Origin of the sequence: Flavobacterium sp. XN-5, from assembly GCF_008033395.2 — a bacterium.
GTDB lineage: Bacteria > Bacteroidota > Bacteroidia > Flavobacteriales > Flavobacteriaceae > Flavobacterium > Flavobacterium hiemivividum.
Genome location: NZ_VOGZ02000003.1, coordinates 57,672 through 173,014, shown reverse-complemented (window position 1 = coordinate 173,014; position 115,343 = coordinate 57,672). Strand labels below are relative to the sequence as shown.

116 protein-coding genes and 1 pseudogene (2 of these 117 cut by a window edge) are annotated in these 115,343 nt (G+C 34.6%); 8 read left to right on the top strand and 109 right to left on the bottom strand.

Features of this window, described 5'->3' with window-relative positions; all coding sequences use genetic code 11:
- From FQU23_RS07980 to FQU23_RS07900, 17 genes are all read right to left on the bottom strand, one after another.
- Nucleotides 1-1,175, bottom strand: partial view of a hypothetical protein gene (locus tag FQU23_RS07980; protein WP_147673400.1) — the 5' portion only. It extends 304 nt beyond the left edge of the window; only the first 1,175 of its 1,479 coding nucleotides appear in the window; the start codon lies at nt 1,173-1,175; the stop codon falls past the left edge of the window.
- 114 nt (nt 1,176-1,289) lie between these two features.
- A complete protein-coding gene (locus FQU23_RS07975; protein ID WP_410503912.1) occupies nt 1,290-1,793 on the bottom strand; it encodes a class I SAM-dependent methyltransferase in 504 nt (167 codons plus the stop codon).
- A gap of 48 nt (nt 1,794-1,841) precedes the next feature.
- Nucleotides 1,842-2,048, bottom strand: a complete 207-nt coding sequence (locus FQU23_RS07970; protein WP_147673398.1) for a hypothetical protein — start codon at nt 2,046-2,048, stop codon at nt 1,842-1,844.
- 29 nt (nt 2,049-2,077) lie between these two features.
- Nucleotides 2,078-2,857 (bottom strand): glycosyltransferase family 2 protein, encoded by a 780-nt coding sequence (locus FQU23_RS07965; RefSeq protein WP_147673397.1) that lies wholly within the window; start codon nt 2,855-2,857, stop codon nt 2,078-2,080.
- Nucleotides 2,854-3,717, bottom strand: a complete 864-nt coding sequence (locus FQU23_RS07960) for a glycosyltransferase family 2 protein (protein WP_147673396.1) — start codon at nt 3,715-3,717, stop codon at nt 2,854-2,856. Before FQU23_RS07960 ends, FQU23_RS07965 begins: the two co-directional genes overlap by 4 nt.
- 6 nt (nt 3,718-3,723) lie before the next feature.
- A complete protein-coding gene (locus tag FQU23_RS07955; RefSeq protein ID WP_147673395.1) occupies nt 3,724-4,566 on the bottom strand; it encodes a glycosyltransferase family 2 protein in 843 nt (280 codons plus the stop codon).
- Nucleotides 4,567-4,644: 78 nt separating this feature from the next.
- On the bottom strand, nt 4,645-5,607 hold the full coding sequence (locus tag FQU23_RS07950; RefSeq protein WP_165425743.1) for a glycosyltransferase family 2 protein: 963 nt from the start codon (nt 5,605-5,607) through the stop codon (nt 4,645-4,647).
- Nucleotides 5,608-5,637: 30 nt separating this feature from the next.
- Nucleotides 5,638-6,483 (bottom strand): glycosyltransferase family 2 protein, encoded by an 846-nt coding sequence (locus FQU23_RS07945; RefSeq protein ID WP_147673393.1) that lies wholly within the window; start codon nt 6,481-6,483, stop codon nt 5,638-5,640.
- A 7-nt stretch (nt 6,484-6,490) separates the two neighbouring features.
- Nucleotides 6,491-7,780, bottom strand: coding sequence for a glycosyltransferase (locus FQU23_RS07940; RefSeq protein WP_147673392.1), 1,290 nt, complete (start codon nt 7,778-7,780; stop codon nt 6,491-6,493).
- A gap of 41 nt (nt 7,781-7,821) precedes the next feature.
- The gene (locus tag FQU23_RS07935) at nt 7,822-8,697 is read right to left on the bottom strand and encodes a glycosyltransferase family 2 protein (RefSeq protein ID WP_147673391.1); all 876 of its coding nucleotides are present in this window, start codon (nt 8,695-8,697) and stop codon (nt 7,822-7,824) included.
- 1 nt (nt 8,698) lies between these two features.
- Nucleotides 8,699-9,346, bottom strand: coding sequence for an acetyltransferase (locus tag FQU23_RS07930; RefSeq protein ID WP_147673390.1), 648 nt, complete (start codon nt 9,344-9,346; stop codon nt 8,699-8,701).
- On the bottom strand, nt 9,340-10,416 hold the full coding sequence (locus tag FQU23_RS07925) for a DegT/DnrJ/EryC1/StrS family aminotransferase (RefSeq protein ID WP_147673389.1): 1,077 nt from the start codon (nt 10,414-10,416) through the stop codon (nt 9,340-9,342). The genes FQU23_RS07930 and FQU23_RS07925 overlap by 7 nt, the downstream gene beginning before the upstream one ends.
- Nucleotides 10,413-11,636 (bottom strand): glycosyltransferase family 4 protein, encoded by a 1,224-nt coding sequence (locus tag FQU23_RS07920; RefSeq protein WP_147673388.1) that lies wholly within the window; start codon nt 11,634-11,636, stop codon nt 10,413-10,415. Before FQU23_RS07920 ends, FQU23_RS07925 begins: the two co-directional genes overlap by 4 nt.
- A gap of 82 nt (nt 11,637-11,718) precedes the next feature.
- A complete protein-coding gene (locus tag FQU23_RS07915; RefSeq protein ID WP_147673387.1) occupies nt 11,719-12,465 on the bottom strand; it encodes a class I SAM-dependent methyltransferase in 747 nt (248 codons plus the stop codon).
- Nucleotides 12,466-12,486: 21 nt separating this feature from the next.
- Nucleotides 12,487-13,761, bottom strand: coding sequence for a polysaccharide ABC transporter ATP-binding protein (locus FQU23_RS07910; protein ID WP_147673386.1), 1,275 nt, complete (start codon nt 13,759-13,761; stop codon nt 12,487-12,489).
- A gap of 398 nt (nt 13,762-14,159) precedes the next feature.
- The gene (locus tag FQU23_RS07905) at nt 14,160-14,507 is read right to left on the bottom strand and encodes a four helix bundle protein (protein WP_147673385.1); all 348 of its coding nucleotides are present in this window, start codon (nt 14,505-14,507) and stop codon (nt 14,160-14,162) included.
- Between the two features lie 128 nt (nt 14,508-14,635).
- Complete coding sequence (locus FQU23_RS07900; RefSeq protein WP_147673384.1) at nt 14,636-15,505, bottom strand: ABC transporter permease; 870 nt, start codon at nt 15,503-15,505, stop codon at nt 14,636-14,638.
- Between the two features lie 766 nt (nt 15,506-16,271).
- Here FQU23_RS07900 and FQU23_RS07895 point away from each other — a divergent pair.
- The gene (locus FQU23_RS07895; protein WP_147673383.1) at nt 16,272-17,021 is read left to right on the top strand and encodes a tyrosine-protein phosphatase; all 750 of its coding nucleotides are present in this window, start codon (nt 16,272-16,274) and stop codon (nt 17,019-17,021) included.
- A gap of 1,025 nt (nt 17,022-18,046) precedes the next feature.
- Here the strand turns inward: FQU23_RS07895 and istB are convergent.
- From istB to FQU23_RS07775, 24 genes are all read right to left on the bottom strand, one after another.
- Nucleotides 18,047-18,775: an IS21-like element helper ATPase IstB gene (gene istB / locus FQU23_RS07890; RefSeq protein ID WP_091093977.1), complete on the bottom strand. Its 729-nt coding sequence runs from the start codon at nt 18,773-18,775 to the stop codon at nt 18,047-18,049.
- Nucleotides 18,776-18,798: 23 nt separating this feature from the next.
- Entirely contained in the window at nt 18,799-20,475 is a 1,677-nt protein-coding gene (gene istA, locus FQU23_RS07885; protein WP_317165189.1) for an IS21 family transposase, read from the bottom strand.
- 479 nt (nt 20,476-20,954) lie between these two features.
- Entirely contained in the window at nt 20,955-22,880 is a 1,926-nt protein-coding gene (locus tag FQU23_RS07880) for a polysaccharide biosynthesis protein (RefSeq protein ID WP_410503911.1), read from the bottom strand.
- 445 nt (nt 22,881-23,325) lie between these two features.
- Complete coding sequence (gene rfbA, locus FQU23_RS07875) at nt 23,326-24,195, bottom strand: glucose-1-phosphate thymidylyltransferase RfbA (protein WP_147673381.1); 870 nt, start codon at nt 24,193-24,195, stop codon at nt 23,326-23,328.
- Between the two features lie 31 nt (nt 24,196-24,226).
- Nucleotides 24,227-24,397 (bottom strand): GxxExxY protein, encoded by a 171-nt coding sequence (locus FQU23_RS16385; protein ID WP_147673509.1) that lies wholly within the window; start codon nt 24,395-24,397, stop codon nt 24,227-24,229.
- A gap of 500 nt (nt 24,398-24,897) precedes the next feature.
- Entirely contained in the window at nt 24,898-25,944 is a 1,047-nt protein-coding gene (gene rfbB, locus FQU23_RS07865; protein WP_147673380.1) for a dTDP-glucose 4,6-dehydratase, read from the bottom strand.
- Between the two features lie 39 nt (nt 25,945-25,983).
- Nucleotides 25,984-26,382: a GxxExxY protein gene (locus FQU23_RS07860; RefSeq protein ID WP_147673379.1), complete on the bottom strand. Its 399-nt coding sequence runs from the start codon at nt 26,380-26,382 to the stop codon at nt 25,984-25,986.
- A gap of 98 nt (nt 26,383-26,480) precedes the next feature.
- A complete protein-coding gene (rfbD, locus tag FQU23_RS07855; protein ID WP_147673378.1) occupies nt 26,481-27,338 on the bottom strand; it encodes a dTDP-4-dehydrorhamnose reductase in 858 nt (285 codons plus the stop codon).
- A gap of 299 nt (nt 27,339-27,637) precedes the next feature.
- Nucleotides 27,638-28,186 carry a dTDP-4-dehydrorhamnose 3,5-epimerase gene (rfbC, locus tag FQU23_RS07850; protein WP_147673377.1) on the bottom strand — a complete coding sequence of 183 codons (549 nt, stop codon included), beginning with the start codon at nt 28,184-28,186 and terminating at the stop codon, nt 27,638-27,640.
- A 174-nt stretch (nt 28,187-28,360) separates the two neighbouring features.
- Complete coding sequence (locus FQU23_RS07845; RefSeq protein ID WP_147673376.1) at nt 28,361-29,503, bottom strand: DegT/DnrJ/EryC1/StrS family aminotransferase; 1,143 nt, start codon at nt 29,501-29,503, stop codon at nt 28,361-28,363.
- Nucleotides 29,496-30,119 carry an acetyltransferase gene (locus FQU23_RS07840; protein ID WP_209282331.1) on the bottom strand — a complete coding sequence of 208 codons (624 nt, stop codon included), beginning with the start codon at nt 30,117-30,119 and terminating at the stop codon, nt 29,496-29,498. The genes FQU23_RS07845 and FQU23_RS07840 overlap by 8 nt, the downstream gene beginning before the upstream one ends.
- Nucleotides 30,109-30,711 (bottom strand): sugar transferase, encoded by a 603-nt coding sequence (locus FQU23_RS07835; protein WP_147673375.1) that lies wholly within the window; start codon nt 30,709-30,711, stop codon nt 30,109-30,111. Before FQU23_RS07835 ends, FQU23_RS07840 begins: the two co-directional genes overlap by 11 nt.
- The gene (locus FQU23_RS07830) at nt 30,704-31,846 is read right to left on the bottom strand and encodes a glycosyltransferase family 4 protein (protein WP_147673374.1); all 1,143 of its coding nucleotides are present in this window, start codon (nt 31,844-31,846) and stop codon (nt 30,704-30,706) included. Before FQU23_RS07830 ends, FQU23_RS07835 begins: the two co-directional genes overlap by 8 nt.
- The gene (locus FQU23_RS07825) at nt 31,843-32,616 is read right to left on the bottom strand and encodes a glycosyltransferase family 2 protein (RefSeq protein ID WP_165425741.1); all 774 of its coding nucleotides are present in this window, start codon (nt 32,614-32,616) and stop codon (nt 31,843-31,845) included. The genes FQU23_RS07830 and FQU23_RS07825 overlap by 4 nt, the downstream gene beginning before the upstream one ends.
- Before the next feature lie 272 nt (nt 32,617-32,888).
- Complete coding sequence (locus tag FQU23_RS07820) at nt 32,889-33,947, bottom strand: EpsG family protein (protein ID WP_147673372.1); 1,059 nt, start codon at nt 33,945-33,947, stop codon at nt 32,889-32,891.
- A complete protein-coding gene (locus FQU23_RS07815) occupies nt 33,937-35,067 on the bottom strand; it encodes a glycosyltransferase family 4 protein (protein ID WP_147673371.1) in 1,131 nt (376 codons plus the stop codon). Before FQU23_RS07815 ends, FQU23_RS07820 begins: the two co-directional genes overlap by 11 nt.
- On the bottom strand, nt 35,060-36,025 hold the full coding sequence (locus FQU23_RS07810) for a glycosyltransferase family 2 protein (RefSeq protein ID WP_147673370.1): 966 nt from the start codon (nt 36,023-36,025) through the stop codon (nt 35,060-35,062). Before FQU23_RS07810 ends, FQU23_RS07815 begins: the two co-directional genes overlap by 8 nt.
- A gap of 76 nt (nt 36,026-36,101) precedes the next feature.
- Complete coding sequence (locus FQU23_RS07805) at nt 36,102-37,169, bottom strand: hypothetical protein (protein ID WP_147673369.1); 1,068 nt, start codon at nt 37,167-37,169, stop codon at nt 36,102-36,104.
- 3 nt (nt 37,170-37,172) lie between these two features.
- The gene (glf, locus tag FQU23_RS07800; RefSeq protein ID WP_147673368.1) at nt 37,173-38,273 is read right to left on the bottom strand and encodes a UDP-galactopyranose mutase; all 1,101 of its coding nucleotides are present in this window, start codon (nt 38,271-38,273) and stop codon (nt 37,173-37,175) included.
- Nucleotides 38,267-39,526 (bottom strand): flippase, encoded by a 1,260-nt coding sequence (locus FQU23_RS07795; protein ID WP_147673367.1) that lies wholly within the window; start codon nt 39,524-39,526, stop codon nt 38,267-38,269. The genes glf and FQU23_RS07795 overlap by 7 nt, the downstream gene beginning before the upstream one ends.
- 206 nt (nt 39,527-39,732) lie before the next feature.
- A complete protein-coding gene (locus tag FQU23_RS07790) occupies nt 39,733-40,740 on the bottom strand; it encodes a mannose-1-phosphate guanylyltransferase (protein WP_147673366.1) in 1,008 nt (335 codons plus the stop codon).
- Between the two features lie 18 nt (nt 40,741-40,758).
- Nucleotides 40,759-41,193 carry an adenylyltransferase/cytidyltransferase family protein gene (locus FQU23_RS07785; protein ID WP_147673365.1) on the bottom strand — a complete coding sequence of 145 codons (435 nt, stop codon included), beginning with the start codon at nt 41,191-41,193 and terminating at the stop codon, nt 40,759-40,761.
- Nucleotides 41,194-41,389: 196 nt separating this feature from the next.
- Nucleotides 41,390-42,445 (bottom strand): Wzz/FepE/Etk N-terminal domain-containing protein, encoded by a 1,056-nt coding sequence (locus tag FQU23_RS07780; protein WP_147673364.1) that lies wholly within the window; start codon nt 42,443-42,445, stop codon nt 41,390-41,392.
- Between the two features lie 754 nt (nt 42,446-43,199).
- Nucleotides 43,200-45,629 (bottom strand): SLBB domain-containing protein, encoded by a 2,430-nt coding sequence (locus tag FQU23_RS07775; protein WP_147673363.1) that lies wholly within the window; start codon nt 45,627-45,629, stop codon nt 43,200-43,202.
- 180 nt (nt 45,630-45,809) lie between these two features.
- On the opposite strand from FQU23_RS07775, the gene FQU23_RS07770 reads away from it, so the two are divergent.
- On the top strand, nt 45,810-46,016 hold the full coding sequence (locus FQU23_RS07770; RefSeq protein WP_147673362.1) for a hypothetical protein: 207 nt from the start codon (nt 45,810-45,812) through the stop codon (nt 46,014-46,016).
- A gap of 469 nt (nt 46,017-46,485) precedes the next feature.
- On the opposite strand, the gene FQU23_RS07765 is transcribed toward FQU23_RS07770, so the two are convergent.
- The 16 genes from FQU23_RS07765 to gmd form a co-directional block, all read right to left on the bottom strand.
- Nucleotides 46,486-46,875, bottom strand: a complete 390-nt coding sequence (locus FQU23_RS07765) for an endonuclease domain-containing protein (RefSeq protein WP_245181081.1) — start codon at nt 46,873-46,875, stop codon at nt 46,486-46,488.
- Nucleotides 46,876-47,532: 657 nt separating this feature from the next.
- Nucleotides 47,533-49,908, bottom strand: a complete 2,376-nt coding sequence (locus tag FQU23_RS07760) for a GumC family protein (RefSeq protein WP_147673361.1) — start codon at nt 49,906-49,908, stop codon at nt 47,533-47,535.
- 8 nt (nt 49,909-49,916) lie between these two features.
- A complete protein-coding gene (locus FQU23_RS07755; RefSeq protein WP_147673360.1) occupies nt 49,917-50,711 on the bottom strand; it encodes a polysaccharide biosynthesis/export family protein in 795 nt (264 codons plus the stop codon).
- A gap of 562 nt (nt 50,712-51,273) precedes the next feature.
- Nucleotides 51,274-52,692, bottom strand: coding sequence for an undecaprenyl-phosphate glucose phosphotransferase (locus tag FQU23_RS07750; RefSeq protein ID WP_147673359.1), 1,419 nt, complete (start codon nt 52,690-52,692; stop codon nt 51,274-51,276).
- 43 nt (nt 52,693-52,735) lie between these two features.
- Complete coding sequence (locus FQU23_RS07745) at nt 52,736-53,485, bottom strand: WecB/TagA/CpsF family glycosyltransferase (protein WP_147673358.1); 750 nt, start codon at nt 53,483-53,485, stop codon at nt 52,736-52,738.
- Between the two features lie 31 nt (nt 53,486-53,516).
- Entirely contained in the window at nt 53,517-54,677 is a 1,161-nt protein-coding gene (locus FQU23_RS07740; protein ID WP_147673357.1) for a glycosyltransferase, read from the bottom strand.
- Nucleotides 54,678-54,690: 13 nt separating this feature from the next.
- On the bottom strand, nt 54,691-55,839 hold the full coding sequence (locus tag FQU23_RS07735) for a glycosyltransferase family 4 protein (RefSeq protein ID WP_147673356.1): 1,149 nt from the start codon (nt 55,837-55,839) through the stop codon (nt 54,691-54,693).
- An 18-nt stretch (nt 55,840-55,857) separates the two neighbouring features.
- Entirely contained in the window at nt 55,858-56,955 is a 1,098-nt protein-coding gene (locus FQU23_RS07730) for a glycosyltransferase family 4 protein (RefSeq protein WP_147673355.1), read from the bottom strand.
- A 99-nt stretch (nt 56,956-57,054) separates the two neighbouring features.
- Nucleotides 57,055-57,897: a glycosyltransferase family 2 protein gene (locus FQU23_RS07725; RefSeq protein ID WP_209282330.1), complete on the bottom strand. Its 843-nt coding sequence runs from the start codon at nt 57,895-57,897 to the stop codon at nt 57,055-57,057.
- Nucleotides 57,898-57,946: 49 nt separating this feature from the next.
- On the bottom strand, nt 57,947-59,164 hold the full coding sequence (locus tag FQU23_RS07720) for a hypothetical protein (protein WP_147673354.1): 1,218 nt from the start codon (nt 59,162-59,164) through the stop codon (nt 57,947-57,949).
- Nucleotides 59,165-59,284: 120 nt separating this feature from the next.
- Nucleotides 59,285-60,391, bottom strand: a complete 1,107-nt coding sequence (locus tag FQU23_RS07715; protein WP_147673353.1) for a glycosyltransferase — start codon at nt 60,389-60,391, stop codon at nt 59,285-59,287.
- Nucleotides 60,392-60,403: 12 nt separating this feature from the next.
- Nucleotides 60,404-61,573, bottom strand: coding sequence for a glycosyltransferase family 4 protein (locus FQU23_RS07710; RefSeq protein WP_147673352.1), 1,170 nt, complete (start codon nt 61,571-61,573; stop codon nt 60,404-60,406).
- Nucleotides 61,574-61,611: 38 nt separating this feature from the next.
- A complete protein-coding gene (locus FQU23_RS07705) occupies nt 61,612-62,577 on the bottom strand; it encodes a hypothetical protein (RefSeq protein ID WP_147673351.1) in 966 nt (321 codons plus the stop codon).
- Nucleotides 62,574-63,587 (bottom strand): hypothetical protein, encoded by a 1,014-nt coding sequence (locus tag FQU23_RS07700; RefSeq protein ID WP_209282329.1) that lies wholly within the window; start codon nt 63,585-63,587, stop codon nt 62,574-62,576. Before FQU23_RS07700 ends, FQU23_RS07705 begins: the two co-directional genes overlap by 4 nt.
- The gene (locus FQU23_RS07695; RefSeq protein WP_147673350.1) at nt 63,588-65,120 is read right to left on the bottom strand and encodes a hypothetical protein; all 1,533 of its coding nucleotides are present in this window, start codon (nt 65,118-65,120) and stop codon (nt 63,588-63,590) included. It abuts the gene before it with no gap.
- Between the two features lie 239 nt (nt 65,121-65,359).
- Entirely contained in the window at nt 65,360-66,448 is a 1,089-nt protein-coding gene (gene gmd / locus FQU23_RS07690) for a GDP-mannose 4,6-dehydratase (protein ID WP_147673349.1), read from the bottom strand.
- Between the two features lie 1,673 nt (nt 66,449-68,121).
- Here gmd and FQU23_RS07685 point away from each other — a divergent pair.
- Nucleotides 68,122-68,436 (top strand): GIY-YIG nuclease family protein, encoded by a 315-nt coding sequence (locus FQU23_RS07685; protein ID WP_147673348.1) that lies wholly within the window; start codon nt 68,122-68,124, stop codon nt 68,434-68,436.
- Nucleotides 68,437-68,583: 147 nt separating this feature from the next.
- Here FQU23_RS07685 and FQU23_RS07680 read toward each other — a convergent pair whose 3' ends face one another.
- The 14 genes from FQU23_RS07680 to recR form a co-directional block, all read right to left on the bottom strand.
- On the bottom strand, nt 68,584-69,534 hold the full coding sequence (locus tag FQU23_RS07680; RefSeq protein ID WP_147673347.1) for a GDP-L-fucose synthase family protein: 951 nt from the start codon (nt 69,532-69,534) through the stop codon (nt 68,584-68,586).
- A 394-nt stretch (nt 69,535-69,928) separates the two neighbouring features.
- Entirely contained in the window at nt 69,929-70,318 is a 390-nt protein-coding gene (locus FQU23_RS07675; RefSeq protein WP_147673346.1) for an endonuclease domain-containing protein, read from the bottom strand.
- Nucleotides 70,319-70,941: 623 nt separating this feature from the next.
- The gene (locus FQU23_RS07670; protein ID WP_147673345.1) at nt 70,942-71,949 is read right to left on the bottom strand and encodes a mannose-1-phosphate guanylyltransferase; all 1,008 of its coding nucleotides are present in this window, start codon (nt 71,947-71,949) and stop codon (nt 70,942-70,944) included.
- Nucleotides 71,950-72,191: 242 nt separating this feature from the next.
- Entirely contained in the window at nt 72,192-72,329 is a 138-nt protein-coding gene (locus tag FQU23_RS16300) for a four helix bundle protein (RefSeq protein WP_262887278.1), read from the bottom strand.
- A complete protein-coding gene (locus tag FQU23_RS07665; protein WP_262887276.1) occupies nt 72,295-72,540 on the bottom strand; it encodes a four helix bundle protein in 246 nt (81 codons plus the stop codon). The genes FQU23_RS16300 and FQU23_RS07665 overlap by 35 nt, the downstream gene beginning before the upstream one ends.
- Nucleotides 72,541-72,764: 224 nt before the next feature.
- The gene (locus FQU23_RS07660; RefSeq protein WP_147673344.1) at nt 72,765-73,199 is read right to left on the bottom strand and encodes an adenylyltransferase/cytidyltransferase family protein; all 435 of its coding nucleotides are present in this window, start codon (nt 73,197-73,199) and stop codon (nt 72,765-72,767) included.
- 142 nt (nt 73,200-73,341) lie between these two features.
- The gene (locus tag FQU23_RS07655) at nt 73,342-74,625 is read right to left on the bottom strand and encodes a nucleotide sugar dehydrogenase (RefSeq protein ID WP_147673343.1); all 1,284 of its coding nucleotides are present in this window, start codon (nt 74,623-74,625) and stop codon (nt 73,342-73,344) included.
- Between the two features lie 1,349 nt (nt 74,626-75,974).
- Nucleotides 75,975-76,439 (bottom strand): UpxY family transcription antiterminator, encoded by a 465-nt coding sequence (locus tag FQU23_RS07650; RefSeq protein ID WP_147673504.1) that lies wholly within the window; start codon nt 76,437-76,439, stop codon nt 75,975-75,977.
- Between the two features lie 364 nt (nt 76,440-76,803).
- On the bottom strand, nt 76,804-78,195 hold the full coding sequence (locus FQU23_RS07645) for a UDP-glucose 6-dehydrogenase (protein WP_147673503.1): 1,392 nt from the start codon (nt 78,193-78,195) through the stop codon (nt 76,804-76,806).
- Nucleotides 78,196-78,380: 185 nt separating this feature from the next.
- Nucleotides 78,381-78,770, bottom strand: a complete 390-nt coding sequence (locus FQU23_RS07640; protein WP_245181080.1) for a four helix bundle protein — start codon at nt 78,768-78,770, stop codon at nt 78,381-78,383.
- A gap of 122 nt (nt 78,771-78,892) precedes the next feature.
- Nucleotides 78,893-79,876 carry an SDR family oxidoreductase gene (locus FQU23_RS07635; RefSeq protein WP_147673342.1) on the bottom strand — a complete coding sequence of 328 codons (984 nt, stop codon included), beginning with the start codon at nt 79,874-79,876 and terminating at the stop codon, nt 78,893-78,895.
- Between the two features lie 25 nt (nt 79,877-79,901).
- On the bottom strand, nt 79,902-82,376 hold the full coding sequence (locus tag FQU23_RS07630; protein WP_147673341.1) for a polysaccharide biosynthesis tyrosine autokinase: 2,475 nt from the start codon (nt 82,374-82,376) through the stop codon (nt 79,902-79,904).
- 15 nt (nt 82,377-82,391) lie between these two features.
- Nucleotides 82,392-83,183, bottom strand: a complete 792-nt coding sequence (locus tag FQU23_RS07625; RefSeq protein WP_147673340.1) for a polysaccharide biosynthesis/export family protein — start codon at nt 83,181-83,183, stop codon at nt 82,392-82,394.
- Nucleotides 83,184-83,253: 70 nt separating this feature from the next.
- Nucleotides 83,254-83,874, bottom strand: coding sequence for a recombination mediator RecR (gene recR / locus FQU23_RS07620; protein WP_147673339.1), 621 nt, complete (start codon nt 83,872-83,874; stop codon nt 83,254-83,256).
- Between the two features lie 142 nt (nt 83,875-84,016).
- On the opposite strand from recR, the pseudogene FQU23_RS07615 reads away from it, so the two are divergent.
- Nucleotides 84,017-84,882 (top strand): annotated as a pseudogene (locus FQU23_RS07615) (hypothetical protein).
- A gap of 98 nt (nt 84,883-84,980) precedes the next feature.
- Here FQU23_RS07615 and FQU23_RS07610 read toward each other — a convergent pair.
- A complete protein-coding gene (locus FQU23_RS07610; protein WP_147673338.1) occupies nt 84,981-85,346 on the bottom strand; it encodes a CoA-binding protein in 366 nt (121 codons plus the stop codon).
- A 175-nt stretch (nt 85,347-85,521) separates the two neighbouring features.
- Here FQU23_RS07610 and FQU23_RS07605 point away from each other — a divergent pair, with 175 nt between their 5' ends.
- Nucleotides 85,522-86,151, top strand: coding sequence for a MarC family NAAT transporter (locus tag FQU23_RS07605; RefSeq protein ID WP_132110149.1), 630 nt, complete (start codon nt 85,522-85,524; stop codon nt 86,149-86,151).
- Nucleotides 86,152-86,206: 55 nt separating this feature from the next.
- On the opposite strand, the gene ctlX is transcribed toward FQU23_RS07605, so the two are convergent.
- From ctlX to rpsL, 37 genes are all read right to left on the bottom strand, one after another.
- Nucleotides 86,207-87,142 (bottom strand): citrulline utilization hydrolase CtlX, encoded by a 936-nt coding sequence (gene ctlX / locus FQU23_RS07600; protein ID WP_147673337.1) that lies wholly within the window; start codon nt 87,140-87,142, stop codon nt 86,207-86,209.
- A 76-nt stretch (nt 87,143-87,218) separates the two neighbouring features.
- Entirely contained in the window at nt 87,219-88,133 is a 915-nt protein-coding gene (locus FQU23_RS07595; protein ID WP_147673336.1) for a dimethylarginine dimethylaminohydrolase family protein, read from the bottom strand.
- Nucleotides 88,134-88,202: 69 nt separating this feature from the next.
- Nucleotides 88,203-89,486: a citrate synthase gene (locus tag FQU23_RS07590; protein ID WP_147673335.1), complete on the bottom strand. Its 1,284-nt coding sequence runs from the start codon at nt 89,484-89,486 to the stop codon at nt 88,203-88,205.
- Between the two features lie 155 nt (nt 89,487-89,641).
- Nucleotides 89,642-90,934, bottom strand: a complete 1,293-nt coding sequence (gene eno, locus FQU23_RS07585) for a phosphopyruvate hydratase (RefSeq protein ID WP_132110141.1) — start codon at nt 90,932-90,934, stop codon at nt 89,642-89,644.
- 281 nt (nt 90,935-91,215) lie between these two features.
- Nucleotides 91,216-92,316, bottom strand: a complete 1,101-nt coding sequence (carA, locus tag FQU23_RS07580; RefSeq protein WP_147673334.1) for a glutamine-hydrolyzing carbamoyl-phosphate synthase small subunit — start codon at nt 92,314-92,316, stop codon at nt 91,216-91,218.
- A 242-nt stretch (nt 92,317-92,558) separates the two neighbouring features.
- Nucleotides 92,559-93,047, bottom strand: coding sequence for a 50S ribosomal protein L17 (gene rplQ / locus FQU23_RS07575; RefSeq protein ID WP_147673333.1), 489 nt, complete (start codon nt 93,045-93,047; stop codon nt 92,559-92,561).
- A 63-nt stretch (nt 93,048-93,110) separates the two neighbouring features.
- Complete coding sequence (locus FQU23_RS07570; RefSeq protein WP_132110135.1) at nt 93,111-94,103, bottom strand: DNA-directed RNA polymerase subunit alpha; 993 nt, start codon at nt 94,101-94,103, stop codon at nt 93,111-93,113.
- Nucleotides 94,104-94,124: 21 nt separating this feature from the next.
- Entirely contained in the window at nt 94,125-94,730 is a 606-nt protein-coding gene (gene rpsD / locus FQU23_RS07565) for a 30S ribosomal protein S4 (RefSeq protein ID WP_066334062.1), read from the bottom strand.
- A 119-nt stretch (nt 94,731-94,849) separates the two neighbouring features.
- Nucleotides 94,850-95,233, bottom strand: a complete 384-nt coding sequence (rpsK, locus tag FQU23_RS07560; protein ID WP_007136543.1) for a 30S ribosomal protein S11 — start codon at nt 95,231-95,233, stop codon at nt 94,850-94,852.
- An 8-nt stretch (nt 95,234-95,241) separates the two neighbouring features.
- Complete coding sequence (gene rpsM, locus FQU23_RS07555; protein WP_101137088.1) at nt 95,242-95,616, bottom strand: 30S ribosomal protein S13; 375 nt, start codon at nt 95,614-95,616, stop codon at nt 95,242-95,244.
- Nucleotides 95,617-95,618: 2 nt separating this feature from the next.
- A complete protein-coding gene (gene ykgO, locus FQU23_RS07550) occupies nt 95,619-95,735 on the bottom strand; it encodes a type B 50S ribosomal protein L36 (RefSeq protein ID WP_074724333.1) in 117 nt (38 codons plus the stop codon).
- A 12-nt stretch (nt 95,736-95,747) separates the two neighbouring features.
- A complete protein-coding gene (infA, locus tag FQU23_RS07545; protein WP_007136545.1) occupies nt 95,748-95,963 on the bottom strand; it encodes a translation initiation factor IF-1 in 216 nt (71 codons plus the stop codon).
- A gap of 4 nt (nt 95,964-95,967) precedes the next feature.
- Nucleotides 95,968-97,314, bottom strand: coding sequence for a preprotein translocase subunit SecY (gene secY / locus FQU23_RS07540; RefSeq protein ID WP_147673332.1), 1,347 nt, complete (start codon nt 97,312-97,314; stop codon nt 95,968-95,970).
- A 13-nt stretch (nt 97,315-97,327) separates the two neighbouring features.
- Nucleotides 97,328-97,780: a 50S ribosomal protein L15 gene (gene rplO, locus FQU23_RS07535; protein WP_147673331.1), complete on the bottom strand. Its 453-nt coding sequence runs from the start codon at nt 97,778-97,780 to the stop codon at nt 97,328-97,330.
- A gap of 11 nt (nt 97,781-97,791) precedes the next feature.
- Nucleotides 97,792-97,974, bottom strand: a complete 183-nt coding sequence (gene rpmD, locus FQU23_RS07530) for a 50S ribosomal protein L30 (protein ID WP_132110131.1) — start codon at nt 97,972-97,974, stop codon at nt 97,792-97,794.
- Between the two features lie 12 nt (nt 97,975-97,986).
- On the bottom strand, nt 97,987-98,511 hold the full coding sequence (rpsE, locus tag FQU23_RS07525; RefSeq protein WP_074724336.1) for a 30S ribosomal protein S5: 525 nt from the start codon (nt 98,509-98,511) through the stop codon (nt 97,987-97,989).
- Nucleotides 98,512-98,517: 6 nt separating this feature from the next.
- On the bottom strand, nt 98,518-98,868 hold the full coding sequence (gene rplR / locus FQU23_RS07520; RefSeq protein WP_147673330.1) for a 50S ribosomal protein L18: 351 nt from the start codon (nt 98,866-98,868) through the stop codon (nt 98,518-98,520).
- 11 nt (nt 98,869-98,879) lie between these two features.
- Nucleotides 98,880-99,422, bottom strand: a complete 543-nt coding sequence (rplF, locus tag FQU23_RS07515) for a 50S ribosomal protein L6 (RefSeq protein ID WP_147673329.1) — start codon at nt 99,420-99,422, stop codon at nt 98,880-98,882.
- A gap of 15 nt (nt 99,423-99,437) precedes the next feature.
- Nucleotides 99,438-99,836 carry a 30S ribosomal protein S8 gene (gene rpsH, locus FQU23_RS07510; protein ID WP_066081018.1) on the bottom strand — a complete coding sequence of 133 codons (399 nt, stop codon included), beginning with the start codon at nt 99,834-99,836 and terminating at the stop codon, nt 99,438-99,440.
- Nucleotides 99,837-99,906: 70 nt separating this feature from the next.
- Entirely contained in the window at nt 99,907-100,176 is a 270-nt protein-coding gene (rpsN, locus tag FQU23_RS07505; RefSeq protein WP_074724338.1) for a 30S ribosomal protein S14, read from the bottom strand.
- A gap of 3 nt (nt 100,177-100,179) precedes the next feature.
- Nucleotides 100,180-100,731 (bottom strand): 50S ribosomal protein L5, encoded by a 552-nt coding sequence (gene rplE, locus FQU23_RS07500; protein ID WP_132110125.1) that lies wholly within the window; start codon nt 100,729-100,731, stop codon nt 100,180-100,182.
- A gap of 2 nt (nt 100,732-100,733) precedes the next feature.
- Nucleotides 100,734-101,048, bottom strand: coding sequence for a 50S ribosomal protein L24 (gene rplX, locus FQU23_RS07495; RefSeq protein ID WP_132110123.1), 315 nt, complete (start codon nt 101,046-101,048; stop codon nt 100,734-100,736).
- An 11-nt stretch (nt 101,049-101,059) separates the two neighbouring features.
- Nucleotides 101,060-101,428 (bottom strand): 50S ribosomal protein L14, encoded by a 369-nt coding sequence (rplN, locus tag FQU23_RS07490; protein ID WP_132110121.1) that lies wholly within the window; start codon nt 101,426-101,428, stop codon nt 101,060-101,062.
- Between the two features lie 2 nt (nt 101,429-101,430).
- The gene (rpsQ, locus tag FQU23_RS07485; RefSeq protein ID WP_066081027.1) at nt 101,431-101,691 is read right to left on the bottom strand and encodes a 30S ribosomal protein S17; all 261 of its coding nucleotides are present in this window, start codon (nt 101,689-101,691) and stop codon (nt 101,431-101,433) included.
- An 11-nt stretch (nt 101,692-101,702) separates the two neighbouring features.
- A complete protein-coding gene (rpmC, locus tag FQU23_RS07480) occupies nt 101,703-101,900 on the bottom strand; it encodes a 50S ribosomal protein L29 (RefSeq protein ID WP_132110119.1) in 198 nt (65 codons plus the stop codon).
- Nucleotides 101,901-101,913: 13 nt separating this feature from the next.
- The gene (gene rplP / locus FQU23_RS07475) at nt 101,914-102,339 is read right to left on the bottom strand and encodes a 50S ribosomal protein L16 (RefSeq protein WP_016989325.1); all 426 of its coding nucleotides are present in this window, start codon (nt 102,337-102,339) and stop codon (nt 101,914-101,916) included.
- Nucleotides 102,340-102,357: 18 nt separating this feature from the next.
- Entirely contained in the window at nt 102,358-103,107 is a 750-nt protein-coding gene (rpsC, locus tag FQU23_RS07470; protein WP_132110117.1) for a 30S ribosomal protein S3, read from the bottom strand.
- A 6-nt stretch (nt 103,108-103,113) separates the two neighbouring features.
- Nucleotides 103,114-103,524: a 50S ribosomal protein L22 gene (gene rplV, locus FQU23_RS07465; RefSeq protein WP_007136561.1), complete on the bottom strand. Its 411-nt coding sequence runs from the start codon at nt 103,522-103,524 to the stop codon at nt 103,114-103,116.
- Nucleotides 103,525-103,530: 6 nt separating this feature from the next.
- Nucleotides 103,531-103,809 carry a 30S ribosomal protein S19 gene (gene rpsS, locus FQU23_RS07460; protein ID WP_007136562.1) on the bottom strand — a complete coding sequence of 93 codons (279 nt, stop codon included), beginning with the start codon at nt 103,807-103,809 and terminating at the stop codon, nt 103,531-103,533.
- Between the two features lie 7 nt (nt 103,810-103,816).
- A complete protein-coding gene (gene rplB / locus FQU23_RS07455) occupies nt 103,817-104,641 on the bottom strand; it encodes a 50S ribosomal protein L2 (protein ID WP_147673328.1) in 825 nt (274 codons plus the stop codon).
- A 9-nt stretch (nt 104,642-104,650) separates the two neighbouring features.
- The gene (gene rplW / locus FQU23_RS07450) at nt 104,651-104,941 is read right to left on the bottom strand and encodes a 50S ribosomal protein L23 (protein ID WP_147673327.1); all 291 of its coding nucleotides are present in this window, start codon (nt 104,939-104,941) and stop codon (nt 104,651-104,653) included.
- Between the two features lie 6 nt (nt 104,942-104,947).
- Nucleotides 104,948-105,577, bottom strand: a complete 630-nt coding sequence (gene rplD, locus FQU23_RS07445; RefSeq protein WP_132110113.1) for a 50S ribosomal protein L4 — start codon at nt 105,575-105,577, stop codon at nt 104,948-104,950.
- The gene (gene rplC / locus FQU23_RS07440; RefSeq protein WP_147673326.1) at nt 105,577-106,194 is read right to left on the bottom strand and encodes a 50S ribosomal protein L3; all 618 of its coding nucleotides are present in this window, start codon (nt 106,192-106,194) and stop codon (nt 105,577-105,579) included. Before rplC ends, rplD begins: the two co-directional genes overlap by 1 nt.
- Nucleotides 106,195-106,347: 153 nt before the next feature.
- Entirely contained in the window at nt 106,348-106,653 is a 306-nt protein-coding gene (rpsJ, locus tag FQU23_RS07435) for a 30S ribosomal protein S10 (protein ID WP_011963470.1), read from the bottom strand.
- An 11-nt stretch (nt 106,654-106,664) separates the two neighbouring features.
- A complete protein-coding gene (gene fusA, locus FQU23_RS07430; RefSeq protein WP_147673325.1) occupies nt 106,665-108,821 on the bottom strand; it encodes an elongation factor G in 2,157 nt (718 codons plus the stop codon).
- 11 nt (nt 108,822-108,832) lie between these two features.
- Nucleotides 108,833-109,309: a 30S ribosomal protein S7 gene (gene rpsG, locus FQU23_RS07425; RefSeq protein ID WP_035668130.1), complete on the bottom strand. Its 477-nt coding sequence runs from the start codon at nt 109,307-109,309 to the stop codon at nt 108,833-108,835.
- A 73-nt stretch (nt 109,310-109,382) separates the two neighbouring features.
- Entirely contained in the window at nt 109,383-109,766 is a 384-nt protein-coding gene (gene rpsL, locus FQU23_RS07420) for a 30S ribosomal protein S12 (protein ID WP_022828353.1), read from the bottom strand.
- Between the two features lie 272 nt (nt 109,767-110,038).
- Between rpsL and FQU23_RS07415 the strand changes: the two genes are divergently transcribed.
- From FQU23_RS07415 to FQU23_RS07405, 3 genes are all read left to right on the top strand, one after another.
- A complete protein-coding gene (locus FQU23_RS07415; RefSeq protein ID WP_147673324.1) occupies nt 110,039-111,739 on the top strand; it encodes a hypothetical protein in 1,701 nt (566 codons plus the stop codon).
- 85 nt (nt 111,740-111,824) lie between these two features.
- Entirely contained in the window at nt 111,825-115,085 is a 3,261-nt protein-coding gene (locus tag FQU23_RS07410) for a SusC/RagA family TonB-linked outer membrane protein (protein ID WP_147673323.1), read from the top strand.
- An 11-nt stretch (nt 115,086-115,096) separates the two neighbouring features.
- A protein-coding gene (locus FQU23_RS07405) for a SusD/RagB family nutrient-binding outer membrane lipoprotein (protein ID WP_147673322.1) crosses the window boundary here: on the top strand, nt 115,097-115,343 show its 5' end (the start). Its footprint extends 1,199 nt past the window's final position; 247 of the gene's 1,446 nt are visible here — the first part of the coding sequence; its start codon is at nt 115,097-115,099; the stop codon falls past the right edge of the window.

Genomic DNA, 115,343 nt, shown 5'->3' with positions numbered 1-115,343 from the left:
TTGTCAACTCCTAAATTATCCAAATGAAGTTGAATATCATCTATACTAAACTCATTTCTAGGGTGAAGTCTAATTGCCCACGAACACTCGGAATCATTTATAGATTCTCCTAGGTTTTTATTAAACATTTCCGATAATGGCATCAGATTCAAAGTATATAAGATTAGCTTATTTTTAGGCTTTAAATTACTGTTTTTTTGTTTCCAATACTGCAAATAAGGCTGCCCTACAACTTTTGCAATAATATTCGAAGTATTTTTGGCCCAATAATCTATGTATACTTTTGATTTTTCGTCCCAACTCCAATATTGTTTGGGCATAATATTGAAGCCCTCCAAAGGCATTTTTGTCCATGTTGAAAAAACCATATGTGTATTTGATTGTGTGCCGTGTTGAAAATCTATTGTATTTATTTCCAAATCATTAGCCGCCAAAACAGCAGCATATAAGTTATCCCAACCATAATATCCCGAAAAAACAACCTTATCAGGTTTTACTTTTAAATAAAATCTTTTATAAAAAATAACCAAATTTTGTATTTTAGTAGACCATTTTAGTAGATCATTTATCGTGATCTTTAACATTTTTGTATTTTCTATCTCATCCTCAACAACGCTTAGAAATTCTTGATAATCATTTAACGAATAATTATTTCTTTGGGACTGGAATTGAATCTTTAATTTCATAACTAATTTAAAATCCTCAAGTAACCGTTCCAACGGTATAATCGCTTTTTGATTATAATTATGTTGATATACTTTTTGATATTCCATCATATAGACTTTCTCTTCTAATTGATGATGAGAAACCATAGCGTCAAAAAATCTATTAAAATAAAATCGACCCTGTTTTACCCGATGAAAATGAGCTCCAAAAAAAACAATTTTCTTTTTCTTTAAAGAAAGAAAAAAAGATTCAACTCTAAAAAGACCTGTGACTAAGTTTAACGCTAATTTCAGGTTATCAATCCATTTTTTATCTATTTTATTTTTACGATTATCATTAGCACTATTGTCAGTATTTGGCTCTAAATTAGAATTCCTAAGTAATAAAAAGTATAATTTTATTCGAACATAAGGCCAAATATGAATCCCGTTTACAATCCATTGATCAACCTCAAAACTTGATTCTAATGCTAGAATTTTTTTCTTAATAAGCAATTGACTTTGGCTCATATTTATAAATCTTATTCTCTCTTAATTATTTAGCTTATAAATTAGCTTTAAATTTCAAGGTTACTCTATGTTTCAATTGATTTTATAATACTATCGTTCAGTTAGAAATCGTTATTATTTCCGTTTCATAAAATTCGATATTGGTTTCTTCAAACCACTTTTATCTAACACTTTTATCATGAATTTACGATAATTGAAATGCGAACGAGTCTTAATGCGCTTATTTTTAATCCTATTTTTTTCTTTAATTGCAATATCAATAAGTTCTATGTTTGGCTCAATAAAAACGTATTTTTCTTTTCTTAAATACCAAGTCGGAAACCAACAGTACGAATCATCTTCTTGTCCATCCGTCACTGAGAGTTTAGCTCCAAGCTTTAATACAAAATCATTAACAGCCCACTTAACTAATGGCCAGTCATCATGATAATCATCTCCTGCTAAAATACCTCCTACTTTTAATTTTTTGTACCAATCAATAATTGTTTTACCGCCTTCCTCTCCTTTATGGGCATATCCATCGATGTATATAAAATCAAAATAATTATCATCGAATATGTCATAAGCTTCCTCAAATGTCATTCTTAAAAGTCGATAGTTAACAACATCTAACCCTATATGTCTTAAGGCTCTCTTATACTCTTTGGTATTATGAATATCTCCATATTAGTCAACACCAAAAAAAAGTTTAAACTTACCGCTATCAACCATTCGTTTAGAATAAATTCCTGTCGCAACACCTAATTCAATGCCTACAATACCATTACCATCGAACTCGTTTGCAACTTCATGCCTTAACATCCTTTGCTTTATCTCGATTTCTATATTTGGCCTTTTCTCTTTTGCAATCTTAAAAATGTAGGGGCTATTCAAAAACATATTTTAAATTATAGTATTGTCTTTCAAAATTTATTCGGTTTATTAATAACAAATCGAATTAAAAAAAAGAATCTTTTAAATATATAGTATAAATCTGCAATTGCAGAAACAACTAATCTATATAATGATCCAAATAAACCATTGACAATGTTTCTGAAACGAATGCCTTTATGCCATAATTGATAATTCCCAATTACATCATTTTTGAATCTAAAATAATTTTGACTTCTTGTTCTTTTTATGTCATAATGAAATATCGATTCCACAAATTCAATGTCAAACCCATTTTCCAATACTCTTTTTGTCCATTCTTTATCTTCAAAGGTAGCTACATCTTCTCTAAAGGGATATTTTTCCCAAACCTTTTTACTAAAAGCGGAACCCGAAAAGATAAGTCCTCCTTTATTAGGATCACCCTTTGCTTGTATTTTATTGATGAAATTTCTATAATCATTAGAATTATGTAAACATCTTAATCCTGCTAAATTTGGTTTTTCCTCCATTTTTTGTCTTATTAGTTTAAAAAAATCATGACTTACTGGATAGGAATGTGCACTAAAAATAACAACTATAGGTTGAGAGGCTTCACTGGCAGCCGTATTAGCACTACCTCCATAACTAAATTCTTCGATAGTTACAAATTTAGCTCCATACTGTTGAGCTACTTTTTGACTATTATCCGTTGAAAGATTATCAATTACAATAATTTCAGATATATCATTACAATACCTTTCTGTTAGATTTTTTAACAAAAAAGACAAAGCCTCTTGTTGATTTTTATTTCGAATAACTACTGAGATCATTTGCTTGTATTAGCTTTAGAAAATAATTGACAGAGCATTTTAAAAGGCTTCATGATTAATTTACCAATTTTATATTCTAATGAATTTTTAATTTGTTTCTTGCCCAAACGATGAGTTTTGATGTGATAAAAAAGTACTTCAGCAGTATGATCAAAATGTTTAATATAAATATCTTGATGTTTCCTGAATATATATTCCATATTAGTCTCAACATGATGGGCAAGCGTATCTGTTAACATCGACTTTTTCGCCTTTCTATAATAGAATAAAAATTCTTCAACAAACTGAAACTCCCATCCTCTTTTGGTTATATTTAACCAAAACTCCCAGTCTTCAAAACCTTTATTCATACTTTCATCATAACCACCTACTTCTTCCCAACATTTTTTTCTATATAAGGAAGAAGGCATTAATCTATTTTCAAACATTAAATTTCGATAATTAGAACCCGAAGCCTTATATTCTTTAATAATGTTTGATTTGTTTTTTATAAAAAAATAACGATAACAGGATACTATTGCCAGACGATGATTAGCTACTAAAACTGGTAACATTTTTTTTATATAATCAGCATGTAAAATATCATCTGCATCTAAGGCTAAAATAAATTCCCCTTTAGCATTTTTAATACCTGCATTCCTAGCTGATGGCAAGCCACCATTATCTTTATAAATATATTTGAAACGACTGTCATTACCCAGCCATTGTTTGACTACCAATTCAGTATTATCTGGACTACCGTCATTGACAATAATACATTCCCAATAGGGATACGTTTGATCTAACACTGACTGTAAAGATTCACTTAAGAAGTGAGCTTGTTTAAAGCAGGGAACGATTATAGAAACTAGTGTTTTCATTACAACTTAAATGTTTTTTTTTTTTAAAAATCGTAAAGGAGCCAAAAGCAATTGACCAATAGTATAATCTGCAGAATTTTTAGCTTTTCTCACATTGTTTTTTAAAAGCGTATTTTGACGAAGTAATTCAATTGCATAAAACTCAAAATGGGCTTCATATAGTGCTTTATGTTTCAAAAATATATACTTTCTTAATTCAAAATCAAATTTAACTAGTGCTGTTTGGTCTCTTGATATTGCTTTTTGTCTATATATAAACAAGGGCTCCTGAATGATGTGCATCATCCAATTATGGCTTAAAATGGAAATCCAGAACTCCCAATCTTCATAACCATTGGCCATTTTTTCATCATAACCAGATACCTCTTCCCAACATTTTTTTCTAAACATTGATCCTGAAATACCGTTGTTTTTTACAAGAAAATTTCTTGCTCCACCTCCTAGTGGTTTTTTTATTTCTTTTTCAAAAATATTATTTTTCAAAATTTTGACTAAGCAACCAACCACCCCAACTCTTTCGTTTTCATTTAACACTTGAATCGCCTTTTCAATAAATACTGGATCAAAATAATCATCTGCGTCCAAGTTCAAAATATATTCCGTTTGAGCTATGGCTATAGCTGTATTCCTCGTATTACTTACGCCTATATTTTCCTGATGAATTATATGTACATTGGGATGATAAATAGTTTTTAAAACATTTTTAGTTTCTTGTCCTGACCCATCATCCACAATAATAATTTCATCTGCTTGGATGGTTTGATTAAGAATCGAATCAACTGCTTTAATAATGTATTGTCCATCATTATAACAAGGAATAATTACGGTAACATTGCTTTTTAATTTCATTTTTTCAACCTATTTGACTTTTTAATCTTATGACCTATTGTGAACATATAGCACTAGATTATTTACATAAGTATTAAATTATACTTTAAAGTATTCCTTGTATAAAAATGAAAATAATATTTTTCTACGCCTGATAACAGGAAAATATTTTACACTAAGATAAGTAAACAGAAGTTTTGGCTGTCTGACAGAGAGCGAAGCCCAATATAATGTATCATTTAATAAACTATTCTTTTCTCTGAATCTTATAACCCAAAGCCATTTTAATATAACATCTATTTTTTTAATTGAAATTTGATTCCCAAGGCTCCAAGCCAGTATTGATTCATACGCTTTACCTGTATATTTCTTATATAGATCATCTCTTGTAAAAACATTGTCCTCATGCACACCTCTTAAAGCCAATGGTTCATCTATCACCCCCGATTGCAAACAACACTTTAAAGCCATTTTAAAAATAATATCCGAATCTTCAGCGACTAACAGTGATTCGTTTAAAAAGCCTATTTTATCAAATACAGATTTCTTAACCGTTAATCCATTTAAATGTAAATAACCATATTTACTGCAAATTACTGCATCAAATAGTTCTTCTGGATTTAATCGTTCTGTAACTGAACAAATTTTTAATTTTACTTTTTCTAATTCAGTAACATCGCGATAAAAATGAAAACCAACTGCATTATATACTCCATCACAATTTTCTTTTCTCTCAAATAGTTTTACATCATTTTCAAATCTGTTTTTCAAATAGAAATCATCTGCATCCAAAAATGCAATATAATTCATAGTTGCTTTTTGTATTCCTAAATTTCTACTTGCTGAACGACCACGATTAGATTTATTAGGATGATAATATATTTTAAGAATAGGAATTTGCTCTTGAAATTTTTCTAAAAGTATTGCTGTTGCATCAGTACTACCGTCATTAATCACTATAATTTCAGTCACTTCAGATTGAAGTAGAACTGATTGTATAGCTTTTTCGACAAACTTTTCACAATTGAAAACCGGGATAATTACAGTAAGAGTAAAGTTCACAACTACTTTAATGTTTTTTTAAATTGAAATCTATTTAATAATTGTATTTAATTTATTTTTTAAAAATACAATAATATAACTTCTAAAAAATAATGACACTAATTTCCTCCCAAATATTGTTTTTTCGATTTCAATAAGCATCCTAAATCTATTAGAATTTAAAATATTTCTTTTTTTAATCAATTCTTCATAATCATAGACAAATGATTTGAAATTTGCATTCAGCACTTGATCTCTTTCAATTCGATTCTCAAATCCAGAACTAATTCCCCCTAAATAAAAACAAGATAATGTAGCGTTTATTTTTTTATAACTACAATTGTATTTAAATAATGCCAAAATAAAAAACTTCCAATCTGATACGATTTTATATTTTTCATCATATAAACCAACTTTATTAAATAATTCTTTTTTTATAAATGTTGCTGGATGGAGTACTGAACAAAAAGAGCCATCATACATATCCACAAACCTAATTTCTTCTGGGAAACGAAATATTTGAGACGTTTTATTATTCGCGATTTGTAAATCAAAACTCACTAAATCATATTCATTAATAAACTCAATATTTTTTTCTAAAACTTCTAAATCATACAAATGATCTCCACTATTTAAAAAAAGTAAATACTCCCCAGAAGCTTTAGCTATTCCTTTGTTCATAGCATTGTAAATTCCTTTGTCTGGTTCACTAACCCAATAATCTATCTGTTTACTTTTACTTTCGACATAAGCCACACTGCCATCTGTAGAACCTCCATCAATGATGATATACTCGAACTCTTGCCATGTTTGATTCACAACACTTGTCAGGGTTTTTTTCAAGCCTTCGAGGTTGTTGAAGTTGATGGTTATTATAGATAGTTTAGTATTATACATTTAAATTTTATTTCACATTCGTATTCAAAATAGTTTCAAACAAATCAATATATTTTTTTGATTGTACCGATTGATCATATTTTTTCATTGCGTTATTCCTTATTTCAACTTCATCAAAACAATTTGAATTATCTAAAAATTTATTAATTGTTGCAACAAGTGAATTAACACTTATTTCATCTGTCAAAAAACCATTTTCGCCATCTTGAATCATGTCAGAAATCCCCCCCACAGGAAAACCAATAACTGGCGTGCCACACATTAAGGATTCTAAAACAGTATTGGGCAAATTATCCATTAAAGAAGGTATAACAAATACATCGGCAGCTGAATAGGCAATACTCATCAATCTTTCGTCGTAAATAGGACCTAGCTCAATTATATTATTATTAGACTCATAATCACTATTTTTTTTTCCAATTGCGCATAAAACTAGATTTGTATCTGCAAATTGCTCAAATGCTTTTTTCAACAAAACAAATCCCTTTCTACTATTACTGATAGAATCAGCCACAAACAGCAATACTCTCTTTTCTTCAGGAATATTTAATAACTTTCTTGAATAATTTCTATCTCTTGGTGTAAATATTTCGGAATCTAAACCATAAGGTATACAAAGAACAGGCTTACCTTTAAACACTTCACTTTTCCTTGCTTCTTCTGACAGCCAGCCGGAAGGCGCGACAATAGTTAGATTAGTAACATTTAACAATGCTTGCTTTTTTATATCAATATTTTCTTTTACAACTCTTATTTCTTCTTCCGAAACTTTTCTAATAATTGGAAACCCAAATTCATCAATACCTAAATATGTTTCTTCGTAATGCTCTCCTCCAGTAAAAGGATTCATATCGTGTAATGTCCAAACTACTGGTTTTTTATTTGTTTCGAAAAAAGATTTGTAATCTACAAAATTAGCTACCCAATGTAAATTAATAATATCCGCTTCCGTATATATTTCTGATTGACTAATATCAAAATCCGAATTAGGAAAACTAAACATTTCTAACCCCTTGTTTCTCTGACTTAAAAACAATTGCTGCTCTTTTTTTGAAACGTCTATTGAATTATAAAGATTCAACTCTTTCAATATCCTTTTTACTTTATTCTCAACTTTTTTAAACCAAGTAACTGTTTTTTGTGGCTGCTTAAAAGAAAAAGAATTTGACCAATTGTTTTGCTTGAATCTAAGTAACACATTTGAAGATACTCCTTCAGAAATCAATCCATAGTGTAAGCGCTTACAGGAGCTGGCAGCTCCACCTTTGTCGTAGGTATTTACTATTAGGATTTTCATTTAAAAATTACTTTTAACTTCATTAACAAAAACTCTAATTATTATATTTTTTTCAAAACACTAATTATCTTATTAATCATTCTTTTTTTTAGACTTAAATATTCACTGTCTTTTCGAGGTAATAAGTTGTTTTCTAGATTTTTACATCCAATATTCAACAAATCTACTACTTCTTGTTTTAACCAACACGAATCAATAAGCATCTTATAGGCACAAATCATATGGGCTACATTTATTTTTTGCTCTCGCATTCCCCAAACGCTATTGGGATTAAGATTTCGAACACTCATTACTTGTGGTAAATAGAAGTAATTCCCTTTTCTTGTATTTAACAAATGTAATGGCCAATCTCCCATTGGTAAAGTAGCGAATTCTTTTGTAATCAATTCAGAAGGAAGAGGACTTTTAAAAACAATAGATGCTGTAGGAATCATATTGTATTGAGTGAGGTCTTTAATAGTAATCTCCCGAGCCGAAGGAAAAGAAACAAACAAACTAGATGCTTTTGAATAATCATTCCAATATCTTTCTTCTGAATTATGAAAACAACCTACTAAATTAGGATTTGCTTCTAAAATATCAACTTGTTTTTGCAATTTTAAGGGATCTGTCCAATAATCATCGCCTTCACATAGAGCAATATATTCACATTGGCATTGTTGTAATGCAAAAACAAAATTAGGCATCATGCCTATGTTTCTATCATGATTATAATATTTAATCCATGAAGCTTTCGGATGATTTGCTAAAATATCGTGAATGATATCATCTGTTTGATCTGGTGAACAATCGTTTGATAAAATAAGTTCTATCTCAAAATCACATTCTTGCATCAAAACTCCTTCAATAGCTTCACGAATGTATTTTTCATGACCATAGGTTATCATACAAACACTAACTAGCAAATTACTACTCATGCTAAAATTCTAATGAGGTTAATTCTTTTTTAATTATTGCTGGTATACCCACAACCAAACAATTATCTGAAACATCTTTTGTAACCACAGACCCTGCTCCAATAATAACATTCTTTCCAATTGTAACACCTGGTAATATAGTACTATTTGCCCCAATTTGTGAATAGGATCCAATTAAACATCTACCTAATATAGTTGCACTTGGAGAAATCTCTACAAAATCACCAATTTTGCAATCATGTGTAATTACCGAATTATAATAAATAATACAACCTTTTCCTAATTCGGTACTGTTTGAAAGGATAGCACCCGGAAGAATAGTATTTCCAAAACCAACATGAACCCCATAACTTCCTATAATTGCCAAAGGACTAATTGTTGATATAAATACTCCACCTAAAGCAGCAAACTTATCATACATTTTTTTTCTTAAAACTGGGTTTCCAATCCCTATAGTAAAACGATTATCTACTGTTTTAAAATAATCATCCACTTGTTCCAGACATCTAAGAACAGGGAATTTTTCAAATAATCTCTCTGGAACATCTTCACTTACATCATCATAAAAAACTAAATTTTCTAATTCGTTTAATTGATGTACGACTTCTAAAACTTCTTTTGCAAATCCTTTGGCTCCAACTATTAACATACATTTGCATTTATTATATTGATAATACGATTCAAATCTTCCTCTAAGATACCAACGTATAAAGGCAAACACAAAATTCTACTGGCAATACTTTCCGCAATGGGCATAAGTTGACCTTTGCTATATTCAATAGTGTTTAATGCAGGATAAAAATACCTTCTAGGTACAATTTCACTGGCTTTCAAACGCTCTTCCACTTTTAAAAGTTGGTCTTCGCTCTCAAAAATAAGGGGATAGTAACTATAATTCCAACTAGTATTTTCTCTTATTTTTAGGGTTTGAAGCCTCGACAAATCAAGATACTTATTATAATAATCGACTGCTTTTTTTCTTTCGCCCAAAATAAATTCCATATACGGCAACACTGCTAATCCCATAGCCGCTTGCAATTCAGACATTTTTCCGTTAATACCCAATCCGTGAAAAGCTAACGGACCGTTGTGTCCAAAATTATGACTGTAAAACATTTGATGTTGTAATTCATTATCATTGGCAAACATTGCGCCGCCTTCTCCTGTATGAAACAACTTGGTAGCGTGAAAACTGCAAGTACTTACATCTCCATATTCAAAAAGGGATTTGTCTTTGTATCTCACGCCAAAACAATGTGCTGCATCATAAATCACTTTTAGGTTGTGTTTTTTGGCAATCCCTTCAATCACTTCTGTATTACAGGGATTTCCAAAAACATGGGTAACTAAAATGGCTGTTGTTTTATTCGTTATTGCCGCTTCGATTTTGGTTTCATCTATGGTTAAATACTCTGGATGAATGTCCACAAAAATAGGCGTGCAATGTTCCCAAACTATGGCAGCCGTTGTGGCTACGTAAGAAAAGGGCGTGGTTATAATTTCACCTTGTCCTCCCAACAATTTCAAGGCAATTTGTAGCGGAATTGTCCCATTTGTAGTTACAACAATATTTGAAACAGATAAATGCTTTTTGAGTTTTCCTTCCAGTTCCACAACTAATTCACCTCTATTAGTAAGCCATTGATTGTCCCAAATGCGTTGCAGTTGACTATTGTATTCTTTTAAGGGTGGGAAAAAAGTTTTTGTTACAGTTATCATTTAGTATTAATTATTTTATCCAATAATTCAATTCTGGGTTTCATTTGAAAATCATTAGAATATATCTCTATAAATTTTTCTCTACCTTTTCTTGATAAGAAATATAGTTTTTCTGGGTTATCTATCAATTTTTCAATTTCTTTTACAATTGATTCTGCGGTACTTTCTATTATAACAATTTCTTCATTGTTAACAAAAAAAGAATTTTGATTGAGCTTGTCGGTAACTAATGCTACCGCGCCATTAAAAGCAGCTTCAATTACTGTCCCCAAAGGAAAACCATCAAAACCTTTTCCAAGACAGAAGGGTCTATTAGGAGAAACTATAATATCAGTGTTTTTAAATATAACTGCCAAATTTTGAAAATTCTGATATCCATAAAAAGTTATTTTATCTTTTAATACTGTAACATCTATTTCGGATTTATCAAATCCTCCTATTACATGAAATCTTACAAAATCATATTTATTAGCAATCGAAATTGCCGCTTCAATAAATAGATCGTAACCTTTATCTAATCCTTTATCCATATATTTAGCAGCACAAAAGCATATATCTAGTGTATCCTTCCCTTTTAAAAAAAGATTTTTTTCTTTATTACTATTCACTTTCGAATTTTGAGGAACTACACATCCAAAAACATATTCTATCTTATCATTCGGACAAAAATTATTATTTATCAAATACTCTTTGGTATAAAGTTGTGTTACAATAACTTTTCTAAATTGAGTAGAAGAAAACACTTCTTTTAATTTCATATCACTAGTTAAATCGTCTATCTGAAACCCCCCACCAGGATAAAGAGTAAAAGCAAAAGGAATTTTATATTTTTCTAACCACCATAAATTGGGAAAGATATTTTGTATAAATACACAATAAAACAGTTTAGCATTTATGTTTATGTAACTCTTTCTAAATTTCATTTTCTTTTTTAAAAAAGGAAACAAAACGATAAGTTCATTGATATGATTTTGATGTTCGGTTTTTGGAGTTTTTAGTGCGGGGTATGAATCGGGAGTCATTAATATTTTAGATTTCTTAAATCGTTTTAATAATACGCTAAACTCCTCTAATCTAAAACCAGAAATTGGATGAGGAAAAACATCATCATAAATTAATAAATCTACTTTACTGATTCCTTTATATGGATAAAATAATATATTCTTTTTCTCAAAAAAAAATTTCCATATTTTCCTTTTTATTTTATACAATACACCCATTCAATCTTCTTTATAAATATTTCAACATTTTTAAATGTACTTTTTTTTCAAAAAAACAATTTCATTACTAATCAAACATTTATTATACTTTTAAAGATTTTATTTTTTTAAAAAGCTTTTTAAGATTATTTACTTGAGTGACTGAAAATCCTTTTCCAAAAAGCGCAAAATCATTATTCTCATATATAAACTCATCAATTAATATCATTTCATTTTTCAATAAAGAATATGCAGGTTTAACAGAATTCCAAGAAACGTCATCTAAAACAATAAAAGACTTATCTTCTAATAAGGGTAAATAATTGTGTACGTCCTCCATTACAAACTTAGCATCATGATTTCCATCAATATGAATCAACCCAAACTTAATCTTTTTATTAATAAATTCTGAAACAGCGTCAGTTGATTTCTTTCTCACTATCATACAATGTTCTTGATATTTATTACTTTCGATTATCTCAGAAACTCGCTCATATAACTCATTGAAATCAGTATTTAATATAAATTCGTCAAGAATATGCTGTAATTCTGGTTTATCAAATTGAATAGCAGCATCCTTACTGTAAGGATCAATACCAAATGCAATGCCTTTAGAATACAGCTTATGTGCAATTACTTGTGGAAAAAGAGAACGGCCTCTATAAACACCTATATCAGCAGTTCTTTTTATTTTAAATTTAGCAATTAATACACTCATTAATAATGCTTTTTGATGACTACATCCTCCCCCATCATCAGTTGGAATTATAGAATGATTCTTTTTTATAGCATCACTTAGAACATTTTCAACAGACTTGTAATTGAAAAAATTAAAAATATTATTCATCATTTTTTATTAATTATATAAATATTAGTTGTTAAGTTTCCTATCAAAATCAAACTTTAAGTTGGGTCGAACATATCCAGCCCAAACACCATAGTAATTAATTCCATCCCTAAAATCAACCATTTCAAAATTAACCACATTATTAATAGTTAAGAGTGAAGTGTTATTACAAACAAAATGAAGATCAATCGTATACATTTTACTATTTAAAAAATTTTCAGGGATAACTAATTCTGAAACATATCCACCCTTTTCCGAAAACTTTACAGGAGTTATTTGACTAAAGATTATTACATCGTCTGTAAAAGACTTAAAATTAATAGCGAGATTAAAATTTTCAATATCTTTAAAAGTAGAAAAATCAATTCTAATGTTTAATTTTTCTTTTATTGTAAAAAAATTTTCCTTTAGTGTCGAGATTATGTCTACCGAATTTAATCTAACTATTGAATTACCAAAAACAGAAGAATCCTTATCAAAAGTCTTTGGATATGACTCATCCGTTTCATCCAACAACATATATCTATTAATTGCTTCTTCTATTACACCATCAAAAACTATCCTTCCATTTTCTAAAACAATTCCCCTCGTACACAAACTCTGTACCGCCGCCATATTATGACTCACAAACAACACCGTCCTGCCACCACTACGTGAAATATCTTGCATCTTCCCAATCGCTTTCTTTTGAAACTCTGCATCACCCACTGCCAACACCTCATCGATAATCAAAATTTCTGGCTCTAAAAAAGCGGCAACGGCAAAAGCCAAGCGCACCGTCATTCCAGAACTATACCGTTTTACGGGAGTGTCTATATAACGCTCACAGCCAGAAAAATCTATAATTTCGTCAATCTTCGAGGCAATTTCTTTTTTAGTCATTCCTAGGATGGCCCCATTCAAATATATGTTTTCTCTACCCGTCATTTCGCCATTAAAACCAGTACCTACTTCGAGTAACGAAGCCACACGACCTCCAAACTTAATGGTTCCGGTAGTGGGTGCCGTAACACGAGACAAAATTTTTAACAAAGTCGATTTTCCTGCGCCATTCTTCCCAATAATACCTAGAACCTCTCCCCGTTCCACTTCAAAGTTGATGTCCTGCAACGCCCAAACATAATCGCTTTCACCCTTGGTAGAACGGTCATTGGTATCGCCTATCTTTAAATAGGGATTTTCCTTGCCACGAACCTGATGCCACCAGCGATTCAGGTCATGACTTAGCGTCCCCGTCCCTACCTGCCCGAGGCGGTATTGTTTAGAAATATTTTCGGCTTTTAGTATGATGTCTTTCATTTAAGTGAATAGATTATAGTGAGTAGTGAATGGTTTTTAGTGAATAGTCTTTAGTGAATCGTGAATAGATTTTAGTGAGTAATGAGTGTTTTAAGTGAGCGAGGCGGTATTGCTTAGAGATGTTTTCGGCTTTTAGTATGATGTCTTTCATTTAAGTGAATAGATTTTAGTGAGCGGTTTTTATTTTAGTGAATGGTTTTTAGTGAATCGTCTTTAGTGAATCGTCTTTAGTGAATCGTGAATAGATTTTAGTGAGTAATGAGTGTTTTAAGTGAGCGTTTTTTCGACACTATTCACTTTTCACTTCTCACTTTTCACTTTTCACTATTCACTTTTCACTTTTCACTATTCACTATTCACTATTCACTATTCACTATTCACTTCTCACTCCTCACCACTCACTTTTTACTGATATAATTCTTAAATCCAATCAAAAGCTTTTTAACTTCGATCATTTGAAATTCAAGAAGATCATCTTTTGTAATAAATCCTAATCGCAACGCTATTAAATATTGCGTTTCTAGTTCTGAAAGAGAACCTATGGAAACATACAGAAATTGAAGCAATTCTTTATCTCCTTTACGTGCTGCTCCCTCAGCAATGTTAGACGGAATTGAAACCGCAGCTCTTCGCATTTGACTCGTTAAACCATACTTCTCGGTATCCGGAAATAGCTGTGTAATCTGATAGACTTTAACTACCAAATCCATACTCTTCTTCCAAACGTCTAAATCTTTATGATCCATATCTTTTTTTTTAGTGAATCGTTAGTGGTGAATAGAAACACACTTTCTACTTCTCACTCTTCACTTCTCACTCTTCTCACTTCTCACTCCTCACTTCTCACTTCTCACCCTTCACTATTCACTATTCACTAAACCGTATCTATAAAACTCTTCTCCGTCTTATTAAAAATCAAAACCCCCACCAAAAACACCATTACAGTTACCGCAAACGTATAACCTAATCCCCAAAAGGAAATATGCCCTACATTCAACAACATATAACGGGTAGTTTCGATAATATAAGCCAATGGATTGTATTGAACCAACCATACATATTCAGGCATTTTCTCCTTCACCAATGCCATTGGATACACTACCGCCGAAACATACATAAGCAATTGTACTCCAAAACCAATTAAGTAGCTAAAATCTCTGTATTTAGTGACCAAAGAAGATATAAACATTCCTAATCCCAAACCCAAAATTCCCATTACTACAATTAAGAACGGAAATAAAACAGCAAGTCCGTTTAAACTAATGGCAGCTCCTTGGAAATAATAGTATAAATAGAACGCAATGAAAATGCAAAATTGGATTCCAAATTTCAATAAGTTCGAAATTACAATGGACATAGGAACAATAATTCGTGGAAAATATACTTTCCCAAAAATCCCTGCATTGGCACCAAAAGTATTCGACGTTCCAGTAAGACAAGCCGTAAAGTAATTCCAAACCGTAATTCCTGCCAAATTGAACAAAAATGGAGGCACGGCGCCTGTACTAATTCCTGCTAAATTATTAAAAATGATTGTAAATGTAATCGAGGTAAAAAGAGGCTGAATCAAATACCAAAGTGGTCCTAAAACAGTTTGCTTATAAACCGTAACGACATCACGGCGAACAAAAAGCAGCAACAAATCGCGGTATTGCCAAACCTCCTTTAAGTTCAGACTAAAAAATTGATCTTTTGGTTTTATCTCAAACAGCCAATCTGTGGTATTATTTTCTTGCTGGTTCATGATTTGGTGCTAAATCGTAATTTTGGTTTTTTATCTAATTAAGCGCAATCGGGTCACAAAATAAATATAAATAATACGTACTCGATATTTCCTTCAAAGCAGCATTACATCCTATTTATTTCCAAATAGCATATGCTAATTAATCACTTTACCCTGGCAAAATCAATGTAATAAAGGAGACTTCTGGCATAGCTTCGCTACTCTAACTAACAGTAGGAAGTCAATATCCTTTTAGTAGTAAGAGTATTTTCTAGTACGAATATACTATTCCTTTATAAATAATCGCAATAATAAACAACTAAACGAAAACATTTTTCCAGCAGAAGATTATTTGTCTGTTTTCATCTTGATTCAGCAATCCTTTCCTGCGTTTCTATCAAAAAATCAACAACTGATAGTATAAAAAAGCTGAGTTTATTAAAATGTTATTCAAGTCAAAAGCTTCCAGTTTTCGACTCTCTTTAGGGCTGGGGTAAAACGAAAATCTTCCTACTATTTTCACTATTCTTAAACATCACAAAATAAAAATTCAGGAAGTTTCTTTTTTGTTTGCCCCTAACCCTAAAGGGAGCAAAAAGAAACATGAAATCCGATTTACAAACCAACAACTTTACTAAAAATAACGCTCTAAATTTTCGACTCCCTTTAGGGACGGGGTAAAACGAAAATTTCAGCACGCACCTCTCACTCCTCACCACTCACCATTCACCACTCACCATTCACAACCGATAACTGATTACTAAATACTTTTTTCTACATTTGCACTATGCTTACATTCTTCAAATCAAAACCTCTACTTAAAGATTTGATTCCAGACAATCATATCGATATCCACTCGCACCTTTTGCCGGGTATAGATGATGGTGCTCGAACAGTTCAAGACAGCCTCCGACTCACCCAAGCACTTCAGAGCTTTGGAGTGACTGAAATTATCACAACACCACATATCATCCAGCATGTTTGGGAGAATACCCATGAAGGAATTATTACCAATAAAAATGAAACCGTACTAGAACTTCACAAAAACAATATAAAACTTCCTTTTAAGGCCGCCGCCGAGTATTTGATGGACGATCAATTTGTGCGTCTTTTTCAATCCCACGATCTATTGACCTTGAAAGATAATTACGTTTTGGTCGAAATGTCATATATCAATGCGCCCATACAATTGTATTCCATTCTTTTTGACTTGCAAGTAGCAGGTTACATTCCGGTTTTGGCGCATCCGGAGCGTTATTTGTTTTATCACAACAACTTTAACGAGTATATAAAACTCAAAAAAGCAGGTTGTTTATTCCAACTTAATCTTCTTGCTGTAGTTGGATATTACGGACCAGAAATAACAAAAATAGCGGAACAGCTACTGCAAAAAGGACTGTACACTTATGTAGGCTCTGATGTGCATCATGACAAACATATCGCTGCCTTTGATCAAAAAGTAAAACTGAAAGATTTGACTGCTTTAAAAGAAGCGATAACGAATAATCAATTTTTTAAGGGAGAAGTTAAAGAGTAGAGCTTGGAAGTTGGAAGTAAGAGGATAGAGAATAGAAAATAGAGAATAGACCTTGTATATTATAGTTTAAAAGTTGGAGCAAACAGCCTAGAATACAGAATTCTGATAGCGGAAAACCGATAACTGATAACTGATAACTGATAACTGATGTTTATTAACAAAAAACTCTTCATCGCTAACAATTCGGATCCCGCCCTACTATTTTTACCTCTAAATCACGATAAGAATTTTAGCGTTGGCCGGCGGGAGTGACCCCCGAGTCGAGGAGGAACGACAAGCGGCTGGGGTCACGATAGGGAAAATTTGTTCGATGATTTTGAGACAAAAATCGTGAGGCAGTGATTTTTTTGTTACCGTCACACTGAGCGAAGACGAAGTGTTGATCAAGACAAATCGAAGATTCATCGAACACCGCTTAAAATAAAAGTTAAGTGAGATAAAAAAGTAAAAATTAGAATTAGAGACCATGAGAAATTGTACATAACAACTTCAAATCACCTGCAAAAGAAGATCCTAATATTAATGAGATTGCTTCGTCCCTCGCAATGACCCTGTACTCCTCCAACTATTTTATCTCCATAATCACGATAAGCATTTCAACATTGGCCAGCGGGATTACCCCCGAGACGAGAAGGAACAATAAATTGCTAAGGTCACGATACGACAAAAGCATAACCACCCATTATGCAGAGACAACTAATTATATAGCAAAACGTAATCCCGCCCTTAAATTAAAAACGTAGAAAAACATTTGAAATTAAAAGGAGGACTGCCAGTGGCAGTCAGGTAAATATCCAAAACAGTTTTAAATTTTCAGGCTTGATCTTTTTGTTACCGTCACCCTGAGCGAAGACGAAGTGTTGATCAAGACAAATCGAAGATTCAGACGCCCGAGCAAAGCGAACAGGCGAAGCAAACACCACTAACAATAAAAGGTGGGTATTTCGGTCGGACCGTGCCACCCATTTCGGTTGAAATGGTGCCACTTTGAAAGATATTACAATAATACAAAAAGTTTGTTCAGTTTAAAAATTTGCTTTTCTCATAGACTCACCTGTTAGTTCTATTCTATGAGAGGAATTTACAATCCTATCTAGCACTGCATCGGCAATAGTACAGTTCCCAATTATGTCATGGTATGCAGATACCGGTATTTGAGAAGATAGTATTATTGATCCTTGATTGTGTCTTTGATCAACAATATCTAATAAAGCTTCCCTAGACTGATTATCAAATGGTTGTAGACCAAAGTCATCTAAAATAAGTAGATCTGACTTTAGTATCTTTTTAATTTCTCTTAGGTAGGTCCCGTCTAATTTGCTTATTTTTAATAAATTAAAAAGATTAGCGGTGTTATAATACAAGACTTTATAATCCATTAAACATGCTTGATGTCCTAGAGCCTGAGCAAGATAACTCTTTCCAACTCCGCAAGATCCAGTTAAGATTACATTCTGTTTTTTGAGAATAAAATCCAATGTTCCTAGGCGAGTGAACATATTCTTATCAAGGTCTCTATTTTGAGTATAATTTATATCTGGCATGCTTGCACTTTGTCTAAACTGAGCCTGCTTAATTAGTCTTTCGATTTTGCGGTTTTGCCTATTCTCATACTCATGATCTGTTAGTAAACCAATGTACTCGTCAATGGTAAATGACATCATTGTATTGTTTTTAATGTGACTGTGATGAAGCTGTGCCATGTCGTTAAGCCTCATTGCTTTTAGCTTTTCGATAGTTTGATTATTATCCATATTATTATATTTAAGATTACTATTTATTGGTACGCAGAGGCTCCTCTGATGTTTTGATGTACTGGTATATGATTAGTATTAGCGTCCAGTTCTTGGAGCAGAGTTTCTTTGAGATCCATATTGTGACGCAGGATGTTTTTGATATGGGTATAGGCCGCAATATTAGCATTCAAGGCAATCTCACAAGCTTTATCAAGTCTTTGTGATCCATAACTCTTATGTAGTTGTATTAAGCCAATAACCCTTTTGTATCCAATCTCAGGATAATCTACATTACACAGAATCTTCTCTACGCATTTCACTAAATGAGCACCGTGTGGAGCTGCTTGATTTTTAAAATACTCAGGACTCCAACTGGTATAGCTTTGATGCGTACTAGATAGGTGCTCCTTAATTGTATTGTAATTCCCTTTTTTTGGATTTCGCTTATGTGTGGCAATACGTAAATGATTATAGTAAACTTCTACGGAAGTATTTGTGTAGTGAATCATTGTATGATGGCCTATATAGCGATAAGGAACACTATAATAGCTCTTATCAGGCGAAAAATATACATATCCTATTTTCTGTACCTTCGCTCTTTTATAATCTTTTATTTGATAAGTACTGCCGGGTAATGCTTTTAAGTATTGTCTTTCCACAGATTGAAAGAGCTCTACACGACTTGCTTCTTTACGCTGAAAAAGCAATTGGTTATAAGTGGTCAACATACGTCTTAGCTCTGCATTGAGTTCTTCCAAAGAAAAGAAAGTTATCTCTCTAATGGGATAGTAAATTCTTTGATAGACAAGGTGTACAGCGTTTTCCACTAAGGCTTTGTCTTGGGGAGCATAAGTACGAGTTGGATTAACTATGCAATTATAATGGCTAGCAAAGTCTTTAAAGCTTCTGTTTATTTGTGATTCATACTTACTTGCACGAGATACAGCTGATTTTAAGTTGTCTGAGACTATTGCCAAAGGAACACCTCCATAAAAGTTTAGTGCATTAACACAGCATATTATAAGATCTTCTTTCTTCTGACTCTGGCAGGCTTGCACATAGGTATATTGGCTATTGGGAAGTATAGCTACAAAGACTTCTACGGGTATAATTTCCCCTGTGTTTTGATTAACATAAGAGAGTTTTTTACCAGCAAAATCAATGTACATCTCTTTGCCTGGCTCATGCTCTAACTTCATAGAACCTTTTACCTCTTTATATTTTCGGTTATAATGCTCCATAAACTGTGTGTAGCTGTAAGGATTAGCCATAGTTTGAGCATATTGTGTATAATGATATAGAAAAGTAAATCCAGGATGGTTACGAGCTTTATTAACCGTCTCGAAATAAAGCATTAAATCGTTATGCCGCTGCGTGTCAACAGTTGTAAAACTAGAAAAGAGCTCTGATAGTTGTTCGACATCGAACGAGAGTAATTGTTGTAAAGAGTATTTACAGCCTTCAAATAGCTGCATATAGGTATTTACAGTATTGCGAGAAATACCTAATGTACTTCCTATTTTTCGATTGCTATAACCGTCCAAATGTAAAGTAATGATTTGTTTTAAGTCCATAGGATCAAGTTTATTAGCCATATCGTATTGTTTTAGATAACAACAAGATAGTAGCTGATTTTGATCTTTCAAAGTGGCACAAATCGAACCGGAATACCATGATTTATTAGTCAAGTGACACAAATTGAACCAAAATAGTGGCACAAATCGAACCGGAATACTGTGACTTTTTAGTCAAGTGGCACAAATCGAACCGAAATAGTGGCACAAATTGACCGAAATGGGTGGCATGGTCTAACCGAAATCAGTGGCACAAATCGAACCGAGATATCCAAAAGTATAGTGAGCTAAAAGAAAAGATTGTTCTTCAGAAATAATAATAATAATAATAATAACATAAACACTCTTCATACCACTCCTAACCCCGCTCTTAAAGAAAAAGCATCCGAAAACAACATTTGAAATTAAAAGGAGGACTGCCAGTGGCAGTCGGGTAGCAGCAGTCCGCGAGCTGATCAAGCAAAAATCCAAAATCATTATCATTTATTACACAATGCCTTGCACATCCAAACAACAGAAAACCGAAAACAGACAACTGATAATTGATAACACATAACCGAAAACAAAAAAGTCCACAGAGAAAGAATCCCTATGAACTTTTAATAAACTATTAATAAAAAAACTTACTTCACATCCAAAACTTCATAACTAGAATTCATACTTATAAACTCCGGAACAATTTCCTTCATTTTCATCACAATTTCATCGTTGCCCAAATAATGTGCTCCGTCGATTAACTCTTCAATGTTGGTATGCAAGCTCTCAAATTCGTCTTGAATTTCTTCGGCAATCATTATTTTTTCATGATAGGTAGCTATTGTCTTTGAAGTGTCATTAAGCAATTCCTCATACAACTTCTCACCAGGTCTCAATCCTACAATTTGTATTTTAATATCTTTCTCTGGTACAAATCCTGCCAACTTGATCATCTTTCTGGCCAAATCAATAATCTTAACCGGTTTTCCCATATCAAATATATAAATCTCCCCTCCTTTACCCATCGCTCCGGCCTCTAGAACCAACTGACAGGCTTCGGGAATGGTCATAAAATACCGAATAATATCGGGGTGCGTAATGGTGATTGGTCCACCTTCAGCAATTTGCTTGGTGAATAATGGCACCACCGACCCATTCGACCCTAAAACATTACCAAAACGGGTAGTAATAAATTTAGTTGTATTTTTCTCTCCTGTTTTCTGAATTTTTAATTGCAAGGACTGTACATATTTCTCCGAAATACGCTTACTAGCTCCCATAACATTACTAGGATTTACTGCCTTGTCCGTAGATACCATAACAAACTTCTTAACCTTGTACAAACAGGCCAGATCAGCAAGGTTCTTGGTTCCGCCAATATTAGTGAGAATAGCTTGAGAAGGATTTTTTTCCATTAATGGAACATGCTTGTATGCCGCCGCATGAAAAACGACCTGCGGTTTAAACAACTTAAAAACCTTATCCATAGCCTCTTTATTCCTAATATCTGCTACGACAATTCTGATTTTTGTATTCGTGGTCATCGCTTCAGTCTCTAAGTTCAAATGATGCAATGGAGTTTCAGCCTGATCCAGGATAATAATCTTTTTAGGATTAAAAAGTAATACCTGACGTACAATTTCGCTACCTATCGAACCTGCAGCACCTGTAATTAAAATAGTATTGTCTTTTATTTGTTTCGAAATGGACTTGTTATCCAAGACGATCGGTTTTCTTTCTAATAGCTCCTCAATTTGTATCGTTTTTACCTTTTGAGAAATCTCTTTTTGATTTTCCCAGTCTGTAATTAATGGCACGATATACACCTTATAATTATACTCTAAGCACTGATCAACAATGATTAAACGCTCTTCTTTTGATAGACTTTTATCAGCGATAATAACTCCCTCAGCACCTACAGAACGCATTAAAGTGGGTAATTTTTTCTTTAAAACTAGAATAGGTAAATCCAGCATGCGTTTAGATGAATTTTGGGCATTTCTGTCAACAAAAGCTACAATTTTAAAACGAGCAGGAGTTTCCATCTTTAAAGCATTAGCTACTGATATCGCATTAGCATCAGTACCATAAATAATTGTTCTGGGTAACGTTATATTGCTTTTTTCAGAAAAATAATATTCGAATGTTTGCTTTACAATTACCCGATATAAAAATAATCCACAAAAGGAAAACACCATATTAATAAAAAGTGCAGTATTTAAAAATACCTTAGAGCCATAGAAAACTTCGAAAATAAAATTAAACAGTAAAAACACAGTTAAGACTGACATTTGCGAAAATAGGAGCTTAACGGCGTCGATATAGGAAGAGTGTCTGATAATTCCAGAGTACGTTCGAAACAACCAAAAAAAGAATAGATTGACCACAAACAGCGAGCCAACAAACAATACGCTATGCGGTGTCAAGATATAGTGTACTCCTGTACCTCTAAACAATAGATAACTAAAGAAAAAGGAAAGTACTAAAACGGCACAGTCCATCATGACTATAATCCATCTCGGTAAATAACCTAGACTATGAATATTAAACCTAAGATTACTCCTAGAAAAAATTTCTCCGTCTACAGAGCTGCTGTCAGTTTCTCTATTATTTCTCAAACTATATGATATTTTATTATTATTTTTAAACAGATCAAAAATACTACTAATTATAATGAAATTATATTATTATAATTTATTTGTTGAATAAATCATTTATATTAATAACTATATCTTCTTTCACTAATTCATCTACATTGAGAGTAGATTCCTGAGAACTGATAACCGATCACTCATCACAGATAACCCATAACTGAAAACTGATTACTGATTGCACGTCCCTAATTACTGAACACCGATCACTCACCACCGATAACCCCATAACTGATCACTGAACACTGAATACTCACAACCGATAACCCATAACTGATAACTGACCACTCACCACCGATACCCCATACAGATCACTGAACACTGAATACTGCTCACTAACCACTGACCACTGATTACTTACAACACACTATAAAGCATGCTTCACCAATCCCAAAAGATATTCACCATATCCCGATTTCTTCAAAGGTTCAGCCAGATCTCTTAACTGTTGTTCTGTTATAAAACCTTGTCTCCAGGCAATCTCCTCGATACATCCCACCTTTAACCCTTGGCGTTCCTCGATAACCTGAACAAATTGTCCTGCTTGCATCAAACTATTAAAAGTTCCCGTATCTAACCAAGCAGTTCCCCTACTTAAAATACCAACTTTCAAAGCTCCTTTTTCTAAATATACTTTATTCACATCAGTGATTTCATATTCACCTCGAGCACTTGGCTTTATATTCTTTGCTATTTCCACCACAGAATTATCATAAAAATACAATCCAGGTACTGCATAATTTGATTTTGGCTGCAATGGCTTTTCTTCTATCGAAAGTGCTTTTAAATCTTTATCAAATTCAACCACACCATATCGTTCCGGGTCCGAAACATGATAGGCAAAAACAACTCCTCCCTCAGGATTCTTATTGGATTGCAATAATTCATCCATATTCGAACCAAAGAAAATATTATCTCCCAGCACCAAAGCCACACTATCATCCCCTATAAATTCTTCCCCAATAACAAAAGCCTGCGCTAATCCATTAGGAATCGCCTGCTCTGCATAACTAAATTGACAACCAATAGCCGAACCATCACCTAATAGTTTTTTGAAATTTGGCAAATCATGTGGTGTCGAAATAATTAAAATTTCATTTATTCCCGCCATCATCAATGTAGACAATGGATAATAAATCATCGGCTTATCATAAACCGGCATCATTTGTTTACTCATCGCTAATGTTAACGGATGTAAACGAGTCCCAGAACCTCCTGCTAATATAATTCCTTTCATAGTTTTCACGAATTATTCGAATTAAATCGAATTATTTCAAATTAATGATTCTTTTATAAATTAATGACGATGTACCAAAGTTAATTAGGATTCCTAATTCCATATTGGTACATCGTAGATAGTTTTGTAACTGCGCTTGAAACACAGTAGGTATTTGTGATACTGCTTTTATTTCCAAAATAATAGCATCATACCAGACAATACAAAATAAGCTTTTAGGCTCGTTTTAATCAATTGCTTTTTTATTTTTTCAAAGGATCACTTTACCTCATACTTCTCGATACAATTTTATAAAAACGCTCTCGCTATTTTATAAAATCACTCGAAGTGACGGAAACCGATAACGCAAATCTCAGCACTCCTAACCCCGCCCTTAAATTAAAAACGTAGAAAAACACCGAAAAAACGAAGTGGCAGCAGTCCGCGAGTTGAGCCTTTTGGCGAACGGCTCGGGGCGCGGAACGTCGTTTTGAGGTAGTTTTTAAATTTTTAATTTTCAGGCTTGATTTTTTTGTTACTTTTTTGATCAAGCAAAAAAGTAAAAATATGATTCGAAAAAACTACTCACCTAAGCAACCACAACCATTTTATTCCTTCAAAAATCACCATCTGCGACTGATCACTATCAAAACTGATCACTAATCCCGATAACTATCGGCACTCACAACTACTCAATCCCTGGACACTATTTCCTGAACACTATTAATTATATTGTTTCTTATAATAACTCGCATATTCCCCCGAAGTAATATGATCCAACCAACTCTGATTCTCCAAATACCAATTTACAGTTCTCTCCAAACCTTCCTCAAAAGTAACCGAAGGCTTCCAACCCAACTCCGTATTTATTTTATTAGCATCAATCGCATAGCGCAAATCATGACCTGGACGGTCTTTAACATACGAAATCAACTGCTCTGAAGTACCTGCTTCACGACCTAGCTTCTCATCCATGATTTTACAAAGCAATTTCACCAAATCAATATTCTGCCATTCATTAAACCCTCCAATATTATAAGTATCATGATTAACACCCTCATGAAAAACCAAATCAATCGCAACTGCATGATCTTCTACAAACAGCCAATCACGGGTATATTTCCCATCGCCATATACCGGTAAAGGTTTGTTTTGAATGATATTATTAATAAACAACGGAATCAATTTTTCAGGAAAATGATACGGCCCGTAGTTATTAGAGCAGTTCGTCAATACATACGGCAAACCATAAGTCTCACCGTAAGCACGTACAAAATGATCTGAACTCGCTTTGGAAGCTGAATAAGGTGAATTTGGATCGTAAGCCGTAGTCTCAGTAAACAAACCTTCAGCGCCTAAACTCCCATAAACCTCATCAGTACTAATATGATAGAAACGCTTTCCTTCCATATTATCTTTCCAAATCGTTTTTGCCGCATTCAACAAATTCATGGTTCCTATCACATTTGTTTTCACAAAAGATAACGGATCCGTTATCGAGCGATCTACATGTGACTCCGCAGCCAAATGCAAAACCCCCTCAAACTGATGTTCGGCAAACAAAGCGTCAATAAACGGAGCATCCACAATATCCCCTTTGATAAAAGTATAATTGGACTCCTTTTCGATATCGGCAATATTCTCTAGATTCCCCGCATAAGTCAGCGCATCCAAATTAAAAATCTGATACTGCGGATATTTTTTCACAAAAAGCCGCACCACATGCGACCCAATAAAACCGGCACCACCGGTAATTAATATTTTTTTCATTTATTTCTAATTTTACGAATTAATGCGAATTGACACGAATTAATCCGAATTTTTTAAATTAATTATTCTTTTATAAGTTAATGAAGTCATACCAAAATTAATTAACATACCTAACTCCATTTTCGTACATCGTAGATAATTTTTCAACTGTGCATAAAATGCTATGGGTATTTGCTGTACTGCTTTTATTTCCAAAATAATAGAATCATAACAAATAAAGTCGGCTCTATAGTGTTTATTTAATTTCTGATTATCATAATATAATTCCAACTTCACTTGCTTTTTAAAAGGGATTTCTTGAACTTGAAATTCTTTCTCCAACGCTTCCTCATAAACCGCTTCCAGAAATCCAGCTCCTAATGAACGATGCACTTTCATACATGCCCCAATAATTTTAAAGCTTTCTTCTTTGTAAAGTATTTTATCGGTAGCATCCATTCGCATAATTCGTTTTAATTCGTTTCAATTCGTTTCAATTCGTTTCAATTCGCTTCAATTCGCTTTAAAAATTCGTGTCAATTCGTTTCAATTCGTTTTTAAATTCGCAACACCCCCATACACTTCCTCAAACTCTCCTCATAACCCGGCACGACCACTCCAAAAGTAGTTTTAATCTTCGTTTTATCCAACAAAGAATACTGCGGACGCTTCGCCGGCGTAGGATAAGCCTCTGATGGAATCCCACTGATTTCACAATCAAAACCGCCAATTTCCTGTATCGCCAGGGCAAACTCATACCAACTGATCTCCCCTTCATTCGAAAAATGATACATCCCGGCCTGCCACTGCGCATGAGTCAGGATCGTTAGAATCGCCTGGGCCAAATCAGCAGCATAAGTCGGACTCCCGATCTGGTCGTTCACCACATTCAGACTCTCTCTTTCCTGCATCAGTCGCGACATCGTTTTGACAAAATTATTCCCAAAACGCGAATACACCCAGGAAGTTCGGATAATAACCGAATCCGGATTTTGCTCCATACAAGCCTTTTCGCCGGCCAGTTTAGTGACCCCATACACATTAATCGGCTTCGTCGGCGCCGCTTCCGTCAAAGGAGTCGAAGAACTGCCGTCAAAAACATAATCAGTCGAAACATGGATCAATTTAGCCCCATGAGCTGCACTCCATTTCGCCAATACCGCAACCGCCTGATGATTCAACACATCCGACAATTCCACCTCAGTCTCCGCCCGATCCACAGCCGTATGCGCCGCACAGTTGATGATGACTTGGGGATGAATAGCGTCCAATTGCGCCTCCAAACCAGCCAAATCACATAAATCCAGTTCTTCTCTATCAGTAAAAACCCATTCAAATTGCGGATAATTCACTGCCAAAACTTGCAACTCTGACCCCAACTGCCCTTTGGCACCTGTAACTACTATTTTTTTCATTTAATTTTTACTCTTTTCCATTTCCAACCCATAACACACAACGCACTATTTACAACTCCTCTCCTCGCCCTTAAATTAAAAACGTAGAAAAACAACGATAAAACGACGTGGCAGCAGTCCGCGAGATGAGCCTGAAAGGCGAACGGCTCGGGCTGCGGAACATAGTTTTGAGGTAGTTTTTAAGTTTTTAATTTTCAGGCTTGATCTTTTGTTTCTTTTGCATCAAGGCAAAAGAAAAAGAAAAAGAAAAAGAATTTCTCTCCATTCACCACTCACGACTCACAACTCATAACCTAAAACTAAAACCCACTATTACAATCCTCAATAAAAGGCAAAACCAAATCCTTCTCCGATACAATCGCATCCGCTACATCAATTCCCCAATCAATATTTAAGCTTGGATCGTCAAAACGAATCCCGCCCTCACTTTCTTTATGATAAAACTGATCACACTTATACAGCACCACAGCTGTCTCACTGATTACCGAAAATCCATGGGCAAAACCCTGGGGAACCAACAATTGTTTCTTATTCTCAGCAGATAATAAGATACTAAATGCCTTACCATAAGTTGGCGAATCTTTTCGCAAATCTACAGCAACATCAATTATCTCCCCTTCCAGTACACGAACCAACTTAGTTTGGGCATAAGGAGGATTTTGATAATGCAAGCCTCTCAAAGTACCTTTTTTAGAAAAAGACTGATTGTCCTGCACAAAATCAATAGCAATCCCTAAATCTTCAAACTTAGTCTTACTATAGGCTTCAAAAAAATACCCGCGCGAATCCTCAAATACGGCGGGTTGTATGATTACTAAATCTTTTATAAATGTTTTTTCAATCTTCATATTAAATACAAATTAACCCCTTGGATATAATTATTAAAAACCTCAATGCTAGTATTTTTTGTATAGTAAAAACGGAACAAAAAATCTATCTACCCGAGTCCCGATCTATAGGTACTGATAACTCATAACCGATAAATGAGAACAGACAACCCACAACCCACAACCGATAACTCACTACTCACCAAAAAAGCTCCTCACCACCTCCGCAATTCGTGCTCTTTCTTCATCAGTCAAATTAGACCCTGAAGGCAAACACAAACCGTTTTCAAACAGCGTTTCAGCCACTTTCGTTCCATAATAAGGATAACTCTCAAAAACAGGCTGCAAATGCATCGGTTTCCACAAAGGACGCGACTCAATGTTCGCCACTTCAAAAGCCTGTCGCAAAGCTTCTCTATCAATTCCTTTGTCTGAATCAGGGGCAACCAAAATCGCACTCAACCAATAATTAGCAAAATAATCATCGTTCGGAACGCTAAAAACAGTTACCGCATCAATATCTTGGAACAAATCCACATAAAAATCATGCATTTTTCGACGCAAAGCGACATGAGCATCAAGAACTTCCATTTGTCCGCGGCCTATTCCGGCACAGATATTACTCATTCTGTAATTATAGCCTATCTCCGAGTGTTGGTAATGCGGTGCATCATCTCTGGATTGGGTCGCATAAAATACCGCCCTATCTTTTATGTCTTTTGATTTCGTAACAATAGCCCCTCCTCCTGAAGTGGTAATGATTTTATTCCCATTAAAGGACAATACCCCAATATCTCCAAAAGTACCGCATTGTTGACCTTTATAAGAACTTCCTAAAGCTTCCGCACTATCTTCTAAAACTGGAATTTCATATTTATCCGAAATGACTTTAATGGCTTCTATTTGATAAGGCACTCCATACAAATGCACCGCTATAATCGCCTTGGGTTTGCGTCCTTTGGCAATGCGATCCACGATAGCTGCTTCTAAAGCAATCGGGCAAATATTCCAGGTTTCTTCTTCACTGTCAATAAATACAGGAGTCGCACCCAAATAAAGTATCGGATTAGCCGAAGCCGAAAAAGTCATACTCTGACAAATAACTTCGTCACCAGCCTGAACTCCCAATAAAATGAGTCCCAAATGAATCGCTGCTGTCCCGGAACTTAAAGCCCCAACATGAGCTCCATTCCCTAAATAATTTTCTAAATCTTTTTCTAAACCATTAACATTAGGTCCCAATGGTGCTACCCAGTTGGTATCAAAAGCCTCTTGTACGTAGTGGCGCTCATTGCCTCCCATATGTGGAGAGGAAAGCCATATTTTTGAGTTATTCATTTTCTATTGAATTATATTTTATTACTCTACCAGGATTTCCCACTACAACTGCATAATCAGGAACATCATCAATAATAACTGCCCCTGCACCAATCGTAGCCCATTTTCCTATTTTAATTTCTTGAATTACTGTACCACCTATCCCGATATGTGTTCCTTCTCCAACATACACCCCTCCTGCCAATGATACATTAGGTGAAATATGTACAAAATCTTCTATTGTACAATCATGGTCTACTGTTGCAGCTGTATTTAAAATACAATGCCTACCAATTGCTACATCTGGATTTATAACTACCCCTGCCATAACCACAGTACCCTCATCAATTTTCGCATAAGCGGACACTGTTGATCGTGGATGAATGGCTTTAGAAAAAGTGCCATTCAATCGGGAGACGATTATTTTTCGTATTCTATTATTCCCAATACTTACAATTACGTTTTTTAAGGTTCTATTATCAATTAGTTTCGATATTAAAACAGGAATCCCTAAAATCGTTTTGATATTAGGATTATCATCAACTATAACTTCTATTGGGACACCATTGTTTTGCAAAATATCAATTATAACTTTACAATGTCCACTCGCCCCATATAATGTGATTTTATTTTCCATTGAAAGGCTCCATTGTTGCCACATCTGCAGCGTTTATACCTTCAGTCTTAATTATTTTTTTTATAGTCAAAAAAAATATTTTCATGTCTAACGTAAAATTGAAATGATCCACATACCACACATCCAATTCAAATTTAGTATCCCAGGATATGGCATTTCTCCCATTGACCTGAGCCCAACCAGTAATACCCGGTTTGACTTCATGACGCCGATTTTGAAATTCATTATACAAATGAAGATACTGTGGTAACAAAGGTCTTGGACCTATTAAGCTCATATCTCCTTTAATTACATTCAATAATTGAGGGATCTCATCCAAAGAAGTTTTACGAACAAACGCTCCAATTTTTGTCAGTCGATCCCCATCTGACAATAGATTACCATTAACATCTTTTTTATCGTTCATGGTCTTGAACTTAATAATCTTGAAAATAGCACCATGTTTACCTGGACGTAGCTGAAAAAAAAACGGTTTTCCTTGATTGGCAAAATATAGACCAATAGTCACTATAAAGAAAATAGGACTTAATAAGATTAAACCTAATAAAGCTGCAGAAAAATCGAATACTCTTTTAAAAATAGTTTTATACATTTTTTTCTAAACTTTTATATTCTGCCAAAAGAGCCTCCCAAACCATTTTTTGTTCGTAACGAGAAGTAATCATCTTGCGCGCATTTCTTTTTAAAACTGAATAATAATCCTTGTCTGATGATACTTTTATCATTGCATTAGAAATAGCTACCTCGTCTTTTACAGGGATAATTATTCCGTTCTGACCTTCCAATATTATTTCATTACTACCGCTTATATCAGTCACAATACATGGCAATCCCATCGCTCCAGCTTGCAAAACAACATTTGGAAATCCTTCGCGGTAAGAAGGAAAGACTAAAGTATCGCTGATGGCAAAATAAGATCGAACATCTGATTGAAAACCGACGGTAATAATATTATTATTTATTGCAATTTCATTACATGTGTTTACTTGCAAAGGATCTAAGTCAATTTCTTCATTACCAACCAGCAGTAATTTAACATTATCCATTTCTAGTTGTCCAAATGCAGCAACCAACTCATTAATTCCCTTATCTCCAACCAAGCGTCCTACAAAAACAAAGTCAGAATCTTTAATTCCCAACTGTTTACGTAAGTTCTTTTTATCTGTTACAGCAACTTGTATAGGAGAAAAAAAAGTCGTGTCAATACCGTTTACATTTCCATTTGCCAGTACCATTAATGGCTTTGTTGTGATTTTATACTTGACCAAATCTTTCCTGACTCCATTACCTTCTGGATAAATATTTGTTGCAAAACAACATAATATCCTATCCATCAGTATTAATATTTTTTGAAGTATTCCTTTCTTAGTAGGAAAAATTAAACCCGTAAAAGTATGTATACGGATTGGAACATTAGCAAAATAGGCCGCACTCATACTCAACAAACCTGCTTTTGGTGTGATAGAATGAACTATTATAGGTTTTTCTTTTCTAAAGTAATTATAAAGTTTCCAAAGCGAAATAATATCTTTGATTGGAGAAATATTCCTTTGCATCTCAATAGGAAAAACATCAACTTTTTCTCTCTGTCTTACAATATCAAGATCAGTATTTGATCCAGAAACAGCTAATACCTTAAAATGTCCATTTAAAAAAGACAATTGACCTTTTAATAAAATATTTAATGAGACTGGTACAGTTGTAATTCTGATAATTTTATTTTTCATTTATTCAATACAACAATTAACCTTCTCCTAAGGTATTTAAAAAAACTAAACATTGTGGCATTAAAATATCTATAAAGTGAAATTTTATTCCTTTTGTAAAGAAAAGTATAATTACTCATTTCTCCTTTTTGCATAAGCCATAATCTTGAAGAAAGCCCTGAAACACCAAACGCCATTTTACCCGAAACTGGAAACGCAAGGGATTGATTCAAAACAGCAACTTTATATTTGTAAGCTATTTCAAGCCAAACTCTATAATCCTCTGAATATTTTTGCTTGGTATTAAAGAGGTTATTAAATATTACTTCTCTCTTGACAATTGAAGCAGAAGTTTGAAAATAATTCCTTTTAATCAAATCATCAAAAGATATATGTTTCAATCTCTTATTGCTAAAATTACCTCCTCCTAAAAGTACGATATCAAAATTATTTTTAAGTGCTGAAATTTGTATTTCTATTTTATTTGATACCCAATAATCATCACTATCTAAAAATGCGATCCAATTCCCACAGCTTTCCAAAACACCTTTGTTTCTTGCTACCGATGGGCCAGAATTAACCTGCTCAATGATAGTAATTTTCGTACTACAGTTCCTCATTAAAACTCTAACTCTTTGAACAGAATTATCAGATGAACCATCATCAACAAGAATAATTTCCTCAACCTTATGTGTTTGCTCCAAGACAGAACTAATACACTTTTCAATTGTTGTTTCAGCGTTATAACAGGGTATAATTACTGATATTTTATAATTTTCTGAATGATTCACCAGTATTTATTTTTTGAAAGATTGAGTTTAATTCTCAACTTGAAGTCTAATAAAACCTTTTGCTCTTTCCTTATTAAAAGTTCTAGATAATTTTTATGAAGAATAATTACCTTAACATAACCTTTGATGTACTACACATCATTTATCAGTTTTTCAAATGATCACTTAATAATCAGCTTAAAATTTTTGTCGTTATGAAAAGTAATAATTCAAAAATATTCATCCTAATAAACCATTATTGAATTTAAGTTTAAAAATAGTTAAAAATATAATTATTTAATAATATAAAAAACTACTGCAATAAAAAAGCAAAAAGACAAAATAGACGAAACAGTAATTAACCTATTAATTTTATCCCCGTTTAAAACAGGCAATATCAAAAGTGGAATGAAAATCCAAGACAAGAATCCATATCGATCACTAAAACCCGAATTAAACATAACAATAAAAATTCCGCTTAAAATCAAATATGAACTTAGATATTTTAAATATTTACGTTGATCTGCAACCTTTGTGTAAATAAAATATCCAATAAAAACAAATATGAGATTGAATACAAAAAAATCAGGACGAAATCCTATTTTATAATCACTAGTGTCTAAATTTGAATAAGAATCTATCTTATCAGCAATAGCAATTAATGGAATATTTTGTATTAATCCATAAATATTAAATTTAATAACAGAGAGCAAAGTACATATAAAAAAAATAAAGAAAGGAAATTTTAAATTTTTAATATAGTTTGAAGCGCCATAAACTAGTATCGGAAATATCATTGATAAATGCATAGACAATGCGAAAAAAATCAATACGTATTTTAGCCAGTTGTTTTTATTATAGCTTAAACTTAAAAAAAACAAAGAAAAAGCAACTCCTTGCCTCATTGTATTCATTCCCATAGATTTAAAAAAGAAAAAACTAATTACACAAAAAAATATAAATAATTTATTCTTAGAACTAAATCTCACTATAGCAAAATATAGTGGCATGATATACAAAAAAGCCATTAAAAAAATAAAAGTTCTCTCCGTTACTCTTCCATGTAAAAATTTATTAAAAAATCCAAATCCAAAATCCACAAAAAGAAAATCCTCGGCGTTACTAAACATACTTAAATATGTCATAGTATCAACTCCAACTTCAAAATTTCTAAATCCAAATAAAAATAAAAAACAAATTGAAAATAGCAACAAAAAAGAACCTTGTAATTTAGAAGTTTCCCTATTATTATAATATCCAACTTGAAGAAAAATAAAAACAATAAAGCAAACTGAGAAATAAAGTATTAAAAATAATCTGTTGAATAAAATATCATTAATATTATCTAACATCACGATCCTTACTAATTATTTCGTATAAATTATTGCAATATTGGTCGCGCGTACATTTCTGTACAACTCGATCTCTTGCTCGCAAGGCCATACTATCCAGTTGATCTCTATTTTCAATTAAATGAATAAATAAACTATTTAAAGCTTCTTCATCATCCTGCTCTATCAACCAGCCACCATTCTCATCTTCGATTGCGTCAGCAATCCCACCGGTTCTCGTTCCTATTGCGGGAATTCCGCATGATTGCGCTTCTAAAAAGACTAATCCAAATCCTTCTACACTTGTACTATTCTTTTCTTCGCGAGTACAAAGTACAAAAACATCATTACTATTGTAAAACGAGGGTAAATTTTCTTCTTTAATAAACCCCAAAAATGTCACATTTTGCTCAATTCCTAATTCTTTAACTAAACCCCTTAATTCTTTGAGATAAGGCCCAGTACCTCCAATATTCCATCTAACCCTTTCTTTATAAATCGATGGTAATTCAGCAATAGATCTAGCTATAAAATCATAACCTTTGAATTTAAGTATACGAGATAGTGAGCATAGTTGTAATATTGAATTATCCTTATTATTAAATAATGGCCTAAAAAAAGATTCATTTACCGCTAGTGGTAAAGCACTTACTGCTATACATTGATCTATTTCTGACACAATTCTTTTTGTATAAGAACTGTTAGCAATAACCATACGAGCTTTTCTTAATACCCACTTAGAATAAAAAGGTAACCAAAAATACTTTCTAAAACTGGATTGCCCCGCTAAGAATTCTGTTCCATGCCCAAGAATAAAAATATTCTTTATACCTGCTAACTGGCATATAGCTGCTTCAGGGTGCCACACTCCACATAAAACATCTACTGACTTTTTATTCTTTAATTTTATTAAATAATTATAAGCAGAAAATTCTAGGCTAATTCTTTTTCTAGGCAAACGTATTACTTCAATATTTTCACAATTATAGAAATCTGCAGGGCCTTCAGACTCTCTTGTAAGCACAGTAACACATTCATAATATTGCTTCATACCAACAGCAATTTCTTGACATAACCTAGCAATCCCACCATTTGAAGGTGGGAAATCATATGAAAATAAAACGAGTGATTTATTATTCATATTTTAATTTTTTTATCCGTACTTTAAGTATCTCAATAATAGATTCCAACATTATTCTAACCTTTACTTTAATATAATTTTGTTTAGAAAAATTTAATTTAATTCTATCATAAAAATCATTAAATTTAACATCATTACTGTTTTTTTTATACTTATCAACCTGATAAATTCCTGCATATAATATATCCTCATCAAGAATGTTTAATGAATGTTGGTTTTTAAACTCAATCAACCAAGTAATATATTGAGTGGTCGCTTCTATCTTTTTTAAATCGGTTTCATCATTATTTATCGAGGATATATTTTGACCTGAAAATCGCCAATAAATGTATTCCTTTATTACTACTATACCATTGTTTTCCACAGAAAAACGTAACCATGAAGCATCATCAGAAAACCAAGCAAGCGGAAATTCAACGAATTTAAACTTATCATAAAGTTCTCTACTCATAATGTACTCCACCGCATAACTCCTGAATCTTCTATTATTTATTCTATTATTTATAAAATGTTCAGGAGAAATCAAATCGTAATCTTTGTTTGTACGATCTCTAAAAAGATTAATTTCCTGACCAATACCGTCAATCATTTTTGTGTGAAATTTAAAAAGATGACTTAATGGATTTTGATTAACAGTCTCATAAAACAATTTTATCGCATTTGGAGAAGCTATATCATCATCAGAAAACAACCAAACCCACTTTTCGTTCGACAACTCTACACAACGTTCCCATTGCTTAGTCAATGAATTCCCCCCAAAGTTACAATCAAATTTTTTATAGCGAATATCTAGGACGTTTTCATATTCTTCGACAATAGATTTGATATCGTATGGACTGTCATCATCTCCAATATAAATAACAAAATCTTTGCACGTTTGGTTTTTGAACGATTCTAATGTTTTGCGAAGAAATTCACTCTTGTAAGCTGGGATTATAACTGCTAGATTATTTTTCATTTATAACTATTTGTAGTCTTAATAATATTTCATCTGTGTAATAGACTTTATACAAGTAAAACCAATCATCTTAGTACTATATTTGGCTATTATTTTTAAAACTATCATCTAATTTTAAAATTTTAATTAGATCATCAACTTGACTTTCAAACTTTAACCTAGAATTTTTTATTAATTGAAGATATTCCAGAAAATTAGAATATTCTTCTTCGTAAGAATCAAAAACATTCATGACTATTTTTTCGAACCTATCAAAATCAAAATTCAGTTCATCAAATTTATATTGAGAATCTATTGATACATCCTCAAAATAAAACGCAGACCCTTGCATACCGGTTATTATACACATTCCACTTAAAACAGCTTCTCTAGGTAATCTATCTTTTCCAGGATGATTCCCAAAATCAACATATAATTTACTATTTTGCATTAATAAACTCACCTCTATATATGTCATATTTTCGATAGGAACCCATCTAAAATTCTTGAATTTATTTATTAATATTTTAGTGAATTCTAAACCTTTTTTTGGATTATATAAAATTATATTTTCACGATTATTTGTCTTTTGATTAGAGAAATTGGTGTTTAAATAATCCGACAAAAAATATATATTTTTAAATTTATTTTTCTTTAAAAAATCATAAGCATACATTGATTGAACTAAATTTAAATCTTCATCTGAAAATAAATAATTATAGCTCAAATAACCAGTTCTAGCCGATTTTAAAATCTTAAAAAAATATTTAAATTTCACTCCCAAAACTTTAAAAAATAATTTTGGCCATAATTTAAGATATATAATTGGTGATAAATTTAATAGGGATAACTCGAAAAAATTATCAATACTTAACCACCAATTAATTTTTTTTATACTTTTAAAATTAATACCTAGATCTATTAATGCTTCTGGCATAATTAAAAAATTATTAGGAATATCATCAATTTCTTTCCTCAGTTGTAAATTGTAATTTTTATAGGAAACAGGAGTAGGTGAGTCTGCGTCTGGATAATAGACCATATACGCATCAAAACCTTTATTATTTAATACATCACAAAGTTGATGTAACAGCTCAGTTCCTCCTGTAACAACATTTGAGATACAATATATATATATTTTTCTTTCTTTATTTACACTAATCATCTATTATTTTTTAAAATATTTAAGTGCAGAAGCAATTACTTGATGCATGTCATAATATTTATATTCAGCGAGCCTTCCGCCAAAAATAACATTAGCTTCTTTTTGTGCTAGTTCGCTGTACTGTCTGTACTTAATAGAATTTATCACATCATTTACAGGATAATAGCTCTCCATTCCTGATTTCCATTCGGCAGGATACTCGTGTGTAATAACCGTTTTCTCTTGTTTACCATATTCAAAATGTTTATGTTCAATAATTCGAGTATAAGGAATATTTGCTTCTGTATAATTTACCACTGCATTTCCTTGATAATTTTCAATATCCAAAGTTTGATGTTCAAAATGTAAACTACGATACTCTAATTCCCCAAATCTATAGTCATAATACTCATCAATTTTACCAGTAAAAATGACTTTATCACATAACGATTCATATTTTTGCTTTGACGCAAAAAAGTCCACTCCTAGTTTTACTTCAATTCCTTCTAATAATGCTTCAGTCAACTTATTATATCCTCCTACAGGAATTCCTTGGTATTTATCATTAAAATAATTATTATCATAAGTAAAACGAACTGGTAATCGTTTAATTATAAAAGCAGGTAATTCAGTTGCTTTGCGTCCCCATTGTTTTTCAGTATATCCTTTTATCAACTTAAAATAGATATCCTTACCAACAAGTGAAATAGCTTGCTCTTCTAAATTTTGTGGATCGGTAATTCCTGATTCTTTTACTTGCTCATCAATGATATCCATAGCCTCCTGTGGCGTTTTTACACCCCACAACTGATAGAAGGTATTCATATTGAAAGGTAAATTAAATAATTTATCTTCATAAATAGCTACGGGTGAATTTGTATATCGATTGAATTCAACAAACTGATTTACATAATCCCAAAGTCCTTTGTCATTGGTATGAAAGATATGTGCACCATATTTATGTACATTAATACCTTCGACATTTTCACAACGAATATTTCCACCTGAATGGTCACGTTTATCAATAACCAAACATCTTTTTCCGTTTTTAGTAGCTTCATGTGCAAATACACAACCAAATAAACCCGCACCAACTATTAAATAATCGTACTTTTTATTTACCATAAATTATTTTTTTTAATATAATAATACATTTCTAACGATACAAATATCTCAGTTATCACAGTAATTAAACACAGTGAATAAATTGTGATTAAATTGCCCCCCCACAATACCAACAACTGAACCATAAAAACCAGACCTGAACTCATAATAATCTTGCTGAATAATTTATTGAAATCAAAAGGAATTAAGACAAGCATCCCAAAAATATTACTGACGGCAACTATTGGCAGTGTTAACCCTAGAATAATTACTACCCACTTGGCAGGTAACATTTGCTCTCCTCCTAAAATTCTTATAATAAATTCAGAAAAAACCGCTAAACCCGCAAACAATATTAAATTCAAAGCCATTGAGTATTTAAAAATATTCTTTACAAAAGAGATATTTTTATCAAACGAGATCTTAGGAAAAACTGCCTGACTGAGAATACCTTGGGGAATTCTTAAAATATTTAATACTTTTTCTCCTAGATCATAATAAGAAACTTCAGTCATTCCAAGAAACAAACCTATCAATACTTTATTGGTACTTACATAGATCTGAACAGAAATATTTGAAAGAAATACAGGTATTGATTCTTTAAAATAATACTTAAGAATTTCAAATTTAGGCACATAAAACCTAAGTTTATGAGAGAAAAAAATGATATGCATCGCCAAAATACCAGATAATAATGCACCACATAAATTTATAATAGGCACATATAAATATTGATCTTTTGAATTTATAAAAATAAAAATAGACGCTACACTTAAACTTCTAACAACTAATGATATCATCGATATATACTTCATCTTTTCAATTCCTTGAAAATAAAAAGCTGGAAAAAATATTTCATAAATACAAATCCAAAGTGTTAGAAAGTAGAGTTCCTTGTTTTGAGAAGCTTGATCAAAATAAAATAAAACTGGCACTAAAAGAATTAGTGAAATTATAAATAGCACCATTTTAATTATCAATACACTTGATACTATTTCACTTAATTTAGATTTATCCTCTCTATGTACACTAACGTCCTTGGTTGCTGATATATTAAAGCCAAAACCTATCAATATTACAAAATAACCCACAATTGCTTGTGCGAAGATTACTGTACCATAAACAGATACACCTAGCACCCTAATCAAATACGGATAAGATAAAAGGGGCAGAACTAAATTTAATACTTGCAGTAGTGATAGATAGGAAAAATTCTCAACTAGTGCTTTGTTTCCTTTTATTACATTTCTTACTTTAATAATTCTATCTTTCATTGGCTAAACTGGAAATAGTAGTTAATTATTAATCGTGATTTTATATAATCATCAACAAGAACACCCAATTAACTACTCAAAATAATTCAAAGTTACTGATTCATTGACTTTTAATTTCTAGTTTTTACTCGAGTAATATCAAATCACTTACTACTAATTCTCTATATATTTCTATGTACATTTCACTATTTTTATTCATGCTATTCTCAATAATTCAGTAAATCTGATTTTATACTTTCTAATGAACTATAAACATTCTTCACATCCTGAGAATTATTTTTTTGCAAAATTAAATTAGCATTATCCGTACAAACAAAAATTGTATCCTTCATACCTACAAAAGCAGTATAATTATCAGTCCCAATGACCATATTTCCGTTTTCATCGACTGGATAACCAATAGTAATCAAATAATCATATACCGATTCAAAAGATCCTAAATCAGACCAAGAAAATTTAGACGGCACGACTTTTATTTTTTTAGATCTTTCCATTACCGCATAATCAATACTAATGGATGGAATGTCTAGAGAGAGCTCTAAATCTAACACACCATTCGTATTTGTCTCCCAAGCTATTTTTGACTTTTTATAAACTTCTGGTGCAAGTATCTGTAATTCATCTAATAAAACACTGGCTTTAAAACAAAACATACCGCTGTTCCAAAGGAAATTACCTTTATCTATAAAATCTTTAGCTGAAGTCTCACTTGGTTTCTCTCTAAAAGAAATTACATCATCTCCATTGCTTTCAATGTAGCCGTATCCTGTTTCAGGTTTAGTGGGAATAATTCCAAAAGTGACTATATATCCTTTAGAGGCTTTTTCTATTGCTTCATCAATAGCGGCTTCATAATATTCCATTTTCCCAATAATATGATCCGACGGGGTGACCATTAATATATCATCAAGATCTGAAGCAAAAGCAGCAAAAGCAATAGCTGCAGCGGTGTTCCTTGGTGTAGATTCAATAATATCGATATAGGTCACATTCGATTTCTCTAATATAGTTTTACTTAAATGACAATTATCCATATTCCCAACTACTATAACTGTATCCGCTATATTACGATTACGATCAACGGTCATCTCAAATAATGACTTTCCATTAAAAATATCAAGATATTGCTTTGGCAGGCTTTTCCGTGATAACGGCCATAATCGACTACCAACACCGCCAGTAAGTATAACATGTTTAAGTGAATTCTTTTTCATATTCTTTCACTACAGTAATTAAACCTTTATATTGGTATTCTTTGCTTCTTTTTCAGCCACTTCTTTCCTCAAACCACTACTCGAAAACCGATGATCTCTGGTATTAAAGTACAACTCAATCCCTTTGGCTTCACAATACATGCGTCCAGTAAAATCTTGTTCACGATATTCATCGCCTACAATACGCACATCAATTTTGAAAGATCGTAAAATATCTTCTAAATCTTGTTCGCTTGCATAAGGAACAATCTCATCTACAAACTTACAGCCCTTCAATTGAATGTAGCGTTCAACCACCGTTTGCGCGGGCCTATTCTTCTCAGGACGATCGAGTGTAGGATCCGTTTGCAAACCAACAATCAAATAGTCACATTGTCTTTTGGCTTCTTCGAGCATCTTTATATGTCCTGCGTGCAATAAATCAAATGCACTAAAAGTGATACCTATTTTCATGTCATTGCGATGAAAGAAGCAATCTCTTACCTCTAATTTATTAATACTTACTGTCCCGCTTGCGGTTAAACAACTTGAAACCTGAAACAACTTTAAACTTCAAAAATAAAACCTACAACAGTCTTAGTGTCCCGATTGCTATCGGGATTGCGCCTCCTTTGCGTCCGTTGCGGTTAAACAACCTGAAACTTTAAACCTACAGCTCCTTCAACACCCTCCTGACAATCAATCCCAAGACCATAAAAAACCCGGCTAAAAAACCTCCCATTACAATCCCTTTCGCCTTACCAAATTTTTCCTTCTTCAAAGGCAAAATAGGGCTGTCTATCACCTGAATCAGTGGAGTCTCTTTACGTAGTGTTACTTTAGCCAATTCCGTTTGCTTGACCAACTCGGTCAATATCGCCGTATTTGCCTGCACATCGACCTGTCTTCTGGCCGAAGGCGCACGTCTTACGTTCATTGCAGGATTCAAACCAAAGGTGTTATCATTAGCAACTGCTACTCCGGTAATCGCTCCGTTCAATTCTCTTCTGATGCTATCGGTTTGCCTTTCGAGTATATCCATATTCATCCTCGCCTTCTTGCTCTTGGTGGTCACATAAAAATCAGACACCTCTTTAACCAGAGCTTCGGTAAAATACTTCGAGAACAACTCATTAGTCGAAGAAACATCAATAGACAAAATAGCTACTTTTTTATCTCTTTGTCCAACACTCAGTCCGCCTTTAGACAAATTAGCATACATCACCCCCATAATACTATCATGCACTCGGCTAAAATACTTTCTGTTAGTATTGGGCAAAAACTGAATACTTTTAAACTTAGGATTCGCATCCCAATTATCTCTCCATTTATTATGCTGGATATACATCTCCGCCAGTGAAATCGTCTTGCCGTCTACAACAACCGGACTCAACAAAGTTTGTTCCACCATAGCACGCGACTTAAACAATTCCGCCAGATTAGCTCCGGTAAAAATGCTACCGCCTCCGCCACCCAAATCAAAACCCAGTGAACTAGCTAAACCCAAAGCACCACCTAATCCGCCACCGCCTTTCTCATCTTCCAATGCAAAAGACAAAGTCGCAGTATATACCGGTTTCTTAATAAAGGAATACGTCAGCCCCAATCCGGCCCCTATAACTCCCGCCAACACAATAACCTTCCATTGCGACAGCAAGTAAGCATACCATTCCTTACCCTTCTCTATTAATTCCTTTAACGATATCTCGTCATTTTGTACTTCCATCAATACTATATTTTAATAACTTCCAGCTAATATTTTTTTCCGTTTCCCGTTCACCGTTCTTTTGAACATCGTATATCGAACATCCTTTTCCGTTCACCGTTCTTTCGATCATCGATCAACGAACATCGGATATAGACCACTCCTACCCCGCCCTTAAATTAAAAACGTCAAAAAACGACGATATAACGACGTGGCAGCAGTCCGCGAGTTGAGCCTGAAAGGCGAACGGCTCGGGCTGCGGAACACAGTTTTGAGGTAGTTTTTAAGTTTTGAATTTTGAGGCTTGATCTTTTTGTTACTTTTTCCATCAAGGGAAAAAGTAAAGACTCTCTTTATACCAGACTTCTCAAAACAATTTTAAAAAAAGACTATCGCTATTTTATAAATCCACTACTATTGACGCTTTTTACATTGAAGCCCCTCGACTCCGCTCGAGCTGACACTGTGGATGTCTTATCATATTCGAAGTGACGAAAACCGAGAACTCATAACCTACAACTCCTCTCCCCGCCCTTAAATAAAAAGTATAGAAAAACAACGAAAAAGTATAGTGGCAGCAGTCCGCGAGTTGAGGACGAAGGACGAACGGCTCGGGCTGCGGAACGGCACTTTGAGGTAGTTTTTAAGCTTTTTATTTTCAGGCTTGATCTTTTTGTTACTTTTTCCATCAAGGGAAAAAGTAAAGACTCCCTTCAAAAAACTACTCAGTATTGACTGCAATCCTAAACTTATAAAAGCTGACAACCACAACCTCCTACCTCAATATTGCAATAATAACTCCCGCTAAACTAGCCAAAACCCCCGCTATACTAACAAATTCCCCTGTACTCATCTTCTTCACTTCTGGTTTTTCCGGAACAATAATCTGCGAACCTGGCGTAACCTTTGGATAATTCCTGAAAAACAAAAACGAACTAGCCACATCTGCCTTTCCATTTGGATAAATGATATAAGCCTTTTTCTTCCATCCTTTAGCATCCACTCCACCCACTGCATCTAAATAATATCCAAATCCTTTACCCTTATCATACGGAATCTCCGAAGTCAATAAAACATTACCCGTCACTTTTACCCCTTCATTGAAAGTGGCTACTTCAATCTCATCACCAGGAAAAAGAGTTACATTAGTACTACTATTTTGGTTTTTAACAATTGATTCCCAATCCACCGGAATAACAGCAAATTTTAAATCTTCTTTTAGCTTTTTCTTCAATTTATTTTGAATGCTGTCATTGGTACCCAAATTCAGATCGATACTCTCGACTTCTGCAATTTGTTTTGCTTGAATAGGCCTTTTAATTTTAACACCATTAACATTTGCCAAGGAAGTCAAACCACCTGCTCTTTCTACAATATCATAAACTTTAGCTTTCTTATTGGCCAAAACATATTTTCCCGCATAATTAACGGCTCCACTAATAGTAACCATTTCCGGTTTTTCATACACCGCCATCTTACGGATATTGATGACATCAAATGGCAACAACGCAAAATTACTAGCCTGCTCATTATTATCTGGACTAATTACTATGTCAAATAACTCGGCCTTATTAGGATTAGCATCATCAATTTCTTCCGATAGTATCATTCTTGCTACTTCTACCCTTTTCGAAGCGGAACCCGTCAAACCACCTGATTGAACCAATAGATCATTCAAAGTTAAGCCCTCATAATAGTCATAAACCCCCGGATTTTTAATCTCCCCATCAATCGTGATTTTATATTCCTCTACAAAGTCCAAAATAGAATAAACAGTCACCACATCTTCTTTATACAATGGAATATCAGCTTCTATATCTCCCTCTAGTGCTTTCTCTAAATTGACGTTGACAATCTCCGTTGTCAAATCAGGTTGCAATCGAATGATTCTCGCTCTCTTACTATAGGCATCCTCTTTTAATCCATCTGCTTTTAGAACCAAATCAGAGATTCGCATGCCTTCATAAAAAGAATAGGTATCCGGTCTAAAAACCGCTCCTTCAATTTTGATTCGGTTTTCAAAACGATTTAAAATTTTAGTCACTCTAAACACATCCCCCGATAAAGGCGCATAGGTATTGAATTCAGAGGCCTTAATATCCCTCACTTTAAATTCCTTAGCCGTTTTCTGCAAAACATTTACTGATGCTGTATAGGCAAACTCATTAAATCCTGAAGCAAATGATAATAAATCAGAAAAAGTCTCTCCTGCCTTCATTTCAAAAATTCCAGGACGCTTCACCTGTCCTTCAAGGCTGACTCTTTGATTGTATGCCGGAATTCGAATAACGTCATTGTCTTTTAAACCTACATTCTCCGATTGATCCCCATTGACCAAAAATTTATAAATATCAACCTTGGTATATATTTTGTTATTTCGAATTAACTCAATGTTTCTATAACTTTCATTTTTCCCTGGTCCTCCTCCCAGAAACAAGGCGTTATACACCGTTGCCAAAGAAGAAATAGAATAATTCCCTGGTTGTTTACTTCCTATTAACGTAACACGAATTGTTCTAATGCGACTCAGACTCACCGCAACCTGAGATTGACCTGACCCAATAGTACTATATACTCTGGCCATAGCTCCCTTAATTTTTTGTGTCGCTGCCTCAATACTCATTCCTGAAACCGAAATTTCCCCTACATACTGAATCGTTACTTTACCCTCTACTGATACCGGAATACTGGCATTATATTCCTGAACTCCATAGACACTCACCTGCAGTTCATCACCAGGACCCAAAATATAATTCATTGGGGTAGCCAATTTCAAATTAGGCTCGAAATTCAAAGTAGGATTATCAAATAGTTGCGAACCAAAAACAAGTGAATTAACACTGTCCTTAATTTTTTTATTGACTATTTTTTCTTGCTTTCTTCCATACTCATCATTACTCTCTTTTTGCCCTTCTTTATCAGTCTTAACAGCCTCTTTATTTAAAATTGTTAATCCCTCAATTCGTTTTTTCAATTTAGCAAATTCAGATGCCGGCATGCCCTTCGATAAAGCCATTGGTTCAGCCTGATCAATAGTTAGATTATTGGATTGCAATTGAGTTTTAATCTTTACAATATCAGCATCCGACAAATAATCTACTTTTAACGTACTCAAATCGCTGCTTTTTAACAAGTCCTGAGCAAGCATAGTCGAGGACTGCAAGAGCGAAAATAATATAAATAGAAAGGCAACTGTTTTTCTCATATCGAAATTTTTTATATAAAAAGAGTACTAATTATTTTAAGTTAATGTGCTAATAACAAGCAGAATTATAGAATTTTAACAAACCACTTTGAACTTAAGGTCTTCAAGATTAATTCCTATTAATTTACCACAGACTAAAAAATAGTCTCAAAGGTTAATCAGTGAAAATTCATTTAAGCTGTGGCCAACCATTTTTTAGAAACTAATGCAAAATGCATTAAAGCACCTGCTTTCAACTATTTCTGTGATCAAAAAACACCTAAAAACAACAGAAACCAATATTCTATAAATGGCTTCGCCTTAGTGACTCCCATTATTGGCTCACTATTGTCATTTAAAGATAGTATTCTAAGCCTAATAGGTCCGTTAAAACCAACGCTGGATTAGAGTCGGCAAATATACTCTTTAAAAAAAACATATTCTATATTTTATTTTAACAATAAATCTACTTATCACAACCCGGACCAGTAAACATCGAACAAATATTTATAAACCAGCTAAATACAGCGCATTGCTCAGCAATTACCATAAATAAATATCACCTATTTTAGTGATGCCAACAAACCTATACCTTACGCTACTACGAGTACCTATTTTCAAGCCAAAACTCCTGCAACAACAAACACCTCAGGAATTCCAAGTTCTTTGGCTCCCTTTAGGGAAGGGGAAAAACAAAGAACAGCAAATTCTTCAGAAACGGAAGTTCTTTGGCTCCCTATAGGGCAGGAAAAAAAACAAAGAACACAACTCCTCTTTAGTCCCGACTCTTCGGGAGGTAAAAATCAAGAACAGTACTCCACATTTACTTCCCTAATTTAAAAAAGTAAAGAAATACCATTTTTAAAATACTCATAAATCACTCCTTACAACATTCTCCAATTTCCTCCAAAACAGAATCTATTTCAGTCAGTACTTTCTCATTAGAAAAACGAATAACATGCAACCCTTGGAAGTTTAAAAAATCCGTTCTTTCCGTATCCTTCTGCACCTGCTCCAAATCGCCATGATACTCTCCATCAACTTCAATAATAAGTTTTTTTTGATGACAATAAAAATCTACAATATAAATACCAATAGGATGTTGTCTTCTGAATTTTAATCCCTGAAATTGATTTAATTTCAATCTTTCCCATAAATAGACTTCCGCCGCTGTTGCCCTTTCCCTTAAATACTGGGCCATCAAAAAACCATTGCCAGGAGCACCTTTCCACATACTATCATCATGTTGTAAATCATCTTTTTTCATACTACAGTATTAAAAATTATACATTATCCACTACGCTATTTATTAATTATTACCATAACCCCTACAACAACAAATTCCTCAGGAATTCCCGTTCTTTGGCTCCCTTTAGGGCAGGAAAAAAACAAGAACAATTCCCGTCCATCTGGCCTCAAAATTCCAGAGGAAAAAACAATCAATATCGAACTTATTTTTCATTAGAACGAAATCTTCCTGTTCTAAAATAATTTGGCTCCCTTTAGGGCAAGGGGAAAAACAAATTATTTTGAACCCAGCAGCACCGTTTTCAAGAATGTCTTCGGTCCCTAACAACAACAAACACCTCAGGAATCCCAAGTTCTTGGGCTCCCTTTAGGGTAAGGGGAAAAACCAAGAACAGCAAATTCTTCAGGAATTCCAAGCGCTTTGGCTCCCTTTAGGGAAGGAAAAAAACAAGAACACGCCCAACACCTAGAACAGCAAATTCTTCTGGAACGCAAGTTCTTTGGCCCCCTTTAGGGCGGGGGAAAAACAAAGAACAACAAACACCTCAGGAATCCCAAGTTCTTTGGCTCCCTTTAGGGAAGGGGAAAAACAAAGAACTTGCGATTCCTAATCAAAAAAGTCCATGAAATAAAATTATCTCATGGACTTTCCAGGCATTGTAGTATCACTAAATAACTACGCCTTAAATATTTTTTTATACCAAGCTTCTTCTTTTACACTATGCCCATACCCATAACCATAGCCATAGCCTTTTGTAGAATCAGTATCGTTAAGTAACAAACACATATTGGGTAGCTTTCCTTCTTTATATAAGCCATTAGGAATGTTTAACATTCTTTTTTCTAGAAACCCAGCGCGCGCCACATAAATAAAACAATCAGCATGCTTAGCGATTAACAAGGTATCCGTCACTAAACTCACAGGTGCCGTATCCACGATGATATAATCATATTGTGCTTTCAAAATCTCAAAAACGTCATCCACTTTCTTGCTCATTAATAATTCCGCTGGATTTGGCGGAATCACCCCTGCTGGCAGTATATGAAAATCCTCGTACCCTTCATACTTAACGATTAAATCCTCTAATTTTAAATCCTTTGAGGATAAATAATTAGTAAATCCTCTTTCTGGGATATTTAAATATTCGTCAAGCCTTGGGTTTCTAATATCCATTCCTATCAACAATACTTTTTTAGCTGATAAAGCAAAAGTGGCAGCCAGATTTGCGGAAACAAAGGTTTTACCCTCCTTTGGAAAAGTAGAAGTCAGGAATATGGTTTTAGCAATACCTTCTGGCACCTTACTTAACATAAATTCCAGATTGGTTCTTATGATTCGTAATGCCTCAGCAGAACTAGTCCTACTTTCGGATTTCATAATTACTGAAGGTGTATCCGAGGTAGGCAAATCACCAATGAAAGGAATCAACGTTTTTCCGTCCAGATCCAAACGGCTTTTAATTTTAGTATCCAATAAATCATCCGTGTATATAATTCCAAACGGAACTAAAAGCCCAAGTAACAGTCCTGCTAAATAAATGATGTTTTTCTTTGGCGAAACGGGGATTTTATTCCCTTTGGCATCATCAATTACTCTGGCATTAGGTTCTGTCGCCGCCAATGATATTGCCGTTTCTTCTCTTTTTTGTAATAAATACAAATACAACTCTTCCTTTACCTTTTGTTGTCTTGCAATCACTCTAAACTGACGCTCTTGAGCAGGAATCTTCCCTATTTTAGTATTCAGTATGTTTTCCTCGCTACTCAAGTTTCTCTTCTGGATAGTCAAATTAGACTGCATTCGCTGTAAACTTCCTTGAACATTATTTTTCAACGAGCTAATTTCCTGATCCATTTTCACTACAGATGGATTGACCTCAGTAGCCGATTTCAAAATTCGGTTACGGTCCAAAACCAACTGGTTATACGAATTAATCATTCCCGCAGCAGTATTGTCGCCTGAAATTATATTGGTAGGCAAAAGATCCGCATTGGTACTTTTCTTTAAGAAACTCAACATGGAACTCACCATATTCAGTTGAATCTCCGTCTCCACACCTTTTTTGTCATATTCATTAGAACCTTCAATAAACAACTTGGCTTCCGACTCGATATCCGTCAATTGATTCGATTTCTTGAAGCTTTGTACGTCCTGCTCTACTCCATCTAATTCCTGAGTAATTAATTTTAATCTATTAGCAATAAAAATCGAGGTGTTTTCAGAAATGAAGTTTTTATCCGCCGCTGCGTCTTCATTATATATTTGAGTCAAATTATTCAAAAAATCTTCTGCTCTTTTTATTACTGGACCAGTTATAGAAAGCTGCACAACGCTACTAGTTTTGCTAACAGGCTCTACTTTGAGGCGTCCTTGAAAACTTGCCACAACGCTTTCTAAGGGACTAATAAGGATTCTTATCGCTTTACCCTCATGAACAATCTCACCAGCCTTAGATCCTAATTTACTAATAATCAAATTACCATATTTGGTCATTATAGGTTTCTCATATTGAAACACTTTTTTATTTCCTATTATTACTTTTGAGGAATCATTCTCAGCTTGACTAACTAACTCAAAGCTTGTAGGCGATAATTCGGTAAAATTTAAATCAATCGAACTTTGATAAAATCCATTCGATTTATCCATAAAATTAACCGAGATAGGTGTATCCCCATAAATTTCTCTATCCGATATTTTCCCAGTTATAATTAAGGTCGTATTTAAATTTAATTTTCTTACCGTGCTTTCCACCAAGGTGCGTGATTTCAGAATTTCAATCTCATTATCGAGATTACTTTTCATTCCTCCTCCCATTCCTAGGTCAGCAAAAGCAGACAATTCAGAAAGCATCCCTCCTTTTTTCTCGTCTTTTACCAATATTGTAGTACTAACATTATATTGGGGTATTGTATATCGTAAGTATAAAAAAGCGCCTAATAAACCGATGCAGCTTGCCAGCACAAACCACTGCCAGTGAATCAAATATTTATTAAGAAATCCCTTTAAATCAAAATCATTCTCGTATTCGTCGTCGAAATCGTGGTTATCCATGCAAAAAATTATTTTGTAGTAGTAATTATTAAGGTAATCAAGGTAATCAGTAACGAAGATATCGAAATAATCACTCCAGTATTAGAGCCAATCGCCGCCCCGTTTATTCTATTTTTATTAGGCTCCACATATACCACATCATTTTGTGCCAAATAATAGAACGGAGAATTCATAAAATCAGCATTGGTAATATCGACCCTATTATAAGATTTAACCCCATCGATTTCTCTAATGATCAAAATATTGTTCCTTTTGCCATAAATAGTCAAATCCTTCGCCATAGTCAACGCCTCAATCAGAGTAACTCTTTCAGAAGCCACATTATAGGTTCCTGGTAAATTAACCTCTCCTTGAACCGAAATTTTAAAATTCATGATTCGCAGGTTAATATTTGGACTCTTAATATAAACCCCTATTTTTTGCTGTAGCATTTGCAGCACCTCTGAACGGCTTAAACCACTCACCTTTAATTTCCCTAATACAGGAAACTCTATAAATCCTTGTGCATCTACCAGATACAATTGCATAGTTTGTTGCCCAGTTACGGCATCTAATTTCCCCGGGTTTTGTACAGAAACTGACTGTAAGTTAAAAGGCATCGCAATTTCAGGATCTTCGGCAGTAACGATAATCATCAATAAATCATCTGGTTGCAGTTTTATTTCATAGGAGTTGGACTTTCCTTGAGCAGTCATTCCATCAATTCCCTGATAATACACGACATCTTTTCTGGACGCACATGAAAACAATAATGCTATAAGTAGGAAAGGGGTTATTTTCTTTAAGAAAGAAATATATTTCATAGGTTGTTGTTTATTTTTTATTGGTCAAATCAAATTCGCATATCTTATCGCTGTAAGACTAGCGATTCTGTAATGCTCCTTTAATAGATTGTTGTTTATTTTTTATAATGTTATATATGTAATCTTTTGATTTTTTCAAAAAACGCATCATTATACTAATTTCAAAATTTTAAAAGCGGCAAATATAGGCATTATCTTTTAGATACGCTGTTTCAATAAATTTGGATTAGAAATCAACTTGAAACCCTTAGTATACTATCATAAAAGAGAAATTACTTTTAAATCACTCTATTGATCAATTTACCGTCGTTTACCTTAAAACAAATGCAACTTCCTTTTCACTAAATACTGAACACTAAAAAACTGAACACTGATTACTGACACTGAACACTGACCTCCTACTGATCACTGAACACTGACCACTGATCACTGAATACTGACCACTGACCACTGACTACTAAAAACTTATCACTTCCGATTACTCACTAAGTACTGATCACTGAATACTGATCACTGATTACTGAACACTGATCACTACTCACTACTCACTACTCACCACTCACTAATAAGCCTTTTCCTCGCCTTTAAACACATTAAACACCGTAAGGTAAATAATTTTTATATCTAGTAAAAGACTCCAATTTTCGATATACCAAATATCATGATCTACCCGGTCTTTCATTTCAGACACTTCTTTAGTTTCACCTCGAAAACCATTCACTTGCGCCCAACCCGAAATCCCTGGTTTGGCATAATGACGAACGAGATAGTTGTTGATTAATTCTGAATATTGTTCGGTATGCATCAACATATGCGGGCGTGGACCTATCACTGACATCGTCCCCCACAACACATTAAAAAACTGTGGCAGTTCATCAATATTAGTCCTGCGCATAAATGCCCCCATCTTGGTCACGCGGCTATCACCCAGAGTTGCCTGCACGCTGTCTGATAATTTATTGACCCGCATCGTTCTGAATTTAACACACCAAAAATCCTTATTGTCCCTTCCCGAGCGCCGTTGTCTAAAAAATACCGGCCCCGGAGAATCCATCTTGATCAACAATATGATGATAGGAAATAACCACGGGAAAATTAAAACGATAACAGCAAATGAAAAAACAAGATCAAATGCTTTTTTTAGAAGCAAATTAGGCAGGCCTTCCAAGGGTTCCTTACGCAACATTAATACTGGAGTATTTCCGTAAAATGTAATTTGCACTTTGCGCGATCTGGTATACTGCTGGAAATCCGGTATGAATTTGATACGCACCATATAACGCTCACAAAGGGCTGTCAATTCATGGATTATTTTTATATTATCGATATGGAGTGCAATGTACATTTCGTCAACATTACCATTAGCAACGTAATCCTTTACCGCGTCAAAACCGCCTAGTACAGGAGCTGAAATTGGCTCAAAAAGCTCCACTTTATCATCAAAAAAACCTAATATACGATAACCGTAGGTCAAATCTTTAGCAAGGAATTTCCTGATAATTTCCCCTTTATCATTTGCCCCTATTATAATAACATTTTTAAAATTATAGCCCTGCGCCCGTATATACTTCATCAATTTCATGAAAACCACCCGAGAAACGAAAAGCAATGCAAAAAAAAAGATGTAAAAATAGACCAAACGCAAACGCGAAACGGCTGAATATTTTAACAAGCCTACAAATACAGCTATTAATGCAGTATGAATCAGTATGTGTCGCATCATTCGAGTAAGTATCGTCTCAATTCTTTCTATACGGATTATCCTATAGGCATCTTTATAAAACAAGATAACAAACCAAAATAAATTAGACAATAAGGAAACTGTTTGCACTTCCTTTAAATCGACTCTATCTAGGTTTCCGTATCTCAATAAAAAAGAAAGCAGTATGGCACTATTAAGTAAAACTAAATCCCATAGTACAAACAGAAGTTTAAAATAACGGGAAAAACGGTAACCAGCGAGGTATTTTAATATCGGCATATTTAGGGGCGTGAGTATATAGAATATATATTTTAAGCTGTAGTTAATTTACACTTTTAATAATCTGAGTTATTTTAGCTTTTAATATTAGGGTAATAAAAACAGGACCATAATAAAGGTATCGTTTCCACATGCGCCTTGGTTCTTTGATCAAGCGGATAAACCATTCTAGTCGTAACTGTATCCAAAAAGGAGATGGTCGATCTACTGTTCCGGCATAAAAATCAAAGACGGCACCTACAGAACAAATAATTTTAGCGTCTAGTTGGTCTTTATGCTGATAACTCCATTTTTCCTGTTTGGGCGCGGTCATCCCAACAAACAACACATCGGGCTGAAACGCATTGACTGCCTCCAACATTTGCTGATTTTCAACTAAAGAGAATTCCGGCTTGTAAGCTGGTGAAAATGTTCCAACGCTAACATTAGGAAAATCTATAGAAAGGCGTGCCACAATTTTTTGAAGTGTGCTTTCGGAAGACCCTAAATAAAAACAACGGCCTCCCATTTTATTCAATTCCTCCAATAAATGCTGATGAATATCTGCTCCTGCAATCTTTGTGATTTTCTGGCCGCTCAACAATTTAACCGCAGCCACAATGGCCATGCCGTCAGGCAATAAAATGTCAGAACCCTGCAAGGCGGCTTTGAACTCCGAATCCTGTTCACCAATGCAAAAGGAATATTGATTAATCGTGTTGATTAGTGTTTTATCCACAACGGCTAATTCCGACAAATTGCCATTATAAACGGAATAGTGCTGTAAGAAAACGCTAGGTATTGAATTAGTCATTGTTTATTAAATAGATATTTTTTTAAAACTCTTATTCTCTTATTAAAACAGCACTATAAATAGCATCAAAATACTGCTGTTGTAACTCTGGTGAATATTTTTCTGTATAACTCTTAAAAGCATTAGATCCCATTTCCTCTTTTACTGAATCAGAAAGCATATTGAATTTAGTAATAGTTTGTTTTAAATCGTTCACGTTAGAAGATTCAAAATGAAAACCATTCTGTTCGTTAGAAATCATGGAGCTCATTGCCCCCAAATTAGAAGCGATTATAGGTGTACCCACTGAGAAAGCTTCTATTATCGTCATTGGCATTCCTTCATACCAAACAGATGGAAAAATCAAAGCCTGTGTTTTTTGCAATTCTGCTACAACTTTTTCAGAACTTAGATTACCTAAATAACTAATATTCGAAAATTGTTTAGATCCTTCTTCAACTAACTCTTTCAAAGGTCCTTCCCCAGCAATCTTAATCAAATACGGCAGTTCTTTAAACGCATCCAATAAAACATCGATTCCTTTTTCTTCAGATAATCGTCCGATAAAAAGAAAATGCGATTCTTTTTCAATCTTACTATCAACTACTGGAGCAATTCTAAAATTTGGCTTTACTGTAAAATGCTCTTTTGAAACCCTAAAATTAGATTGTTGGAATAGCTCAACAGCAAAAGGCGTTAAACACACATAGGCGTCTATTTTTTGCCAAGTCCCTATTTTTTTATGAAACCAGACAACAAAAGCAAGCCAGAAGGTTTGCGCTATTGAGGAACGATATACTTTATTAAGTATCGCTTTCCAAGGAAACGCTTGTTTCAAACTATCAGTAAACAACTGTCCTTTATATAATAGAATTGCTGAAGGACATAACAAACGGTAATTATGAACCGTATGAACAATTGGAATGCGTAATCGATATATTTCTCGAAAAACCAATGGGCCCATTGCAAAATGCCAATTGTGTACATGTACGATATCCGGTTTGAATTCTTGGATTTTTTTTCTGACTGCTGTAGCAGAACCAATATTCCAGATAGAACATAAAAATTGCAACGCACCTTTCAAGCCAGCCTGATTTTGAAAATACAAAACTTCCACGGTGTGGTCTTGCTTTAATAATTCCATCTCCTGTTCTACAACTGAATCTTCACCACCTTGAAGCTGATAATGAGAATGAATAAGAAGAATTTTCAATTTTACTGTATTATTATTTTTTTAAATCTAGCTTAAGACTTTTATTTTCAAAAGACAGATCATATAATCTTGAATAAGAATCAATCATTGTATTTAAAGAAAATTTTTTCGAAACATAACTATATGCTTCCTCTTTCAATTCTTCTAATTCAAATTCTTTATTGACTATTTTTTTCAATAGGATAAACAATTCTTCTTTATTTTCTAAATGAAATTGCAGCTGCCAATTTACTGGTAATGTTTCATCAAGTCCCGGAGCGAAAGCTGCAATTACGGGTACTCTTGCGAAAGAGGCCTCAATGGACATTAACACTAAACCTTCAAAACGAGAGGGCATAATAATGAAATCAAACACATATAATTTATCCGAAATATTAGAAACCGCATCATACAAAAAAACATTAGTGGTAGTCACTGTAAGTTTCTGCGCTTCCTCTCTATAAGTTCCGTTTCCTATAAGATGAAAAACAAATTGATCTTCAAATAAATTATTGATTTCTAGAATCCTTTCTAATAATATGTCTATCCCTTTTTGAGTTTCAAATCTTCCACAAAATGCTATGTTAATTTTCTGCTTGTTAATTAAGAAAGGCGTTTCCTTCTTTGAAGGACAGCTACATCCATTATAAATCACCGAAGTATATTCAGACACAGTAAGATTATTTTTTTTTCTTAGTTCTTGGTATGCAACCAAAGCAGCTTCAGAAACTCCAATAACCGTATCGTTTGTAAAAGAGGATTCAACAAACTTAGCTACTTTTGGATATTCTGTCCATAATTCTGTATTATGAATGGTTCTTATTATTTTGAGTTTAAAAAAAAAGTTCAGTTTTAAAAACATTGACAGTACAAAGTCTGGTAAATCAGTATGAGAATGTACAGCCTTAGGCTTTTCTTTAACTATATGATACCCCAATTTAAATGGAGCAAATAATAGACCTAATCTTTTTGGCCCCTTAAATAAAGTAATTACTCTAATTTTTTTTGAAAAAAGTTCCTGCTTTTTTTCAAAGGCATATTTACTTTTCGTGTGGTACAACTCAACAACAATAAATTCAAAATCATTTGGATTAGCTTTACTGCAATTTTCAGACAAACTAAAAGCAATATTCTCTGCTCCTCCGAGATTTACGGATGTAACTAATTGAAATATTTTTATCATAATTTAAATTTATACCTTTTATGAAAAAATACTCTTAAATATCTCATGAAATTCTTGAGCTCTATTTTCTAAAGTCATATCTTTGACACTCAAATAGCAATTTGAACTGATCATTTTATAGTTCTTGATTATGTCATTCGCTGCTTCACCAAAACCTTTTAATGGATCGATTAGGTAACCGTTATATCCATCTTCAATTAAACAAGAAGCACCTACATTTTTAGAGCATAAAACGGGAAGTCTACAAATTAATGCCTCGACAACAACAAATCCATATTGCTCATATAATGATGGTAAAATAAATACATCGGCAGCTTTGTAATATGCCTTTAACCCCAACCCTTCTTTTACTGGCACTAGAATTACTTTGTCACCTAAGTTATTCTCTTTTATATAAGCAATATATTTATCCTTCTCCGCGCCATCTCCTATTAACACAAGTATACTATCATTCCTTTTTTCCAGTAAAGAAATAGCAGACATCCAGTTTTTTTTATAACTGAAATTCCCCACTCCAAGAAAAACAATTTTATTTTCGGGTAGTTTTAACGTTTTTCTTAACTGTTTTTTGTCAGGAATACTATTAATATCTTTCGTCCATTGAAATACATCTATTGTTTGTTTTGACAAACGTATATTAAGATTTTTATTAATGGAATTTAAAAAATCCGTACTTAGTTGTGAGGCCGAAATAACGCAATCTGTTTTTTGTAATGTTATTTGCCTGAGTAATTTTCTTAAATAAGAGGTGTCCTTTTCTGTAGCTAAAATTGCATTTGTCAAAATGATGAATTTACATTTTAAGGTTCTTTTCAACAGTGCGATTAATATGGATGGAATCCAAAATGCGATACTGAGAACAATATCTGGTTTAAATTTTCTGATATGCGTTAGAAAGCTAAAATTCAATTGATTCCTAAATGAATCAGAACCATTCCCAATTACTACTAGTTCAAAAGATTTTCTTTTATAAGTAAGACTTTCTGCAGTCCAATCTACATGATCAGAAGGATATTCCCCAAACTGAAGTACAATTAAATCAACTAAACTCCCCAAATGATTATAAAAATCATAATTAACGGGGTATAATGGCGGATGTAAAACAACTACTTTCATTTAAATAATATATGCAAAAAAATTATCAATATTGAAAATTGAACATAATGACTATTTTTTTTATGTTACATTTACGATTTAAAATAAAAAAAATTCTTCTTATTTCGATTTAATTGTCCACAAAAAAGGCATTAATGCTCTTAAATTAATGGTTAAAAAATGAAAGCTAGCAACAAGCAATCCATTATGTCTTTTGTCAAAAACAAAAAAATGTGGCGGATAACAACCATTAGTTGCCGTATATAAACTCTTTATTCTTTTCAGTACATTCACCTCAGGTGATCTCCACTTTGGTAACTCTGTATGACTTTCACAGGCACCTATAAAATCAGGGCCAATGTAAAGAGTCACCCCAAGCTTTTTTGCTCGCAGACTATAATCAAAATCACCTAACGCATGATGAAAAACAGGATCTAAATTTCCTACAATATCATATGCTGCTTTGGATACTAAAACACAATTACCATTAAAATAATCACATTCTTGGAATTTTCCATTTGGGACAAGTAATCCTTTTTGACTATTACTATATCCCCCGTAGGTAACTCTAGAAGCAAAAGAAGATTTTGTTGTTCCACATACTATTGAATTTCTCTGTGTCTTCGATAATAGCACCTCAAGAGCATTCATCTCTAAAAAAGTATCATCATTCAACCATAAATAATAATCGAAATCATTAGTGGCTGCAGCAGTTTGCCACGCTAAATGCATTCCGCGGTTCCAATATAGATTACCATCACCAGCAATAATAGTCACTTTAGGGAATTGACTAGCAATAGCTTCCGCTGTACCATCAGTAGATCCATCGTCTACTAAGAAAACTTCGATATTGAAATCTGCATCGAGACCTTGCTGCGCATATAAGGCATCTAGGCATTGCAGGGTTTTTTCCTTGCGGTTGTGACAGGTGAGCAGAACGGCGATTTTGGGTATGGGGATCATTGTTAATTTAAAATGGATTTTATTAATTTTATTTGATTAAAGAGGATACTTACCTTGACATATAATTTTCCTTTTTAATAATTACTTTGTCAATAGTATTAAATTTGTTCCTTTTATTTCTTTTTTTCATTGATGGAAAAGTATAAAAACATAAAATTAGAAACCCCCATGGCATCGCACTCACTAATCCATTGTTTGTTGAGCCTACTAATAGGAAAGAACTCAAGATTATAAATTTAAAATATAAAGAGTAGTCTTTTAGAAAACGTTTGACTAAAGAGTAATAAAGCAAGGCTAATAATGTAAAGATAAAAATCCCATAATATATAATAAGAACAATATAAGAATTCTCAACACCACCGGCACCTAATTTATTCATAATAGGAATATAATTGAGAGAATTACCAAACAATAAATCAGAACTATTAATATAATTAAACGCATCAAAAACTTCTAACCTGGTGTTTGCACTTCCATCCATTATATTCCCTTCCGCAATTCGTCCGCCTAATCCATAATTGAACATAGCTGAATAAATAAAATAGGTCATCGTAACTAGAAAAATAACTAGTAACAATGAAACAGTCTTTTTTGTTTTTCTATCTTTAATAAGATTCAGTAGATAGATTGTCCCTAATAAAATCCATATTAATATTGCAGCCCTTGCATTAAAACACAGTAAGGAAACAAACCCAAGAATCAAATAGAATAACTTATAGAAGATACTCATTTGAGAAGTTAAAACAAATCCCATTATCGTTGAAATACACAAGGCATTTGCTAAAGGGTGCCCGAGAAATCCGCTACTTCTAAAACTCCAATCTACAATAGCGCTCTCGTCTATTTCATCAACAAATGGGAATAAATTTGTTAATGACCAGCGCTCATATATAGCCAAAAAACATTCTGCAATAAAAAAAAATAGAATTAGTTTTCTTATTACTCTCTTATTAGATATGTTTTGCACTCCCAATAAAATCGACAGACTCATTGGCACTATTAAAAAAAAAACAATATGATTAAATTGATCTGACTGCCCCAAAAATATTTTAATGAAAAGGAGAAAGAAACCAGCTAATATAATATGAAACTCTTCTTTGAATTTCGCAAACAATTTATGCTTACTGTCTCCTAAAAACTTTACTGCAAATAAAAAAACAATTATCAATGAGGAATAAGTACCTACTTCCTTTATACCAATTTTAGCAGCAACTGAAGTACTCAAAAACATATAAGTTAGTATTCCAATAAATAAAAGATATTTCATTTTTTTTTAGATATTACAAATCAACATTAAAGAAACAAGATGCAATTATATAATTACGAACTATAGTCTTCTTAGGATAGTCTCAGTTAATAGGTGAATTTATAACAATAATCAATCTTTTTATAAATACAATTCATAAATTTCCTCCGCATTATTTTGTATATTGAACAGTTGATTTACTAAATCCTGAGCACTTTTAGACATCTCAGTCATCTCTTTTTTATCGGCTATTAATTCTACAACCGTATCAGCTAACAACCGATAATCCTCTGCAATTAAAACACTGTTTTTTCCTGATTTATTGAAATCACGCAAACCGGGCACATCGTATAAAATCGCAGGTGTTTTACAAGCCATAGCTTCGATAGTTGTAATGGAAATCCCTTCAAAACAACTAGTCATTAGGTAAATATCTGATGCTATAAGGTACTTCCGTACTTCTTCTTGATTGCCACAAAATCGCACTTTATCATTCACACCTAAATCCTTTGCTAATTGAATTTCATCTGCTTCAGTGCAGCCCTTACCTAAATGTAAATACAGACAATCTGGTATTTTTTCTAAAATTAGAGATAAGGCTTTTATAATATCGGTATGGCGTTTGTTATCATTGCATCCGCCTACTGAAATTAAAACTAAAGTTTTTTCGCTGATTCCTAATTCCTTTCTTACAGCAAATTTCTCGCCTTCCGCTGCCGGAAAAAATCGGGTATGCCCATACCAATTATATACCTTGGTTGTTTTATTATGGTACAATTTTAATTCGTGATCATAAACTGAATCACTAATAGCTTGAAACCTACATTTAAAAATTATTTTTGCTGACCACCGAATTAAACAATGATATGGATAGGTTAGTACTCGAGTAGGAAATACTGCGTGAAAAGTATAAACCGATTTGATATTAGCCAGCCAAGCACAAAAAGCAAAACCCCATCTGGCCGCGGAACTATGTATGTGTACCACGTCAAATTGTTCTTTTTTTAAAAGTTTTATTATGACATTATAGTACCTGATCCGTTGTATGTACCTTTTTAAAGGAGGCATTGGATGGTGCATTACCTTATATCCTGCACGCTCAAAAAACGGTGCATACTGCCCTAATTCTGTTGCTGTTGCCATTACCGTCAATTCACAACCTTTTTCCTGAAAAAAAGGGGCGGCATCAACGTACATTATTTCAGCTCCGGAAAATTTTAAACTGTGAAGGATATGAATTATTTTCATAAAATATTTTTACTATTCTGATTTTAACAATAATTTATACGCCTCCAAATATTGATTTACCACGATTTTTTCGCTAAATCTATTTACAGCCACCATTCTTGCAACTTTCGAGCAATTGGAATAAACTTGAGGCGACATCAGTTTTACTAGAGCTTCCTTTACATCCTCTACTGAATTAATATCAACCAGTAAACCGCCTCCATCTTTTAGAATCCATTCAGGTCCTCCAGAATTCATTCCTGCTATGACTGGTATGCCCATTGCCATTGCTTCCACTAAAACCATCCCAAAAGACTCCTCTCTCGAAGTATGTAAAAACACATCCATTTCTGCAAGATCTTTCATCAATTGATTAAAAGGGATTGCACCATGAAATATGATGTTTTCCGTATTTAATCTACCTTTACACCATGTATCAGCTTCTTCTCCCTTTCCGAAAGATTGCCCATACAAATGCAACACTGCGTTGGGATAAAGTATTCGAAATTGCTCAAATGCTAAAATACCCACAGGCACATTTTTTCGATTCGTAAATCCATTGTTAATCATGGCGATTGAAATTTCACTTCCTATAAAGCGGGAAGGTTTGTGATAATTAAAAATTTCATCTGGCTCAAAATTTGGTATTACTGAAATTTTTTTTGAGATAATATAGCGTAGCCCTTTACTACAGTAATCCGAAACAGTAGTTAGATTATTGGCCTTCCTAATCACTAAAAAGGACATTATTAAACGATACAAACGATATAAATCAGGTTGTGCTTCTAAAACATGCACAGGTGAGTCATGACAAGTTACCAATGTACTTACTCCACTTTTTAAAGCACCCAATGCCCATTCATATTGCCAATGCGCATGTACGAGATCTGGCTTAGCTTTTAAAATTGCCTTTTTTATATAATTACTTTCAACGGCAAAAAAATCTTTGCAAACATACCTCGGCCTTGCTCTATGTGGCCCCATATAAATGGATAGATTTTCTTCATGCCACTCAAAAGAATCTCCTATGGCTATTTCCGGCGATGATGAAAAAACAGAAATCTGATGCCCAAGCTCTAACAATGCATTAATCAAATGATTAACAGGAACACCACCCATACCTATTGGCCAATTAGAGCGATCTCCATCATATTGTATTTTTAAGGACGGTATGTGAATAGGTCCAGCAATTCCTATATGCATAACTACGACTATATTAAATTTAATCCTATTTTAACACATTACCAATAACAAGCGCCTTCAACAGTAGCTGCGCCAGCTGGTTTATCTTCATCTCCAGGTTTTACCCAATGTTCATTCATTAACTTAGCATAGTTGTAGATTGGGTTGTAATTTGAATCTTCCCATCGTTTGCCTCTTATACCAAAAAGCAATTGCAGACTACCTCCCATTTGAATTGATTTTTTACCCATTCGTTTTGCATGTGCTGCCAATGGAAATCCATACGCACCGCAACCAATCAGACAAATATCATAATCATGATTGTCCATTTCAGTTTTCATATGATCCAATGCTTCAAACCAATCATTATATTCTGTTGTATTACCGGCAATACTCTGGACTGCCTTAATAGTCAATAACTCAAATTCAGGCAATAAGTTATCTTTAAATAATAATTCTCGTTTTTTATATTGCTGTTCTATAGTATTGCTAAATGGGTGCACCACCAATACTTTTTTACCTTCCAACGCTTTTGTCCATGGTATTTTGGAAAAATAAGGGTTCAATAGTTCAAATTCAATCTTAGAACTGTTTGATAATTCCTTACTAAATAGTTTTTCATTAGGTAACCAAGAAGCCAATACATCCACATGAGAAATATCTTGAATCATTAATTCGCAGAATTGCTCGATTTTATCTTCTCTTGCAGGAAAAAAACCAGACCATTGCTGCATTTGCTTAATTATATTTTGCTCCCACCACCAAGGATTACTTTTTCCTAAAATATAATTCACATACTGCTTTTTTTCTTTGTGTACTCCAATAGAGTTACTTAAACAAGTAAGTTCAGTACTACCAAAACGAGCAATCATGCAAGGCTCGTGAGACATTAAAGCATCATAAATAATTTTGGAGGCAACATCTGCATCTTGAATACATTTTGGTTTCGCTTCTTTTTCGCCATTAAATACGATTTGATAAACTCTACGTATACTTTTTAAAGCAAGAATTTGATATTTGTTCATTTTAATTCCCTTATAGTGTTGCTTTTTTTAAATACCCCGTCATTATTAACCATTACCCAATCATCCGCATCAGGATACCCGTGCCAAAAATCCTCGGGACATACTTTAACACCCCTATTTAAGAGTGATGGCTTATAGGAAAATGAACTTTTACTGCTAATTAATAAATCTGCAAAAACCATATGTAGAAAAGAATCTTGTGCATTCATATCTAAACAAAAGTGCAAGTTCTTAAATTGTGAGAACTCTATAAAATCGCTTTCTACTCCTTGTGAAAAAAGATAAATAGCTATGGGTTTATTTGTTTCAAGGCCATTAAGAACATTCTCCAATACTTTTACAAAATAATCGTTTGCTTGCCAACGCATCAGTAAGTTGGCATTTTGATTCTCTTGACCGATTACTATATCACCTCTACGAACGTGTATAGCTATATTTAAATTATTCGATTCGAAAATTACAGCGTCTTTTTTCCGTGCGGCAGCATTATGAAATTTCTCTTGAATGGATTCTATAACGCCATATTGATCTTTATACCCTTGATCTTGTTCGGCTACAAAAACTACTTTTTTGTTGCAATAGGATGCAATTATATCTTTTTGCAAAAGTACTTGTGCATTATTGAATTCATCAAATAAAGGAAGTCGCACTTTTTTATAACCATCACGTAATAAATTGGCTGTTTTTTTTTCCTCCTGTCCAAACCCTAAAAAAAAGTCCCATTTACTACTTAAAAAAGGAATATGCGCAAATTGTAATCCAAATTGTTGGGCAAACCAATATCCTGCAATCCAATTTGCCATTTGATGTCCTATTCCTGCACCTGGATTAGGGATGGCAGTGTAATAATTAAATGAACTTGACGAAATAACATTTTTGTTAAAACGATAATGCCAATAACTCTTATACAGTTTTGGGTAATAGGATTTACTTCTAAAATAAGATACTAATTTAGCTCTATAACTTCTTTTAAATTTACCTACTAAAATCATTATATTATATTTTGGCATCTATACGTTTCTAATTTTAGTGACAATTAAATCTTTTAAACTTATAACCATTTTTTGTTCATCTATTGACAATCCTACTTTCCAAATTAATATTAAATAGGCAAGCGTTCCTAAACTAATTACAATAAACAGCCTTATAATAGTATCTTCAAGAAACAGTAGTGGCATAGCTCCAATTAGTAACGACAGAATAAATGCGCTGCCACATTTTAATACGATTTGATTAAAAAATAGTGAATAAGACAAATTAAAATTTATTTTAGAATGGTGTAAAACATTTATGAATTGAACGAGAGAGAACGCTATAAATATGATATAAATACTGAAAGGAGGGAATTCTAAACTAAATAAAATATAAGCAACAACAATGGGAAGCAAATTTAAAAAAGCATTGTATTTTTGATAACTTTTAATATTACCTACTGCTGTAATTGCACTATTCAAAGGAATATAAAATTGTTCTATTAAATTCCTTACTAATAGCAACCTGCAAAATAGTATCGCAAATTCAGGTACATTTACTAGCCATAAATTTAATAATTTTGGCATTTCAATTAAAAAGGGTATATACAAGAAACTGAGCAAAAAAAACGATATTTTACTCCCTGTTAAAGTTGCCTTAATCATTTTATTTCTATCACCAGACCCCTCACTTTTATCTATTAACGGATTTAGCGCTTTGGATAGCGTTAAAGCAAATACGCCTAACTGTCCACTGATCTGCCCAGCAATTCCTTGAGCTGCATTAATTTTTGTGCCAAAAAAAATATTTAATACGATAGCTTGTCCATAACCCGCAATCATACTACTAGCAGCACCCAATAAGGACCAGCCTGCAAAATTCCTAATTTCTTTTAATAAAGGTTTGTCGTAATAACGGCGGAACTGCAAGACACATTCGGCATAATAGCGGTGGCAATAGATTCGGCGCAATACCAATAAAAAAATGGAGAGTGCGGCCATCAAAAAGCCATAAGCTACTAAATGGTCGTAAGCACTGTAAGTAATATATAAGGCAATACCTAATTTTAATATCGCCTCGACAATTCCCAAAATAGCATACAACAACATATTCTCGTGCGAGGTTATCACCGCTTCATAAGGAACAGATAAGACGGTAAAAAAAGTACTTGCCACCATAAAATGGAAGATAATTTTTGCAACCTCTACTCTTTCAGCAGCAATATTTAATATTCCATTTAAAAAAAAATAGCCCGCAATTTCTAAAACTAGAACCATCAGCAGCGCTATAACAGCGTGCAAAAGTGTACTCATGTTAAAAATTCGTTTTACCTTTTCTAGATCACCAGCGCCTTGTGCAAACGACATAAATCGTTGGGTAGCCGCCGCCATGGAACTGTTTAAAAACCCCAGCATGGCTATCACCCCGCCAACTACATTGAACAACCCAAAATCAGACACGCCAAGCGCAGCAAGAATTAGCCGTGTAGAATAAAGCGATATAAAAACTGTAATCGCCATGCGGACATATAATATTCCCGTATTCTTGGCTACTCGATGAGCTGCTTGCATAGAATTTTTTTGTTCTTTTTGCGGTTGATTGTTTGTTGCAAAGTTGATTCGCTGAACTGGTTAAGTGGTTAATTGTTTTTGTGTTGCTTAAACAATTAAACTTTTTCCACACCAGCTAATTCTTTTCTAAATTAGTAGCTTTTTTAAACCAGTTAATCTTTTTCTAACCAATTATTATCGTACTACTCAAAAACAATTAATAGCAGTATATCCGCTATTTATCAAAAACTGCTTTAAAACTAATACAATTTCAAATCACTCGCCACCATCTCCTTAACCATAGCCGCTAAGTCGTACTGCGGTTTCCATCCCAATTGTGTTTTTGACTTCGTAGGATCTCCAATCAACAAATCAACTTCAGTAGGACGGTAATATTCTGGATCAACTCTAAGTACAACTGTACCTATCGCTATCTGATATAAAGGATTAGCACAAGCAGCAACGGTAGCCGTTTCATTTTCTTGTTCGCCTTCAAAAGTTAATGTAATACCTACCTCAGCAAAAGCCATGATCACGAAATCTCTAATATAGGTAGTCACCCCTGTTGCAATTACATAATCTTCTGGCGCATCTTGTTGCAAGATTCTCCACATCGCCTCTACATAATCCTTAGCATGCCCCCAATCTCTTTGAGAATTCAAATTTCCTAAGTACAAACAATCTTGCTTTCCTTTAGCAATAGCAGCTACTGCCATCGTAATTTTACGCGTTACAAAAGTCTCACCACGTCTTGGAGATTCATGATTAAAAAGAATTCCATTACAAGCAAACATATTATAGGCCTCACGGTAGTTTTTAGTAATCCAAAAACCATAAATCTTAGCCGCTCCATAAGGAGAACGCGGGTAGAAAGGAGAGCTTTCGTCATAAAAACCTGCTGCATTTTTATTTTCTGCCAATCCTCCATACAATTCAGAAGTAGAAGCCTGATATACTCTCGTTTTATTTCCTAATCCTAATATTCTAACAGCCTCAAGAATCCTTAAGGTTCCTAGTCCATCTACATTAGCAACATATTCTGGAGAATCAAAAGACACTTTTACATGAGACATCGCACCTAAATTATAGATTTCATCAGGCTGAACTTCCTGAATAATTCGTATAATATTAGTAGAATCAGTCAAATCACCATAATGCAGTTTAAAATTAACATGCACTTCATGTTGATCTTGATAGATATGATCGATACGTTGCGTATTAAAAGAAGAAGCACGGCGTTTTACCCCATGTACCATATACCCTTTTTCTAATAATAATTCTGCTAAATACGATCCGTCTTGACCTGTAATTCCTGTTACTAATGCTACTTTTTGTGTATTGTTATCCATGATATTATTGCTTGTTATTCCTTTATTTTTTGTGGCACCCGTATTCGCCCTATTGTCATTCCCACACTCTTGTCATTCCCACACCCTTGTCATTCCGAGGAACGAGGAATCCCTGTCCCAATTGTCACGCCATCTTCACACCCTCTTATCACTCCCGCACTCTTGTCATTCCCGCACTCCTGTCATTCCGAGGAACGAGGAATCTCCATTCCAATTGTCACGCCATCTTCACACCCTCTTATCATTCCCACACTCTTATCATTCCTACACTATTGTCATTCCCACACTCTTGTCATTCCGAGGAACGAGGAATCTCCATTCCAATTGTCATGCCATCTTCACACCCTCTTATCATTCCCCACTCTTGTCATTCCCGCACTCTTGTCATTCACACCCTCTTGTCATTCCGAGGAACGAGGAATCTCCGTTCCAATTGTCACGCCATCTTCACACCCTCCTGTCATTCCCGCACTCTTGTCATTCCCACACTCTTGTCATTCCCACACTCTTGTCATTCCGAGGAACGAGGAATCTCCATTCCAATTGTCACGCCATCTTCACACCCCCTTATCATTCCCGCACTCTTGTCATTCCCACACTCTTATCATTCCCGCACTCTTGTCATTCCCACACTCTTGTCATTCCGAGGAACGAGGAATCTCCGTTCCAATTGTCACGCCATCTTCACACCCTATTATCATTCCCGCACTCCTGTCATTCCCACACTCTTGTCATTACGAGGAACGAGGAATCCCTGTTCCAATTGTCACGCCATCTTCACACCCTCTTATTATTCCCGCAATCTTGTCATTCCCACACTCTTGTCATTCCGACACTCTTATTATTCCCACACTCTTATCATTCCGAGGAACGAGGAATCTCCGTTCCAATTGTATCGCCATCTTCACACCCTCTTGTCATTCCCACCCTCTTATCATTCCCGCACTCTTGTCATTCCCCCAATCTTGTCATTCCGAGGAACGAGGAATCTCCGTTCCAATTGTCTCGCCATCTTCACACCCTCTTATCATTCCCGCACTCTTGTCATTCCCACACTTTTGTCATTCCCGCACTCTTGTCATTCCGAGAAACGAGGAATCTCCGTTCCAATTGTATCGCCATCTTCACACCCTCTTATCATTCCCCACTCTTGTCATTCCCGCATTCTTGTCATTCCCACACTCTTATCATTCCCTCACTCCTGTCATTCCGAGGAACGAGGAATCTCCGTTCCAATTGTCACGCCATCTTCACGCACTCTTGTCATTCCCACACTATTGTCATTCCCACACTCTTGTCATTCCCACACTCTTGTCATTCCCACACTCTTGTCATTCCGAGGAACGAGGAATCTCCATTCCAATTGTCACGCCATCTTCACACCCCCTTATCATTCCCACACTCTTATCATTCCCACACTCTTATCATTCCGAGGAACGAGGAATCCCTGTCCCAATTATTCTATTTCGTTTGTAAGTGTAAATTAAGCTTCACTTTACGGAGATCTACTTCGTCTGTTCGCTAACGCTCGAGTCTCCTCCGTCGAGATGACAAACAGAACGGAAAAACCTCTTGTCATTCCCACACTCTTGTCATTCCGAGGAACGAGGAATCCCTGTCCCAATTGTCAAGCTATTTTGTGTTTATTGCTGATAAAATCGTATTTTAGTCTTATGCAATTTCAAGAGGGATATCATACGTACTACATTTATATAATCACTAATAAAGCTAAAACGGTCTTATATATTGGTGTAACCAATCATTTGAAAATTCGTTTAAGTCAGCATAAGGACAATATCACCTTTGGAAATTCAACATTTGCTTCCAAATACAACGTACATTTTTTACTTTATTTCGAAAAATTCAATTGGATACAGGAAGCAATTGCTCGTGAAAAAGAAATAAAAGGATGGCGGCGAGAAAAAAAAATAAATCTCATCAAAACCATCAATCCCGATTTAAATTTTTTGAATAATTTATTTGAATAACAGCGTAGCGTTTTCAGTTTCCTATCATTGCTGGAGATCTACTTCGTCTGTTCGCTAACGCTCAAGTCTCCTTCGTCGAGATGACAAATAGAACGAGAAACTATCAACTGTACGCCATGACGGATAGAGCAGTCAGCGACAAACGACCTACATCTTCACTTGCTTAAACCGATCTATATTCTCTAAAAACCAATCGTATGTTTTTTGAATTCCTTCTTCTAATTGTACTTGATGCTTCCATCCCAAGGCATGCATTTTAGAAATATCCATTAATTTCCTTGGTGTCCCATCGGGTTTACTGCTATCCCAAATGATTTCACCTTGATGTCCAGTTATTTTCTGAATAGTTTCAGCCAACTGTTTGATGGTCAAATCTTCTCCGGTTCCTACATTGTATAAATAATCCGGCAGCGTGTTTTCTAATGCAAATACCACGGCTTGTGCCATATCATCTACAAACAAAAACTCCCTCATTGGTGTTCCGCTACCCCAAAGAGTAACTGGAGTATTTCCATTCTCCTTTGCCTCATGAAACTTTCGCATCATTGCTGGTAAAACATGAGAAGAAGTTAAATCAAAATTATCGTGAGTACCGTATAAGTTCGTCGGCATCAAGCTTACGTAATCCTTACTAAATTGATTCCTAATGGCTTGACAGGCTTTTACCCCTGTTATTTTTGCAATAGCATACCATTCATTCGTCGGTTCCAAACTATCCGTCAACAAATACTCTTCTTTTAACGGTTGTGGCGCCAGTTTAGGATAAATGCAAGAACTTCCCAGAAAAATAAACTTCTGCACACCGGATTGTAATGCGGTATCGATTAGATTATTTTGGATTTGCATATTTTCCATAATAAACTGGTACGGAAAATCATTGTTGGCCAAGATTCCTCCCACTTTTGCGGCAGCGTCAATAATCACTTCCGGTTTTTCGGCCGCCATAAAGTCCTTAACTGCCTGTTGGTTTCTCAGATCCAATTCCTTACTCGAAGCCCCAACCAAATTAGTATAGCCTTTAGCAGTCAGCGTACGCCAGATAGCGCTACCCACCATTCCGTTATGCCCTGCAACGTATATTTTAGCTTCTTTATTCATGCTGTATTTTTTTAACTACTCTTTTATTTTTACCGAGATGTCAATTTGAAACGTCATTTTTCATTTTTCCCACTCCCGAAGGCTTTCGGGACTGTAGGGTGAAATGAAAAACTTTGAAATCCACAAGACATTCTCGTTTACAAATAATTTGGCTCCCTTTAGGGTTGGGGAAAAACAAATTATTTCTTGAGATATTTTTCTATCATGCCGTTTTTCATTTTTTTCCCCTCCCTAAAGGGTGAAATGAAAAACTTTGAAATCCACAAGACATTCTCGTTTACAAATAATTTGGCTCCCTTTAGTCCCGACGATTCGGGAGGGGAAAACAAATTATTTTTAAAATATTCAACGTTATTTTCCTTTAACTTCGAATCTGCAAGAGGGGAAAAATAAATTATTTTTCACACCATTCTCCAATTTTTTCTAAAACATCACCTATTTCCCTTAGTACTTGCTCATTTGTAAAACGAACAACCTTTAATCCTTGAAAACTTAAAAAATTAGTTCGTTCTTGATCCTTTTCAATTTGTTCTAGACTGTTATGATAGCCTCCATCTATTTCTATTATTAATTGATGTTGGTGACAATAAAAATCTACAATATAAATACCAATAGGATGTTGCCTTCTGAATTTTAATCCTTGAAATTGATTTGATTTTAATCTTTCCCATAAATAAACTTCAGCATCTGTTGAATTTACTCTAAAGGATTGCGCTTTCAAGAATCCGCTAGCGGGAGCTCCCTTCCACATACTTTCATCATCTTGCGAATCCCTCTTTTTCATACTGCATGATTTATATCAACTAAGCTTTTTGTATTTCGTACAGTTTTTCAATTTTTCTCCTCCCAAGAATTCGGGGCTATAAAATTTTAGTTAGTCATACGTCATTTTTCATTTTTCCCACTCCCGAAGGCTTTAGGGACTGCAGGGTGAAATGAAAAACTTTGAAATCCACAAGACATTCTCGTTTACAAATAATTTGGCTCCCTTTGGGGTTGGGGAAAAACAAATTATTTCTTGAGATATTTTTCTATCATGCCGTTTTTCATTTTTTTCCCCTCCCTAAAGGGTGAAATGAAAAACTATGAAAACAAAGAAATATTCTCGCTTTACAAACAACTGCACTCCCTACAAAGTTCGAAAAACAGATGATTCTGGACATGAAGGTTCTTGGTCTCCCTTTAGGGCGGGGAAAAACCAAGAACCCAAATGTAATTTTCATTATCAACACCTTGTTTTACAAATAATTTGGCTCCCTTTAGGGCGGGGGAAAAACAAATTATTTTTAAAATATTAAATGTTGTCTTCGCTTTAGTCCCGAAGCTCTGGAAGAAGCAAACAAATGCTTCTGGATATGAAAGTTCTTGGGCTCCCTTTAGGGCAGGGGCAAAACCAAGAACCTACAATTAATTCAATAAATCAGAGTTATCTCTTTCAAGTGCATTATACACACTTTTAACATCCTGTGAAAATTCCTTTTTTAAAATCAAATTCGCAGTAGGCGTATAAACAAAAATCGTGTCTTTAACCCCTATAAAAGCCGTATAATTAGTAGTACCAATCACCATGTTCCCATTTTCATCCACCGTATGTCCAATAGTAACCAAATAGTCATATACAGATTCGAATGAACCCAAATCAGACCAGGAAAATTGGGAGGATACCACTTTTATTTTTTTGCTTCGTTCCATCACCGCATAATCAATACTGATCGAAGGAATGTCCAGCGATAGTGCCAAATCTAAATTTCCATTGATGTTACTTTCCCAAACCAGTTTTGATTTCTCATACACTTCAGGATGAAAGGCTTTCAACTCTTCCAACAAAACTCCCGCTTTAAAGCAAAACATTCCACTATTCCAAAGAAAATTCCCTTTGGCAATAAAATCTCTTGCTGAAACCTGGTTGGGCTTTTCTCTAAAAGAAATGACATCGTCCCCTTTGCGCTCTATGTACCCATATCCCGTCTCTGGTTTGGTTGGTACAATTCCAAAAGTGACAATATATCCCTGAGATGCTTTCTCCACCGCTTCTTGGATTGCCGTTTCATAAGCTTGCATATCATCAATAATATGATCAGACGGAGTGACAATCAAAATATCGTCTGGACCAGCAGCAAACGCAGCAAATGCAATGGCTGCAGCCGTATTCCTTGGAGTCGATTCAATGATATCGATATATTCCGTATTCGTTTTTTCTAATACCTTTCGGCTCAAATGACAATTGTCAATATTCCCAACCACCATCACCGTATCAGCTATATTGCGGTTGCGGTCCACGGTCATCTCAAATAATGATTTCCCGTCAAAAATGTCAAGGTATTGTTTGGGTTGACTTTTGCGTGACAACGGCCACAAACGGCTTCCTACCCCTCCTGTGAGGATTACATGTATAATGGAATGCTTATTTTTCATATTTTTATATTCGTTGTTCGATATTCGTTGTTCGTTGTTCGATATTCGTTGTTCGATGTTCGATGTTCGATGTTCGATGTTCGATGTTCAATGTTCGATGTTCGATGTTCGATGTTCGATGTTCGATGTTCGATGTTCGATGTTCGATCGAAAAACGTGAAACGTTTTTCGCCATTCGGTCAACGGTCAACGGTGGACGATTTTCGACAAACGGTCAACGGTGGACGGTCGACGATCAACGGCTATGCCGCCAACGATTTAATCAGTTTATACAACATCATTTTTATTCTTGTGCATAATTCAGACAACATCTTATAATCATCCTCTGCTATGTATCCCAGTTCCTTAGATAAAAATAAATGATAATTTGTTTCTTCCAAAGATCCTTTTGAAATATATAAGAACTGAATGAATTCTTTTTTTATATTGTCTGGCCTGGCCTTCAATAATATTAGTAGGTACACTAGCGACACTTCTTCTCACTTGACTTGTAAGACCAAATTGCTCTGACTTCGGAAAGTTCTGAGTAATTTTATATACGGCCAATGTCAATTTATGCGCTGTTTTCCATACCTCTAAATTGGATTCCATATGCTTTCGTTGTTCGTTTTTCGTTATTCGATGTCCGATGTCCGATGTTCGATGTTCGATGTTCGATGTTCGATGTTCGATGTTCGATGTTCGATGTTCGATGTTCGATGTTCGATGTTCGATGTTCGTTGGAAAAACGTGAAACGTTTTTCTCCTATCAATGGACGATCAACGGTTAACGGTTAACGTTAGACGATGGACGATCAACGATCAACGACAAAACTCTATACCTTAACTATATTCTTGTCATTTTCCTTCTCGGCAACTTCCTTACGAAGACCACTACTTGAAAAGCGATGATCACGGGTGTTGAAATGCAGTTCTATTCCTTTTTCTTCACAATAGCTGCGGCCGGTGAAATCTTTGTCCTTGTATTCATCTCCTATGATTCGTACATCAATTTTAAATGAACGCAAAATGTCCTCTAAATCCTGTTCCGTTGCATAAGGCACAATTTCATCAACGTGCACACAACCTTTAAGTTGGATATAACGCTCCACAACGGTTTGTGTAGGCCTGTTCTTTTCTGGGCGATCAAGTGTAGGATCTGTTTGCAAAGCGGCTATTAAATAGTCACATTGTCTTTTGGCATCTTCCAGCATTTTCACATGTCCCGCATGTAGCAGGTCGAATGCGCTAAAGGTTATTCCTATTTTCATAATTCATGTTTTTATAAAGACGTTGGTTCGATGTTCGATGTTCGATGTTCGATGTTCGATGTTCGATGTTCGATGTTCGATGGAAAAACGTGAACGTTTTTCTATTATCGATGGACGAAAAACGGTCAGCGACAAACGACTTCTACAGTCTACCGTCTACATTGCTTCCCAAAACGCCTTTCACATCATACAACACACTCGGTGTATTTTGTAATTGCGACAAGTCCAATTCTAGAAATTCGGCATGTGCTACTGCCAGAACTATTGCATCAAATTTTTCGTTTGGAACTGTAGTTGTAGTCACTAAGTTGTATTCTCTTTGAACCGCCTCTGGATTTGCTAATGGATCGTAGGTAGTTACGGTAATTCCATAATCAGTTAAGGCCGTAATAACATCCACAATCTTGGTGTTTCGTACATCAGGACAATTTTCCTTAAAAGTAATTCCAAGCATAAGCAGCGTTGCCCCACTAACTGAAATACCCTTTTTAATCATCAACTTCACAATTTGTGCAGCCACATATTCACCCATACTATCATTCAATCGCCTTCCCGCCAAAATAATTTCAGGATGGTATCCCATTTCTTGGGCTTTTTGAGCTAAATAGTAAGGGTCTACACCAATGCAATGACCTCCAACCAATCCTGGTTTAAAAGGAAGAAAATTCCATTTGGTGCCAGCAGCCTCCAAAACAGACTGGGTATCAATATCTAATAATTGAAATATTTTAGCCAACTCATTCACGAAGGCAATATTGATGTCCCGTTGGGAGTTTTCAATTACTTTGGCGGCTTCAGCTACCTTTATAGAAGGTGCCAAATGTGTACCCGCAGTAATTACTGATTGATACAATTTATCTACTTTTTGGCCAATTTCAGCTGTAGAGCCCGAAGTGACTTTTAATATCTTATCTATAGTATGTTCCTTGTCTCCGGGGTTGATTCTTTCTGGTGAATAGCCCACAAAAAAATCTACGTTAAACTTTAAACCTGAAACCGTTTCCAACACAGGAACACATTCTTCTTCAGTCACCCCCGGATAGACCGTTGATTCGTAAATCACAATATCACCTTTTTTCAATATTTTCCCTACCGTTTCAGATGCCTTATACAAAGGGATCAGATCCGGACGGTTATTTTTGTCGACTGGCGTTGGCACAGTAACCACATAATAATTACAATCAGTCACTTCTTCTAAAACTGTCGTGCAGTATAACCCAGCCGTGAAACTTGATTTATCGACCAATACTTTTGATAAGGTCACAGAATCAATTTCAAGTGTCGCATCATGCGCTGCTTTCAATTGGGCTACTCTAGATTCATTGATATCAAACCCAATTACGGCATGTTTTGTGGCAAACAATCGTGCCAATGGCAAACCAACGTAACCCAAACCTATAACCGCTATTTTTATGTTCGAAATCATTTATTTTAAAGTATTTACTTCTAATTTCACGAGGGATTTTTTTAAGTATATCGCACCGCTTCGCATTTCCAACCCACAAGAAAAGGGGAGAAAAGCTATTTAATTTAAGTTCGCAAATATAGGTACTTAAAATCGTTCTTTAAACTACAAATCGCTTTCTAAACGACTAAATAGTATCAAACGAAAAACATTAAGTATATAACGTACTGACTGTCAAATAACAACAAACTAATTATTCTGATAATTATATAAAAAAATCACCAATTTAGGTGATATGAAATTTTGAAATAAAAGTCTGTTTATTACGAAAATTATAGTTTTTTAACCTCTATGTTGATCGTTCGAAATACTATACCATTAAAACAATGTTGAATCCTCATTTCCATAAGTCGCCACCGAAGAAATCAGACAATGAAAGTAAAAGCGGGGACAAAACGAAAATTTCATAGTCACTCATAACTCATAATTGACAACCCAAAATTACTGACCACTGATCACCGCTCACTCCTAACTATTCACTATTCACTTCTCAAAATCACTGACCACTGATCACCGCTCACTCCTAACTATTCACTTCTCACAATTCACTTCTCACCACTCCTACCCCCGCCCTTAAATTAAAAACGTCAAAAAACAACGATAAAACGACGTGGCAGCAGTCCGCGAGTTGAGCCTGAAAGGCGAACGGCTCGGGCTGCGGAACAGAGTTTTGAGATAGTTTTTAAGTTTTGAATTTTCAGGCTTGATCTTTTGTTTCTTTTGCATCAAGGCAAAAGAAAAGATCCTTCATGAAAAAACAAAATAACCAACTCACGACCGATTGTGATAAACGAAGATTTCACATTCTCTCATAACTGAAAACTCCTACTCCCCATCGCCAACTTTAAACCTTAAACTTTTAAAATTTAAACTCTTTTCGATTTTAAACAGCTAAACTCTACTCACTGATCACTATTCACTCTTCACTTCTCACCACTCCTACCCCCGCCCTTAAATTAAAAACGTCAAAAACAACGAAAAAACGCCGTGGCAGCAGTCCGCGAGTTGAGCCTGAAAGGCGAACAGCTCGGGCTGCGGAACAGAGTTTTGAGGTAGTTTTTAAGTTTTGAATTTTCAAGCTTGATCTTTTTGTTACTTTTTCCATCAAGGGAAAAAGTAAAGACTCCCTTCAAATAAACTACTCACCCGATAACGCCAGTTTGCAAACCGTGCCCACAAAACACATCAATATAGCCAACTTCCCCAACTGCCGAGTGACAAAATATGAACACTTCACATCCACTCTACTCTACTCACTGATCACTATTCACTTCTCACTCTTCACTTCTCACTTCTCACCACTCCTCCCATCACTTAATCTTCATTTTCAAAACACAACCTAAAGACTCCAGCATCAATATATAATGCGTTTTATTCACTTCTTGAACAATAGCTTCTTGCTCCGCAAAAGGCCCCGACTCTACATTGATTCTATCTCCAACTTGTATTGTATCTATCGAAATATCATAAACATCAGGCTTGTCTAACCATTGTTTAATGGTTGCAATCTCTTCATCACGAACAATAGCAGCTTTCCCTAACCAAAATAAATACCGCACCGCCCCAGCCGACTGAAAAACCAAACTCCTCTCTGCTTCTGGCAACTGCACGAAGATATAGGAATTAAAAAGCGGCACGATTACCTTCTTCTTTCGGTCCGACCATTGCCGCACTTGTGTTACCATAGGGCAATAACATTCCACCCCAATTTTTGTCAGTTGCTCCGCTACTTTTTTCTCCCATTTCGGTTTTGTATAGACTACATACCAGTTCATCATCAATATTGTATTGTAATAAATTATTATTTCATTTCAGAAGTTAAAGCCGCTTCTCAAAGTAAAAACATGTTTGCTCCAATATACTCTGAAGCTTTGTAATTTTGTAACTCTGCAACTCTTAAACCTTTAAACCCTGAAACTCTTAAACCCTGAAACCTTTAAACTCTTTTTAATTGACCACTGATCACTGATCACTATTCAAAATTACTGACCACTGATTACTGATTACTGATCACCGTCTCATAACTCATAACCGACAACTCAAAATTACTGACCACTGATCACTTCTCACAATTCACTTCTCACTATTCACTTCTCACAATTCACTTCTCACCACTTCAGAGAGGGCTGGGGTGAGGACTTAAGACCCAATCGCTTGATACACAAACCCAATCGATTCCATCTCAGCACGATTTAATATATTTCTTCCGTCGAAGACAAAAGCAGGTTTTTGCATCGAATCATAAATACGCTGCCAGTCGTACTGCACAAACTCATCCCATTCCGTAAGTACCGCTATCGCATGCGCCCCTTTGCTCGCTTCATAAGGATCTTCAAATGATAGAATTGCATTTGCATTATCCTCTGCTTTTCTAGATTCTAAATAATCCAAATCAGCTAAGATTTTCTTTCTGGAAACTTTAGGATCGTATACCGCAATTTTCGCGTTTTCATTAATCAGATCGTCAGCTACATAAATAGCAGCAGACTCTCTAGTATCGTTTGTGTCTTTTTTGAAAGCCCAACCTAAGAACGTAATTTTTTTATCGGAAACGGTATTATAAAGCGTTTGAACGATATTACTCGAAAAGCGTCGTTTTTGATGATCATTCATGATAATCACCTGCTCCCAATAATCAGCTACTTCGTTCAATCCGTAGGATTTAGCAATGTAAACCAAATTCAAAATGTCTTTTTGGAAGCAAGAACCTCCAAAACCAACAGAGGCTTTAAGGAATTTTGGACCTATTCGACTATCCATTCCGATGGCTTTTGCTACTTCATTCACATCAGCACCTGTCTTCTCACAAAGTTCCGACATGGCGTTGATAGACGAAATCCTTTGTGCCAAAAATGCATTCGCAGTTAACTTCGACAATTCTGAAGACCATACGTTTGTAGTCAATATTTTATCTGTTGGCACCCAATTAGCATACACATCAACAAGAGTTTGTATCGCCTCTTGACCTTCCGCAGTAGTGTCTCCACCAATCAAAATTCGGTCCGGATTCAACAAATCTGAAACAGCTGTACCTTCAGCCAGAAACTCTGGATTAGATAAAATTTGAAATTGCACCCCATTACCAGTATTGTCCAGAATACTCTTAATCGCTTCAGCAGTTCGCACCGGCAATGTCGATTTCTCCACCACTATTTTATCATCCTTGGCTATTTTAGCAATTTGTCTGGCGCATAACTCGATGTATTTTAAATCGGCTGCCATCCCTTTTCCTTTACCATAGGTTTTGGTAGGCGTATTCACCGATATAAAAATGATCTGAGCCTCGTCAATCGCTTTTTCAACCTCAGTCGAAAAGAATAAATTTCTTCCTCTTGCTTCACCAACAATTGCATCTAGTCCCGGTTCGTAAATTGGGATATTATTTAAATCTTCATCATTCCAAGCCGCAATACGCTCTGCGTTCAAATCCACTACCTTAACTTGAATATGCGGACATTTTTGTGCTATAACTGCCATGGTTGGTCCACCAACATATCCAGCACCAATGCAACAAATTTTTGTAATTTTCATTTCTTCTATTTTCATTTCTTCTATTTTCTGTTTTCGGTTGCCTGTTTTCGGTTGTCTGATTTCAGTTGTCGCCACTTCGTGGATCTTTCTCTGTTGGAGTCAATTCTCAATCGGATAACTCAAATCTAATAACGGATAACGGAAAACCCATAACAGACAACACATAACCCCTAACAGACAACTCTTTATTCAAATTTATTCCAATTATTTTCAACATAACCTAAAAATGAAAATAATTTTGCCCCCAAGATATCATACTCTTTTTGAAGCAAAATCAGATCCACTGATAAGTATGGATAAAGTATTATTAATTTTTCCAGATGGCAAATTGTTTCTAAATTACTCGCGTGTGAATAGGTTAAAAACTTGATAAAATCCATCTTATATCGTTTTCTTCCATAACCTTCAACAATATTAGTTGCAACAGAATCAGAAGACCTCCTGATTTGGCTCCCTAGTTCGTATAATTCATATTTTGGCAAAGTTAAAGAAAGTCTATGTGCTCTGTAAAACAAAGACAACGCTAAATTGTAAACATCTAAATCTTTATAGCTTTTCATATTTTCGGTTTTCATTTTTTGTGCCTCATTCTCTCTTGCAATCAATTCTCAATCGGATAACTCAAATCTAATAACGGATACCCTATAACAGACAACACATAACCCATAACGGATAACAGATAACTCACAACAGAAAACTACCTCAAGTTCCCCCAATACCACTCCACCGCTTCTTTCAAACCTTCCTGCAAAGAATACCGCGGATTATAACCCAACAACTCTTTTGCTTTAGCGATACTAGCCAAAGAATGCGGAATATCTCCCGCTCTGTTAGGACCATGCGACACTTCCACATCTGCTATTTCAGGATCATATTCCGATAAATATTCTTTCAAATAATTCACCAAATCATTTAATGTATTTCTATCTCCATAGGCTGTATTATACACCGTATTCACAGCAACTGAATTTTCCGTGGTCATCGCCAATTCATTCATCTGAATGACATTCTCAATATAAGTAAAATCACGGGAATGATTTCCGTCTCCATTGATAGTAATCGTTTCATGATTCATTAATTGCATCACAAACTTGGGGATTACTGCGGCATACGCACCATTAGGATCCTGCTTCCGACCGAAAACATTAAAATAACGCAATCCTATTGTTTCCAAACCATATGTTTTACTAAAAATATCAGCATAGAGTTCGTTTACATATTTTGTTATTGCATAAGGAGAAAGCGGTTTTCCTATGACATCCTCGAATTTTGGCAATCCAACAGAGTCTCCATAAGTAGACGAGCTAGCTGCATAAATAAATCGTTTCACTTTAGCATCTGTAGCTGCTACCAGCATATTCAAAAAACCAGATACATTGACATCATTGGTAGTAACCGGATCATTAATAGATCGCGGCACAGAACCCAAAGCTGCCTGATGCATCACATAATCAATTCCTATTACTGCATGCTGGCAATCAACAGCATTCCGAATATCACCTTCAATCAACTGAAAATTTGGATTATCTATACAGTCTTTCAAATTATGTCTGTGTCCCGTAGCAAAATTATCTAAACAGACTACGCGATGCCCTTTCGATAAAAAATACTCGCAAAGATTAGAACCGATAAACCCAGCTCCACCGGTAATCAATATCCTACTTTTTATTCCCTCTTTCATTTATATTAATTTTAAAATCCTGCTTTTATTTTTTTCGTTTTACCCTCAATTTTCTTCGAATTACTTCAAATAAATTTCTTGGCTTATCTTCTTCGTTGTATCCATTGGAGTAAGCACCATAGCCATAGCCGTAACCGTAGCCATAACCGTAACCATAACCCGCACCATATTTAGCCTTGTTTTCAAAACCATTAAAAATAATACTGGCATTGTCTAATTCCCCACGCTTCACCCTATTGTTCAATAAAGTGATCATTTCTTTTTTAGAAAAATTTTGCCTTACAATATAGAGCGTAACATCCGAATATTGGGATAATTCTAAAGCGTCAGAAACCAATCCCACTGGCGGAGTATCTAAAATGATATAATCATAGGTTTTCTTTAATTCCTCAATCAACTCTCCGAAACTATCACTCATAATCAATTCTGAAGGATTAGGAGGAACAGGTCCTGAAAGAATCACATCAAGATAAGGAATCTGAGTGTGATTGATAATATCGTCTACAGTTTTTTGCTTGATTAAATAGTTTACGATTCCAACCTCATTAGACAAATTAAACTCCTCAAATAATTTCGGTTTTCTTAAATCACAACCTATAATAACAGTCTTTTTTTCGCTTAAAGCAAAAACAGTAGCGATATTTATAGAACAGAATGTCTTTCCTTCTCCACTGACTGATGATGTGATCATCAATGTCTTACCACCATCTACATTTTGTTTTTTATACAAATACTGAAGCGAAGAGCGAATCGCTCTAAAAGACTCAGACAATGCAGATTTAGGTCTATCATACACCGCCAAATCTGAAGTTTCTTTATTTAAACCCACCACTCCAATCAATGGAATACTTGTCAGTTTTCCTATATCGTCTGTATTTTGAATGGAATTGTTAATAAAGAAAATAAAAAACACAAACAACAAGGGGAACAGAATTCCAAGAAAAAGTGCTAAAACATAATTAGCGGAGGTGCGTGGACCAATTTGGCCGCCACCTACATCTTTTGCTGGATCAATAAAATGAATATCTGATAAATTTGCCGCTTTCACAATATCAGCCTCGCTTCTTTTTTGAAGAAAAGTATTGTAAATATTATCGCTTAAATCATACTTTCTTTTTATTTTTATCAATTCCTGTTGGTCATCTGGAAGTGTTCTAATGGTACTCTCGGTTTGACCAATTTTATTATTAATCAATGCCAGATCATATTGTAACGAAGCTTTAGCCGATGCAATATTTTCTAGCAATACGTTCTTAATCGCCGCCATCTGGTTGTCAAAATCTTTAAATATCTTATCACTTTTTACAGCATAAGCCATTTCGGATCGTTGGCCTGAAAGTGAAATCAATTTAGAAACATTCGTCACCACATTTGGATCGTCAATACCCGCGACTGAGGGAGCAGGAAGTTTTGAGTAATCAACGCTATTCTTTAGATACGACTTTAAGCTATTATAGTAGGATATTTTACGGGTTACTTCATCTCTTTTGACATCAAATTCGAGCATTTTATCAGAAAACTTCGCTCCGCCATCTTCAATATCGTAGATATTTTTGCCCTGTCTAAATGATTTTAGTTCATTTCCGGTTTCTTTCAACTGCGACTCCATCGCAATTAAGGTACTGTCAATAAAAGCGATTGTATTTGTAGCAAACTGGTTCTTACTGTCGAGTTGTCTTTTTATCAACATTTTTACGGTCGAATTCAGGTATTCTACCATTCGTGCCTTATTCCCGCCTTGCATCCCAAGTGTAATTATGGAACCGCCTTTATCATCTGAACGCACGTCTATTCCCTTATAAGCCGCAACCGTACTATCAAAATCACTAAAAGAAACGAAATACTCATTGCCTTTATAAAAGCCTGGGTTGTCATTTATTTGTAATTTCCAATTCAGAAACGGCAAAGACACGCGTTCTCCCACTTTATATCTCTTGACAAAATCCCCTGTAGCAACGGCGGTGTTGCTATATGAATTATCTGAATATCTAATTAATGAGGCATTTTGACTTTCAAATGGGATTCTAATTTCATACTCGCTTTCACTCAAAAAGGTAATCCCGATTAGACTTCCTGCCAGCTGCCCTTTTGTTTTATCGATTTCGACATAAAAAGGAACTGCGCCATAAGCGTCCTCGAGCGCATATTCTCCCTGAACTAAGTAATTGATATAATACTGTAGTTTATCAACCACTAATTCATTATGTGATCTGGACTTTATTTTGGTCGAAATGGTTTGAACCTGATCAGATGTACCGCCCCAGTTAAAAACAAGACTGGTATTAGAAGTAAACAAAGGATTACTTTCTTCTTTTACAGAAATAAGTGTCTCCATGCTATATTGTTTTCCTTTTCGAATATTCACCTGATAGGCAATAGTGAAAGTGACAATTAAGCTTACTAAAAACCATTTCCAGTAACTTCCGATTTTTATCAAAAACCCTTTAAAGTCAAAACTAAGCTCGTTTTCAAAAATCGAAAAATCTTTTATATCTAACATTTTTTGATTTCTGGTTTAGTTTTTAAATAACAAGAAAAAAGTCGTTGTTGCCAATGACAACACGGTAATAAAAGTACCCAATGATTCTATTCCAGTCTTTCCTGTTCCCCACGTTTTTTGCTTGAGTGGTTTGACATATATATAATCGTTAGGCTGTAAATAAAAATAAGGAGAATTCATGACATTAATATCTGTAAGATCGAGATCATGCATTTCAACTCCAGTTGGTGATTTTCTAATAATGGTAACGGCCTTTCTATTTCCTGTAATAGTGATATCTCCCGCGTTTGCAATCGCTTCCATAATAGTCACGTTTTCCTGAAACAAGGTTTTTGTTCCCGTACTCCCTATTTCTCCATTAATGGTATACTTGAAGCCCGCTAATTTTACAATAACAAAAATATTAGCTTCTTTTTTAAAATAGTCCTCTAATAATTGCTTTTCGATTTTAACTCTTACTTCATCCAAAGTATAACCAATAACATTCAATTCTCCTAAAACAGGCATTCTAATATTCCCGTGATCATCAACCGTAAAGCCATCAAAATACAATCCAGACTCTGATTTCCCAGCCTCTCCCTGATTTGTAGTACTAAAAATAGCAACTAATTTAGGATCAATCGCCTTGATACTAATACTTAGCACATCATTAGTTTGCAATCGATAGGGCTTAGCAACGACAGCCGAAATTCCAGTTTCTAAATCCGTAGTACTCTTTTTTTGTAAATAAATTAAATCCTGCGTAGGAATACAAGACGTAAACAACATACTAATAACTAGTAATAAATAGAATATATGTTTGCTCATATTTATATTTTATTTAACAAATATAGCTTTTCATTTACTATATCAAAAGTTTAGTTATTTATTACGCCAATTAATTGTTTTTAAAAGACTTTTCGAACGGAACGCGCTGCAGTATGCTTCTTCCTAAAGTTACTTCATCGGCATATTCTAACTCATCCCCAACTGCAATTCCGCGTGCAATTGTCGAAATTACAATATCTGCATCAGCGATCTGTTTATAAATATAAAAATTAGTAGTATCACCTTCCATAGTTGAGCTTAAAGCAAAAATAACTTCGTTTACACTTCCTGCTTTTACTTTTTCTACCAAGGTACTTATTCGCAACTGGCTTGGTCCCACTCCGTCAATAGGCGATATTTTACCCCCTAAAACATGATAAACTCCTCTAAATTGTCCTGTGTTTTCTATCGCCATGACATCACGTATGTCTTCTACGACACACACAATCTGATGATTCCGACTTTTATTAGCGCAAATTTCGCAAATCTCACTGTCCGAAATATTGTGACAATTTGTACAATACTTAATATCTTCACGCATATTTAGCAATGCCTGAGCTAGAAAACCAGTTTGTTCTTTGGGCTGTTTCAATAAATGAAGCACTAACCGCAAGGCAGTTCTCTTGCCGATTCCTGGCAATTGAGAAATTTCGTTAACTGCTTTTTCTATTAATTTTGATGAGAATTCCATAACTACAAATGTAGTAATTTGTTTATTTCTTTAAATGCTTATTTAAATAATCGCTGTTACAAATTCTTATGCTTTCAAATAAAATAACGGCCAAATAACGGATTAGCTAAAAAATTGTATTTTGCTTCTCAAAATTCAATAAATGACACCCTTCACCATTCTATCCCTTATTGTAATCTACTTCGGAATATTATTTGCTATTTCGCACTTCACCAGTAAAAAAGACAGTGGCAACGACGCTTTCTTTAAAGCAAATAAAAATGCTAAATAGTATTTAGTCGCTTTCGGAATGATTGGAACAGCGTTATCTGGAGTAACTTTTATCTCGGTTCCTGGAGAAGTGGGATCGCCAAATGGCGAGCAATTCAAATATTTTCAGTTTGTTCTGGGAAACGCTATAGGATTTATATTCATTGCCAAAGTACACCAACAGATTTGGTTACCGGAAAACCAAGAACCGACTTACTATTTCCTGAAATCGCTTTTCATCACTTGACATTAGTTCCGTCGGTGATATTCTTACAAGGATTAACGGCGGCGACTTTTGCAACAACAGACTCCGCTTTAACTGCGCTAACCACTTCGTTTTGTGTCGATTTTCTGGGTATGGACAAAACAGAAAACAGAAATAAGCCCACTGCAGTGCGAGCAAGACACTTTACACATCTTGGCTTTTGTTTTCTAATGTTCTTGGTTATTGTTTTTTTCAACTCTGTCAACGACAGCTCAGTGGTAGCAATAATTTTCAGAATTGCTTCTTATACCTATGGTCCATTACTAGGATTGTATGGATTCGGTTTATTTGTGAAAACAAAAACTGTGAAAGATCAATTTATACCGTTCATTTGCTTGCTTTCTCCAGCACTAACATTGCTGCTAAGTGAAAATTCAAAAGTATTATTTTTCGGATATGTATTCGATAATGAACTAATTATCATAAACGGACTAATAACCTTCATAGGACTACTACTGATTAGCAAACCCGCAGTAGAAGAAACTCGTTTTTAATTTTGATCTAAACCACGCAAAACAAATGGTTATAATTGCATTTCGTCTCGGTTTTAAAACGGAGACGAAATCAATATATTGTTAATTTATTCAGCTATTTAATACCTATTTGTAGTCAATAAAACCAATGTACAAGCCACTTCTGACTTAATGTTATTTAGCTCTAATAGTTGGTACAATTCTGGGTTCTCGGTTCCTGGATTAAAAAGCACCCGTTTTGGTTTCGTTTCAACTATGTAGTTGTAATAATCTTTTTGACGGGTCGGATTTAAATATAAAGTAATTGTGTCAATATTTTTTAAAGGAATCGCTTTAGTATTAATCTTGATACCGGCTACTTCTCCTGCATTTTGTCCAATGGCAAGAACTGAATGTCCTTTATCAACTAACATAGTAATCGCTTTGTATGCATATTTCTCTGGTTTTGCTGATGCTCCAAGAACTAAAGTTTTCTTATTTTTCATTATTTTATTATTTTTCTGTAAAAGTACTAAAATACTATAGTCCGTTTTAATATAAATTAATATCTTTCGTTTTCTTATGCTTTATAATTATGATGCGACTCTGTTTATTATAATCTTTTCTAAGTCTAAAAATTGCTTCGAAAGGCAAGAACCCTAACTAATTTCGAGAAAAACCATGGAACTTTTTATATATTTATTTGCTGCTCTTTTTTCGGTTTTAAATCCCATTGGAACTGTCCCTATATTTGTTGGGCTAACCCAAGATGACAGTAAAAAAGAACGTTCGCGCATATCTTTATGGACAGCTATTAATGTATTTATCATTCTTATCGTATCCTTTTTTATTGGACAATATGTTTTGGTTTTTTTCGGAATTAGTATCGATGCGCTTAGAATTGCCGGTGGAATAATTATTGTAAGTTCAGGATTCTCGTTGCTTTCCGGAGAATTTTCTAAGAAAAGAGGTATCACTAAACAAGCAGAATCTGATGCACAAGGCCGAAATGATATTGCTTTAACGCCGCTTGCTATCCCTATGCTTGCTGGTCCTGGATCGATTTCTCTATTAATTGCGTTTTACCAAGAACATCATTCTACAAGTGAAATAATTATTTCTTCGCTAGCCATTCTTGCCATTGCGATTGCCATTTTTATAATTTTAAAAAGTGCTCACTATTTAGCTAAAATACTAGGTGCATCAGGAATTGTTGCTATATCGAGAATCGTGGGATTTATTGTAATTGCGATTGGAATTCAATATATAGTAAGTGCGATCATCAATATTATCAAAACAAATCTTTTATAACTAAAAAAAATCTGACTTCGAATATTCTGAGTCAGATTTTTTTTTTTAGAATTAGTTAATTTTTAGGCAGAAATATTTCTGCCATCATGCATCTTGCGCTTCCACCGCCACAAGCTTCGATAGTATCTAAACTTGAGCTAAGAATCGTAGCATGTTTTTCTAACTGTTCTATTTGCTTTGGCGTTAGACTTTGATGCGCCGCCGAACTCATTACGATATATCTTTTATCATCGGCGCCACGTACTTCCAGCATATTTCCAGCAAAATTATTTACTTGTGCTTCTGTGATTGTGATTACTTCTTTATTGTCTTTTTTAAGGTTATCCAAAACCATTTTGCGTTCTTTTTTGTCATCGATACTGTCTGTGCAAATAACAGCAAATGTTTCTCCCAAACACATCATAACATTCGTATGGTAAATCAATTTACGCTCTCCATCTACAGTATGAAAAGCTTCGAAAACAACAGGGGCATAGTCAAAATCCTCACAGAACTCAATAAATAGTTCTTCATCAGCTCGAGAAGACAAGGCGCAATATGCTTTTTCATTCACTCTATCAAGAAGTAAACTTCCGGTTCCTTCTAAGAAAAAACCATCCTCTTCGGCAGAGGTATAATCTACAATATTTTCGATTTTAAAACCTTTTTCTTCTAAGGTGTCCAAAATTTCCTCACGGCGTTCCTCACGACGATTCACCGCAAACATTGGATACAGCGCCACATCTCCATTTTCATGAAAAGAAACCCAGTTGTTCGGGAAAATACTGTCTGGAGTATCTGGGTTTAAAGTATCATCGACCACGATTACGTCAACACCCACAGCACGCAGTTTTTCGACAAAAACATCAAATTCTTGTTGCGCTTTTGCATTTACTGTTGCTGGTAAAAGCCCGTCAATTACTTTTTGATAATAATTATTAACTGCCGTTTGTTCGTTCATTCTAAACGCCACCGGGCGAATCATCAATATTGAATTTGTAGTTTGTCTCATAATATTTTTTGTTTAAAAGTTTAAGATTTAAAGTTGCGAACTGCTATTTGAAACCTTAAACTTTGAATATTTTTTTTTAATCTCTAATTAAAGGTAATGTGGAACAGCGTAATAATCCTTCTTGCTTAGAAATCTCTGCATAAGGAATTTCCTCTACTGTAAATCCAGAAGATCGCAACCAGTTATTTAACCGAGTGAAGTTTTTTTCAGAAACCACCACATTCGCATCAATAGAAAACACATTTGAATTCATATTGTACATCTCTTCTCTTGTGACATGGAACAAGTTATCTTTACCAAAAAGCTTAACAAGATACATATAATCCGCTTCTTCACGGAATCCTCTTTTGTATATAATTCCTTTATTAGGACCTACCGGCTGAAAACAGCAATCAAGGTGCAACGCATTATCGCGTGCTTCAATTTTAGATTTAACTAAATCGAATTCCTTAACGATTTTATGAGGAAACAAGTCTTTTATAAACTGAACTCCTTCTTTATTTGTTCTTGCGGTAATGTACTCTTTATAATCACTTCCTTTATAAGTACCAATAAAAATATGATCATCCCAAAGCATCACATCTCCTCCTTCGATATGTACTTCTTCAGGAGGACGCACCACTTTTATGGGGTCTATCTGATCAATAATGTATTGAATCGCGTCTAATTCTCTTTCACGCTCAGGCAAAATATTCGACTTAATAAAAATGTCGTCAATTACAAAACCGATATCTCTTGTAAATATCTGGTTGTAATCAGTCATTAATTCGGGTCTATATATGGTGACATTGTATTTTTGAAGCACTTTATTAAAAACCTCCATTTCGTTTACCATATCACTTTCCAGCGGATAAGTTCCTGCCAATATATGCTCTAAAGATTTTGGGTCATAGGCTTCGGCTACTGTTGGTGTTGGTCCATTACTTACTGCAGTTCCTAGAACCACTGCTCGCAATCTTGAAGTCTCATTCTTAACATTTAATTTTAACATATAACCAATCAATTTGGACAAAGATAAAAAAAAAGCCTCACTAGTTAGTGAAGCTTTTTAAAATTGAATTTATCGTTTATCAACAGTCTTAAAATCTCTTAAAGGAGATCCTGTGTATATTTGTCTTGGCCTTCCAATAGGCTCTTTGTTCTCACGCATTTCTTTCCATTGTGCGATCCAACCCGGTAAACGTCCTATTGCGAACATTACTGTAAACATATCAGTAGGAATTCCTAATGCTCTGTAAATAATTCCAGAATAGAAATCTACATTTGGATATAAGCTTCTAGATTTGAAATAATCATCTTCCAGCGCTAATGCTTCCAATTTTTTTGCAATAGCAAGAATAGGATCGTCAACACCTAAAGTTTCTAAAACTTCATCTGCCGCTTTTTTAATGATTTTAGCACGTGGATCAAAGTTTTTATATACTCTGTGACCAAATCCCATTAATCTAAAAGGATCGTTTTTGTCTTTGGCCTTAGCCATATATTTATCTGTATCCCCACCATTTTTATGGATTTCTTCAAGCATTTCAAGCACTGCTTGATTTGCTCCACCGTGCAGTGGTCCCCAAAGTGCAGAAACACCTGCCGAAATAGATGCAAATAATCCCGCATGAGAGGAGCCCACCATTCTTACCGTAGAGGTAGAACAGTTTTGCTCGTGATCACCGTGAAGGATGAACAATTTATCTAATGCATCAATAACAATCGGGTTTGCTTTGTAAGGCTCCGTTGGTACTTCAAACATTAATCTCATGAAATTCTCAACATATCCTTTAGTATTATCGTAATAATTCAAAGGATAACCCATACTTTTTCTGTAGGTCCAAGTTGCTATAACTAGGAATTTACCCATAGTCTTACAAACGGCTTGATACATTTCTTTTTCATTTTCAACATTCACCGACTTAGGGTTAAATGCAGTTAATGCACTAGTTAATGCCGCCAATACACCCATTGGATGCGCTGTTCTTGGGAAACCATCAATGATGTTTTTCATCTCCTCATTAACTAAAGTATGCTTTCTAATATCATCTTCAAATTGTTTCAACTGCGCTGCAGTAGGTAACTCTCCAAAGATTAAAAGAAAGGAAACTTCTAGAAAATCAGCTTTGTCAGCCAAGTCTTCAATTGAATATCCTCTATAACGCAATATTCCTAGTTCTCCATCTAAGAAAGTAATTTTACTAGTACAAGAACCTGAATTTTTATACCCTGGATCAAGTGTAATTATCCCAGTTAAATCACGTAATTTGTTAATATCGATCGCTTGTTCGTTTTCAGTTCCCTCTACAACTGGAAGTTCAAACCTCTTGCCATCAATTTCTATTATAGCTGTTTTTGACATAATATTTTGAAAATAAAACTTTATATTTAATAATTTACCAAATCTAAGAATAATAACAGAAAATAAAAAGAGAAATTGACAATGATATTGTTAAAACCCACAAAAAAAGGCCATCCGAATAAATCGAATGGCCTTTGGAATTATAAAAATAAGTCTTATTTTATCTTGAATGCATTTTTACCAGGAAAATAAGCAGTATCTCCAAGTTCTTCCTCGATTCTTAATAGCTGATTGTATTTAGCCATACGATCAGAACGAGATGCAGAACCAGTCTTAATTTGACCGCAATTCAAGGCAACTGCTAAATCAGCAATTGTATTGTCTTCTGTTTCTCCAGAACGGTGTGACATTACAGAAGTATATCCTGCATTTTTAGCCATGTTTACCGCTGCAATTGTTTCAGTTAAAGTACCAATTTGGTTTACTTTAATAAGTATTGAGTTAGCGATTCCTCTTTCGATACCTGTAGACAAACGCTCTACGTTAGTAACGAACAAATCATCACCTACTAATTGTACTTTATCTCCAATTTTCTCTGTAAGCAATTTCCAACCATCCCAGTCATTTTCATCCATACCATCTTCGATAGAAATAATTGGATATTTAGCCACTAATTCAGCTAAATAATCAACTTGCTCCGCTGAAGATCTTACTTTTCCAGTTTCACCTTCAAATTTAGAGTAATCGTATTTTCCGTTTACATAAAATTCTGCAGCAGCACAGTCTAAAGCAACCATGATCTCATCACCAAAAGTATACCCAGCATTTTCAACTGCTTTTTTGATTGTATCTAAAGCATCTTCCGTTCCACCAGCTAATGTTGGAGCAAAACCACCTTCGTCACCTACAGCGGTAGAAAGACCTCTATCGTGTAACACTTTTTTAAGGCTATGGAAAATTTCAGTTCCCATTTGCATAGCATGTGTAAAAGATGTTGCTTTTACAGGGAAAATCATGAATTCTTGAAATGCGATAGGTGCATCAGAATGCGAACCTCCGTTGATGATATTCATCATAGGAACTGGTAAGGTATTAGCCGAAACTCCACCTACATATCTATATAATGGCAAACCTAGTTCGTTAGCAGCTGCTTTTGCAACAGCAAGCGAAACTCCCAATATAGCATTTGCACCTAATTTCGATTTATTTGGCGTACCATCTAAATCAATCATCATTTGATCAATTACATTTTGTTCAAAAACTGAAGTTCCTAAAAGCTCTTCTGCAATAAGTGTATTAACATTTTTCACTGCATTCAAAACTCCCTTTCCTAAATAAGCTTTCCCTCCGTCACGTAACTCAACTGCTTCGTGTTCTCCAGTTGAAGCTCCAGATGGAACTGCCGCTCTACCTAAAACACCATGTTCAGTAACTACATCTACTTCTATTGTTGGATTCCCTCTTGAATCGAAAATTTGTCTTGCGTGAATTTTGATAATAATACTCATATTACTTTATTTTAAATTATAAAATACAAATATATCCTATCTTTTGTAATGATAATATGAAAATATTTAATCTTATTAACGAAAACGTTATAATTATGCATAATTAAAAAACTTTTTCACATTTTTAGAAAAATCATCTTAATATTCACCGATTTACCTAAATCAGCTCTTCAATTTCTAGCGACATTACTATTTTCGAATAGTATAAATAAAAAAAAGATGCTGACTTTAATTAAAAAGAAAGCATCTGATTTGTGTTCTAAAAAATAAGAAATAGATTCCTATTTTTTAATATTTTCAATAAATTGATCGAATAAATAAGACGAATCGTGAGGTCCTGGACTTGCTTCTGGATGATATTGAACTGAAAAACAATTTTTATCCTTCATTCTCATTCCCGCAACAGTTCCATCATTTAAATGAACGTGCGTGATTTCTAAATCAGCATTTGCTTCTAACTCTTCTTTGTTAACTGCAAAACCGTGATTCTGCGAAGTAATCTCACCTTTACCGGAAATTAAATTCTTAACCGGGTGATTTATTCCTCGGTGACCGTTAAACATTTTATAAGTCGAAATTCCATTTGCTAACCCAATAACTTGATGTCCTAAACAGATTCCAAATAAAGGTTTATTGTTTTCAAGAATTTCTTTTGCTACTTGAATTGCTCCCGCAAGTGGCTCTGGATCTCCAGGTCCATTAGACAAGAAAAAGCCATCTGGATTAAAAGAAGCTAAATCATTGTAAGTTGAATCGAAAGGAAAAACTTTAATGTAACAATCTCTTTTAGCAAGGTTGCGAAGTATATTTGTTTTGATCCCTAAATCTAAGGCTGCTATTTTATACGTCGCATTTTCATCACCATAAAAATAAGGCTCTTTAGTAGATACCTTAGAAGCTAACTCAAGTCCTTTCATGTCAGGAACATTGGCTAAAGAAGCCTTTAATTCTTCAACAGAAGTTCCATCAGTACAAATAACCGCATTCATAGCGCCATGGTCTCTAATATAACTTACAAGTGCTCTAGTATCTACATCGGAAATACAAATCAAGTTTTGCTTAATGAAGTATTCTTCTAAGCTTTCCGAAGCATCAGCTCTTGAATAGTTAAAACTAAAATTTTTACATACCAAACCAGATATCTTAATCCCATCCGATTCTACTTCGTTTTCATTTACACCGTAATTCCCAATATGAGCATTAGTAGCGACCATTATTTGTCCAAAATAAGAAGGATCTGTAAAGATTTCTTGATAACCAGTCATTCCAGTGTTAAAGCACACTTCTCCAAAAGTAGTTCCGCTAATACCTATTGATTTTCCGTGAAAAATGGTGCCGTCACTTAGTAAAAGTATGGCGCTTTGTCGTGTTGTATATTTCATGTGTAGTTAAATATTGTGCAAATTTAATTTATTAATACAATGGATGCAAACTTTTAAAATTTATTATGAAACAAAATGTGGCGAGACTAACCCTTTTACTTCTAATAGAGTATGAATTATACCGTTTTGTAAAACCGAAACATAAGCGGCCAATCTCGCTAGTTTGCTCCTAAAAAAGCAAAAAAAAAGGATAAACTACTAATAGTTTATCCTTATTTTTTATTGAATGGTTATCTTCATAACTATTCAGCAGCTGTTGTAGTTGTGTCAGCATCAGCGGCTGGAACTTCAGTAGCTTCATCTGCTTTTTTAGCTTTTCCACCACGACGGCTTTTTGCTTTTTTAACTTCTTTCTTTCCGCCATTGTAAAGTTCGTTGAAATCTACAAGTTCGATCATTGCCATATCAGCATTATCTCCCAAACGATTTCCAACTTTAATGATACGAGTGTATCCACCTGGACGGTCTCCTACTTTAGCAGCTACGTCTCTGAACAAGTCAGTTACCGCATATTTACTACGTAAGTAAGCGAAACAAATACGACGGTTGTGAGTCGTATCCGTTTTTGATTTTGTTATTAAAGGCTCAACAAATTGTTTAAGCGCTTTCGCTTTAGCAACAGTAGTGTTAATACGTTTGTGCTCAATAAGAGAACAAGCCATATTAGCTAACATAGATTTTCTATGTGCTGTCTGTCTGCTTAAGTGGTTGAATTTTTTTCCGTGTCTCATGACGTGTTTTTTTATACTTTCATCTTGATACTATCCGTTTTGGAGATCAAAATATGAAGTAATTTATTCTTTATCTAGTTTGTATTTCGCTAAATCCATTCCGAAGTTCAAATTTTTAATAGCTACTAGTTCATCTAGTTCTGTTAAAGATTTTTTACCAAAATTACGGAATTTCATTAGGTCATTTTTATTGAACGATACTAAATCTCCAAGTGTATCAACTTCAGCCGCTTTCAAACAATTTAATGCTCTTACAGATAAGTCCATATCAACAAGCTTAGTTTTAAGCAATTGTCTCATATGTAATGATTCCTCATCATACGATTCTGTTTGTGCGATCTCATCAGCCTCGAGTGTAATTCTTTCGTCAGAAAACAACATGAAATGGTGAATTAAAACTTTGGCTGCTTCAGTAAGGGCATCTTTTGGATTTATAGAACCATCAGTTTTTATTTCGAAAACTAATTTTTCATAATCTGTTTTTTGCTCAACACGGAAGTTTTCAATTGAATACTTTACGTTTTTTACCGGAGTAAAAATAGAATCCGTAAAAATGGTTCCAATTGCTGCGTTCTGTTTTTTGTTCTCTTCTGCAGGAACATATCCTCTACCTTTTTCGATTGTTAAATCGAAGTTCAATTTGATTTTTGGATCTAAATTACAGATAACTAGTTCTGGATTCAAAACTTGGAAACCTGAAATAAATTTTTGAAAATCACCAGCTGTTAATTGATCTTTACCTGACACAGAAATAGTAACTGCTTCATTATCTACATCTTCAATTTGACGTTTAAAACGTACTTGTTTAAGATTAAGAATGATTTCGGTAACATCTTCAACAACTCCTGAGATAGTAGAAAACTCATGATCTACACCTTCTATACGAACGGATGTAATTGCATAACCTTCTAATGCTGAAAGCAAAACTCTTCTAAGTGCATTACCAACGGTCAATCCGTATCCTGGTTCTAAAGGTCTAAATTCAAACTTACCTTCAAAATCGGTTGAATCGATCATGATAACTTTATCGGGCTTCTGAAAATTAAATATTGCCATAAATTTCGACTAAGTCAATTATTATTTGTTGTACAACTCTACGATTAATTGTTCTTTAATGTTTTCTGGAATTTGAAGTCTAGCTGGTACAGAAACAAAAGTACCTTCTTTAACATCATTGTTCCAAGTAATCCACTCATAAACATGACTTGAATTAGATAAAGAACGTTCGATAGCCTCTAATGATTTAGATTTTTCACGAACAGCAACTTTGTCACCAGGTTTAAGGTGGTAAGAAGCAATATTTACTACATCACCGTTAACTGTGATGTGTCTGTGAGATACAAGTTGTCTAGCGCCTCTTCTAGAAGGAGCAATACCCATTCTAAATACAACGTTATCTAATCTTGCTTCACATAATTGTAAAAGAACTTCACCAGTAACACCTTTAGTAGCCGATGCTTTTTTGAATAAACCTCTGAATTGTTTTTCTAATATTCCGTAAGAATATTTAGCTTTTTGCTTCTCCATTAACTGGATTGCATACTCAGATTTTTTTCCTCTTTTTTTAGCCATCCCGTGTTGTCCAGGTGGGTAACTTCTTCTTTCGAATGCTTTGTCATCTCCGAATATTGCTTCGCCAAATTTACGAGCAATTCTAGTTTTTGGACCAGTATATCTTGCCATTTTAAATTGTTTAAGATTGAGATTATGAATTCAGGTCTTATCCTTCAATAATCGAAATTCAATCTAGGTTATACTATAATTTTGTTTTATAAAAGATACTGAAATAAATTCAGTATAAATTAAACTCTACGTCTCTTAGGAGGACGACATCCATTGTGAGGCATTGGGGTAACGTCGATAATCTCAGTCACTTCAATTCCACCGTTATGCAAAGAACGAATCGCAGACTCACGTCCGTTTCCTGGTCCTTTTACATACACTTTCACTTTTTTAAGTCCTGCTTCAATAGCTACTTTACTACAATCTTCTGCTGCCATTTGGGCTGCGTATGGAGTATTCTTTTTAGAACCTCTAAAACCCATTTTACCAGCTGAAGACCAAGAAATAACTTCACCTTTTTTGTTTGTCAAAGAAATGATGATGTTATTGAAGGTAGCAGAAATATGAGCTTCTCCCGTTGATTCAACGATAACTTTACGTTTTTTTGCAGTTGCTTTAGCCATATTACTTATTATTTAGTTGCTTTTTTCTTGTTGGCAACAGTTTTTCTTTTACCTTTTCTTGTTCTAGAGTTGTTTTTAGTTCTTTGCCCTCTTAAAGGAAGACCAGTTCTATGACGGATACCTCTATAACAACCAATATCCATTAAACGTTTGATGTTCAAAGAAACCTCAGAACGCAATTCTCCTTCAATTTTGAATTCTGATACTGCCTCACGAATTGCTCCGATCTCATCATCATTCCAGTCTTGAACTTTTTTATCTTGGCTAACTTGAGCTTTTTCTAAAATCTCAATAGCTCTACTGCTTCCTAATCCAAAGATATAGGTAAGTGCTATAACACCTCTCTTGTTTTTTGGGATATCTACCCCTGCTATTCTTGCCATAATTATCCTTGTCTTTGTTTAAATCTAGGATTCTTTTTGTTTATAACGTACAATATCCCTTTTCTACGCACAATCTTGCACTCGGGACTTCTCTTTTTTACTGATGCTCTAACTTTCATTGTGAATATCCTTTAATATCTATAAGTAATTCTTGCTTTTGACAAATCGTATGGGCTCATTTCTAGTTTCACTTTATCACCAGGTAATAATTTGATGTAATGCATACGCATTTTTCCAGATATATGAGCAATTACGATATGTCCATTTTCTAACTCTACACGGAACATAGCATTTGATAATGCTTCAATTATTGATCCGTCTTGTTCTATTGCTGATTGTTTTGCCATAAGATTAAGCTACTGCTTTTCTATTTTTTCCACTCTTCATTAAACCGTCATAATGCTTGTTTAACAAGTATGAATTAATTTGTTGAATTGTATCTATTGCAACACCAACCATAATTATTAATGAGGTACCTCCGAAAAACATTGCCCAAGATTGTTGAACATCCATAAGACTTACAATAATCGCTGGGAACACAGCTATTAGAGCTAGAAATAAAGATCCTGGGAAAGTTATCAATGACATCACTTTGTCAAGAAAATCAGAAGTTTCTACACCTGGTCTAATACCTGGAATAAATCCTCCACTTCTCTTCAAATCATCTGACATCTTATTAGTAGGAACTGTAATTGCTGTATAAAAGAATGTAAATACAATTATTAAAGTTGCAAATACAAGGTTATACCAAAAACCGAACATGTCACTAAAAGCACCAACAATGGATTGTGATGCATCTGACTTAGACAAACCAGCTAATGCAGCAGGAATGAACATGATCGCCTGAGCAAAGATAATAGGCATAACTCCAGAAGCATTAAGCTTCAAAGGAATCCATTGTCTATTACCACCCATCATATCTTGTTCAAAATCACCTGAAGTCGTACGACGAGCGTACTGAACTGGTATCTTTCTAATTGCCATAGTTAATAAAACACAGGCAACAATAACTAAAAGCCAAATAATAATTTCGATAACCAATACCATTGGTCCACCGTTGTTATTCGTAACTCTAGTAGTAAACTCCTGTATAAATGCTTGAGGAAATCTAGCAAGTATACCTACCATGATTAAAAGTGAAATACCATTCCCAATTCCTTTATCAGTTATCTTTTCACCTAACCACATGGCAAATATTGTACCTGTAACTAAGATAATCACTGAAGAAAACAAGAATTCAAAAGAATTAAACCCTAATAAAAATGCACTACTAGGTAAAGTTCTATATAGATTGTAGATGTAAGTTGGTCCTTGTACTAGTGTAATAACAATAGTTAACCAACGCGTTATCTGATTAATCTTTTTTCTACCACTTTCACCATCACTTTGAAGTTTCTGCAAATAAGGAATCGCAATTCCCATAAGCTGCACCACAATAGAAGCCGAAATGTAAGGCATAATTCCTAAAGCAAAAACTGACGCTTTAGAGAATGCACCACCAGTAAACATATCTAGTATAGATCCGATACCACTTTGGGTCTGACCTGCTAAACCATTCAATTGTGTTGCATCGATTCCAGGAAGCGTAACATGTGCTCCAAAACGATAAACTAAAAGCAGACCTAACGTAATTAGGATTCTGTTTCTTAGCTCCTCGATTTTCCAAACATTACTTAATGATTCTATAAATTTCTTCATATAATTTGAAAAATTACATTGTTACAGCTTCTCCACCAGCCGCTTCAATAGCAGCTTTTGCAGTAGCAGTAAATTTGTGAGCAGTTACTTTTAATTTCGCTTTCAATTCTCCTCTTCCTAAAATCTTAACGATTTCATTCTTAGTTGCCAAACGATTTGCTACATAAACAGTCATATCGACAGTATCTGTAATCACACCATTATCTACTAATAATTGAAGTGTATCAAGATTCACACCTTCGTATTCTTTACGATTGATGTTTGTAAAACCAAACTTAGGCACACGTCTTTGAAGTGGCATTTGCCCTCCTTCAAAACCAATCTTTTTAGAATATCCAGAACGAGATTTTTGTCCGTTGTGTCCTCTTGCCGAAGTACCACCTTTTCCAGAACCTTCTCCTCTACCTAATCTTTTATTTTGACTGTGTGTTGAACCCTCAGCTGGTTGTAAGTTACTTAAATTCATAACAGTATTTGTTATTTAGTTTCCTCTACAGAAACTAAGTGTTTAACTTTGTTTATCATCCCAAGGATTGTAGGGTTTGAATCATGCTCTACAATTTGTCCCATTTTACGCAGACCTAAAGCTTCCAATCCTCTTTTTTGATCAAGTGGACAGTTGATTTTACTTCTAACTTGTTTTACTAATAATTTAGCCATAATTTCCTTGAATTAACCTTTAAAAACTTTTTCTAAAGAAACTCCTCTTTGTTTTGCAACACTATAGGCGCTTCTCATTTGTAACAACGCGTCAAAAGTTGCTTTAACAACGTTGTGAGGATTTGATGATCCTTGAGATTTCGATAATACATCGTGAATCCCAACAGACTCAAGAACTGAACGAACAGCTCCACCTGCAATAACTCCTGTACCATGAGAGGCAGGAATTAAGAATACACGTGCTCCACCAAATTTTCCTTTTTGTTCGTGTGGCACTGATTTTCCATTCAAAGGAATCTTTACTAAATTTTTCTTAGCATCTTCTACTGCTTTCGCAATTGCTTCAGAAACATCTTTAGATTTCCCTAATCCATGACCTACAACACCATTCTCATCACCTACAACTACAATAGCAGAAAAACCAAAAGCTCTACCACCCTTTGTAACTTTAGTAACACGATTAACACTCACCAAACGATCTTTTAATTCAAGACCACTTGGTTTTACCAACTCTACATTCTTGTATTTATTAGACATAATATATTAGAATTTAAGTCCAGCAGCTCTCGCGCCTTCTGCTAATGATTTAATACGACCGTGATACAAGTAACCTCCTCTATCGAATGTTACTACTTCTATCCCAGCTTTTAACGCTTTCTCTGCTACAAGTTTTCCAACCGCAATAGCAACATCTACGTTAGTACCTTTTCCTATTTCTTTTTCTCTTGAAGAAGCAGCCAAAATAGTAACTCCGTTTACGTCATCAATAAGTTGAGCATAAATTTCTTTGTTACTTCTAAATACAGATAGTCTTGGATTTGTAGCAGTACCACTAATCGTCTTTCTAATTCTGAATCTAATTCTCTGTCTTCTTTCAGGTTTTGATAATGACATAATCTTATTTTTTAAGCTGATTTACCTGCTTTTCTTCTTAATACTTCACCCACAAATTTAACACCTTTTCCTTTGTACGGCTCAGGCTTACGGAAAGCTCTAATTTTTGCCGCAACTTGACCTAAAAGTTGTTTGTCAAACGATGTAAGTTTAACGATTGGGTTTTTACCTTTTTCAGATATAGTCTCTAAAGTTACTTCAGGAGCAACTTCCAAAACGATATTGTGAGAGTATCCAAGAGCTAAATCTAATTTTTGTCCTTGATTCGAAGCTCTGTAACCTACTCCTACCAATTCTAATGATTTTGTAAAACCTTCAGTTACACCGATAATCATATTATTGATTAAAGATCTGTATAAACCGTGTTTTGCTCTTTCGTCTTTGTGATCAGACGATCTGTCCACTTGAACTTGACCGTCTTCAACTGTTACAGTTACGTCCGAAAACTCCTGCGTAAGTTGACCATTTTTTCCCTTTACTGTAATAATACCGTCTTTAACTTCTACAGTTACACCAGCAGGGATTACAATTGGACTTTTACCTATTCTTGACATCTTATAGTCTATTTATTAGTATACGTAACAAATTACTTCACCACCAACATTTAATTGTTTCGCTTTCTTTCCAGTCATAAGACCTTTAGATGTAGAAACAATCGCAATACCTAATCCGTTAAGGATTCTTGGTATAGTAGAAGAACTTGAATATTTACGTAAACCTGGTTTACTAATTCTTTGGATATCTTTAATTACTGACTCTTTAGTATCTTTATCATACTTCAAAGCAATTTTGATTGAACCCTGAACAGCGTTGTCTTCAAATTTGTAACTTAAGATATAACCTTGATCAAATAAGATCTTAGTTATTTCTTTTTTTAGATTAGATGCAGGAATTTCGACAACCTTGTGGTTTGCAGCCACAGCGTTTCTAACTCTTGTTAAATAATCTGCAATAGGATCTGTATACATATGTATAAATTTGCGGTTATGGTTTTCGTCAGACCATCTGAAGAACCTTTAACCAATTAAAATTATTATTTTACCAACTGGCTTTTTTAACCCCTGGTATCAATCCGTTATTTGCCATTTCACGAAAAGTAACACGTGAAACACCAAATTGACGCATGTAACCTCTAGGTCTACCTGTTATTTTACATCTATTGTGCAAACGAACAGGTGAAGCGTTTTTAGGTAATTTTTGCAAACCTACGAAATCTCCAGCTTCTAACAAAGCTTTTCTTTTCTCAGCATACTTAGCTACCGTTTTTTCTCTCTTCACCTCACGGGCTTTCATTGATTCTTTAGCCATATCTTAATTCTTTTTAAAAGGTAATCCTAATTCAGTCAATAATGACTTTGCTTCCTTATCTGTTTTTGCAGTAGTTACAAAAGAGATATCCATACCTGATATTTTGTTTACTTTATCAATGTCAATTTCTGGGAAAATGATTTGCTCTAAAACCCCAAGGTTATAGTTTCCTCTTCCGTCAAAACCTGTAGCTTTAATACCACTGAAATCTCTAACACGTGGCAAAGAAGATGTGATAAGTCTATCTAAAAACTCATACATTCTTTCTCCACGTAAAGTAACTTTAGCACCAATCGGCATTCCTTTTCTCAATTTGAAAGATGCAACATCTTTCTTTGAAATTGTAGATATTGCTTTTTGTCCAGTTATCTTTGTCAATTCATCAACTGCATAGTCAATTAATTTTTTATCAGATACTGCTGCTCCAACTCCACGGCTCAAAACGATTTTTTCCAATTTTGGAACTTGCATTACGTTTGTGTATCCGTACTCCTCTTTAAGAGCAGATATTACTCTGTTCTTGTATTCCTCTTTTAGTCTAGGTATATACGCCATTACTATAGTACTTGATTAGATTTTTTTGAAAATCTTACTTTCTTATCTCCTTCAACTCTAACTCCAGTTCTAGTTGCTTCCTTTGTTTTAGGATCAATTAGAGAGATGTTAGAAATTTGAATAGAAGCTTCTTTTTTTACAATACCACCTTGAGGGCTTTTTGCACTTGGTTTCGTGTGTTTAGAAACCATGTTTACACCTTCAACGATCGCTTTGTTTTTCTCACGGTCAACTCGCAATACTTTACCTTCAGCACCTTTATGGTCTCCAGTAATTACTCTTACAATGTCGCCTGTTTTTATTTTTAGCTTTATCATCTTATAACGAATTAAAGCACTTCTGGTGCTAATGATACAATTTTCATGAATTGTTTTTCACGAAGTTCTCTTGCTACCGGTCCAAAAACACGAGTTCCTCTCATTTCCCCTGCAGCGTTCAAAAGAACACATGCATTGTCATCGAAACGGATATAAGAACCATCAGCTCTTCTCACTTCTTTTCTGGTACGTATAACAACTGCAGTTGAAACAGCTCCCTTTTTAACGCTTCCGTTAGGAGTTGTATCTTTGATAGAAACTACAATCTTGTCACCAACTGAAGCATACCTTCTTTTGGTACCTCCTAAAACACGGATAGTTAAAACTTCTTTAGCTCCAGTGTTATCTGCTACTTTTAATCTTGATTCTTGTTGTACCATAATTATTTAGCTCTTTCTAAGATTTCAACTAACCTCCAACATTTTGTTTTACTTAAAGGACGTGTTTCGCTAATCCTTACCGTATCTCCAATGTTACAGTCGTTCATTTCGTCGTGTGCATGATACTTTTTAGTTTTCAACACGAACTTACCGTATAATGGGTGTTTTACTTTACGCACTTCCGCAACAACAATAGACTTGTCCATTTTGTCCGAAGTTACAACACCAACTCTCTCTTTTCTTAAATTTCTTTTTTCTTCCATCTTTCGGCAGATTACAATGATTGCAACTCTCTTTTTGTAAGCTCTGTAGCTATTCTCGCAATTACTCTTCTTACACTTCTAATTTGAAGTGGATTCTCAATTGGCGATATAGCATGAGCCATTTTTAGGTCAGCATATGTTTTCTTAGTCAAACTAAGCTTCTCTTGCAACTCCGCTGCAGAAAGATCTTTTATTTCTGATTGTTTCATAATATAATATAGATTATGCTTCGAAATCTCTAGCAACAACGAATTTAGTTTTTACTGGAAGCTTTTGAGCTGCAAGACGTAACGCCTCTTTTGCAACTGACAAAGGAACTCCTCCAACTTCAAACATAATTCTTCCGGGTTTAACAACGGCAGCCCAATACTCAACTGCACCTTTACCTTTACCCATACGTACCTCAAGAGGCTTCTTAGTAATTGGTTTGTCTGGAAATATTTTGATCCATAATTGTCCCTCTCTTTTCATGAAACGAGTTGCAGCGATACGCGCAGCTTCAATTTGACGAGAAGTTAGAAACATTCCATCTTCATGTACAGATTTAATACCAAACATTCCATTAGAAAGTTCATGTCCTCTTCCAGAGTTCCCTTTCATTTTACCTTTTTGTACCTTACGGTATTTTGTTCTTTTAGGCTGTAACATTTTTCTTTAATTTAAAAATTACTTTCTTTTACGAGCGTCTGGTTTTCCACCTTTATTAAAGTTAGATTTACCACGAGGAGCATCTCCACCTTTTCCGCCAGATTGTTTCTTGTCCATTCCAGCAAGCGGAGAAAGATCTCTCTTTCCGTAAACTTCACCTTTCATGATCCACACTTTGATACCCATTCTACCATAAGTAGTATGCGCTTCAGCTAATGCATAATCAATATCGGCTCTGAAAGTTGATAAAGGAACTCTTCCTTCTTTGAAACCTTCCGAACGCGCCATCTCAGCACCATTCAAACGACCAGAAATCAAAACTTTGATACCTTCAGCGTTCATACGCATAGAAGCAGCAATAGCCATTTTGATTGCACGTCTGTAAGAAATACGGCTTTCGATTTGACGACAGATGCTTGTAGCAACTAGATACGCGTCAAGCTCTGGTCTTTTGATTTCAAAGATGTTGATTTGAACCTCTTTGTCAGTAATTTTCTTAAGTTCCTCTTTTAACTTGTCTACCTCTTGTCCACCTTTTCCGATAATGATACCAGGTCTAGCAGTAGTGATAGTAACGGTTACAAGTTTCAAAGTTCTCTCGATGATTACTTTTGATACACTAGCTTTTGATAAACGAGCATGGATATACTTTCTGATTTTGTGATCTTCGGCAAGTTTATCACCATAATCATTTCCACCATACCAGTTTGAGTCCCATCCTCTGATGATACCAAGTCTATTTCCAATTGGATTTGTCTTTTGTCCCATCTTGTATTAAATTGCTTGTGTGTTATTAATAGATCCTAATACGATTGTAACGTGATTAGAACGTTTTCTTATTCTGTGTGCACGACCTTGTGGTGCTGGACGAAGTCTTTTCAACATCATTCCACCATCAACTGTAATCGTTTTAACAAATAAACCTGCTTCTTCCATATTAGCGTCAGGGTTTTTTGCTTGCCAGTTAGCAATAACAGATAAAACCAATTTCTCTAATTTTCTTGAAGCTTCTTTAGAACTAAATCTAAGGATGTTTAATGCTCTCTCTACCTTCTGACCTCTTACCAAGTCCGCTACTAAGCGCATTTTTCTAGGTGAAGTAGGGCAGTTATTCAATTTTGCGAAAGCAATAGACTTATTAGCCTCTTTTCTCGCATCTGCTGTTTCTCTTTTACGAACTCCCATTGCTTCTTATTTTTTACCTTTATTTTTTGCTCCAGCATGACCTCTAAAAGATCTAGTTGGTGAAAATTCTCCTAATTTGTGACCTACCATGTTTTCAGTTACGTAAACTGGTACAAATTGACGACCGTTATGAACTGCGATAGTTTGCCCAACAAAGTCCGGAGTAATCATAGAAGCCCTAGACCATGTCTTTACAACTCCTTTGTTTCCACCTGCTATGTTTTCCTGAACTTTCTTGTCTAACTTATAATGAACGAAAGGTCCTTTTTTTAATGAACGTGCCATATCTTAATTATTTCTTTCTACGTTCTACGATATACTTGTTACTCGGGTTTTTCTTAGAACGAGTTCTATAACCTTTTGCTGGTATTCCATTTCTTGAACGTGGATGTCCACCAGAAGAACGTCCTTCACCACCACCCATTGGGTGATCGACAGGGTTCATTGCAACAGGTCTTGTTCTAGGTCTTCTACCTAACCATCTCGTTCTACCTGCTTTACCAGATACAACTAATTGGTGGTCTGAATTAGAAACAGCTCCAATAGTAGCAGCACAAGTTAACAAGATTAATCTTGTTTCACCTGAAGGCATTTTGATTGTTGCATATTTCCCATCTCTTGCCATTAATTGAGCAAAAGTCCCAGCAGAACGAGCAATTACTGCTCCTTGACCTGGTCTTAACTCAATACAAGAAATAACAGTTCCTAATGGAATTCTGCTTAACGGCATTGCATTACCTATTTCCGGTTGAGATTCTGGACCAGAAACTAATTTCTGACCTACTTTCAATCCGTTTTGAGCAATAACATACGTTTTCTCACCATCAGCATAAGCTAACAATGCGATAAATGCAGTACGATTTGGATCATATTCAATTGATTTCACAGTCGCTGGAATTCCTTCCTTTGTTCTTTTGAAATCAATGATACGATATCTCTGCTTGTGACCACCACCCGTATAACGCATGGTCATCTTTCCTTGACTATTTCTACCTCCAGAGTTTTTTATCGGCGCTATCAAAGAGCGTTCCGGCTTATCAGTTGTAATGGCGTCATAACCATTCACAACTCTAAATCGCTGACCTGGGGTAATAGGTTTTAATTTTCTTACTGACATTTTTCTATCTTAGATATTGTTGTAAAAATCAATTGTTTCTCCTTCTTGTACTTGAACAATTGCTTTTTTAATTGCATTAGTCTTTCCACTGATCAAACCACTTTTAGTGTATTTTGTAGTTCTATCCGGCCTTACATTCATCGTGTTAACACTCAAAATAGTCACACCATAAGTAGCTTCAATAGCTTTCTTAATCTCAACTTTATTTGCTTTTTTGTTAACAACGAATCCGAAGCGGTTTAAAACTTCACTTTCTTTGGTTACTTTTTCCGTTACTATAGGTTTAATTATGATGCTCATATCCTATTATTTACTTAAGTTTTCTTCAATTATCTCCAAAGAGCTTTCTAAAAGAACTAGGTTATTAGCATTTAGTATAGCGTAAGTGCTTAATTCTAAGCTACTTACAACGCTAGATGCTTTTAAATTGCGTGAGGACAAATATACATTTTTATTCGTATCGCCCAACACAAATAGAGATTTTTTATTTTCTAACTCTAAAGCTTTCAAAACATTAATGAAATTTTTAGTGTTTGGAGTTTCAAAATTAAAGTCTTCAAGAACGATAATGTTTGACTCTTTTGCTTTCATTGAGAATGCAGATTTTCTTGCCAAACGCTTCAAGCTTTTATTCAATTTAAATGAATAACTTCTTGGTCTTGGTCCGAAAACTGTTCCTCCACCTTTAAACAATGGATTCTTTGCACTACCCGCACGAGCAGTACCAGTTCCTTTTTGTTTTTTAATCTTACGTGTACTTCCCGCTACTTCAGCTCTTTCTTTCGCTTTGTGCGTTCCTTGTCTTTGATTAGCTAAATATTGCTTAACATCAAGATATACTGCGTGATTATTTGGTTCAATTGCGAATACTGAATCAGAAAGTTCAACCTTTCTTCCAGTATCTTTTCCGTTGAAATCTAATACTTTTACTTCCATTACTTGTGAATGATTACATAAGAGTTGTTATGACCAGGAACACATCCTTTTATAACAAGTAGGTTCTTTTCAGTAACTACTTTTAATACTCTAAGGTTTTGAACGTTTACATTTTCTCCTCCCATTCTTCCAGCCATACGCATTCCTTTGAATACTCTAGATGGATAAGAAGAAGCTCCTACAGAACCTGGCGCTCTTAAACGGTTATGTTGACCATGAGTTGCTTGACCAACACCACCAAAACCGTGACGTTTTACAACCCCTTGAAAACCTTTACCTTTAGATACACCTTGTACATCTACAAATTCTCCTTCTACAAACATAGAAACATCTATAAGATCTCCTAGTTTTTGTTCTGTTGCAAAATTCTGAAATTCAACGACTTTTTTCTTAGCTACAGTTCCCGCTTTCTTAAAGTGACCTACAGCCGCTTTTGTGGAATGTTTCTCGTTTTTGTCATCGAAACCCAGTTGCAACGCTTCGTACCCGTCAACACCAATGGTTCTGACTTGGGTAACAACACATGGACCAGCTTCAATTACTGTACAAGGAATGTTCTTCCCGTTTTCATCGAAAATACTAGTCATGCCGATTTTTCTACCAATTAACCCAGACATAAATATTAATTATTAATTATTAAATATAAAAATAGAACACATCATTTAAGTGGAGCTTATTTTTAAAGTGGTGCAAAAGTATAACTTATTTACACACAATCCAAAAAAAACTTCCACTTAAACAAAGTGCCCTTTTTACTCTTAAGTAAATCCTTAAACTTTGATCTCTACTTCAACTCCACTAGGCAATTCTAATTTCATTAAAGCATCAATAGTTTTAGATGAAGATGAATAAATATCAATCAATCTCTTGTATGACATTACTTCAAATTGCTCTCTCGCTTTTTTGTTAACGTGCGGAGAACGTAGTACTGTAAAAAGTTTTTTGTGAGTAGGCAATGGAATTGGCCCTGTTACTACTGCACCGGTACTCTTAACCGTTTTTACAATCTTTTCAGCAGACTTATCTACTAGCATGTGATCGTAAGATTTTAGTTTTATTCTGATTTTTTGACTCATTTTCTTTAAGATTAAGCGTTTCCTTTTGCTTTTTTGATTACTGCTTCCGAAATATTAGAAGGAGTTTCCGCGTAATGTGAAAATTCCATAGTAGATGTTGCTCTACCAGATGACAATGTTCTTAATGTTGTTACATAACCAAACATTTCTGATAATGGCACATCTGCCTTAATAGTCTTCGCGCCATTTCTATCTCCCATGTCATTAACCTGACCTCTACGACGGTTGATATCACCTACAATATCCCCCATGTTTTCTTCTGGTGTAATAACTTCCATTTTCATGATAGGCTCAAGAATTACAGCTCCAGCAGCCTTAGCTACTTCTCTATAACCCATTCTAGCTGCAAGTTCAAAAGAAAGTGCATCAGAATCCACCGGGTGAAAAGATCCATCTAAAAGAGTTACTTTCAAACTATCAACTTGATATCCTGCTAATGGACCAGTTTTCATAGCTTCTCTAAATCCTTTCTCAACAGAAGGTATGTATTCTTTAGGAACGTTACCACCTTTTACAGCATTAATAAACTGCAAACCAACTGGAGCTTTACCGTCAACTTCATCAGCTGGCTCTAATTTAAATACGATATCACCGAATTTACCACGACCTCCAGATTGTTTCTTGTATGTTTCTCTATGTTGAGCTTCTCTTGTAAAAGCTTCTTTGTATTCAACTTGAGGCTCACCTTGGTTCACTTCAACTTTAAATTCACGTTTCATTCTATCAACCAAGATATCTAAGTGAAGCTCACCCATACCAGAGATAATAGTTTGCCCCGAAGCCTCATCAGTTCTAACAGTAAACGTAGGATCTTCTTCAGCTAATTTAGCCAAAGCCATACCCATTTTATCTACGTCAGCTTTAGTTTTAGGCTCAATTGCAATACCAATTACCGGTGCAGGGAATTTCATTGACTCAAGAATAATTGGGTGTTTTTCATCACACAATGTATCTCCAGTTTTGATATCTTTAAATCCTACTGCTGCTCCAATATCACCTGCTTCGATAAAATCGATTGGGTTTTGCTTGTTAGCATGCATTTGGTATATACGAGAGATTCTTTCTTTGTTTCCTGAACGAGTGTTCAAAACATAAGAACCTGCATCTAAACGTCCTGAATACGCACGGAAGAAAGCTAAACGACCTACGAATGGGTCAGTAGCAATCTTAAACGCTAAAGCAGCAAAAGGCTCTTTAACATCTGGCTTACGCAAAATTTTAGTTTGATCTTCTTCTAACAATTCAACATCATCAGGGTGAATTCCTTCGATACCTTCTTTATCCATTGGAGACGGCAAGTACTTACATACTGCATCTAACATGAATTGCACTCCTTTGTTTTTGAAAGAAGAACCAGCAACCATAGGAATGATAGCCATATCCATAGTAGCAGCTCTTAAAGCTATGTTGATTTCTTCCTCAGTAATTGAGTCTTCATCTTCCATAAACTTCTCTAATAAATTCTCATCGTAGTCAGCAACTGCTTCAATAAGAATAGATCTATACTCTTTAACGTCAGCAATCATATCCTCAGGAATAGGCACAATCTCGTAAGTTGCCCCCATACCTGCGTCATCCCAAACAATAGCTTGGTTTCTCACTAAATCCACAACACCTTTGAAATCATTTTCCTCACCAATTGGTAAAGTGATCGCAACAGCATTCGATTTTAGCATATCTCTAACTTGCTGACACACGTTCAAAAAGTTAGCACCTTGTCTGTCCATTTTATTAACAAACCCAATACGTGGTACCCTATATTGATCTGCAAGTCTCCAGTTAGTTTCTGATTGAGGCTCAACACCATCAACAGCACTAAACAAGAAAACCAACCCATCAAGTACACGTAAAGAACGATTTACTTCAACAGTAAAATCAACGTGTCCTGGAGTATCAATAATATTAAAGTGGTAAGGTAATGTTTCCGGCAAAATCTTCCCCTGTGTAGTTGGAAAATTCCACTCACAAGTAGTAGCTGCAGAAGTAATTGTAATACCTCTTTCCGCTTCTTGTTCCATCCAGTCCATTGTTGAAGCACCATTGTGCACCTCACCAATTTTGTGTGTTTTACCCGTGTAAAAAAGGATACGCTCTGTTGTTGTTGTTTTACCAGCATCAATATGAGCAGCAATTCCTATATTTCTTGTATATCTTAAATCTCTAGCCATTTTTCTATGAATTAAAATCTAAAGTGAGAGAAAGCTTTGTTAGCTTCTGCCATTTTGTGAGTATCCATTCTTTTCTTAACAGCCGCTCCTTCTTCTTTAGCCGCAGCTAAACATTCTGAAGCTAACCTTTGAGCCATAGATTTTTCATTTCTTCTTCTTGAATAAAGTATTAACCACTTCATTGCCATAGAAATTTTTCTATCTGGTCTAATTTGCATCGGAATTTGGAATGTAGCCCCACCAACTCTACGACTACGCACTTCTACGTGAGGCATAACGTTAGTTAAAGCATCCTTCCAAATTTCTAATGAAGGTTTTTCCGCATCTTGTTTTTTAGACTCAATGATGTCAATTGCATCATAAAATACTTTAAACGCTGTCGATTTTTTTCCATCCCACATTAAGTTGTTCACAAAACGTGTTACCAGTTGGTCATTAAACCTTGGATCTGGTAAAAGTGGTCTTTTCTTTGCCGCTCTTTTTCTCATGTCTTTTTTTTAATAAAATTTCACACCCATATAGTCACGACATATCGCGACCTTACAAGAATTACGTTTTAAATTACTTTTTTGCTTCTTTTGGGCGTTTTGCTCCGTACTTAGATCTTCTTTGCGTTCTTCCTGCTACTCCTGACGTATCAAGTGCACCACGAACGATGTGATATCTAACTCCTGGTAAATCTTTTACCCTTCCACCCCTAACTAATACTATCGAGTGCTCTTGTAGATTGTGTCCTTCACCAGGGATGTAGGCATTTACTTCATTACCATTTGTCAAACGTACACGCGCTACTTTACGCATTGCAGAGTTTGGTTTTTTTGGTGTTGTAGTGTAAACACGCGTACAAACCCCTCTTCTTTGAGGACAAGAATCTAAAGCAACCGATTTACTCTTCTTAGTCATCTGAGTTCTTCCTGTTCTTACTAATTGTTGAATTGTTGGCATAATTAATACTAAAAATTTATTATGTATATTTAATTCCCGCTTTTTACGGGGTTGCAAATGTATAACTTTTTTTTTTCTCTACAAACGTTAATTCATTAATTTTTATTTGAAGTAAACAATTGTTATTTAATGGTATATAGAATCCACCAATCTATTAACTAACAAGAACAATTTCTCAATTCCACAACGATTTTCTGACAATCAGAAAGCAACTTGACTTTTACTACAAACTTTCGATATTTGCATTACTTTTATAAAAACTTATACTCAACTTGAAATACCTCCTACTTTATATTTCTCTACTCGCATACACAGCAACTTGCTTTGCGCAAAATTTCGAACTGCAACTAACAGGCAATTCCAAACAGGAAACCCAAATAATAGACTCTCTAAACTACATTTCGAAACACAAAGATGCACTCTCAATAAAATCTGAGATTGAATCCACCTCTCAAAAACTATCAAAATTGGGATATATCGAAAATAAAGTCATCAAACAGCTTAAAAAAAATGATTCTACCTGTACAGCACAAATTAGCTTAGGTATGAAAATAAAATACATTCACATATATATAGGTAAAAATAAAGCGATTACTAAAACACTATTTAACAACACGACACAGGACAGCATTTTTATACCATACATCGAAATAGAAAAATTCCTAAACCAAAGTACCGTTGCTCTAGAAAGAAAAGGATTTCCTCTAGCAAAAATGAAGCTAACAAATATCCAACGTAAAGAAAACATACTGTTTGCCAATCTACAATTAGAAACAGAAAACCACAGACAACTAAACACCATTGTAATAAAGCAAACAGACAACTCGAAGAACAACAGTTTCCCCAGTAATTATTTAACCCAAATAAACAGAAAATACAAAAACAAAACATTCAACCAAGAACTCCTAACAAAGATTCATGACGAATTTCGAAAAATTAGTTTCGTAAGCCAACCCAAACATCCCGAAATATTATTTACAAAAGACAGTACCAAAGTGTACGTTTATCTCGAAAAAAGAAAATCAAACGCTTTTGACGGCTTCGTTGGATTCAGCAATAATGAAAATAAAAAAATCGTCCTCAACGGATACCTTGATCTTACTCTAGAAAATACCTTACAAGTAGGAGAGCAATTTTCACTTTATTGGAAAAGCGACGGCAACCAACAGAAAACATTCAACACTTCCTTAGAACTTCCCTATTTATTCAAAACTCCGATTGGACTCAAAGCACAGTTAAACATTTTCAAGCAAGACAGCACATATCAAAACACAAAAACTCAGATCGACCTGAGTTATTTCATCAATTACAACACCCGTTTCTATTTGGGATATCAATCAACAGCATCGAGCGACATTCAAAACACAAACAGCACTTCACTAACCGATTACAATAACACCTTTATAACTTCAAAACTACATTTTTCACAATTTGATTATTCCAAGACGCTTTTTCTAAAAAAATCCTCCCTTGATATAACTGCTGGATCCGGAAAAAGAGAAACAAACAATCAATCAGAAAAAAATACAAAATACAAGCAGTTTTTTATTGAACTGCAGGCAACGCACACCTTTTATTTAAACACAAAGAACAATATTAACATAAAAAGTCATAATTATTTCCTTTACAGTTCTAACTATCTTGACAACGAATTATACCGTTTTGGAGGCATTAACTCTATCAGAGGGTTTACCGAAAATAGTTTGCAAGCAAATCTCATGACTACTATCATTACTGAATACCGCTACATCATCTCACCGAGCGCATACTTCAATACAATCCTTGATTACTGCAGCTTCCGAAGCCCTAGCTCAATCAAAAACAAAACAGATCTACTAGCTTTCGGACTTGGATTTGGAATCCAAACTACAAACGGTTTACTCAAAATATCCCTCGCTAATGGTAGCGAAAAAAGCACAAAAATTGATTTTTATAACACAATTATCCATATTAGTTATAATGTTAAATTTTAGATGCGTGCATAAAAAAGCCTTATTTTAATTAGGAATCTTAACAAATTATTAAGAATTTTGTGAGACTAATTCAAAATAATTAAAAATGAAACTAAAGTTCAATGGAATCTTAGTACTACTTGTAGTACTGATGGCGCAACTAACTTTTGCGCAAGAGAGAGTTGTGACGGGGGTTGTTTCTGACGATGCAGGCATGCCAATACCAGGCGTGAATGTATTGGTTAAAGGAACCAATTCTGGCACACAAACTGATTTTGACGGGAAATATGCTATTAAAGCTACCCCAACTCAAATTCTAGTTTTTAACTACATTGGGATGAAAACCCAATCTGTAGTCGCTTCTAAATCTAACGTAAACATCTCAATGATGTCATCTACCGTAGAACTAGAAGGGGTAGTAGTAACTGCCTTAGGTATTAAAAGAGAGAAAAAAGCACTTGGATACGCAACGCAACAAGTAGGTGGTGAAGAAGTTTCAAATGTGAAAAGCTCGAATTTTGTAAACTCACTTTCAGGTAAGGTTGCAGGTTTAGAGATTAAAACTTCTGGAAATTTTGGTGGATCTACTAACGTTGTTATTAGAGGAAATAGCTCTATCGCTGGTAATAACCAAGCTTTATTTGTTGTTGATGGTGTGCCAATTGATAATGGAAACTCAAACACAGGAACGCAAAAAGCCGGTGGAGGTGGTTACGATTACGGTAATGCTGCATCTGACATTAATCCTGATGACATCGAATCTATCAATGTTCTAAAAGGAGCAGCTGCAACAGCACTTTACGGATCACGTGCATCTAACGGTGTTGTAATGATTGTAACTAAAAAAGGAAAAAGTCGAAAAGGACTTGGAGTTACAATAAATTCTAGTATAACTGTAGGGAATGCTGACAGCACAACTTTACCAAGATACCAGAACAAATATGGAGCTGGTTACGGTCCTTATTATGGTCCGAATGAAGATCAGTACTTCAACGAAGCTGATATCAACGGAGATGGAATTGACGATTTAACAACTCCATTTACAGAAGATGCTTCTTATGGTGCAGCATTTGATCCAAATTTAATGATTTACCAATGGAATTCACTTTACCCACAATTGACTGCAACTTACCAAAAAGCAACTCCATGGGTAGCAGGTAAGAACAATCCAAATTCAGTTTGGGGAACAAGTAGTACTGCAGTAAACTCTGTATCCTTAGATGGAGGTACTGAAACTAGTGCATTTAGATTAGGCTTTACTAATTTATTAGCTGAGGGTAACTTACCTAACAGTAACATTAGAAGAAATACAATAGCTTTTTCAGGATCTCAAGATCTTACTGATAAATTAACCGCTTCTGCTAACTTCAATTATGTAAAAACAGACGGTAAAGGTAGAAATGGAACAGGATATTCTTCTGGAAATGTAATGCAACAATTTAGACAATGGAATCAAATGAACGTTGACTACGGTGCACAAAAAGACGCATACTTTCTTACTGGTGATAATATCACTTGGAATCCTAATGGTCCAGACAATACAAAACCTATCTATTCTGACAATCCATATTGGACATTTTACGAAAATTATCAAACCGATACAAGGTCAAGATATTTTGGTAATGTTGCTTTAGACAACAAAATTAATGATTGGCTTAGTGTAATGGCAAGGTTCTCATTTGACACTTACGCTGCATTACAAGAAGAAAGAATTAACGTCGGTAGTGCTGATGTATCTAGCTATTCAAGATTTAACAACAACGTTTCTGAGTACAACTATGATTTGATGTTAAACTTCAACAAAGATATAACTGAAAAATTAAACTTAGAAGGAAACGTTGGTTTCAACTTAAGAAACAACGTAGCTAACAGCATCTTTGCAGCGACAAATGGAGGATTAAATTTAAGAGGCTTATACGCATTATCTAACAGTGTAAACCCTATTAACGCTCCTACAGAGTACGACGCAAGTAGCATGGTTGACGGTGAATATGTTAGAGCAAGTTTAGGATATGATGACTTCGCTTACTTAGAAGGATCATTTAGAACTGACCGTTCTTCTACATTACCAAAAGACAACAATAGATTTGATTATTTTTCAGTTTCTGGAAGTTTAATCTTCTCTCAATTTATTAACGCCCCTTGGTTGTCATTTGGTAAAGCAAGAGCGAATTACGCTGAAGTAGGTAGTGCAACTGATCCATACAGAGTTTTCAATACATTTGCTATTGGAACTCCATTTAATGGGAATGGTATTGCATCAAACCCAGGAACACAAGCAAACAGAGAGCTTCTACCTGAGAGACAAAATAGTTATGAATTTGGAGTAGAAATGTCGTTTCTAAACAGACGCGTTGGTTTTGATGTGTCGTACTATAACAATCAAAACATAAACCAAATTACAGCTATTCCATTATCTACATCTACTGGATATAGTTCAGCTATTCTAAACGCTGGAACAATTGAAAACAAAGGTGTGGAGGTACAATTTAATGCTACTCCATTTAAAACAACTGATTTCAGATGGGATTTAAACTTAAACTGGTCACAAAACAAAAGTTTAGTAGTTGAATTGTTAAACGGAATTGAAAACTTACAATTAGCAAGTTTACAAGGTGGTATCTCAATAAACGCAACTCCAGGACAACCTTACGGAACGATTAGAGGTAGTGATTTTATTTACGCTGCAAACGGACAACCTATTGTAAACCAAACAGGAAGTGCTAGTAGAATTGGTACATATCAAAGAACTGCTGCAAGTAACGAAGTAATTGGAGACATTAATGCAGACTGGAAAGCAGGTCTAAACAATAGTTTCACTTATAAAAACTTAAATTTAAGTTTCTTAATTGACATGCAAAAAGGTGGAGATGTATTCTCTCTAGATACTTGGTACGGTTACGCTACTGGTATGTATGATTTCTCTGCAGCAAACAATGAATTAGGAAACCCTGTTAGAGATGCAGTTGTAGGAACTCCTGGTAACTATGGCGCTAACTCTGGTGGTGTAATAGTAGATGGTGTTGCTCCTGATGGATCAAAAAATACAGTTAGAGCCAATGCTAATGTTTACACAACTCCTTGGGGTTACGCACGAGCTCCTAACAAACTACATGTTTATGACGCTGGTTATATTAAGTTACGTGAAGCAAGTTTAACATACAATTTTGGTGAAAAAACATTAGCTCAATTGCCTTTCACTAGTGCTTCTTTTTCAATCATTGGAAGAAACTTATGGATTATTGACAAAAACACTCCATATGCAGATCCTGAAGCTGGTTTAAGTTCTGGAAATGTTCAAGGTTACCAATCTGGTGCTTACCCTTCTATTAGAGAAATTGGAGCGAGTCTTAAATTACAGTTTTAAAAAATAAAATTATGAAAAAAATCATATTAACAGCGCTATCTATTTTCACTCTAGTATCGTGTCAAACTAATGACGCATACGAAGATTTAAATAGAGACCCAAAGAATCCAACTCAAGTTGATGCATCTTTTTTATTTACAAGTGCAACGAAAAGCTTAGTTGATCAAATGACAAGCACCAATGTAAATACTAATATTTTTAGAATGTTAGGACAACACTGGACTGAGACTACATATGTTGACGAAGCCAATTACGACT

Excerpts from the sequence above, each read along its gene's own strand:
- FQU23_RS07965 (WP_147673397.1), bottom strand. The coding sequence starts at position 2,857 with ATGATCTCAGTAGTTATTCGAAATAAAAATCAACAAGAGGCTTTGTCT.
- FQU23_RS07960 (WP_147673396.1), bottom strand. The coding sequence starts at position 3,717 with ATGAAAACACTAGTTTCTATAATCGTTCCCTGCTTTAAACAAGCTCAC.
- FQU23_RS07955 (WP_147673395.1), bottom strand. The coding sequence starts at position 4,566 with ATGAAATTAAAAAGCAATGTTACCGTAATTATTCCTTGTTATAATGAT.
- FQU23_RS07945 (WP_147673393.1), bottom strand. The coding sequence starts at position 6,483 with ATGTATAATACTAAACTATCTATAATAACCATCAACTTCAACAACCTC.
- FQU23_RS07940 (WP_147673392.1), bottom strand. The coding sequence starts at position 7,780 with ATGAAAATCCTAATAGTAAATACCTACGACAAAGGTGGAGCTGCCAGC.
- FQU23_RS07935 (WP_147673391.1), bottom strand. The coding sequence starts at position 8,697 with ATGAGTAGTAATTTGCTAGTTAGTGTTTGTATGATAACCTATGGTCAT.
- FQU23_RS07930 (WP_147673390.1), bottom strand. The coding sequence starts at position 9,346 with ATGTTAATAGTTGGAGCCAAAGGATTTGCAAAAGAAGTTTTAGAAGTC.
- FQU23_RS07925 (WP_147673389.1), bottom strand. The coding sequence starts at position 10,416 with ATGATAACTGTAACAAAAACTTTTTTCCCACCCTTAAAAGAATACAAT.
- FQU23_RS07920 (WP_147673388.1), bottom strand. The coding sequence starts at position 11,636 with ATGGGTGTATTGTATAAAATAAAAAGGAAAATATGGAAATTTTTTTTT.
- FQU23_RS07915 (WP_147673387.1), bottom strand. The coding sequence starts at position 12,465 with ATGATGAATAATATTTTTAATTTTTTCAATTACAAGTCTGTTGAAAAT.
- FQU23_RS07910 (WP_147673386.1), bottom strand. The coding sequence starts at position 13,761 with ATGAAAGACATCATACTAAAAGCCGAAAATATTTCTAAACAATACCGC.
- FQU23_RS07905 (WP_147673385.1), bottom strand. The coding sequence starts at position 14,507 with ATGGATCATAAAGATTTAGACGTTTGGAAGAAGAGTATGGATTTGGTA.
- FQU23_RS07900 (WP_147673384.1), bottom strand. The coding sequence starts at position 15,505 with ATGAACCAGCAAGAAAATAATACCACAGATTGGCTGTTTGAGATAAAA.
- FQU23_RS07895 (WP_147673383.1), top strand. The coding sequence starts at position 16,272 with ATGCTTACATTCTTCAAATCAAAACCTCTACTTAAAGATTTGATTCCA.
- istB (WP_091093977.1), bottom strand. The coding sequence starts at position 18,775 with ATGGATAATAATCAAACTATCGAAAAGCTAAAAGCAATGAGGCTTAAC.
- rfbA (WP_147673381.1), bottom strand. The coding sequence starts at position 24,195 with ATGAAAGGAATTATATTAGCAGGAGGTTCTGGGACTCGTTTACATCCG.
- rfbB (WP_147673380.1), bottom strand. The coding sequence starts at position 25,944 with ATGAAAAAAATATTAATTACCGGTGGTGCCGGTTTTATTGGGTCGCAT.
- FQU23_RS07860 (WP_147673379.1), bottom strand. The coding sequence starts at position 26,382 with ATGGATGCTACCGATAAAATACTTTACAAAGAAGAAAGCTTTAAAATT.
- rfbD (WP_147673378.1), bottom strand. The coding sequence starts at position 27,338 with ATGAAAAAAATAGTAGTTACAGGTGCCAAAGGGCAGTTGGGGTCAGAG.
- rfbC (WP_147673377.1), bottom strand. The coding sequence starts at position 28,186 with ATGAAGATTGAAAAAACATTTATAAAAGATTTAGTAATCATACAACCC.
- FQU23_RS07845 (WP_147673376.1), bottom strand. The coding sequence starts at position 29,503 with ATGAATAACTCAAAAATATGGCTTTCCTCTCCACATATGGGAGGCAAT.
- FQU23_RS07840 (WP_209282331.1), bottom strand. The coding sequence starts at position 30,119 with ATGGAAAATAAAATCACATTATATGGGGCGAGTGGACATTGTAAAGTT.
- FQU23_RS07835 (WP_147673375.1), bottom strand. The coding sequence starts at position 30,711 with ATGTATAAAACTATTTTTAAAAGAGTATTCGATTTTTCTGCAGCTTTA.
- FQU23_RS07830 (WP_147673374.1), bottom strand. The coding sequence starts at position 31,846 with ATGAAAAATAAAATTATCAGAATTACAACTGTACCAGTCTCATTAAAT.
- FQU23_RS07820 (WP_147673372.1), bottom strand. The coding sequence starts at position 33,947 with ATGTTAGATAATATTAATGATATTTTATTCAACAGATTATTTTTAATA.
- FQU23_RS07815 (WP_147673371.1), bottom strand. The coding sequence starts at position 35,067 with ATGAATAATAAATCACTCGTTTTATTTTCATATGATTTCCCACCTTCA.
- FQU23_RS07810 (WP_147673370.1), bottom strand. The coding sequence starts at position 36,025 with ATGAAAAATAATCTAGCAGTTATAATCCCAGCTTACAAGAGTGAATTT.
- FQU23_RS07805 (WP_147673369.1), bottom strand. The coding sequence starts at position 37,169 with ATGATTAGTGTAAATAAAGAAAGAAAAATATATATATATTGTATCTCA.
- glf (WP_147673368.1), bottom strand. The coding sequence starts at position 38,273 with ATGGTAAATAAAAAGTACGATTATTTAATAGTTGGTGCGGGTTTATTT.
- FQU23_RS07795 (WP_147673367.1), bottom strand. The coding sequence starts at position 39,526 with ATGAAAGATAGAATTATTAAAGTAAGAAATGTAATAAAAGGAAACAAA.
- FQU23_RS07790 (WP_147673366.1), bottom strand. The coding sequence starts at position 40,740 with ATGAAAAAGAATTCACTTAAACATGTTATACTTACTGGCGGTGTTGGT.
- FQU23_RS07785 (WP_147673365.1), bottom strand. The coding sequence starts at position 41,193 with ATGAAAATAGGTATCACTTTTAGTGCATTTGATTTATTGCACGCAGGA.
- FQU23_RS07780 (WP_147673364.1), bottom strand. The coding sequence starts at position 42,445 with ATGGAAGTACAAAATGACGAGATATCGTTAAAGGAATTAATAGAGAAG.
- FQU23_RS07775 (WP_147673363.1), bottom strand. The coding sequence starts at position 45,629 with ATGAGAAAAACAGTTGCCTTTCTATTTATATTATTTTCGCTCTTGCAG.
- FQU23_RS07765 (WP_245181081.1), bottom strand. The coding sequence starts at position 46,875 with ATGAAAAAAGATGATTTACAACATGATGATAGTATGTGGAAAGGTGCT.
- FQU23_RS07760 (WP_147673361.1), bottom strand. The coding sequence starts at position 49,908 with ATGGATAACCACGATTTCGACGACGAATACGAGAATGATTTTGATTTA.
- FQU23_RS07755 (WP_147673360.1), bottom strand. The coding sequence starts at position 50,711 with ATGAAATATATTTCTTTCTTAAAGAAAATAACCCCTTTCCTACTTATA.
- FQU23_RS07750 (WP_147673359.1), bottom strand. The coding sequence starts at position 52,692 with ATGCCGATATTAAAATACCTCGCTGGTTACCGTTTTTCCCGTTATTTT.
- FQU23_RS07745 (WP_147673358.1), bottom strand. The coding sequence starts at position 53,485 with ATGACTAATTCAATACCTAGCGTTTTCTTACAGCACTATTCCGTTTAT.
- FQU23_RS07735 (WP_147673356.1), bottom strand. The coding sequence starts at position 55,839 with ATGATAAAAATATTTCAATTAGTTACATCCGTAAATCTCGGAGGAGCA.
- FQU23_RS07730 (WP_147673355.1), bottom strand. The coding sequence starts at position 56,955 with ATGAAAGTAGTTGTTTTACATCCGCCATTATACCCCGTTAATTATGAT.
- FQU23_RS07725 (WP_209282330.1), bottom strand. The coding sequence starts at position 57,897 with ATGATCCCCATACCCAAAATCGCCGTTCTGCTCACCTGTCACAACCGC.
- FQU23_RS07720 (WP_147673354.1), bottom strand. The coding sequence starts at position 59,164 with ATGAAATATCTTTTATTTATTGGAATACTAACTTATATGTTTTTGAGT.
- FQU23_RS07715 (WP_147673353.1), bottom strand. The coding sequence starts at position 60,391 with ATGAAAATAATTCATATCCTTCACAGTTTAAAATTTTCCGGAGCTGAA.
- FQU23_RS07710 (WP_147673352.1), bottom strand. The coding sequence starts at position 61,573 with ATGCATATAGGAATTGCTGGACCTATTCACATACCGTCCTTAAAAATA.
- FQU23_RS07705 (WP_147673351.1), bottom strand. The coding sequence starts at position 62,577 with ATGAACAAATATCAAATTCTTGCTTTAAAAAGTATACGTAGAGTTTAT.
- FQU23_RS07700 (WP_209282329.1), bottom strand. The coding sequence starts at position 63,587 with ATGCCAAAATATAATATAATGATTTTAGTAGGTAAATTTAAAAGAAGT.
- FQU23_RS07695 (WP_147673350.1), bottom strand. The coding sequence starts at position 65,120 with ATGCAAGCAGCTCATCGAGTAGCCAAGAATACGGGAATATTATATGTC.
- gmd (WP_147673349.1), bottom strand. The coding sequence starts at position 66,448 with ATGGATAACAATACACAAAAAGTAGCATTAGTAACAGGAATTACAGGT.
- FQU23_RS07685 (WP_147673348.1), top strand. The coding sequence starts at position 68,122 with ATGCAATTTCAAGAGGGATATCATACGTACTACATTTATATAATCACT.
- FQU23_RS07680 (WP_147673347.1), bottom strand. The coding sequence starts at position 69,534 with ATGAATAAAGAAGCTAAAATATACGTTGCAGGGCATAACGGAATGGTG.
- FQU23_RS07675 (WP_147673346.1), bottom strand. The coding sequence starts at position 70,318 with ATGAAAAAGAGGGATTCGCAAGATGATGAAAGTATGTGGAAGGGAGCT.
- FQU23_RS07670 (WP_147673345.1), bottom strand. The coding sequence starts at position 71,949 with ATGAAAAATAAGCATTCCATTATACATGTAATCCTCACAGGAGGGGTA.
- FQU23_RS07665 (WP_262887276.1), bottom strand. The coding sequence starts at position 72,540 with ATGGAATCCAATTTAGAGGTATGGAAAACAGCGCATAAATTGACATTG.
- FQU23_RS07660 (WP_147673344.1), bottom strand. The coding sequence starts at position 73,199 with ATGAAAATAGGAATAACCTTTAGCGCATTCGACCTGCTACATGCGGGA.
- FQU23_RS07655 (WP_147673343.1), bottom strand. The coding sequence starts at position 74,625 with ATGATTTCGAACATAAAAATAGCGGTTATAGGTTTGGGTTACGTTGGT.
- FQU23_RS07650 (WP_147673504.1), bottom strand. The coding sequence starts at position 76,439 with ATGAACTGGTATGTAGTCTATACAAAACCGAAATGGGAGAAAAAAGTA.
- FQU23_RS07645 (WP_147673503.1), bottom strand. The coding sequence starts at position 78,195 with ATGAAAATTACAAAAATTTGTTGCATTGGTGCTGGATATGTTGGTGGA.
- FQU23_RS07640 (WP_245181080.1), bottom strand. The coding sequence starts at position 78,770 with ATGAAAACCGAAAATATGAAAAGCTATAAAGATTTAGATGTTTACAAT.
- FQU23_RS07635 (WP_147673342.1), bottom strand. The coding sequence starts at position 79,876 with ATGAAAGAGGGAATAAAAAGTAGGATATTGATTACCGGTGGAGCTGGG.
- FQU23_RS07630 (WP_147673341.1), bottom strand. The coding sequence starts at position 82,376 with ATGTTAGATATAAAAGATTTTTCGATTTTTGAAAACGAGCTTAGTTTT.
- FQU23_RS07625 (WP_147673340.1), bottom strand. The coding sequence starts at position 83,183 with ATGAGCAAACATATATTCTATTTATTACTAGTTATTAGTATGTTGTTT.
- recR (WP_147673339.1), bottom strand. The coding sequence starts at position 83,874 with ATGGAATTCTCATCAAAATTAATAGAAAAAGCAGTTAACGAAATTTCT.
- FQU23_RS07610 (WP_147673338.1), bottom strand. The coding sequence starts at position 85,346 with ATGAAAAATAAGAAAACTTTAGTTCTTGGAGCATCAGCAAAACCAGAG.
- FQU23_RS07605 (WP_132110149.1), top strand. The coding sequence starts at position 85,522 with ATGGAACTTTTTATATATTTATTTGCTGCTCTTTTTTCGGTTTTAAAT.
- ctlX (WP_147673337.1), bottom strand. The coding sequence starts at position 87,142 with ATGAGACAAACTACAAATTCAATATTGATGATTCGCCCGGTGGCGTTT.
- FQU23_RS07595 (WP_147673336.1), bottom strand. The coding sequence starts at position 88,133 with ATGTTAAAATTAAATGTTAAGAATGAGACTTCAAGATTGCGAGCAGTG.
- FQU23_RS07590 (WP_147673335.1), bottom strand. The coding sequence starts at position 89,486 with ATGTCAAAAACAGCTATAATAGAAATTGATGGCAAGAGGTTTGAACTT.
- eno (WP_132110141.1), bottom strand. The coding sequence starts at position 90,934 with ATGAGTATTATTATCAAAATTCACGCAAGACAAATTTTCGATTCAAGA.
- carA (WP_147673334.1), bottom strand. The coding sequence starts at position 92,316 with ATGAAATATACAACACGACAAAGCGCCATACTTTTACTAAGTGACGGC.
- rplQ (WP_147673333.1), bottom strand. The coding sequence starts at position 93,047 with ATGAGACACGGAAAAAAATTCAACCACTTAAGCAGACAGACAGCACAT.
- FQU23_RS07570 (WP_132110135.1), bottom strand. The coding sequence starts at position 94,103 with ATGGCAATATTTAATTTTCAGAAGCCCGATAAAGTTATCATGATCGAT.
- rpsD (WP_066334062.1), bottom strand. The coding sequence starts at position 94,730 with ATGGCAAGATATACTGGTCCAAAAACTAGAATTGCTCGTAAATTTGGC.
- rpsK (WP_007136543.1), bottom strand. The coding sequence starts at position 95,233 with ATGGCTAAAGCAACTGCAAAAAAACGTAAAGTTATCGTTGAATCAACG.
- rpsM (WP_101137088.1), bottom strand. The coding sequence starts at position 95,616 with ATGGCAAGAATAGCAGGGGTAGATATCCCAAAAAACAAGAGAGGTGTT.
- ykgO (WP_074724333.1), bottom strand. The coding sequence starts at position 95,735 with ATGAAAGTTAGAGCATCAGTAAAAAAGAGAAGTCCCGAGTGCAAGATT.
- infA (WP_007136545.1), bottom strand. The coding sequence starts at position 95,963 with ATGGCAAAACAATCAGCAATAGAACAAGACGGATCAATAATTGAAGCA.
- secY (WP_147673332.1), bottom strand. The coding sequence starts at position 97,314 with ATGAAGAAATTTATAGAATCATTAAGTAATGTTTGGAAAATCGAGGAG.
- rplO (WP_147673331.1), bottom strand. The coding sequence starts at position 97,780 with ATGAATTTAAGTAACTTACAACCAGCTGAGGGTTCAACACACAGTCAA.
- rpmD (WP_132110131.1), bottom strand. The coding sequence starts at position 97,974 with ATGGCTAAATTATTAGTAAAACAAGTTAGAAGTAAAATCAACTGTCCA.
- rpsE (WP_074724336.1), bottom strand. The coding sequence starts at position 98,511 with ATGTCTAATAAATACAAGAATGTAGAGTTGGTAAAACCAAGTGGTCTT.
- rplR (WP_147673330.1), bottom strand. The coding sequence starts at position 98,868 with ATGTCATTATCAAAACCTGAAAGAAGACAGAGAATTAGATTCAGAATT.
- rplF (WP_147673329.1), bottom strand. The coding sequence starts at position 99,422 with ATGTCAAGAATAGGTAAAAGTCCAATTGTAATCCCTGCTGGTGTAACT.
- rpsH (WP_066081018.1), bottom strand. The coding sequence starts at position 99,836 with ATGTATACAGATCCTATTGCAGATTATTTAACAAGAGTTAGAAACGCT.
- rpsN (WP_074724338.1), bottom strand. The coding sequence starts at position 100,176 with ATGGCTAAAGAATCAATGAAAGCCCGTGAGGTGAAGAGAGAAAAAACG.
- rplE (WP_132110125.1), bottom strand. The coding sequence starts at position 100,731 with ATGGCGTATATACCTAGACTAAAAGAGGAATACAAGAACAGAGTAATA.
- rplX (WP_132110123.1), bottom strand. The coding sequence starts at position 101,048 with ATGATAAAGCTAAAAATAAAAACAGGCGACATTGTAAGAGTAATTACT.
- rplN (WP_132110121.1), bottom strand. The coding sequence starts at position 101,428 with ATGGTACAACAAGAATCAAGATTAAAAGTAGCAGATAACACTGGAGCT.
- rpsQ (WP_066081027.1), bottom strand. The coding sequence starts at position 101,691 with ATGGAAGAAAAAAGAAATTTAAGAAAAGAGAGAGTTGGTGTTGTAACT.
- rpmC (WP_132110119.1), bottom strand. The coding sequence starts at position 101,900 with ATGAAACAATCAGAAATAAAAGATCTTTCTGCAGCGGAGTTGCAAGAG.
- rplP (WP_016989325.1), bottom strand. The coding sequence starts at position 102,339 with ATGTTACAGCCTAAAAGAACAAAATACCGTAAGGTACAAAAAGGTAAA.
- rpsC (WP_132110117.1), bottom strand. The coding sequence starts at position 103,107 with ATGGGACAAAAGACAAATCCAATTGGAAATAGACTTGGTATCATCAGA.
- rplV (WP_007136561.1), bottom strand. The coding sequence starts at position 103,524 with ATGGGAGTTCGTAAAAGAGAAACAGCAGATGCGAGAAAAGAGGCTAAT.
- rpsS (WP_007136562.1), bottom strand. The coding sequence starts at position 103,809 with ATGGCACGTTCATTAAAAAAAGGACCTTTCGTTCATTATAAGTTAGAC.
- rplB (WP_147673328.1), bottom strand. The coding sequence starts at position 104,641 with ATGTCAGTAAGAAAATTAAAACCTATTACCCCAGGTCAGCGATTTAGA.
- rplW (WP_147673327.1), bottom strand. The coding sequence starts at position 104,941 with ATGAGCATCATAATTAAACCTATAGTAACGGAAAAAGTAACCAAAGAA.
- rplD (WP_132110113.1), bottom strand. The coding sequence starts at position 105,577 with ATGGAAGTAAAAGTATTAGATTTCAACGGAAAAGATACTGGAAGAAAG.
- rplC (WP_147673326.1), bottom strand. The coding sequence starts at position 106,194 with ATGTCTGGGTTAATTGGTAGAAAAATCGGCATGACTAGTATTTTCGAT.
- rpsJ (WP_011963470.1), bottom strand. The coding sequence starts at position 106,653 with ATGAGTCAAAAAATCAGAATAAAACTAAAATCTTACGATCACATGCTA.
- fusA (WP_147673325.1), bottom strand. The coding sequence starts at position 108,821 with ATGGCTAGAGATTTAAGATATACAAGAAATATAGGAATTGCTGCTCAT.
- rpsG (WP_035668130.1), bottom strand. The coding sequence starts at position 109,309 with ATGAGAAAAAGAGCGGCAAAGAAAAGACCACTTTTACCAGATCCAAGG.
- rpsL (WP_022828353.1), bottom strand. The coding sequence starts at position 109,766 with ATGCCAACAATTCAACAATTAGTAAGAACAGGAAGAACTCAGATGACT.
- FQU23_RS07410 (WP_147673323.1), top strand. The coding sequence starts at position 111,825 with ATGAAACTAAAGTTCAATGGAATCTTAGTACTACTTGTAGTACTGATG.